The following is a 115,343-nucleotide window of genomic DNA, read 5'->3' on the forward strand; positions in this document are numbered from 1 at the left end:
TTCGGTGGCGACTTGCAAACGTATCAGAGGAGCATGGGACAAATCCATGTGCTGATGTGACAGTGCCATGCGCGCTTGCATGCTGGCAACCACGTCACTATCGTCATCGAATGTCAGGACATTGACCGGCAATGGTGCGTGTCGATGTACCACTTGAACAGGTTGGGATAACCCGAGCCAGTGGATAGATGTACGCAGGATATCATGCCGATCGATGACGGCTTGTAATGCCGCAATGAATGCGTCGAGTTTTGTCTGGTTTTCGACGCTCAACAACGACGATATAACGTATGGATCTCTGTTCGGCTGAAGCAGGTGATGGAACAGGATACCTTCCTGTAGCGGCGCGAGCGGATAGATATCCTGCACATGGGTCACTCCGCCGGGGATCGCGTCAGCGATGGCATCAATTTCAGCCTGAGACAGCGAGACCAGAGGCAGCATATCGGGCGTGAGGGCGGTGCAGTCTTCGGGGATGCGATTGGGCGGTACCACGAAGGTGTCGGCACCACTCTGGGACTTCAGGATAGCTTGCGCCATATCGGTGAGTACAGGCACGGAGAACACGCTGCGAACGTCGAGCTGCCAACCAAGGCCACGCAGCCGCTCAATCAGACTGACAATCATCAGCGAATGGCCACCCAGTTCAAAGAAATGGTCGTGACGGCCGATCCGTTCCAGTCCCAACAGATTTTGCCAGATTTGCGCCAGTGCGGTTTCCACCTCACCGACCGGGGCTTCATAGCCGCGCGTCACCACGGCGGACGCATCGGGCGCGGGGAGCGCCTGACGGTCGAGTTTGCCGTTGGGGGTGAGCGGGAAAGCATCGAGCGTCATAAAAGCGCTGGGCAGCATGTACTCGGCAAGATGTTGGGTAAGCTGTTGATGTAGTTCGGCGGGAACCAGTTCAACGCCGTCCTGAGGCCGCAGATAGGCGACCAGACGTTTCTGTCCCGGCTCGTCTTCGCGTGCCAGCACTACGGCTTCCCGTACGCCGGGGCACTGCACCAATTGGGTTTCGATCTCACCGGGTTCGATACGGAAGCCGCGCAGTTTGACCTGAAAGTCATTGCGGCCGAGATACTCGAGATGGCCGTCGGGGAGCCAGCGGCCGAGGTCGCCGGTCTTATACATACGGGCGTCCGGATCGGAGGAGAACGGATCGGCAAGGAAACGTTCCGCAGTCAGTTCAGGACGGTTCAGGTAGCCACGCGCGACACCGGCACCGGTAATATAGATTTCGCCGGTCACACCGAGAGGAACGGGTTGGCCGTGGGTGCCGAGGATATATGCCCGCAGATCAGGTAGCGGCTGGCCGATCAAACTGCCACGTCCCAGAGTGATGTCGGATTCCGTGAGTTCACGATAAGTGGCATGCACGGTGATCTCGGTGATGCCGTACATATTGACCAGACGGGTCTGTCGGGTGGGGTTACGGGCGACCCACGGGGCAAGCGTATGCAATTCCAGCGCTTCCCCCCCGAAGATAATACAGCGCAGGGAATGCGGCGTGGCATTCTGGGCAGAAATCAACGGGCGAAAAGCACTGGGCGTTTGATTCAGTACGGTGACTCGCTCACGGCATAGCAGTGCATAGAAAGCCTGCGGTGAACGGAGACAGTCAGTCGGTACAACGATCAGCCGGCCACCATGAGACAAGGCACCCCAGAGTTCCCACACCGAGAAATCGAAAGCAAAGGAATGAAACAGGGTCCACACATCATTGCCACCAAACCGGAAACGTTCTTGGGTGGCGGCTAACAGGCGGGTGACATGGGCATGTTCAACCATCACCCCCTTGGGTAATCCGGTGGAGCCGGAGGTGTAGATGACATACGCCAGATGGCGTGATGTCAGCCCCAGTGCCTGTGTATCCGGATTGTGATCCGGTTGCGCCATCAGGGACGCATCCTGAGCATCGAATACGATTGTGGGCAGGAGAGCAGGGAAGTAGCTGGTCAGCATGTCGACCTGTGTTGTCTGGGTCAGCAAAGCTACTGGTGTCGCATCATGCAGCATGTAAGCCAGCCGCTCGGCCGGATAAGCCGGATCGAGCGGTACATAGGCGCCGCCTGCCTTAAGAATAGCGAGCAAACCGACCACCAGCTCCGGACCGCGTTCGACGCAAATTGCCACCCGATCGTCCGGACGCACCCCCAGCGTAATCAAGCGATGAGCGAGACGATTGGCGCGGCGGTTCAGTTCACCATAGCTGAGTGTCTGGTTCTCAAACACCACGGCGGTGGCATCGGGAGAATGTGCCGCCTGAGTCTCGAACCGCTGATGGATCAAGGCGCTCTGCGGGAAGTCTACTTGGATGGCATTGAAGCCGGTCAGCAACTGTTGCCGCTCTGATGCCGGCAAGATGGGCACTTGCAGGATAGGCTGTTGCGGATCGCTGGCCAGCGCCTTGACCAAACCGCTGAGGGCGGTGGCCAGATAAGTGGTCACGCGAGCCGGATCGATACTCGTCACAGTCTGGGCAGTCAGGCGGAAACCGACCCCCTGATCATCCACCGAGAGGGTAACCGGATAGTTGGTTCGCCCTTCGGTTGCCACGATGCGCATGCCTGCCCAAATCGTATCAAGCGCGCCGGCTTCGTCAGCTTGACTATGACGGTAATTGAGCAAGGCACTGAACAGTGGCATCGGTTGAGCCACACCACTACAGCGCTGCGCCAGCGCCAACGGAGCCTGTTCGTGCTCTAGCAACATTGTGAGGCTGCGGTAGGTGGCCTGAACCGCTTCCTGTACGCTGCAATCGGCCAGAGAGATCCGCATCGGCAGCGTATTGATAAACATCCCCAGAACTCGGTCGGCACCCGCGCCTCCTTGCAGGCGACCCAGCAGCACGGAGCCAAAGATCACATCGTCGCGGCTGCTGGTTTGTGCCAGCACTTGCCCCCAGGCGAGATGGAACAGCACACTTGGACTGACTCCCAGACGGCGAGCCTGAGCGCGGATAGCCTCAGCTAAATTGGGGGGGAGCAAGAGACGGGCTTCGGTGACAGGCTCACCGTCGCCCTGCACTTTGAGCACACCGAATGGTGCTGTCGGTTCGTCGACATCAGCGAGTTGGGAGAGGAAGTAAGCCTCATGCACTGTGTCCGGCACGCTCAGGATCTGGGCGATAAAGTCTCGGTAGGGCAGCGCGGCGGGTAGTTTTTGGGCATGTCCCTGCAACAGCAGGGCAATTTCGGCAAAAATCAGCGCCAGCGTCATTTGGTCGCTGACCAGATGATGGAAACGCAGCGCCAGCAACCACTCATCCTGTGCCGGATCGTGGGCAATGTCGGCGGCAAACAGTGGCGCGCGGTTCAGGTCGAGACGGTGCTGGTGTGGATCAGTATGAGCCCGTAACTGAGCCGGGACGTCGTCTGCTGTGGTTGGGGTAAAGTGATTGACCCACAGCGGTGCCTGACGCCAGACCACCTGAACCGGCTCTGTCAGTCCTTGCCAACAGGCGGCGGTACGCAGGATATCGTGGCGGTCGATGACTTGTTGCAGCGCGGCCAGAAAAGCATCGAGATGCTGGCGGGTCTCGAAGGCAAGCAGGGTCTGTAACAGATAGGCATCGCCTTGTGTCTGTAGCAGGTGATGGAACAGAATACCTTCCTGCAACGGCGCCAACGGATAGATATCCTGCACATTGCTCGCTCCGCCGGGGATCATGCTGACGATAACATCAATCTCAGCCTGAGACAGCGAAACCAGAGCCAGCATATCGGGCGTGAGGGCAGTGCAGCCTGCGGGGATACGGTTAGGCGGCACCACGAAGGCGTCGGCAGCGTCCTGATGTATCAGGATGGTTTGCGCCAGTTCGGCAAGGACGGGGGCGGCAAATACGCTGCGGACGTCGAGCCGCCAGCCGAAGCCACGCAGCCGCCCGATCAAACTGACGATCATCAGCGAATGTCCACCGAGTTCAAAGAAATGATCGTGACGGCCGACCCGTTCCAGCCCCAGCAGGTTTTGCCAGATCTGGGCGAGAGCATTTTCTACCTCTCCTACTGGCGCTTCATAATTACGTGTCACCACGGCGGACGGGTCAGGTGCGGGAAGCGCCTGACGGTCAAGTTTGCCGTTCTGGGTGAGTGGGAAAGCCTTAAGCGTCATAAAGGCACTCGGCAGCATATATTCGGCGAGCTGCCGGGAGAGTTGCAGACGCAACTCGGCCGGAACCAACTCAACACCGGTCTGGGGCAGCAGATAAGCGACCAGACGCTTGTGACCCGGCTCGTCTTCGCGCGCCAGCACCACCGCTTCGCATACGCCGTGGCATTGTACTAATTTGGCTTCGATCTCGCCGAGTTCGATACGGAAACCCCGCAGTTTGACCTGAAAATCGTTGCGGCCGAGATATTCGATATGGCCGTCGGGAAGCCAACGGCCAAGGTCGCCGGTCTTGTACATACGAGCGTCCGGATCGGAGGAGAACGGATCGGCAAGGAAACGTTCGGCAGTCAGTTCAGGGCGGTTCAGGTAGCCGCGGGCAACGCCGGCACCGGCGATATGGATTTCGCCAGTGACGCCCAGAGGAACAGGTTGGCCGTGGGGATCGAGGATATAGCTTTGGGTATTGGCGATGGGTCTGCCGATGACTGAAACATCCGGCACGCCGACCGTAGCAGAATATTCATACCAGGTCGCATCACCATTGATTTCGGACGAACCGTAGAAATTCAGCAGATGAATACAAGGGTAATCCGTTACGACCTGCCGCGCGAGTTCAGGCGCAAGTCGTTCTCCGCTGCAAATCAACGTCCTAATCGATTTCAGAGAATCGCCACTCCCCTCTATCAGGAGTTTCAGCAGTGAAGGCACCACCACCATGTAGTTAACCTCGGCGCGGCGTAAACCTTCGCCGAAGCGCGTAAGATCTTTCACTTCATGGTTATCGAAAACCACCAGTTTGCCACCGGCCAGTAATACACCAAGTGTCTCGGTCACTGAATCGACGAAGCTGATGCTGGTTTTCAGCGCCGCCACCAGTGGCGGTGTCACAATGTCGCGCACGAACCACAACAGCCGGTTACACAGGGCGTGATGGCTGCTCATCACCCCCTTGGGCTGGCCGGTCGAGCCTGAGGTATAGATCACATACGCCAGATGGTGTGATGTCAGACCCAGCGTCTGCGCTTCTGGATTGTGGGTCGGCTGTGATTCCATAAACGGTTCTTGAGTATCGAGTACCACTGTAGGTATGGCGCTGTTCAGTGTGTCGACCCACGCCATCTGGGTAAGCAATACCACAGGTGCCGCGTCATCAAGCATATACGTCAGCCGTTCGGTCGGGTAGGCCGGATCGAGCGGCACATAGGCTCCGCCTGCCTTAAGGATAGCGAGCAAACCGACCACCATCTCCAGACTGCGTTCGACACAGATGGCTACCCGATCATCCGGGCGTACACCCAGATTGATCAGATGATGAGCCAACTGATTGGCGCGGCGATTCAATTCGTCATAGCTGAGCGCCTGATCCCCGTACACCACGGCGGTATCGGTGGGATGCAGTGCTGCCTGAGTTTCGAACAGTGGGTGGATCAGGGTGTCCTGCGGCAAGTCTGTCTGGGTGGCGTTGAAGTTCACCAGTAGCTGTTGCCGCTCCGCAGGCGGTAACATCGGCAGACTGGCAATGGTTTGTGTCGTGTCGGCTGCCATTGCCACCAGCACATGAGTCAAATAGCCGACCATGCGCTCAACGGTTGCGGGGTCGAACAGGTCGGCGGCATATTCCAGATCACCGACCAGACCTGCCTCAGTTTCGGTCAACGACAACATCAGGTCAAAGTGAGCACCATAGCGCACCTGTTCAACGGGAGTGAGCTGTAGGCCGGGTAACGACAAGTCTTGGCTCGGGGTATTATTTAAAGCCAGCATGACTTGGAAGACCGGGCTGTAGCTCAGGCTGCGGTCGGGCTGCAAGGCTTCTACCACTTGCTCGAAGGGCAGATCCTGATGAGCGTAGGCGGCGAGTGCTCGCTCACGAACCTGTGCGAGCAGATCGGACACACGAGGCGTATCACCCGGTGTGACACGCAGGGCCAGAGTATTGACAAAGAAGCCGATCAAACCCTCGAATTCTCTGTGCTGGCGGTTAGCGACCGGAGTGCCGACAACGATATCATCCTGACCACTGAGCCGGGCAAGAACGATGCCCCAGGCGGTCAATACGGTCATAAACAAGGTAGTGTTATGGCGCTGTCCGAGTCCCTTAAGCGATGCCAGCAACGTAGCATCAAGGTGGAGAGGCACCCGGCCACCGGCATAGCTCTGTACGGGTGGGCGTGGCCGATCGGTGGGAAGTGTCAGCAAAGCCGGGGCGCCTTGGAGCTGGCTGCTCCAGAAGTCGTGCTGTTCGGTGAGGATGGCTCCCTGCAACCCGTTACGCTGCCAGACGGCATAGTCGGCGTACTGAATGGGCAGTGGCGGTAGCGGATCGCTGTGGCCGTCAAGGGCGGCACGGTAGAGGGCGACAAGTTCATGCACCAGCACACCGATGGACCAGCCGTCAGCGATGATGTGATGCTGGGTGAGCAGCAATACATGCTCCTCGTCCGTCAATTGCAGCAATTGACCACGGATCAGCGGCCCCCGGATAAAGTCGAAGGGTGTCTGTGCTTCAAGGGCAGCGAGCTCGGTGACACGGTTGTTACGCACCGCTGAGTCTAACGGGCGCAGATCCTGACAGGATAGCGCAAAGCCGCTATCGGCGGGATCGATGTGCTGGCAGGGTTGGCCTTCGACCAGAATAAAGCGGGTGCGCAGACTCTCTTGCCGGGCAACCAGATGATCGAGTGCGGTGGTCAGCGCGTGACGGTTGAGTGAGCCAGTAAGACGCAGAGCTGCCGGAATATGGTAGGCCTGACTGGCAGCGGGATCGAGCTGCCCAAGGAACCATAGCCGTTGCTGGGCGAAGGATAGCGGAAGCAACTGGCTGCGATCGGCCACGGGGATGATGACCTGAGTTGTCACGGAAGCGCCGGTGAGTGCGTGGGCCAGATCCGTCAGGATGGGCTGGGCAAAGAGTTGTTGTAGCGGCAATTCCCGCGCCAGATCTTGCCGTACACGCGCGGCGAGTTGGACGGCAAGCAGAGAATGGCCGCCGAGTTCAAAGAAGTGGTCATGACGGCCGACCTGCTCCAGCCCCAGTAAGTCTTGCCAGATCTGGGCCAGAGCGGTTTCTATTCTTCCCTGTGGCGGCTCATAGCCGCGTATCACCACGGCAGACGAGTCGGGGACGGGGAGTGACTGACGGTCGAGTTTGCCGTTGGGGGTGAGCGGGAAGACGTCGAGCGTCATAAAAGCGCTGGGCAGCATATATTCGGCGAGGTGTTGAGAAAGTTGCTGACGCAGTTCGGCCGGAACCAGTTCAACACCGGTCTGGGGCAGCAGATAGGCGACCAGACGCTTGTAGCCAGGTTCGTCTTCACGTGCCAGAACCACCGCTTCGCGTACCCCGTGACATTGCACAAGACGAGCCTCTACCTCACCGGGCTCAATACGGAAGCCACGCAGTTTAACCTGATAATCATTGCGGCCGAGATAGTCGATGTTGCCATCGAAAAGCCAGCGGCCGAGGTCGCCGGTTTTATACATACGCTCATCTGGATCGGCGGAGAACGTATCAGGAACGAAGCGCTCGGCGGTCAGTTCGGGGCGGTTCAGGTAGCCACGGGCGACACCGGCACCGGCAATATAGATTTCGCCGGCCACACCGAGGGGGACGGGCTGGTTGTGGCAATCAAGGATATAGATCCGGGTATTGGCGATCGGACGGCCGATGGGAATAGAGTGAGCAACATCGACGGGGGATGCAATACGATAGGTGGTGGCAAACGTCGTGGTTTCTGTCGGACCATAGCCGTTGATGAGATGTGCTGGCTGAGACTCAGCCAATTGTGCACGTTGAATCTTTCTGGGATCGAGTACATCGCCACCGATGAGCAGGTAGCGTAGTCGCCCAAGCAGGGGGTTGAGATCGCTGAGATACTCATTGAACAAGCCGGCTGTTAGCCAAAGGGCAGTGACTTGCCCTTTGATCAGCGAATCGCAGAAACGTACCGGATCAAGCAGCACTGAGGGTGGAACCACATACAGACGCCCGCCATTCAGCAGAGCAGACCAGATTTCCCACGTTGATGCGTCAAAGGCAATATTGGCACAATGGGCAATACAGTCATCGGAGCCAATATCGGCAAAACCATTATTGATGATGAGACGAAGGACATTCCGGTGTTCAACCATGACGCCTTTGGACAACCCGGTGGAGCCTGAAGTATAGATCACATATGCCAGATGGCGTGACGTCAGCCCCAGTGTCTGCGGCTCCGGGTTGTGGGTCGGTTGTGCTGCCACAGCCGGTTCCTGAGCATCGAGTACTATTATAGGTACGGACGTAGTCACGGGGCTGACCAGCGTGTCAACCCATGCCGTCTGAGTGAGTAAGACTACGGGTGCCGCGTCATCAAGCATATAAGCCAACCGTTCGGCCGGATAGGCCGGATCGAGCGGGACATAAGCGCCGCCTGCCTTAAGAATCGCAAGTAAGCCGACTACCAGCTCCAAGCTGCGTTCCAGACAAATCGCCACCCGATCGTCCGGTCGTACACCCAGCGCGATCAGATGATGAGCCAGTTGGTTGGCGCGGCAGTTCAGTTCACCATAGCTGAGAGTCTGATCCTCAAACACCACTGCGGTGGCATCGGGTTTGTATGCCACCTGAGACTCGAACAGTTGGTGGATCAGGGCGTTTTGTGGGAAGTGCGTCTGGGTGGCGTTGAAGTTCACCAGCAGTTGTTGCCGCTCTGCCGGTGGCAGGATCGGCACATCTCGAATCAACTGTTGCGGATTGTGGGTCAAAGCATCGATCAGACCACTGATCGCCGTAGCCAGATAAGCGGTGACGCGGGTCGGATCGATACCCGTCACAGTCTGAGCAGTCAGATGGAAACCAGTTCCCAGATCATCGACTGACAGGGTGACCGGATAGTTGGTTCGCTCCTCTGTTGTTAAAATACGCATACCTGCCCAAGTCGTCTCAGCCGTATCTGCCTTGCCGGCCTGATTATGACGGTAATTGAGCAGGGTACTGAACAACGGTATCGACTGCGCCATGCCGCTACAGCGTTGAGCCAGCGCCAATGGTGCCTGCTCGTGCTCCAATAGCATGGTCAGACTGCGGTAGGTCGCCTGTACTACGGCCTGTACGCTGTGATCGGCCAGAGAGACCCGCACTGGCAGAGTATTGATGAACATTCCCAGTATTCGGTCAGCACCTGCGCCCCCTTGCAGACGACCCAGCAGCACGGAGCCAAAGACCACATCATCGCGGCCGCTGGTCTGCGCCAGTACCTGAGCCCAGGCGACATGGAACAGTACGCCCGGACTGACCCCCAGACGACGAGCCTGAACGCGGATAGCCTCTGCTAAAGCAGGTACAAGCGGAAGACGGGCTTCGGTAACGGGTTCGCCGTCAGCCTGCACCTTGAGTACACCGAACGGCACCGTTGGTTCGTCGACGTCGGCGAGTTGATCGCGGAAGTAAGCCTCATGAACTGCGGTCGGTATGCTCAGGGTCTGAGCAATAAAATTGCGGTAGGGCAGTGCCGTGGTCAGCTTTTCGGCATGCCCCTGTAACAGCAGGGCAATCTCAGCAAAAATAAGCTCCAGCGTCATATGGTCGCTGACCAGATGGTGGAAACGCAGAGCGAGCAGCCATTCATCCTGTGCCGGATCATGGGCGATATCGGCGGCGAACAGCGGCGCACGGCTCAGGTCGAGGCGGTGTAAGCGTGGGTCAGTGTGAGCCCGTAGCTGAGCCGGAACATCGTCCGCCGTGTCTGGGGTAAAGTGATTGACCCACAGCGGTGCCTGACGCCAGACCACCTGAACCGGCTGCACTAATCCCTGCCAACAGGCGGCGGTACGCAGGATATCGTGGCGGTCGATGACCTGTTGCAGGGCGGCAAGGAAAGTATCAAGACGCTCACAGCTGTCAAAGGCGAGCAGGCTCTGTAGCAGATAGTCATCACCTTGTGTCTGTAGCAGGTGATGGAACAGGATACCCTCCTGTAACGGCGCCAGCGGATAGATATCCTGCACATTGGTTGCCCCTCCGGGGATCACGTCGGTGATGGCATCAATCTCAGCCTGAGACAGTGTGACCAGAGGCAGCATGTCGGGCGTAAGGGCGGTACAGCCTTCGGGGATACGGTTAGTCGGCACCACGAAAGCGTCGGTGTCACTCCGGATGGTCTGTGCCATTTCGGCGAGGACGGGGGCGGCGAACACGCTGCGAACCTCAAGCCGCCAGCCGAGGCCGCGCAGTTCTTCGATCAGACTGACGATCATCAGCGAGTGGCCGCCGAGTTCAAAGAAATGGTCGTGGCGGCCGACCTGTTCCAGCCCCAATAAGTTTTGCCAGATTTGCGCCAGAGCAGTTTCCATCTCACCGAGCGGGGCTTCATAGCCGCGCACCACTACGGCGGACGCGTCGGGGACAGGAAGCGCCTGACGGTCGAGTTTGCCGTTGGGGGTAAGCGGGAAAGCGTCAAGCGTCACAAAGGCACTGGGCAACATATATTCGGCAAGGTGCTGGGCGAGTTGCTGACGCAGTTCAGCCGGCATCAGTTCGGCGTCGGTCTGGGGCAGCAGGTAAGCGACCAGACGCTTGTTGCCCGGTTCGTCTTCGCGCGCCAGCACCACCGCTTCACGCACACCGTGACATTGCACTAGCCGGGACTCAATCTCACCGAGCTCAATACGGAAGCCGCGCAGTTTGACCTGAAAGTCATTGCGGCCGAGATACTCGAGATGGCCGTCAGGGAGCCAGCGGCCGAGGTCGCCGGTCTTATACATACGGACGTCCGGATCGGAGGAGAACGGATCGGCAAGGAAGCGTTCCGCAGTCAGTTCAGGACGGTTCAGGTAACCACGGGCGACACCAGCACCGGTGATATGGATTTCGCCGGTCACACCGAGAGGAACGGGCTGACCATGAGGGTTGAGGATATATACCCGCAAATCGGGTAGCGGCTGGCCGATCAAACTGCCACGTCCCAGAGTGATGTCGGATTCCGTGAGTTCACGATAAGTGGCATGTACGGTGATCTCGGTAATGCCGTACATATTGACCAGACGGGTCTGTCGGGTGGGGTTACGGGTAACCCACGGGGCAAGCGTATGCAACTCCAGCGCCTCCCCCCCAAAGATAATGCAGCGCAGGGAATGCGGTGTGGCATTCTGGGCAGAAATCAACGGACGAAAAGCACTGGGTGTTTGATTCAGTACGGTGACTTGCTCACGGCACAGTAGCGCATAGAAAGCCTGCGGTGAACGGGTACAGTCAGTCGGTACGACGATCAGCCGGCCACCATGAGACAAGGCGCCCCAGAGTTCCCACACCGAGAAATCGAAAGCAAAGGAATGGAACAGGGTCCACACGTCATTGCTATCAAACCGGAAACGTTCTTGGGTTGCAGCTAACAGGCGGGTGACATGGGCATGTTCAACCATCACTCCCTTGGGTAATCCGGTGGAACCGGAAGTGTAGATGACATACGCCAGATGGCGTGATGTCAGCCCCAGCGCCTGTGTATCCGGATTGTGATCCGGTTGCGCCATCAGGGACGCATCCTGAGCATCGAATACGATTGTGGGCAGGAGAGCAGGGGAGTAGCTGGTCAGCATGTCGACCTGTGTTGTCTGGGTCAGCAAAGCTACTGGTGTCGCATCATGCAGCATATAAGCCAGCCGCTCGGCCGGATAAGCCGGATCGAGCGGCACATAGGCGCCACCTGCCTTAAGAATAGCGAGCAAACCGACCACCAGCTCCAGACCGCGTTCGACGCAAATTGCCACCCGATCGTCCGGACGCACCCCCAGCGTAATCAAGCGATGAGCGAGACGATTGGCGCGGCGGTTCAGTTCACCATAGCTGAGTGTCTGGTCCTCAAACACCACGGCGGTGGCATCGGGAGAATGTGCCGCCTGAATCTCGAACCGCTGATGGATCAAGGTGCTCTGCGGGAAGTCTACTTGGATGGCATTGAAGCCGGTCAGTAACTGTTGCCGCTCCGAGGCTGACAGCATCGGCAGATCCGCAATAGTTTGTGTCGCATCGACCACCATCTCCGTCAGCACATTCTTTAAATAGCCGACTATGCGCTCAACGGTCGCGGGGTCGAACAGGTCGGTGGCATATTCCAGCTCACCGACCAGACCCGCCTCCGTTTCGGTCAGCGATAACGTCAGGTCGAAGTGGGCGCTATGGCGCACCTGCTCAAGTGGCGTGAGCTGTAAGCCGGGCAATGACAGATCTTGAGGCGGGGTATTGTTTAAGGTCAGCATCACCTGAAAAACCGGGCTGTAGCTCAGGCTGCGATCGGGCTGTAAGGCTTCTACCACCTGCTCGAAGGGCAGATCCTGATGGGCATAGGCGGCGAGCGCCCGCTCACGAACCTGTGCGAGCAGATCGGCCACACGGAGGCCATCATCCGGTGTGACGCGCAGAGCCAGAGTATTGACAAAGAAGCCGATCAGGTTCTCAAGTTCACGGTGCGGACGGTTGGCGACCGGAGTGCCGATAACAATATCATCCTGACCACTGAGTCGGGCGAGGACGATGCTCCAGGCGGTCAGCACGGTCATAAACAAGGTAGTGTTATGACGCTGTCCTAGCCCCTTAAGCGATGTCAGTAAGGTCGCATCAAGCCGGAAAGGAACCCGATCGCCGGCATAGGTCTGTACCGACGGGCGTGGCCGATCGGTGGGGAGTTCCAAAAAGGTCGGAGCGTCCCGGAGCTGGGCGCACCAGAAGTCGCGCTGCTCAGCGAGAACGGTTCCTTGCAGCCAGTCGCGTTGCCAGACGGCATAATCGGCGTACTGAATGGGCAGCGGCGGCAACAGATCGCTGTGACCGTCGAGAACAGCTCGGTAGAGGGCACCCAGTTCGTGCACCAGCACACTGATAGACCAGCCGTCAGCCATGATGTGATGTTGAGTGAGCAGCAACACATGCTCCTCGTCCGCCAGTTGCAGCAATTGACCGCGGATCAGCGGGCCTTGGGTAAAGTCGAAAGGCGTCTGCGCTTCAAGGTTGGCGAGTTCGGCAACACGATGGGTTTGCGCCGCAGACTCCAGAGGACGCAGATCCTGACAGGACAGGGTAAAGCCGATATCGGCGGGATCAATGTGCAAACAGGGTTGCCCGTCGATCAGGATAAAGCGGGTGCGCAGGCTCTCTTGCCGGACAACCAGACGATTGAGTGCGGTGATCAGGGCATGGCGGTCAAGCTGGCCGGTGAGACGCAGCGCTAGCGGGATATGGTAGGCCAGACTGGCGGCGGGATCGAGCTGACCAAGGAACCACAACCGTTGCTGGGCGAAAGATAATGGTAGCGGTCGGCTGTGATCGGCGGCGGGGATAGCGACCTGAGTGGTTGCCGACGTACCGGTCAGCGTTTGGGCTAGCTCTGCCAGCAGGGGGTGAGCGAAAATCTGTTGTAGTGGCAATTCCCGTGCCAGATCCTGACGCACACGTGCCACAAGCTGAACGGCAAGCAACGAATGGCCGCCGAGCTCAAAGAAGTGGTCGTGACGGCCGACCTGTTCTAGTCTCAGCAGGTCTTGCCAGATCTGTGACAGTGTGATTTCTACTTTACCGACCGGAGTTTCATAGCCTCGTGTCACTATCGCAGACGGATCAGGGGCGGGGAGCGCCTGACGGTCGAGTTTGCCGTTGGGGCTGAGCGGGAAAGCATCAAGCGTCACAAAAGCACTGGGCAGCATGTACTCGGCAAGGTGTTGAGAAAGCTGCTGACGCAGTTCGGCCGGCACCAGCTTAACATCAGACTGGGGCAGCAGATAGGCGATCAGGCGCTTGTGGTCCGGCTCATCTTCGCGGGTCAGCACCACGGCTTCACGTACACCGGAGCATTGCACCAATTGAGCTTCAATTTCGCCGGGCTCGATACGGAAGCCGCGCAGTTTGACCTGAAAGTCATTGCGGCCGAGATAGTCGATGTTGCCGTCGGGTCGCCAGCGACCTAGGTCACCGGTCTTGTACATGCGGGCATCCGGATCGGCGGAGAACGGATCGGCAAGGAAGCGTTCGGCGGTCAGTTCGGGGCGGTTCAGGTAGCCACGGGCAATACCGGCACCCGCGATATGGATTTCGCCGGCCACACCGAGCGGAACGGGCTGACCGTAGGAGTCGAGAATATAGATCCGGGTATTAGCAATCGGCTGGCCGATAGGCGGAGCGCCTTCTTCTTGGTTATCGCACAGATAAATAGCCGCACAGACCGTACTTTCCGTCGGTCCATAGGCATTGACCATACGCCGACCTTCAGCCCAGCGTTTGACCAGTGCGGGTGAGCAGGCCTCACCGCCTACGATCAGAGTTTGCAGTGTTACGGGTACGGAATCCAGTGCCGCCAATGCTGTTGGCGACAGCAGCACATGGGTAATGGCATGAGTCTCCAGAGTATTCAACAGGGCAGCTCCGGGCAGGAGGTGAGTTCGCTGGGCAAGATGGAGGCTGGCACCCGCCAGAAGTGCCATGCCGCATTCCCAGATACCGGCATCGAAGCTGTTAGAGGCAAATTGCAGGATACGGCTGTCAGGTTTGATCGCCAGAGTGTCCTGCTGAGTGGCGATCAGATTGCTCAGGCCGCGATGCTCGACCATCACCCCCTTGGGTAATCCGGTGGAGCCGGAAGTGTAGATGATATACGCCAGATGGCGTGACGTCAGCCCCAGCGCCTGAGCGTCCGGATTGTGAGCTGATTGCGTCATCAGGAACGGTTCTTGGCCGTCGAGTATTATCGTGGGAACGGGACTGGTCAGCGTGTCGATCAGCGTCGTTTGAGTGAGTAAAACTACCGGTGCTGCGTCGTCGAGCATATACGTCAGCCGCTCGGCCGGATAGGCCGGATCGAGTGGTACATAGGCACCGCCTGCCTTGAGGATAGCGAACAGGCCGACCACCAGCTCCGGGCTGCGTTCGACACAAATCGCCACCCGATCGTCCGGACACACACCCAGCGCAATCAAATGATGGGCGAGGCGATTGGCACGGCGGTTCAGCTCGCCATAGCTGAGTATCTGGTCTTCATACACCACAGCGGTAGCGTCGGGGTTGCGTGCTGCCTGAGCCTCGAACAGTTGATGGATTAGCGCATCCTGTGGGAAGTCCGTCTGGGTGGCGTTGAACTCCACCAGCAGTTGTTGCCGCTCTGAAGGTGGCAGGATCGGTACATCCTGAATCAATCGTTGTGGCTCGCGAATCAGGGCATCGACCAGACCGCTGATGGCAGTAACCAGATAGGCGGTGACGCGAGCCGGATCGATTCCGGCCACGGCCTGAGCCGTCAGGTGGAAACCGATCCCCAGATCATCCACCGACAAAGTGAGCGGATAGTTGCTCTGTTCTTCAACTGCGACTACGTGCATACCTGCCCAGCTCGTGTTAACCGCGTCTGCCGTGCTGGTTTGGCTATGACGGTAATTAAGCAGGGTACTGAACAGCGGCATCGACTGCGTTACGCCACTACAGCGTTGTGCCAGCGCCAAAGGTGCCTGCTCGTGCTCCAGTAGTGTCATCAGATCGCGGTAGGTGGCCTGCACCACCTCCTGCACACTGCGGCCGGCCAGAGAGACTCGTACCGGCAGGGTATTGATAAACATCCCCAGTATGCGATCAGCGCCAGCGACCCCTAACAGGCGACCCAGCAATACAGAGCCGAAGACCACATCATCATGGCCGCTGGTTTGTGCCAGCACCTGAGCCCAGGCGACATGGAACAGCACACCCGGGCTGACCCCCAGACGGCGGGATTGGGTACGGATGGCCTCCGCCAGAGCGGGAGTGAGCGAAAGACGGTTTTCGGTGACAGGCTCGTTATCGCCCGGCATTGTGAGCACCCCGAACGGTGCTGTCGGTGTGTCGACGTCGGCAAGCTGGGCGCGGAAATAGGCCTCATGCACTGCGGCCGGTACACTCAGGGTCTGGGCGACAAAGTTGCGGTAGGGCAGCGCTGTGGGGAGTGTCCCGGCCTGTCCCTGTAACACCTGAGCAACCTCAGCGAAAATCAGCTCCAGCGTCATATGGTCGCTGACCAGATGGTGGAAGCGCAGCGCCAGCAGCCATTCATCCTGTGCCGGATTATGGGCGATATCACCAGCGAACAGCGGCGCACGGCTCAGGTCGAGACGGTGCCGGCGTGGATCGGTGTGAGACAATAACTGAGCCGGAACATCGTCCGCTGTAGTCGGGGTAAAGCGATTGACACACAGCGGTGCCTGACGCCAGACCACCTGAACCGGCTGCGCTAATCCCTGCCAGCAGACGGCAGTACGCAGGATATCGTGGCGGTCGATAATTTGTTGCAGCGCGGTCAGAAAAGTATCAAGACGCTCTCGGCTGTCAAAGGCGAGCAGGCTCTGTAACAGATAAGCATCACCTTGTGTCTGTAGCAGATAGTGGAACAGGATACCTTCCTGTAGCGGCGCCAGCGGATAGATATCCTGCACATTACTTGCCCCACCGGGGATGGCGTCGACGATAGCATCAATTTCAGCCTGAGACAGCGAGACCAGAGACAGCATGTCGGGGGTGAGGGCGGTACAGTCTTCGGGAATACGGTTAGGCGGCACCACGAAGGCGTTAGTGTCACCCTGAATAGCCTGTGCCATTTCAGTGAGAATGGGAGTGGCGAACACGCTGCGGACGTCGAGCCGCCAACCAAGGCCATGTAGCCGTTCGATCAGATTGACAATCATCAGCGAGTGGCCGCCGAGTTCAAAGAAGTGGTCGTGACGGCCGACCTGCTCCAGCTGCAACAGATCTTGCCAGATTTGCGCCAGAGCAGTTTCCATCTCACCGAGCGGGGCTTCATAGCCGCGAGCGACCACAGCAGACAGGTCGGGGACAGGGAGCGCCTGACGGTCGAGTTTGCCGTTGGGGGTGAGCGGGAAAGCATCGAGCGTCATAAAGGCACTGGGCAGCATATACTCGGCAAGGTGCCGGGCAAGCTGCTGACGCAGTTCAGCGGGCACCAGTTCAACGCTGTTCTGAGGCCGCAGATAGGCGACCAGACGCTTGTGACCCGGTTGATCTTCGCGCGCCAGCACCACGGCTTCGCGTACGCCGGAGCATTGCATCAGTTGCGCCTCAATTTCGCCGAGTTCAATGCGGAAGCCGCGCAGTTTGACCTGAAAGTCATTGCGGCCGAGATAGTCGATATTGCCGTCGGGTCGCCAGCGGCCGAGGTCACCGGTCTTGTACATACGGGCATCCGGATCGGCGGAGAACGGATCGGCAAGAAAGCGCTCAGCAGTCAGTTCGGGGCGGTTCAGGTAGCCACGGGCAACGCCGGCACCGGCGATATGGATTTCGCCGGTCACACCGAGCGGAACGGGCTGACTGTAGGCATCAAGAATATAGATCCGGGTATTGGCGATCGGGCGGCCGATATGACTGGCAAAGCCCTCCGTCCGGTTCATCCGTATCCAGGTTGAATAGGTCGTCGTCTCAGAGGGGCCATACAGATTGCACACATCCTGTACGGATGTATCGGCAAACAAATGCTCAATGACGTGGGGTTTTAATGCTTCACCGGCCAGATTGACCGTCCGGGCGGTCATGGGCACCGCCTTGGCTTCAATCAAGTGTGCGATGGCTGACGGTACGGTATTGATCAGGCTGACCGGCTGTGCGGTGGTTATCAGTGACAGCGCATCTGGGACGAGGTGAACCGTACCGCCAGCGATCAAAGGCACGAAGCATTCGTACACCGCTAAATCAAAATTAAGCGAGGTGGCAAAAAGGGTATGTGCCAATTCCTCCGGACTGAAAGTTCGTTGCGCCCAGGTGAGGAAATTCACCGTATTGCGGTGGGTGATCGCCACTCCTTTGGGCTGGCCGGTCGAGCCTGAGGTATAGATCACATACGCCAGATGGCGTGACGTCAGCCCCAGCACTTGTGGCTCCGGATTGTAGGCCGATCGTGTCGTCATAGACGATTCCGGGGCATCGAGCACCACGGTGGGAATAGCGCTGGACAGCATGTCGATCCATGTCGTCTGGGTGAGCAAAGCTACCGGTGCCGCGTCATTGAGCATATAGGCCAGCCGCTCGGCCGGATAAGTCGGATCGAGCGGCACATAGGCACCGCCTGCCTTAAGGATAGCGAGCAGGCTCACTATCATATCCGGGCTGCGTTCCAGACAAATCGCTACCCGATCGTCCGGACGTACCCCCAGCGCGATCAGATAGTGAGCAAGACGATTGGCGCGGTGGTTCAGTTCGTCATAGCTGAGTGTGTGTTCCCCGCATACCACGGCTGTTACATCGGGATTGTGTACCGCCTGAGCTTCGAACAGTTGATGGATCAGGGCGTTCTGCGGGAAGTCTGCCCGGGTGGCGTTGAAGTCCACCAGAAGTTGTTGTCGCTCGGAGAACGGCAGCATCGGCAGGTTCGCAAGGACTTGTGTTGCATCGGCGGCCATCGCCGCCAGCACATTTTCCAGATAGCTGACCATGCGCTCAACGGTCGCGGGATCGAACAGATCCGCGGCATATTCCAGATCACCGATCAGACCCATTTCAGTTTCGGTCAGTGATAACGTCAAGTCGAAGTGGGCACCATAGCGTACCTGTTCGACGGGCGTGAGCTGTAAACCCGGTAATGCCCAATTTTGAGCCGGGGTATTGTTTAAGGTCAGCATGACTTGAAAGACCGGACTGTAGCTCAGGCTACGGTCGGGCTGCAACGCTTCCACCACCTGCTCGAAGGGCAGATCCTGATGGGCATAGGCGGCAAGTGCACGTTCACGAACCTGCGCGAGCAGGTCGGTCACACGGGAGGTATCACCCGGGGTGACGCGCAGAGCCAGAGTATTAACGAAGAAGCCGATCTGGTTCTCAAGTTCATGGCGCGGACGGTTAGCGACCGGAGTGCCGATGACAATATCATCCTGACCACTCAGCCGGGTGAGAACGATACTCCAGGCGGTCAGTACGGTCATAAACAGGGTGGTGTTATGGCGTTGTCCGAGTTCCTTAAGCGACGCCAGCAAGGTCGCATCGAGCTGGAAGGGAATTTGGCCGCCGGCATAGCGTTGCACCGGCGGACGTGGCCGGTCGGAAGGGAGTGCCAGCAAGGCCGGAGCGCCCTGAAGCTGGCTACACCAGAAGTCACGCTGTTCAGTGAGGATATCCCCCTGTAGCCAGTTGCGCTGCCAGACGGCGTAGTCGGCGTACTGAATGGGCAGCGGCGGTAGCGGATCGTCGTGGCCGTCGAGGGCGGCGCGGTAGAGGGTGCCCAGTTCGTGCACCAGCACACCGATAGACCAGCCGTCAGCGATGATGTGATGCTGGGTGAGCAGCAGCACGTGCGTTTCCTCCGTCAGTTGCAGCAGTTGACCGCGGATCAGCGGGCCTTGGGTAAAATCGAAGGGGATCTGTGCCTCAAGGCTGGCAAGTTCGGCGATACGGTTGTTGTGCATTGCCGGCTCCAGCGGACGCAGGTCCTGACAGGACAGGGTAAAGCCGATATCAGCGGGATCGATGTGTTGGCAGGGCTGACCTTCGACTAATACGAAGCGGGTACGCAGGCTTTCGTGCCGGGCGATCAGGTGATCGAGTGCGGTAGTCAGGGAGGGGCGGTCAAGTTGGCCGGTGAGACGCAGCGCTACCGGAATATGGTAGGCCAGACTGGCGGCGGGATCGAGTTGAGCAAGGAACCACAGTCGCTGCTGGGCGAAAGACAATGGCAGAGGAAGATTCCGATCAACCTGCTTGATGGAGGGTCGCTGCTGTTGCTGAGTTTGCAATTGTTGTTTGATTTTCTTTTTTAGCACAGCACGTTTCAGATTATCGAGGTTCATGTCATTCCTTATCATTGATTACTGTCTCCGCCTAAAATTGCCATCAGTTCTTCTGTTGACATTAAATCCAGTGAGTTTTGTATTGATTCAATATCGTTTTCCCCTATTGCATCCATTTGCGCTGACAAAATGATGTTGGCCTGTTCCGCCAATTTGGGGGAAAGAAACAACGAGGCGATGGGGATATCGACCAGAAATTCGGTTTGTATGCGCGTTGTCAATTGCACGGCCATCAGCGAGTGACCGCCGAGTTCAAAGAAATGGTCGTGACGACCGACCCGTTCCAGCCCTAACAGGTCTTGCCAGATCTGAGCCAGAGTGATTTCCTCCTCGCCGAGCGGGGCTTCATAGCCGCGTACTACCACGGCGGATGCGTCCGGGGCGGGGAGCGCCTGACGGTTAAGTTTGCCGTTGGGAGTGAGCGGGAAAGCATCAAGCACCATAAAAGCGCTGGGCAGCATATACTCGGCAAGGTGTTGGGCGAGCTGCTGACGCAGTTCGGCCGGCACCAGTTCAACACCGTCCAGCGGCCGCAGATAAGCGACCAGACGCTTGTTATCCGGTTCGTCCTCGCGTACCAGAACCACGGCTTCGCGCACACCGTGACATTGCACCAGTCGGGCTTCGATCTCGCCGAGTTCAATGCGGAAGCCGCGCAGTTTGACCTGAAAGTCATTGCGGCCGAAGTATTCAATGTTGCCATCGGGAAGCCAGCGGCCGAGGTCGCCGGTTTTGTACATGCGGGTGCCCGGATCGGCGGCAAAGGGATCGGTGAGGAAACATTCGGCAGTCAGTTCGGGACGGTTCAGGTAGCCACGGGCAACCCCGGCACCGGCGATATGGATTTCGCCGGTGACACCAAGAGGAACGGGCTGGCCTTGGGTATCCAGAATATAAATCCGGGTATTGGCAATCGGGTGACCGATGGGGATTTTTCCATATTCGCCTTTCGTGAATGGGATTTCATAAGCTGTAGCGAAGGTGGTAGTTTCTGTTGGCCCGTACACATGCAGCAGATGTTGTGGAGGGTAATCGGCTCTAAGATTGATCACAGGACGGATATCAGCCTGTTCACCACCAAAAAGGACATAACGTAAACCCGACAATGACGGCGCGATCAAACTCGCGTATTGATTGAACAATGCAGTTGTCAGGAAGAGTGCACTGACGCTTTCCGATGCTAATTGCTGCCCAAAAGAGTCGGGTTGAAGGAGGGTCTTTTCCGGGATCAGCAGGATACGTGCGCCGTGCACTAAACCCGTCCACACTTCCCAGGTAGCCGCATCGAATGAAACATTGGCGCAATGGGCAATACAGTCATCGGGGCCAATATCGGCAAAACCATTATTGATAATCAGGCGCAGGACATTGCGGTGCTCGACCATCACCCCTTTGGGTAATCCGGTGGAGCCGGAGGTGTAGATCACATACGCCAGATGGCGTGACGTCAGCCCCAGAGCCTGAGCGTCCGGGTTGTAGTCTGGCTGCGCCGCCAGAGATGACTCTTGGGTGTCGAGTACTACCGCCGGCACGGGGCTGTCCAGCCGGTCAATCCATGCCGCCTGAGTGAGTAAAGCCACCGGCGCTGCGTCATTGAGCATATAAACTAACCGGTCGGCCGGATAGGTCGGATCGAGCGGCACATAGGCGCCGCCCGCCTTGAGGATAGCGAGCAGGCCGACCACCAGCTCCGGACAGCGTTCCAGACAAATTGCCACCCGATCATCCGGCCGTACGCCCAGAGCGATCAGATGATGAGCCAGTCGATTGGCGCGGCGGTTCAGTTCGTCATAGCTCATCGTCCGGTCTTCGTACACTACGGCTGTTGCGGCTGGCCGGATCGCTGCCTGAGCCTCGAATAGCTGGTGGATCAGGGCGTCCTGCGGGAAGTCCGTCTCGGTGGCGTTGAAGTCCACCAGCAGTTGTTGCCGCTCTGCCGGTGGCAGGAGCGGCACATCCAGAATCAATTGTTGTGGATCGTGAGCCAGAGCATCAACCAGTCCGCGGATAGCATTAACCAGATAGGCGATTACGCGAGCCGGATCGATCCCGGCCACGGCCTGAGCGGTCAGATAGAAATCGGCTCCCAGATCATCCACCGACAGGGTGAGCGGATAGTTGGTTCGTTCCTTTGTCGCGATGATGCGCATGCCTGCCCAAGTTGTGTCAACCGCCTCTGCTTCGCCAATTTGGCTGTGACGGTAATTAAGCAGGGCACTGAACAGCGGCATCGGCTGAGCCACGCCACTACAGCGCTGTGCCAGTGTTAACGGAGCCTGTTCATGTTCCAGCAGCGTCATTAAATTGTGATAGGTGGCCTGTACCACTGCCTGCACGTTGCGACTGGCCAGAGGGATTCGTACCGGCAGGGTATTGATAAACATGCCCAGTACTCGGTCGGCGCCCGCGCTTCCTTGCAGACGACCCAGCAGCACGGAGCCAAAGACCACATCATCGCGGCCGCTGGTTTGTGCCAGTACCTGAGCCCAAGCCACATGGAACAGCACACTCGGACTGACCCCCAGACGGCGGGCCCGGGTGCGGACGGCTTCCGCCAGGTCGGGGGGGAGCGGGAGACGGGCTTCGGCGATGGATTCGCTATCGTCCGTTATCGTGAGCATACCGAACGGCGCTGTGGGGGCGTCGACGTCGGCGAGTTGGGCGCTAAAATAGGCTTCGTGTACTGCGGCCGGTACATTCAGGGTCTGGGCGATAAAGTCGCGGTAAGGCAGCGCTGTGGGGAGTGTCTCAGTCTGTCCCTGCAATATTTGGGCAATTTCGGCAAAGATAAGCTCCAGCGTCATATGGTCGCTGACCAGATGGTGGAAACGGAGAACCAACAGCCATTCATTCTGTGCCGGATCGTGGGCGATATCAGCGGCGAACAGCGGTGCACGGTTCAGGTCGAGACGATGCCGGCGCGGATCGGTGTGAGCCAATAACTGAGCCGGAACGTCATCCGCCATAGTTGGGGTGAAGCGATTGATACACAGCGGTGCCTGACGCCAGACCACCTGAACCGGCTGCGATAATCCCTGCCAGCAGGCGGCGGTACGCAGGATATCGTGACGGTCGATGACCTGTTGCAGGGCGGTCAGGAAAGTATCGAGACGCTCGCGGGTGCCGAAGGCAATCAGGCTCTGCAACAGATAAGTATCACCTTGTGCCTGCATCAGGTGATGGAACAGGATGCCTTCCTGCAACGGTGCCAGTGGATAGATATCCTGCACATTACTGGCTCCACCGGGGATGGAGCTGATGAGGCTATCAATCTCGGCCTGAGACAGTGAGATGAGGGACAGCATATCGGGGGTGAGGGAAGTACAACCTTCGGGAATGTGGTTAGGTGGTACCACGAAAGTGTCGGTGTCGTCCTGATGTGCCAGTATGGTTTTTGCCATCTCGGCCAGCACGGGGGCGGCGAACACGCTGCGGACGTCAAGCCGCCAGCCGAGGCCGCGTAGCCGCTCGATCAGACTGACGATCATCAGCGAATGGCCGCCGAGTTCAAAGAAATGATCGTGACGGCCGACCTGCGTCAGTCCCAACAAATCTTGCCAGATCTGGGTTAAAGCGGCTTCTACCTCACCGACCGGAGCTTTATAGCCACGCGCCACTACGGCGGACGAATCGGGGGCAGGGAGCGCCTGACGGTCAAGTTTGCCATTGGGGGTGAGCGGGAAGGCATCGAGCGTCATAAAGGCGCTGGGCAGCATATACTCGGCAAGGTGCCGGGCGAGTTGCTGACGCAGTTCGGCCGGCACCAGTTCAACACCGCCCAGAGGCCGCAGATAAGCGACCAGACGCTTGTGGCTCAGTTCGTCTTCGCGGACGAGAACCACGGCTTCGCGTACGCCGTGACATTGCACCAATCGGGCTTCGATCTCGCCCAGCTCAATACGGAAGCCACGCAGTTTGACCTGAAAGTCATTGCGGCTGAGATACTCGATATTGCCGTCAGAAAGCCAGCGGCCGAGGTCGCCGGTCTTGTACATACGGGCATCCGGATCGGCGGAGAATGGATCGGTGAGGAAACATTCGGCAGTCAGTTCGGGGCGGTTCAGATAGCCACGGGCAACACCGGCACCGGCAATATAGATTTCGCCTGCGACACCGAGAGGAACGGGCTGCCCTTGGGTATCCAGAATATAGATCCGGGTGTTGGCAATCGGCTGACCGATGGGAATTTTTCCATATTCACTTTCAGTCAGTGGGATTTCATAGGCCGTGGCAAAGGTGGTGGTTTCCGTTGGCCCGTACACATGTAGCAGGTGCTGTGGCGGGTAATCGGTTCTAAGGCGGATCGCAGGACGGATATCAGCCTGTTCACCGCCGAAAAGGACATAACGTAAACCCGACAATGATGGCGCGATTAAACTCGCGTATTGATTGAACAACGCGGTTGTCAGGAAAAGCGCACTGACACCTTCCGATGATAAACACTGACCAAAATAATCAGGTTGTAATAAGGTTTTTTCCGGGATCAACAGGATACGTGCGCCATGCACTAAACCCGTCCACACCTCCCAGGTGGCTGCATCAAATGAGACGTTTGCGCAATGGGCAATACAATCATCGGGACCAATATCGGCAAAACCATTATTGATGATCAGACGCAGGACGTTGCGGTGCTCGACCATCACCCCCTTGGGTAATCCGGTGGAGCCGGAGGTGTAGATCACATATGCCAGATGGCGTGATGTCAGCCCCAGCGCCTGAGCGTCCGGATTGTGGCTCGGTTGTGCCGTCAGGGATAGTTTCTGGGCATCGAGCACCACGGTGGGGACGGGGCTGGCCAGTTTACCAACCTGTGCTGTCAGGCTCAGTAAGGCCACCGGTGCCGCGTCATCGAGCATATAGGCCAGCCGTTCGGCCGGATAGTCCGGATCGAGTGGCACATAGGCGCCGCCGGCCTTGAGAATAGCGAGTAACCCCACCACCAGCTCCGGGCTGCGTTCGATACAAATTGCCACCCGATCGTCCGGGCGTACACCTAAGGCGATCAGATGATGGGCCAGCCGATTGGCGCGGCGGTTCAGTTCGCCATAGCTGAGTGTCTGATCCTCAAACACCACGGCAGTGGCATCAGGGGAGTGTGCTGCTTGGGCTTCGAATAATTGGTGGATCAAGGCGTCTTGCGGGAAGTCCGCTTGGGTGGCATTGAAATCGTTCAGCAACTGTTGCCGCTCCGAAGCCGGCAGGATTGGCAGGCGTGCGATAGTTTGTGTCGCATCGGCGGCCATCGCCGTCAGCACCTGCTTAAAGTACTCTATCATACGTTCGGCAGTCGTTGGATCGAACAGATCCGAGGCATATTCAAGATCACCAGTCAGGCCGGTTTCGGTTTCGGTCAGTGATAACGTCAGATCGAAATGGGCGCTATAACGCGCCTGTTCAACCAGAGAGAGCTGTAGACCCGGTAGTGCCAGATCTTGAGCCGGGGTGTTGTTTAAGGTCAACATCACCTGAAATATCGGGCTGTAGCTCAGGCTGCGTTCGGGTTGTAGCGCTTCTACTACCTGTTCGAAGGGCAGATCCTGATGGGCATAGGCCGCAAGTGCCCGCTCACGGATCTGTGCGAGCAGATCGGACACACGAAACGCATCACCCGGCGTGACGCGCAGGGCCAGAGTATTGACGAAGAAACCGATCAGTCCCTCTAATTCTTGGTGTGGGCGGTTAGCGACCGGAGTGCCGATGACAATGTCATCCTGACCACTGAGCCGGGTGAGGACGATGCTCCACGCGGTCAGTACGGTCATAAACAAGGTGGTATGGTGGCGCTGTCCGAGTTCCTTAAGCGATGCCAGTAAGGTGGAATCGAGCTGGAAAGAGACCTGATCGCCGACATAAGTTTGCACCGACGGACGTGGCCGATCGGTGGGGAGTGTCAGCAAGGTCGGGGCACCCTGAAGTTGAGTACACCAGAAGCCACGTTGTTCAGTAAGGACGGTTTCCTGTAACCCGTTACGCTGCCAGACGGCGTAGTCGGCGTACTGAATGGGCAGCGGCGGTAAAGGATCGCTGTGGCCGTTGAGGGCGGCGCGGTAGAGAGCGCCCAGTTCATGTACCAGTACACCGACGGACCATGCGTCGGCGATGATGTGGTGCTGGGTAAGCAGCAACATATGTGATTCGTCTGTCAGTTGCAGCAGTTGACCGCGGATCAGTGGGCCGCGGACAAAGTCAAAGGGGGTCTGTGCTTCGAGGGCAGAGAGCTCGGCGATACGGCGGGTGTGCATTGCCGGGTTCAGCGGGCGCAGATCCTGACAGGACAAGGCAAAATTGACGTCGGTGGGATCGATGTGCTGGCAGGGCTGGCCTTCGACCAGCACGAAGCGGGTACGCAGGCTCTCATGCCGGACGACCAGATGATTGAGTGCGGTGGTCAGGGCATCGCGGTTAAGTTGACCCGTGAGACGCAGTACCACCGACATGTGATAGGCCAGACTGGCGGCAGGATCGAGCTGGCTGAGAAACCACAACCGCTGCTGGGCGAAGGACAACGGCAGAGGCTGATGTCGATTTACCTGTTCAATCAATGGCCGTTGCTGCTGACCTCCGCGGGCTTTCAATTGTTCTTCAATTTTCTTCTCTAGAACAGCCCGTTTCAGGTCATCGAGATTCATGTTAATCCTTGTCATTGGTTATTGTCTCCGCGGTTATTGTCCCCGTTTAACATTGCCAGTAATTCTTCTGTTGACATTAAATCCAGCGAGTTTTGTAGCGACTCAATATCGTTTTCCCCTACCGCACTCATTTGCGCTGAAAAGATGATGTTGGCCTGTTCCGCTAATTTTGGGGAAAGGAACAATGAAGTGAGGGGAATATCGACCAGGAATTTGGCTTTTATACGTGTTATCAATTGCACGACCATCAGTGAGTGGCCGCCGAGTTCAAAGAAGTGGTCGTGACGGCCGATGCGTACCAGCTCCAGCAGGTCTTGCCAGATCTGCGCCAGAGCGGTTTCTATTCTTCCCTGTGGGGATTCATAGCCGTGCGTCACCACGGCGGACGCGTCGGGGGCAGGGAGCGCCTGACGGTCGAGTTTGCCGTTGGGAGTCAGCGGGAAGGCGTCGAGCGTCATAAAAGCGCTGGGCAGCATATACTCGGCGAGATGCTGGGCGAGCCGTTGGCGTAGTTCAGCCGGAACCAGCTCAACACCATCCAGAGGCCGCAGATAGGCGACCAGACGCTTATGACCCGGTTCGTCTTCACGCGTCAGAACGATTGCTTCGCGCACGCCGTGACATTGCATCAATTGAGATTCTATTTCTCCCAGTTCAATGCGGAAGCCACGTAATTTAACCTGAAAGTCATTACGGCCGAGATAGTCGATGTTGCCGTCGGGGCGCCAGCGGCCGAGGTCGCCGGTCTTGTACATGCGGGCATCCGGATCGGCGGAGAACGGATCGGCGAGGAAACGTTCGGCAGTCAGTTCAGGCCGGTTAAGGTAGCCGCGGGCAACACCCGCACCGGCGATATGGATTTCACCGGCCACACCAAGAGGAACAGGCTGACTGTGGGAGTTGAGAATATAGATCCGGGTATTAGCGATCGGGCGGCCGATATGACTGATAAAGCCCTCCGTCCGGTTCATCCGTATCCAGGTTGAATAAGTCGTTGTCTCAGAGGGACCATACAGATTGCATACGTCCTGTACGGATGAGCGGGCAAACAAATGCTCAACGACCTGCGGTTTCAATGCTTCGCCGGCCAGATTGACCGTCCGGGCGGTGATGGGAACCGCGTTAACTTCGATCAAGTGTGTGATAGCTGACGGCACCGTATTGATCAGGCTGACCGGTTGTTCGGTGGTGATCAGTGACAGCACATCCGGAACGAGATGAACTGTGCCGCCGGAGAGCAGCGGTGCAAAGCATTCGAACACCGCTAAATCAAAATTAAGCGAGGTGGCAAAAAGGGTATGCGCCAATTCCTCCGGGCTGAAAGTCCGCTGCGTCCAGGTGAGGAAATTCACCGTATTGCGGTGAGTGATCGCCACCCCTTTGGGCAGTCCGGTAGAGCCGGAAGTGTAGATCACATACGCCAGATGGTGTGACGTCAGCCCCAGCTTCTGTGGCTCCGGATTGTGGGCTGGCTGTGCTGCTATAGCCGATTTCTGGCCGTCGAGCACCACTGTGAGTACGGGGCTGATCAGCCTGTCAACCCACACCGTCTGGGTCAGCAAGGCCACAGGGGCGGCGTCATCCATCATATACGCCAGTCGTTCGGTCGGATAAGCCGGGTCGAGTGGGACATAGGCACCGCCCGCCTTGAGGATAGCGAGCAGTCCGACCACTATTTCCGGGCTGCGTTCCAGACAAATTGCCACCCGATCGTCCGGCCGTAGTCCCAGAGCGATCAGGTGATGAGCCAGACGATTGGCGCGGCGGTTCAGTTCGTCATAACTGAGCGTCTGGTTCCCGCATACCACAGCGGTAGCCGCGGGGCTGTGCGCCGCCTGAATTTCGAACAGCTGGTGGATCAGCGCGTCCTGCGGGAAATCTGCCTGAGTGGCGTTAAAATCAACCACAATTTGTTGCCGCTCAGAGGCTGGCAGGATGGAAACTTGCAGGATTGGCTGTTGCGGGTCGCGAATCAGGGCATCGACCAGACCGTTGAGGGCGGTGGCCAGATAAGTAGTTACGCGAGCCGGATCGATTCCGGCCACGGTCTGGGCGGTCAGATGGAAACCTAGCCCCAGATCATCCACCGACAGAGTGAGCGGATAGTTGGTTCGCTCTTCGATTGCGACGATGCGCATGCCCGCCCAAGTCGTGTCAATTGCTTCGGATTCGTTGGTTTGGCTATGACGATAATTAAGCAGAGCACTGAACAGCGGCATCGGTTGGGCTACGCCACTGCTGCGTTGTGCCAGTGCTAATGGTGCCTGCTCATGCTCCAGCAGCGTCGTCAGACTGAGATAGGTGGCCTGAACCACTTCCTGCACGCTGCGGTCGGCCAGAGAAACCCGCATGGGCAGGGTATTGATAAACATCCCCAGTATTCGGTCAGCACCCGCGACCCCTTGTAGCCGGCCCAGCAGCACGGAGCCAAAGACCACGTCATCACGGCCGCTGGTCTGCGCTAGCACCTGAGCCCAGGCGACATGGAACAGTACGCTCGGACTGACCCCCAGACGCCGGGCCTGGACGCGGATGGCCTCCGCCAGATCGGGAGCGAGCGAGAGACGGGCTTCGGCAACGGGCTGGCTATCGCCCGGCATCGCGAGTACGCCGAACGGTGCTGTCGGCGCCTCAACGTCAGCGAGCTGGGTACGGAAATAAGCCTCATGTGCTGTCGTCGGCACGTTCAGAGTCTGGGCGATAAAATTGCGGTAGGGCAGTGCCGTAGGCAACGTCTCGGTGTGCCCCTGCTGAATTTGGGCAATCTCAGCAAAAATCAGTTCCAGCGTCATATGGTCGCTGACCAGATGGTGGAAGCGCAGAGCCAGCAGCCATTCATTCTGTGCCGGATCGTGGACGATATCGGCGGCGAACAGCGGCGCGCGGCTCAGATCAAGACGGTGCAGATGTGGATCAGTGTGGGCACGTAACTGAGCCGGAATGTCGTCCGCCGTAGCCGGGGTGAAACGATTGATACACAGCGGCGCCTGACGCCAGACCACCTGAACCGGTTGTGTGAGATCTTGCCAGCAGGCAGCGGTACGCAGGATATCGTGGCGGTCGATGACCTGTTGCAACGCGGCCAGGAAGATATCGAGGCGTTCGCGCGTGTCGAAAGCGATCAGACTCTGCAACAGATAGGTATCGCCTTGTGCCTGTAGCAGGTGATGAAACAGGATACCCTCCTGCAACGGCGCCAGCGGATAGATATCCTGCACGTTGCTTGCTCCACCGGGAATTGTCCCGACGATGGACTCAATTTCGGCCTGAGACAGGGAGATCAGGGGCAGCATGTCGGGGGTGAGGGCAGTGCAGCCCTCAGGAATACGGTTAGGCGGTACGACAAAGGCGTCAGCGTCGCTCTGAACAGCCTGTGCCATTTCGGCAAGGACGGGGGCAGCGAACACATTGCGGACATCGAGTCGCCAACCAAGGTCACGTAGTCGTTCGATCAGGCTGACGATCATCAGCGAATGGCCGCCGAGTTCAAAGAAATGATCGTGACGGCCGACCCGCGCCAATCCCAACAGGTCTTGCCAAATCTGCGTCAGAGCAGTTTCTATTTCACCGGTCGGAGCTGCATAACCGCGTGTGACCACGGCGGACGCGTCAGGGGCGGGGAGCGCCTGACGGTCAAGTTTGCCATTGAGGGTGAGCGGGAAAGCCTCAAGCACCATAAAAGTACTGGGCAGCATGTACTCGGCAAGGTGTTGGGCGAGTTGCTGACGCAGTTCGGCGGGAACCAGTTCAATACCGGTCTGTGGCAGCAGATAGGCGACCAGACGCTTGTGGCCTGTCTCGTCTTCGTGTGCCAACACCACCGCTTCGCGCACCCCGTGACATTGCGTGAGTCGGGACTCAATTTCGCCGAGTTCGATACGGAAGCCGCGCAGTTTAACCTGAAAATCATTGCGGCCGAGATAGTCGATGTTGCCGTCGGGGCGCCAGCGGCCGAGGTCGCCGGTTCTGTACATGCGGGCATCCGGATCGGAAGAGAACGGATCGGCAAGAAAGCGTTCGGCAGTCAGTTCAGGGCGGTTCAGGTAGCCGCGGGCAACGCCGGCACCGGCAATATGGATCTCGCCGGCTACGCCGAAGGGAACGGGTTGCCCCAGCGAATCGAGAATATAGATCCGGGTGTTAGCGATCGGACGGCCGATAGGAATGGAACGGGTCACATCGACGGGAGAAGCAATGGTGTAGGTTACCGCAAATGTGGTGGTTTCCGTTGGACCATAGCCGTTGATCAGGTGTGCCGGCTGAAACTCAGACAACTGTGTACGCCGGATCTTCTGCGGGTCAAGTACATCGCCGCCGATGAGCAGGTAGCGTAGTTGCCCGAACAGGGGCTGGATATCGCTGAGATACTCGTTGAACAAACCGACCGTCAACCAGAGGGCGGTAACTTGTCCCTTGATCAGCGAATCGCGGAATCGTACCGGATCGAACAGCACTGAGGGTGAAACCACATGCAAACGTCCCCCGTTCAGCAGGGCAGACCAGATTTCCCATGTTGATGCGTCAAACGCAATATTGGCGCAATGGGCAATACAGTCATCGGAGCCAATATCAGCAAAACCATTATTGATAATCAGGCGAAGGACATTCCGGTGCTCGACCATCACCCCTTTGGGTAATCCGGTGGAGCCGGAGGTGTAGATCACATAGGCCAGATGACGTGACGTCAGCCCCAGTGCCTGCGTGTCCGGATTATGAGTCGGTTGCGCCATCAGGGACGCATCTTGGCCATCGAGTACGACTGTAGGCACGGTGCTGGCTAGTGTGCCGACCTGTGCCGCCTGAGTGAGTAAGGCTACCGGCGCAGCATCATTGAGCATATACGCCAGTCGCTCGGTCGGGTAGGCCGGATCGAGCGGCACATAGGCGCCGCCTGCCTTGAGGATAGCGAGTAATCCCACCACCAATTCCAAACTGCGTTCCAGACAAATTGCCACCCGATCGTCCGGACGTACACCCAAGGTAATCAGGTGGTGCGCCAGACGATTGGCGCGGCGGTTCAGTTCGTCATAACTGAGCACCTGATCCTCAAACACCACGGCGGTGGCGTCGGGACGCTGCGCCGCCTGAGCCTCGAACAGTTGATGGATCAGTGCGTCCTGCGGGAAGTCCGTCTGGGTGGTATTGAAGTCCACCAGCAACTGTTGCCGTTCTGGGGTCGACAGCATCGGCAGACCGGCAATGGTCTGGGTCGCATCGCTTGCCATTGCCGTCAGTACATTCTCCAGATAGCCGACCATGCGCTCAACGGTCGCAGAGTCGAATAAATCGGCGGCATATTCCAGATCACCCGCCAGACCCGACTCGGTTTCAGTCAGCGATAACGTCAGGTCAAAGTGTGCGCTATGGTGTGTCTGTTCAATTGATGCAAGCTGGAGACCGGGCAATATCAGGTTTTGAGCCGGGGTGTTGTTTAAGGCCAGCATGACTTGGAAGACCGGGCTGTAGCTCAGGTTACGTTCGGGTTGTAACGCTTCCACCACCTGCTCAAAGGGCAGATCCTGATGAGCATAAGCGTCGAGCGCGCACTCACGAACCTGCGCAAGCAACCCGGCTACACGGGTAGTGTCACTGAATGTGACGCGTAAGGCTAAGGTATTGACGAAGAAACCGATCAGGTTCTCAAGCTCGCGGTGCGGGCGGTTAGCGACCGGAGTGCCGATAACAATATCATCCTGACCACTGAGCCGGGCGAGAACGATGCCCCAGGCGGTCAGCACGGTCATAAACAGGGTAGTGTTATGGCGTTGTCCTAACCCTTTGAGCGACGCCAGCAAGGCAGCATCGAACTGGAAAGATACCCGTCCGCCGGCATAGGTCTGTACTGACGGGCGTGGCCGGTCGGTGGGAAGTGTCAATAAGGCCGGGGCGTCCTGAAGCTGTGAGTACCAGAAGTCGCGTTGTTCAGTGAGAGCGGCTCCTTGCAGCCAGTCTCGCTGCCAGACCGCATAGTCGGCGTACTGGAGAGACAGCGGCGGCAGGGGATCATCGTGGCCGTCGAGAGCGGCGCGGTAGAGGGCGTTCAGTTCGTGTATCAGTACGCCGATGGACCAGCCGTCAGAGATAATATGATGCAGGGTAAGCAGCAACAAATGCGCTTCATCCGTCAATTGCAGCAGTTGGCCGCGGATAAGTGAGCCCTGAGCAAAATCAAAGAGTGTCTGTGCCTCAAGGCTGGCAAGTTCGGCGATACGGGGGGTGTGCATCGCCGGCTCCAGCGGGCGCAGATCCTGATAGAGCAGGGCAAAGCCGATGTCGGCGGGAGCGATATGCTGGCAGGGTTGACCCTCGATTAGGACAAAGCCGGTGCGCAGGCTTTCATGCCGGGCAATTAAGCGTTCGAGTGCAGTAGTCAGCGCGTGGCGGTCAAGCTGGCCGGTGAGGCGCAGCGCTACCGGGATATGGTAAGCCAGACTGGCGGCCGGATCGAGCTGACCCAGAAACCACAGTCGCTGCTGGGCGAAAGACAACGGCAGCGGCCGGTTGCGATCGGCGGCGGGAATAACGACCTGAGTGGTTGTCGCCGCTCCGCTGAGTGCCTGAGCCAAATCTGTCAGAATGGGCAGGTCAAACAGTTGCTGTAGCGGCAACTCCCGCGCCAGATCTTGGCGCACGCGTGCCACCAGCTGGACGGCAAGCAGCGAATGGCCACCGAGTTCAAAGAAATGGTCGTGACGCCCGACCTGCTCCAGCCCCAGCAGGTCTTGCCAGATCTGCGCCAGAGCGGTTTCCGTTTCGCCGATCGGGTTGGCATAGCCGCGCATCACGATGGCGGACTGATCAGGCACGGGGAATGCCGGACGGTCGATTTTGCCGTTGGGAGTGAGCGGGAAAGCGTCGAGCATCATAAAGGCACTGGGCAGCATGTATTCTGCGATGTGCCGGCTGAGTTGCTGACGCAGTTCAGCCGGCACCAGTTCAACGCCGGCCTGTGGTAGCAGATAGGCGACCAGACGCTTGTGACCCGGTTCGTCTTCACGCGCCAGCACCACCGCCTCGCGTACCCCGTGACATTGCACCAGCCGGGCTTCGATTTCACCCAGCTCGATACGGAAGCCACGCAGTTTAACCTGAAGATCATTGCGGCCGAGGTATTCGATGTTGCCGTCGGGTCGCCAGTAGCCGAGGTCGCCGGTCTTGTACATACGAGCGTCAAGATCTGAAGAGAACGGATCGGTAAGGAAGCGCTCGGCGGTAAGTTCGGGGCGGTTCAGGTAGCCGCGGGCAACACCTGCGCCGGCGATATGGATTTCGCCGGCGACACCGAGAGGAACAGGCTGCCCTTGTGTATCCAGAATATAGATCCGGGTGTTGGCAATCGGCTGGCCGATGGGAATTGTCTTCCATTCGCTTTCAGTGAATGGAATTTCATAGGCGGTGGCGAAGGTGGTGGTCTCTGTTGGTCCATACACATGCAGCAGATGCTGTGGCGGATAATCGGCTCTAAGGTGGATCGCAGGACGGATATCGATCTGTTCACCGCCGAAAAGGACATAACGTAAACCCGACAATGATGAGGCTATCAAACTCGCGTATTGATTGAACAACGCAGTTGTCAGGAAAAGCGCACTGACGCCTTCCGATGCTAAGCACTGACCAAAATAGTCGGGTTGTAGTAAGGTTTTTTCCGGGATCAACAGGATACGTGCACCATGCACTAAACCCGTCCACACCTCCCAGGTGGCTGCATCGAATGAAACATTGGCGCAATGGGCAATACAGTCATCGGGGCCAATATCGGCAAAACCATTATTGATAATCAGGCGCAGGACATTGCGGTGCTCGACCATCACTCCCTTGGGTAATCCGGTGGAGCCGGAAGTGTAGATGACATACGCCAGATGACGTGATGTCAGACCCAGTGCCTGCACGTCCGGATTGTGGGTCGGTTGTACTGCCATTGCCGGTTCCGAACCATCAAGCACCACTGTGGGCACGGAATGAACCAGCATATCGGCCTGTGTCGTTTGGGTCAGTAAGGCTACCGGTGCTGCGTCATCGAGCATATAGGCCAGCCGTTCGGCCGGATAGGTTGGATCGAGCGGCACGTAGGCACCACCTGACTTGAGAATACCGAGTAGGCCGACCACCAGTTCTAAGCTGCGTTCCAGACAAATCGCCACCCGATCATCCGGGCGTACACCGAGGGCGATCAGATGATGAGCCAGACGATTGGCGCGGCGGTTCAGTTCACCATAGCTCAGTCTCTGATCCTCAAACACCACGGCGATAGCATCAGGATAACGCGCCGCCTGAACTTCGAACAGTTGATGGATCAGGGCGTCCTGCGGGAAGTCTGTCTGAGTCGCGTTGAAATCCATCAACAGTTGTTGCCGCTCTGAAGGTGGCAGGATCGGTACATCCTGAATCCATCGTTGCGGGTCGAGAATCAGGGCATCGACCAGACCGCTGATGGCGGTAACCAGATAGGCGGTGACGCGGGTCGGATCGATTCCGGCCACGGCCTGAGCCGTCAGATGGAAACCGGCTCCCAGATCATCCACCGACAGGATGAGCGGATAGTTGGTTCGCTCCTCTGTGGCGACAATACGCATACCTGCCCGACTCGTCTCAACCGCATCGGACTCGCTGGTCTGGCTGTGACGATAATTGAGCAAAGTACTGAACAGCGGTATCGACTGCGCCATGCCACTACAGCGCTGTGCCAGCGCTAATGGTGCCTGCTCGTGCTCCAGCAAGGTTGTCAGACTGCGATAGGTGGACTGTACCACTGCCTGCACACTGCGGCCGGCCAGAGAAATTCGCACCGGCAGCGTATTGATAAACATCCCCAGTATTCGGTCGGCGCCCGCGCCTCCTTGAAGGCGACCCAGCAGCACAGAGCCAAAGACCACATCGTCACGACCACTGATCTGTGCCAGCACCTGCGCCCAGGCCACATGGAACAGCACGCCCGGACTGACCCCCAGACGACGGGCTGCGGCACGGATGGCCTCTGCCAGAGTGGAAGTGAGCGGAAGACGGGCTTCGGTGATGGATTCGCGATCGTTCCGTATCGTGAGTACGCCGAACGGCGCTGTCGGTGCATCGACGTCAGCAAGCTGGGCGCGGAAATAGGCCTCATGCGCTGCGACCGGCACACTCAGGGTCTGGGCGATAAAGTTGCGATAGGGCAGTGCGGCGGGCAGCGATTCAGCCTGCCCCTGCTGAATTTGGGCAATTTCAGCGAAAATGTGTTCCAGCGTCATATGGTCGCTGACCAGATGGTGGAAGCGCAGCGCCAGCAGCCATTCATCCTGAACCGGATCGTGGGCGATATCAGCGGCGAACAGCGGCGCACGGCTCAGGTCGAGACGGTGCCGGCGCGGATCGGTGTGGGCTGATAACTGAGCCGGGATATCATCCTCCGTGGCTGGCGTGAAGCGATTGACACAAAGTGGCGCCTGACGCCAGACCACCTGAACCGGCTGCGCCAGACCTTGCCAGCAGGCAGCGGTGCGCAGGATATCGTGGCGGTCGATGACCTGTTGCAGGGCGGCCAGAAAGGTATCGAGATGCTCATGGCTGTTAAAGGCAAGCAGGCTCTGCAACAGATAAGTATCCCCTTGAGTCTGCAACAGGTGATGAAACAGAATACCTTCCTGCAACGGTGCCAGTGGATAGATATCCTGCACATTGCCCGCTCCGCCGGGAGTTGCTTCGACGATGACCTTGATCTCAGCCTGAGACAGCGAGACCAGAGACAGCATGTCGGGAGTGAGGGTAGTGCAATTTTCGGGAATACGGTTGGGTGGTATCACAAAGGCGCTGGCGTCACCCTGAACAGCCTGCGCCATTTCGGCGAGGATGGGGGCGGCGAACACACTACGGACGCCAAGCCACCAGCCGAAGCCGCGTAGCCGTTCGATCAGACTGACGATCATCAGCGAATGGCCGCCGAGTTCAAAGAAATGGTCGTGACGGCCGATTTGCTCCAGCCCCAGTAAGTCTTGCCAGATTTGCGCAAGAATAGTTTCTGCCTCACCGATCGGGACTTCATAGCCGCGTGCCACCACAGCAGACAGGTCGGGAGCAGGGAGTGCCTGACGGTCGAGTTTGCCATTGGGGGTCAGCGGGAAGGCCTCAAGCATCACAAAGGCGCTGGGCAGCATGTACTCAGCGAGGTGTCGGGCGAGTTGCTGACGTAGTTCGGCGGGAAGCAGTTCAGCGCCATCCAGAGGCCGCAGATAGGCAATCAGGCGCTTCTGTCCCGGTTCGTCTTCGCGTGCCAGTACCACCGCCTCGCGCACGCCGTAACATTGCATCAGTTGCGCCTCGATTTCGCCCAGCTCAATGCGGAAGCCGCGCAGTTTGACCTGAAAGTCATTGCGGCCGAGGTAGTCGAGATTGCCATCAGAGCGCCAGCGGCCGAGGTCGCCGGTTTTGTACATACGGGCATCCGGATCGGCGGAGAACGGATCGGTAAGAAAATGTTCGGCAGTCAGTTCGGGGCGGTTCAGGTAGCCGCGGGCCACGCCGGCGCCGGCGATATAAATCTCGCCGGTCACACCGAGGGGAACGGGCTGACCGTAGCCATCGAGAATATAGATCTGAGTGTTGGCAATCGGGCGGCCGATATGACTGACAAAGCCCTCCGCCCGGCTCATCCGTACCCAGGTTGAATAGGTCGTCGTCTCAGAGGGACCATACAGATTGCAGACATTCTGTATGGATTTACGGGCAAACAAGTGCTCAATGATGTGCGGTTTCAAGGCCTCGCCGGCCAGATTAACCGTCCGGGTGGTCATGGGGATCGCGTCAGACTCAGTCAAGTATGCGATGGCCGACGGCACCGTGTTGATCAGGCTGACCGACTGTTCTGCCGTAAGCAGTGACAGTACATTGGGGGTAAGGTGAACTGTGCCGCCAGAGAGCAGCGGCGTAAAGCATTCGTACACCGCTAAATCAAAATTAAGTGAGGTGGCAAAAAGGGTATGTGCCAACTCCTCCGGACTGAAAGCCCGTTGCGCCCAAGTGAGGAAATTCACGGTATTGCGGTGAGTGATCGCTACCCCTTTGGGCAGTCCGGTGGAGCCTGAGGTATAGATCACATAGGCAAGGTGGCGTGACGTCAGCCCCAGTGCCTGTGTGTCCGGATTATGATCCGGTTGCGCCATTAGGGACGCATCCTGAGCGTCGAGTACGACCGTAGGCACGGGGCTGCCCAGTGTGGCGACCTGTGCCGCCTGAGTAAGTAAGACCACCGGTGCGGCGTCATCCAGCATATACGCCAGCCGCTCGGCCGGATAAGCCGGATCGAGCGGCACATAAGCGCCGCCTGCCTTGAGGATAGCGAGCAGTCCCACCACCATATCCGGGCTGCGTTCCAGACAAATTGCCACCCGATCGTCCGGGCGCACACCGTGGTCAAGCAGATGATGAGCCAGACGATTGGCGCGGCGGTTCAGTTCGTCATAGCTGAGCGTTTTCTCTCCACATATCACGGCCGTTGCGCCGGGATTGTGTGCCGCCCGAACCTCAAATAATTGGTGAATCAAAGCGTCCTGCGGGAAGTCCGTCTGGGTGGCGTTGAAGTCCACCAGCAACTGTTGTCGCTCAGATGCCGGCAGTATCGGCAGGCTCGTAATAGCTTGCGTTGCATCAGCCGCCATCGCCGCCAGCACATTCTCCAGATAGCCGACCATGCGCTCAACGGTCGCGGGGTCGAACAGCTCGGCGGCATAGACCAGATCACCCGCCAGACCCGCCTCAGTTTCAGTCAGCGACAACGTCAGATCGAAGTGGGCGCTATGGTGTGCCTGTTCAACCCAAGAGAGTTGCAGATCGGGCAACACGAGATTTTCAGCCGGCATGTTGTTTAAGGCCAGCATCACCTGAAAGACCGGGCTGTAGCTCAGGCTGCGTTCGGGTTGTAGCGCTTCCACCACCTGCTCAAAGGGCAAATCCTGATGGGCATAGGCGGCAAGCGCCCGTTCACGAACTTGTGCAAGCAGATCGGCCACACGGGGCGTATCACCCAGCGTAACACGCAAGGCCAGAGTATTGACAAAGAAACCGATCATATCCTCTAACTCGCGGTGAGGACGGTTAGCGACGGGGGTGCCGATGACAATGTCATCCTGACCACTCAACCGGGAGAGAACGATACTCCAGGCAGCCAGCACGGTCATAAACAGGGTGGTGTGATGACGTTGTCCTAGCCCCTTGAGTGATGCCAGCAAGGTGGTATCGAGCTGGAAGGATACCCGGCCGCCGGTATAGGTCTGCACCGGTGGACGTGGCCGGTCGGTGGGGAGTACCAGCAAGGCCGGGATATTCTGGAGTTGTGTACACCAGAAATTACGCTGCTCAGTGAGGGCCGTTGCTTGCAGCCAGTCGCGCTGCCAGACCGCATAGTCGGCGTACTGGAGAGACAGCGGCGGCAGGGGATCATCGTGGCCGTCGAGAACGGCGCGGTAGAGGGTGCCCAGTTCATGCACCAGCACCCCGATGGACCAACCGTCAGAGATGATATGATGCTGAGTAAGCAGCAACACATGCGCTTCGCCTGTCAATTGCAGCAGTTGACCGCGAATCAATGGTCCCTGAATAAAGTCAAAGGATGCCTGCGCTTCGCGGGCAATGAGATCGGCTATACGGTTGGTGTGTGCCGCAGGTTCCAGTCGGCGCAGATCCTGATAGGACAGGGTAAAGCCGATGTCAGCGGGATCGATATGCTGGCAGGGTTGACCCTCGATCAGGACAAAGCGGGTACGCAGGCTTTCATGTCGGGCGACCAGACGATCGAGTGCCGTGGTCAGCGCGTGGCGGTCAAGTTGGCCGGTGAGGCGCAGGGCTACCGGAATATGGTAGGCCAGACTGGCGGCCGGATCGAGCTGACCAAGGAACCAGAGCCGCTGCTGGGCGAAAGATAACGGTAGCGGCCGATTGCGATCGGCCGCGGGAATGACGACCTGAGCGGTTGTTAAAGTTCCGCTGAGTGCCTGAGCCAAATCCGCCAGAAGAGGCAGGTCAAACAGTTGCTGTAGCAGTAACTCCCGCGCCAGATCCTGACGCACGCGTGCCACCAGTTGGACGGCAAGCAGCGAATGGCCGCCGAGCTCAAAGAAATGGTCGTGACGACCGACCCGCTCCAGACCCAGTAAGTCTTGCCAGATCTGAACCAGCGCGATTTCTATTTTACCGATCGGGGCTTCATAGCCGCGTGCCACCACGGCGGACGTGTCAGGGGCAGGGAGCGCCTGACGGTTAAGTTTGCCGTTGGGGGTGAGCGGGAAAGCGTCGAGCACCATAAAGGCGCTGGGCAGCATATACTCGGCGAGGTGCTGAGCAAGCTGTTGACGCAGTTCCGCCGGCACCAGTTCAACGCCGGTTTGAGGTAACAGGTAAGCGATCAGGCGTGGGTGGCTCAGCTCATCTTCACGCGCCAGCACTACCGCTTCGCGCACGCCGTGGCATTGCACCAGCCGGGCTTCGATTTCACCCAGTTCAATACGGAAACCGCGCAGTTTGACCTGAAAATCATTGCGGCCAAGGTATTCGATGTTACCGTCAGGAAGCCAGCGGCCGAGGTCGCCGGTCTTGTACATACGGGCATCCGGATCGGGAGAGAAGGGATCGGCAAGAAAGCGTTCGGCGGTCAGTTCAGGGCGGTTCAGATAGCCACGGGCAATGCCGGCACCGGCGATATGGATTTCGCCGGCGACACCGAGGGGAACGGGCTGGCCGTCATCATCAAGGAGATAGATTTGGGTGTTGGCGATCGGACGGCCGATCGGCGGGGCTCCTTCTTCCCGGCTATCACACAGATAAATGGCTGCACAGACCGTACTTTCCGTCGGGCCGTAGGCATTGACCATACGCCGGCCGGTAGCCCAGCGTTTGACCAGTGAAGGTGAGCAGGCCTCCCCCCCCACGATCAGGGTTTGCAGTGTTACGGGTACGGAATCCAGTGCCGCCAATGCTGTTGGCGACAGCAGCACATGGGTAATGGCATGAGTCTCCAGAGTATTCAACAGGGCAGCTCCGGGCAGGAGGTGAGTTCGCTGGGTAAGATGGAGGCTGGCTCCTGCCAGAAGTGCCATGCCGCATTCCCAGATGCCGGCGTCGAAGCTGTTTGAGGCAAATTGCAGGATACGGCTGCCGGAATTGATCGCCAGAGTATCCTGTTGCGTAGTGATCAGGTTGCTCAGGCCGCGATGCTCGACCATCACCCCCTTGGGTAATCCGGTGGAGCCGGAGGTGTAGATGACATACGCCAGATGGCGTGACGTCAGACCCAGTGACTGAGCGTCCGGGTTGTGAGTCGGTTGCGTCATCAGGAGCGGTTCTGAGCCGTCGAGTAAGATTGTGGGTATGGCGCTAACCAGTGTGTCGGTCAATGCTGTTTGAGTCAGCAAGGCCACGGGTGCCGCGTCGTCAAGCATATACGCCAGTCGCTCGGCCGGATAAGCCGGATCGAGCGGCACGTAAGCACCACCCGCCTTGAGAATACCGAACAGACCCACGACCAGATCCAGACTGCGTTCGACACAAATCGCTACCCGATCATCCGGACGCACCCCCAGTGCAATCAGATAATGAGCCAGACGGTTAGCGCGGCGGTTCAGTTCGTGATAACTCAGCGATTGACCTTCAAATACCACGGCGATGGCGTCAGGATTGTGCGCCGCCTGAGCCTCGAATAATTGGTGGATTAGTGCATCCTGTGGGAAATCCGTCTGGGTGGCGTTGAACTCTACCAGCAGTTGTTGTCGCTCTGTCGGCGGTAAGATGGATACATCCCGGATCAATTGTTGCGGATCTCGGGTCAGGGCATCGACCAGACCGCTGATGGCGGTAACCAGATAAGCGGTTATGCGAGACGGCACGATTCCGGTTACGGCCTGAGCGGTCAGATGGAAACCGGTTCCCAGATCATCCACTGACAGGGTGAGCGGGTAGTTAGTTCGCTCTCCTGTAGCGACAATACGCATACCTGTCCGGAGTATATCAACTGCGTCTGCCCCGCGGCTTTGGCTGTGACGGTAATTAAGTAAGGTACTGAACAGTGGCAGTGATTGCGCTACGCCACTGCAACGCTGTGCCAGCGCCAGCGGTGCCTGCTCGTGCTCCAGCAAGGTTGTCAGATTGCGATAGGTGGTTTGTACCACTTCCTGCACACTACGGCCGGCCAGAGAAACCCGCACCGGCAGGGTATTGATAAACATTCCCAATATTTGGTCAGCGCCCGCGACCCCCTGTAGACGGCCCAGCAGCACAGAGCCAAAAACCACATTGTCATGGCCGCTGGTCTGTGCCAGCACCTGAGCCCAGGCCACATGGAACAGTACGCCCGGACTGACCCGTAGACGGCGCGCCTGAGCGCGGATGGCCTCTGCCAGAGCGGGGGGGAGCGGAAGACGGGCTTCGGCGATGGATTCATTATCGTCCGGCATCGTGAGTACACCAAACGGTGCAGTCGGTGCGTCAACGTCGGCAAGCTGGGTGCGGAAATAGGCCTCATGGGTTGCGGCCGGCACGCTCAGGGTCTGGGCGATAAAATTGCGGTAGGGCAGGGCGGCGGGCAGCGTTTCGGCCTGCCCCTGCTGGATTTGGGCAATTTCAGCGAAAATCAGCTCCAGCGTCATATGGTCGCTGACCAGATGGTGGAAGCGCAGCGCCAGCAGCCATTCATCCTGTGCCGGATCGTGGGCGATATCGGCAGCGAATAATGGCGCTCGGCTCAGGTCGAGACGGTGCCGGCGCGGATCGGTGTGCGCGGATAACTGAGCCGGGACGTCGTCTGCCGTAGCCGGGAGCAAGTGATTGACACACAGCGGCGCCTGACGCCAGACCACCTGAACCGGCTTCGTCAATCCCTGCCAGCAGGCAGCGGTGCGCAGAATATCGTGGCGGTCGATGACTTGTTGCAGGGCGGCCAGAAAGGTATCGAGATGCACGCGGCTGTCAAAGGCGAGCAGGCTCTGCAACAGATAGGTATCGCCCTGAGTCTGCAACAGGTGATGGTACAGGATGCCTTCCTGCAACGGCGCCAGCGGGTAGATATCCTGCACATTGCCCGCTCCGCCGGGAATTGCTTCGACGATAGCTTCAATCTCAGCCTGAGACAGCGAGACCAGAGACAGCATATCGGGGGTGAGGGCGGCGCAATTTTCGGGAATACGGTTGGGTGGTACCACAAAGGCGTCGGCATCATCCTGAATAGCCTGTGTCATCTCGGCAAGGACAGGGGTGGCGAACACACTGCGGACTTCAAGTCGCCGGCCGAAGCCGCGTAGCCGCTCGATCAGACTGACGATCATCAGCGAATGGCCGCCGAGTTCAAAGAAATGGTCGTGACGGCCGACCTGTTCCAGCCCCAGTAAGTCTTGCCAGATTTGTGCAAGGATAGTTTCCGCCTCACCGACCGGAGCTTCATAGCCGCGTGTGACCACGGAGGACGCATCGGGAGCGGGGAGCGCCTGACGGTCAAGTTTACCGTTGGGGGTGAGCGGGAAAGCGTCGAGCGTCATAAAGGCACTGGGCAGCATGTATTCGGCAAGGTGTCGGGCAAGTTGCTGACGCAGTTCGGCGGGAATCAGTTCAGCACCGGACTGAGGCTGCACATAAGCGACCAGACGCGGATGGTTCGGCTCGTCTTCGCGTGCCAGCACTACTGCCTCACGTACACCCTCACATTGCATCAGTTGTGCCTCGATCTCGCCCAGCTCAATGCGGAAGCCGCGCAGTTTGACCTGAAAATCATTGCGGCCAAGATATTCGAGATTGCCGTCGGGGCGCCAACGACCGAGGTCGCCGGTTTTGTACATGCGCGCATTCGGATCGGAAGAAAAAGGATCGGCCGGAAAACGTTCGGCCGTCAGTTCGGGTCGGTTCAGGTAGCCCCGGGCAGTGCCGGCACCGGCGATATGAATTTCGCCGGCCACACCAAGCGGGACGGGTTGACCGTAGGTATCGAGAATATAGATCCGGGTGTTGGCGATCGGCCGGCCGATAGGCGGAGCGCCTTCTTCTTGGTTATCGCACAGATAAATAGCCGCACAGACCGTACTTTCCGTCGGTCCATAGGCATTGACCATACGCCGGCTGGTAGCCCAGCGTTTGACCAGCGAAGGGGAGCAGGCCTCACCGCCCACGATCAGGGTCTGCAATGTCACAGGGACTGAATCCAGTGCCGCCAACGCGGTCGGCGACAGCAGTACATGGGTAATGGCATGAGTCTCCAGCGTCTCCAGTAGTGCAGCACCGGGCAGAAGATGAGTTCGCTGGGCAAGATGGAGGCTGGCACCCGCCAGAAGTGCCATACCGCATTCCCAGATACCGGCATCGAAGCTGTTTGAGGCAAATTGCAGGATACGGCTGCCGGAATTGATCGCCAGAGTGTCCTGTTGCGTAGCGATCAGGTTGCTCAGGCCGCGATGCTCGACCATGACGCCTTTGGGCTGCCCGGTGGAGCCTGAGGTGTAGATGACATACGCCAGATGGCGTGACGTTAGCCCCAGTATCTGAGTATCCGGATTATGAGTCGGTTGCACTGCCAGAGATGACGCGAGTGCGTCGAGCATGATTATAGGCACGGGGCTGATCAGCGTGTCGGCCTGTGCCTTCTGAGTCAGCAGAGCCACCGGTGCGGCATCATCAAGCATATAGGCCAGCCGTTCGGCCGGATAGGTTGGATCGAGCGGCACATAGGCGCCACCGGCCTTGAGGATAGCGAGCAGGCCAACCACCAGCTCCGGGCTGCGTTCGACACAAATCGCCACCCGATCATCCGGCCGCACGCCCAGCGTGATCAGATGATGAGCCAGCCGATTGGCACGGTGGTTCAGTTCGCTATAGCTGAGTGTCTGATCCTCAAACACCACGGCAGTGGCATCAGGGGCATGTGCCGCTTGGGCTTCGAATAATTGGTGGATCAGGGCGTCCTGCGGGAAATCGGCTTGGGTAGCATTGAAATCGGTCAGCAACAGTTGCCGCTCCGAGTCCGGCAGCATCGACAGACCTGCAACAGTTTGTGTCGCATCGGCAGCCATCGCCGCCAGAACATTTTCCAAGTAACCGACTATGCGTTCAATGGTCGTAGAGTCGAACAGGTCGGTAGAATATTCCAGATCACCAACCAGACCGGCCTCAGTTTCGGTCAGCGATAATGTCAGATCGAAATGAGCACTATGACGCACCTGTTCAACCGGAGCGAGTTGCAGACCCGATAATGCCAGATTTTGGGACGGAGTATTGTTCAAGGCCAGCATCACTTGGAAGACCGGACTGTAGCTCAGGCTGCGGTCGGGCTGCAACGCTTCCACCACCTGCTCGAAGGGCAGATCCTGATGGGCATAGGCGGCAAGCGCCCGTTCACGAACCTGTGCGAGCAGATCAGCCACCCGGGACGCATCACCCGGCGTAACACGCAGGGCCAGAGTATTGACAAAGAAACCGATCATATCCTCTAACTCGCGGTGAGGGCGGTTAGCGACGGGGGTGCCGATGACAATGTCATCCTGACCACTCAACCGGGAGAGAACGATACTCCAGGCGGTCAGCAGGGTCATAAACAGGGTAGTGTGATGGCGCTGTCCGAGCTCTTTGAGCGATGCCAGTAAGTCGGCATTAAGCTGGAGGGGGATCCGGTTACCGGCGTAGCGCTGCACTGACGGGCGTGGCCGGTCGGTGGGGAGTGTCAGCAGGGACGGGGCGTTCTGGAGTTGGCTGTACCAGAAATCACGCTGTTCAGTGAGAACAGCGCCTTGCAGCCAGTCACGCTGCCAGACGGCATAATCGGCGTACTGGATAGATAGCGGCGGCAGGGGATCGTCGTGGCCGTCGAGGGCGGCGCGGTAGAGGACGCCCAGTTCGTGCATCAGGACACCGATGGACCAGCCGTCAGCGGTGATGTGATGTTGGGTAAGCAACAACACATGCTCCGCGTCCGTCAGTTGCAGCAGTTGCCCACGAATGAGCGACCCCCGCACAAAGTCGAAGGGGATCTGGGTTTCGAGGGCGGTAAGCTCGGCGACACGATTCGCCCGCGCCGTCAGATCCAACGGGCGCAGATCTTGGCAAGACAGAGTAAAGCCGATATCGGCGGGATCGATGTGCTGGCAGGGTTGGCCTTCGATCAATACGAAGCGGGTACGCAGGCTTTCGTGCCGGATAACCAGATGATTGAGCGCGGTGGTCAGAGCGTTGTGGTTGAGCGAGCCGGTGAGGCGCAGTGCCATCGGAATATGGTAGGCCAGGCTGGCGGCGGGATCGAGCTGACCGAGGAACCACAACCGCTGCTGGGCGAAAGACAGCGCTAGCGGCTGGCTGCGATCGGCGACAGGAATAACGACTTGAGCGATTGCCGAAGCGTCGGTGAGCGTTTTAGCCAGATCCGTCAGGAGAGGCTGGGTAAAAAGTTGCTGTAATGACAACTTCCGTGCCAATTGTTGGCGTACACGGGCGGCGAGCTGGACGGCAAGCAGTGAGTGACCGCCGAGTTCAAAGAAGTGATCATGACGGCCGACTTGTTCCAGTTTCAGCAGGTCTTGCCAGATCTGAGCCAGTGCGATTTCTATTTCACCGATCGGGGCTTCATAGCCGCGTGTCACTATAGCGGACAGGTCGGGGGCAGGAAGCGCCTGCCGGTCGAGTTTGCCGTTGGGAGTCAGCGGGAAAGTGTCGAGCGTCATAAAGGCGCTGGGCTGCATGTATTCGGCAAGGTGTCGGGCAAGTTGTTGACGTAGTTCGGCCGGCACCAGTTCAACGCCGGTCTGAGGTAGCAGATAGGCGACCAGCCGCTTGTGACCCGGCTCGTCTTCACGAGCCACCACCACGGCTTCACGCACGCCGTGGCATTGCACCAGCCGGGCTTCGATTTCACCCAGCTCAATACGGAAGCCGCGCAGTTTAACCTGAAAATCATTGCGGCCAAGGTATTCGAGGTTGCCGTCGGGCAGCCAGCGCCCAAGGTCGCCGGTCTTGTACATACGGGCGTCCGGGTCTGACGAGAAGGGATCGGTCAGGAAGCGCTCGGCAGTCAGTTCAGGGCGGTTCAGGTAGCCGCGGGCAACGCCGGCACCGGCAATATGAATTTCACCGGCGACACCAAGGGGAACGGGCTGACCATACGGATCGAGGAGGTAGATTTGGGTATTGGCGATTGGACAGCCGATAGGGATGGGACGATTCACATCGACGGGTGAGCTTATGCGATAGGTTGCGGCAAACGTCGTGGTTTCCGTTGGGCCATAGCCGTTGATCAGGTGTGCCGGCTGACACTCAGCCAACTGTGTACGCCGGATCTTCCGTGGATCCAGTACATCGCCGCCGACGAGCAGGTAACGCAATTGTCCGAACAGGGGTTCAAGATCACCGAGGTATTCGTTAAACAAGCCGGCTGTTAACCAGAGGGCGGTGACTTGTCCTTTGACCAGTGAATCGCGGAAACGTACCGGATCGAGCAGCGCTGATGATGAAACCACATGCAGACGCCCGCCGTTCAGCAGGGCAGACCAGATTTCCCATGTTGATGCATCAAAAGCAATATTGGCACAATGGGCAACACAGTCGTCTGAACTGATGTCTGCATAAGGATTGTTGATGACCAACCGATTGATACTGCGGTGCTCAACCATAACGCCTTTGGGCAGCCCGGTGGAGCCGGAGGTGTAGATCACATACGCCAGATGGCGTGACGTCAGCCCCAGTGCCTGCGCGTCCGGGTTGTGGGTCGGTTGTGCTGCCATAGCCGATTCTTGGGCGTCGAGTACCACGGTGGGGACGGGGCTGTCCAGTGTATCGACCCATGCCGCCTGAGTGAGTAAGGCCACGGGTGCTGCGTCATCAAGCATATAGGCCAGCCGTTCGGCCGGATAGGTTGGATCGAGCGGCACATAGGCGCCACCCGCCTTGAGGATACCGAGTAAGCCGATCAACAGCTCCGGACTGCGTTCGACACAAATTGCCACCCGATCATCCGGGAGTACACCCAGCGCGATCAAATGATGAGCCAGACGATTGGCGCGATGGTTCAGTTCGTGATAACTCAGCGATTGGCCTTCAAATACCACGGCGGGGGCATCGGGATGGTGCGCCACCTGAGATTCGAATAATTGGTGGATCAGCGCGTCCTGCGGGAAATCCGACTGAGTGGCGTTGAACGCCACCAGCAATTGTTGCCGCTCTGTCGGCGGTAATATTGGCACATTCCGGATCAACTGCTGTGGATCACGAGCCAGAGCATCAACCAGACCGTTGATGGCCGTGGCGAGATAGGCGGTGATGCGGGTCGGATCGATTCCCGCCACCGTCTGGGCGGTCAGACGGAAACCGGTTCCCAGATCATCGACCGACAGGGTGAGCGGATAGTTGGTTCGTTCCTCTGTAGCGACGATGCGCATACCCGTCTCAACCGCGTTAGTTCCGCTGGTCTGGCTGTGACGGTAATTAAGCAGGGTACTGAACAGCGGCATCGGTTGGGTCACATTGCTACAGCGTTGCGCCAGTGCTAACGGTGCCTGTTCGTGTTCCAGCAGCGTCGTCAGACTGCGGTAGGTGGCCTGCACCACCTCTTGTACGTTGCGACCGGCCAGAGAAACCCGCACCGGCAGGGTATTGATAAACATTCCTAATATTCGGGCAGCGCCTGCGATCCCTTGTAAACGACCCAGCAGTACGGAGCCAAAGACCACGTCGTCGCGGCCGCTGGTCTGCGCCAGTACCTGAGCCCAGGCCACATGGAACAGCACACCCGGACTGACACCCAGACGACGAGCCTGAGCATGGATAGCGTCTGCCAGAGCGGGGTCGAGCGGAAGATGGGCTTCGGCGATGGATTCGTTATCGCCCGGCATCGTGAGTACGCCGAACGGCGCAGTCGGTGCGTCAACGTCGGCAAGCTGGGTGCGGAAATAGGCCTCATGGGTTGCGGCCGGTACACTCAGAGTCTGGGCGACAAAGTTGCGGTAGGGCAGGGCGGCGGGCAGCGACTCAGCATGCCCCTGCTGAATTTGGGCAATCTCTGCGAAAATCAGCTCCAGCGTCATATGGTCGCTGACCAGATGGTGGAAGCGCAGCGCCAGCAGCCATTCATCCTGTGCCGGATCGTGGGTGATGTCGGCGGTGAACAGCGGTGCACGGCTCAGGTCGAGACGGTGCCGGCGCGGATCGGTGTGCGCGGATAACTGAGCCGGAATATCGTCAGCCGTGGCCGGGATAAAGTGATTGACACACAGCGGTGCCTGACGCCAGACCACCTGAACCGGCTGCGCCAGATCTTGCCAGCAGGCAGCCGTGCGCAGGATATCGTGGCGGTCGATGACCTGCTGCAAGGCGGACAGGAAAGTATCAAGATGTTCTCGGTTGTTAAAGGCGATCAGGCTCTGCAATAAATAGGTATCGCCCTGAGTCTGCAACAGGTGATGGAACAGGATACCTTCCTGCAACGGTGCCAGCGGATAGATATCCTGCACATTGCTTGCACCGCCGGGAGTTACCTTGACGATGGCGTCAATCTCGGCCTGAGATAGCGAAACCAGAGACAGCATGTCGGGGGTAAGGGCGGTACAGCCTTCAGGGATACGGTTAGGCGGTACGACAAAGGCGTCAGCGTCACCCTGAACAGCCTGTGCCATCCCGCTGAGAATCGGGGTGGCAAACACACTGCGGACATCGAGTCGCCAACCAAGGTCGTATAGCTGTTCGATCAGACCGACGATCATCAGGGAATGGCCGCCGAGTTCAAAGAAGTGGTCGTGACGGCCGACTCGCTCCAGCCCCAACAGGTTTTGCCAGATCTGCGCCAGTGCAGTTTCTGTCTCACCGATCGGAGCTTCATAGCCGCGCGCCACCACAGCAGACAGGTCGGGAGCAGGGAGTGCCTGACGGTCGAGTTTGCCATTGGGGGTGAGCGGAAAGGACTCGAGTGTCATAAAGGCGCTGGGCAACATGTACTCGGCAAGATGCTGAGCAAGCTGCTGACGTAGTTCGGCGGGAACCAGTTCAACGCCGTCCAGAGGCCGCAGATAGGCAATCAGGCGTTTCTGTCCCGGCTCATCTTCGCGTGCCAGCACTACGGCTTCGCGTACGCCGCGACACTGCATCAGTTGCGCCTCGATCTCACCGAGTTCAATACGGAAGCCGCGCAGTTTGACCTGAAAATCATTGCGGCCGAGATACTCGATATTGCCGTCGGGACGCCAGCGGCCGAGGTCGCCGGTCTTGTACATACGGGCATCCGGATCGGTGGAGAACGGATCAGTAAAAAAGCGCTCGGCTGTGAGTTCAGGACGGTTCAGGTAGCCGCGAGCCACGCCGGCACCGGCGATATGAATTTCGCCGGCCACGCCAAGAGGAACGGGCTGACCGTAGGTATCGAGAATATAGATCCGGGTATTGGCGATCGGGCGGCCGATATGACTAACAAAACCCTCCGTCCGGTTCATTCGTATCCAGGTTGAATAGGTCGTCGTCTCAGAGGGGCCATACAGATTGCACACATTCTGTATGGATGTACGGGTAAACAAATGTTCAACGACGTGCGGTTTCAACGCCTCACCGGCCAGATTGACTGTCCGGGCGGTTGCAGGAACTGCGTTAGCCTCAATCAAATGCGCGATGGCTGACGGCACGGTATTGATCAGGCTGACGGGTTGTTCGGTGGTGACCAGTGACAGCGCATCAGGAACGAGATGAACCGTGCCGCCAGAGACGAGTGGCGTAAAGCATTCGTACACCGCCAAGTCAAAATTAAGTGAGGTGGCGAACAGGGTATGCGCCAACTCCTCCGGATTGAAAGTCCGTTGCGCCCAAGTGAGGAAATTCACGGTATTGCGGTGGGCGATCGCTACCCCTTTGGGCAGGCCGGTAGAGCCGGAGGTGTAGATCATATACGCCAGATGGTGTGACGTCAGCCCCAGCGCCTGTGCCTCCGGGTTGTGGATCGATTGTGCCGCCAGAAACGATGCCTGGGGGTCTAGCACCACCGTGGGGACGGGGCTGATCAGCGTATCAACCCACGCTGTCTGGGTGAGCAAGGCTACCGGTGCGGCGTCATCGAGCATATAGGCCAGCCGTTCGGCCGGATAGGCCGGATCGAGTGGCACATAGGCACCGCCCGCCTTGAGGATCGCGAGCAGTCCCACCACCATCTCCGGACTGCGTGTCATACAAATCGCTACCCGATCGTCCGGCCGTACCCCCAGTGCGATCAGATGATGGGCGAGACGATTGGCGCGGCGGTTTAGTTCGCCATAGCTGAGTATTTGCTCCCCGCATACCACGGCGGTGGCATCGGGACTGTGTGCTGCCTGAGTCTCGAACAGTTGGTGGATCAGGGCATCCTGCGGGAAGTCTACTTGGGTGGCGTTGAAGTCCACCAGCAACTGTTGCCGTTCCGAGTCTGGCAGCATTGGCAGACATGCGAGAGTTTGTGTCGCATCGGCTACCATTGCTGCCAGCACCTGTTGCAAATAGCCGACCATACGCTCAACGGTCGTGGTGTCGAACAGATCGGTGGCATATTCCAGTCCCCCGACCAGACCCGCTTCGGTTTCGGTCAGCAACAGCATCAGATCAAAGTGCGCGCTATGACTCTCCTGTTCGACCTGAGAGATTTGCAAACTGGGTAATGTCTGGTCTTGAGCCGGCGTGTTGTTTAGGGACAGCATCACCTGAAAGACCGGACTGTAGCTGAGACTGCGTTCGGGCTGTAGCGCTTCGACCACCTGCTCGAAGGGCAGATCCTGATGGGCATAGGCGGCGAGTGCGCGCTCACGAACCTGCGCGAGCAGATCAACCACACGGGGCGCATCACCCGGTGTCACGCGCAGGGCCAGGGTATTGACGAAGAAACCGATCATACCCTCTAACTCGCGGTGAGGGCGGTTAGCGACGGGGGTACCGATAACAATGTCATCCTGACCACTCAGCCGGGTGAGGACGATGCTCCAGGCGGTCAGTACGGTCATAAACAGGGTGGTGTTGTGGCGTTGTCCGAGCGCCTTAAGCGACGTTAATAAGGCGCTGTCGAGCCGGAAGGGAACTTGGCCGCCGGTGTAGCGCTGTATGGATGGGCGTGGTCGATCGGTAGGGAGTGCCAGCAAGGCCGGGGCATTCTGGAGCTGTGCACACCAGAAATCACGCTGTTCCGTAAGGACGGTTCCTTGCAGCCAGTCACGCTGCCAGAGCGCATAGTCGGCGTACTGGAGGGACAGCGGCGGCAGGGGATCGCTGTGGCCATCGAGGACGGCGTGGTAGAGAGTGCCCAGTTCGTGCACCAGCACCCCGATAGACCAGCCGTCAGAGATGATGTGATGCTGGGTGAGCAACAACACATGCATTTCGTCCGCGAGTTGCAATAGTTGACCGCGGATCAGCGGACCCTGAGTAAAATCGAATGGCGTCTGCGCCTCAAGATCAGCAAGCTCGGTAATGCGGTGAGTGTGCATTACCGGATTCAGCGCGCGCAGATCCTGACAGGACAGGGCAAAACCGACATCGGCGGGATCAATGTGCTGGCAGGGTTGACCCTCAACGAGTACGAAGCGGGTACGCAGGCTTTCGTGCCGGGCGATCAGGTGATCGAGCGCCGTGCTCAGGGCATGGAGGTTGAGTTGGCCGGTAAGGCGTAGTGTCACCGGAATATGATAGGCCAGACTAGCGGCCGGATCGAGTTGACTGAGAAACCACAATCGCTGCTGAGCGAAGGACAGTGCTAGCGGCTGGTTGCGATCGGCGGCGGGGATGATGACTTGAGCGATTGCCGAAGCGGCGCTGAGCGCCTGAGCCAAATCGGCCAGAAGAGGCAGGGCAAAAAGTTGCTGTAGCGGCAATTCCCGCGCCAGATCCTGACGTACGCGTGCGGCGAGCTGAACAGCAAGCAGCGAATGGCCGCCGAGTTCGAAGAAATGGTCGTGACGGCCGACCCGCTCCAGTCCCAATAAGTCTTGCCAGATCTGCGCCAAGGTGGTTTCTGTTTCACCGACCGGTGCAGCATAGCCCCGCGTGACTACGGCGGACGAGTCGGGCGCAGGGAGCGCCTGACGGTCAAGTTTGCCATTGGGGGTGAGCGGGAAAACGTCAAGTGTCATAAAGGCGCTGGGCAGCATATATTCGGCAAGGTGCCGGGCAAGTTGCTGGCGCAGCTCGGCGGGAACCAGTTCAACGCCGGCCTGAGGCCGCAGATAAGCGACCAGTCGCTTGTGCCCCGGCTCGTCTTCGCGCGCCAGAACGATGGCTTCGCACACACCGTGGCATTGCATCAGTTGCGCCTCGATCTCACCGAGTTCGATACGGAAGCCGCGCAGTTTGACCTGAAAGTCATTGCGGCCGAGGTATTCAATATTGCCGTCAGAAAGCCAGCGGCCGAGATCGCCGGTCTTGTACATACGGGCGTCCGGATCGAAAGAGAAGGGATCGGCAAGGAAACGTTCGGCAGTCAGTTCAGGGCGGTTCAGGTAGCCGCGGGCAACATCAGCGCCGGCGATATGGATTTCGCCGGTAACGCCGAGGGGGACGGGTTGACCCTGCGGGTCGAGGAGATAGATTTGGGTGTTGGCAATCGGGCGACCAATGGGAGGAAAAGTTGGCCACTGATCCATATTCTTATCCAGCGTATATGCCGTAACCACGTGGCTTTCAGTCGGGCCATAGTGATTGTGCAACTGGCATGATCCGGAACGTTGTAGAAAGCGGCGAATAGCAGGCGTGATACGTAATTGTTCACCGGCGGTAATGATGTGGGCTAAGCAAGAAAAATCTCCCTCAATGTGACTGGCCGCTTCGGCAAGATGTTGTAGTGCAATGTAGGGGAGGAAGATTCTATCAATCTGTTTTTGCTGAATCAGGCGGAGGAATTGTTGCGGATCCCGACGTGTTTCTTCATTAATCAAGACCAGACATCCGCCTTCGCACAGCGTCGTAAATATCTCCTGAAAAGCGACATCGAATCCAAGCGCGGCAAACTGTAGCGTTTTACCGGTTCCGGATAGATGTGAAGGATCTTGACGGTGCCATTGCAACAAGTTCGACAATGCTGCCAGAGGCATTCCCACTCCCTTGGGCAGCCCCGTGGAGCCGGAGGTGTAGATGACATACGCCAGATGGCGTGACGTCAGCCCCAGAGCCTGTGTATCCGGATTATGATCCGGTTGCGCCATCAGGGACGCATCCTGAGTATCGAGTACGATTTTGGGTACGGGAGTAGAGACGTGGCTGGTCAGCCCCGTCTGGGTGAGTAAGACCACGGGTGCCGCATCATTGAGCATATACGCCAGCCGCTCGGCCGGATAAGCCGGATCGAGCGGCACATAGGCGCCGCCGGCCTTAAGGATACCGAGTAAGCCCACCACCATCTCAAGGCTGCGTTCAACACAAATCGCCACCCGATCGTCCGGACGTACTCCCAGTGCGATGAGGTGATGAGCCAGACGATTGGCGCGGTGGTTAAGTTCGTCATAACTGAGTGTCTGGTCTTCGTACACTACGGCGGTGGCGTCGGGATTATGTGTAGCCTGAGCCTCAAACAGTGAATGGATAAACCCATCCTGCGGCAAGTCCGTCTGGGTAGCGTTGAAGTTCACCAGCAGTTGCTGTCGCTCTGCCGGCGGCAAAACAGGTAAGCTTCGGATCTGTGTCTCGGGAGAAGTGAGAGCGGCTTCCATCAACATGGCTAAACGCGATTGGAGAACCATCACTTCAGTGCAGTTTAGGTAGTGGGTTGAGTAATTGAATTCAATCGTAACGGGCTGATTGATATCCTCATTGTTAGCGAATGTGTATTGGTAGATCGCGATAAAAAAAGGAAACGGTGTTCCACGTTGTATTTTTGAGTATTTGATAGTGGCACCGGGCAGGTCAGCGTTCGCCTGAAACGACTCAAATGACAGCATGATGTCGAATAGTTGAGCGCGTCCTGTTTTCTGCTGGATTTGTATATGCCGATTAATCTCCGCGATTGGTAAGCGCTGACGTTTATAGCAATGACGCAACTCTGTTGCCGCTTTGTGCATAACATCAAGGAAGGTGTCATGAGGTGTAATGGTTATGCCGACGGGAATGACTGACGAGAACATGCCCAACGTGCGTTTTTGCCTGACGTTCTTACGGTTGCGCACAGGAATGCCGATGACGATTTCCTCCGCCTGGGTGGTACGGGCGAAATAGCAAGCCAGAACGGCATACATGAAGTGCAAGACAGACAACCCATGCTCGGTCACAGTATCTTCGATGCGCTGGAAAAGCCCCTTATCCAATTGCCAAAGCACCGGTTCGGTTTGTCCGTGATCTGCCGTTCTATCGGGATTAGGCGGTTGGAGCAATGCCGGAGGCAAGTTCACATAGCGTTCCAACCAGAATTGCCGGTCGTGTACATAGCGTTGTGAATCGAGATAGGCACGATCCTCGGCAATAAAATCGAGATAGGAAGGAGGGGTTTCTGGTAGTGCCTCTTCTCTGATTAAGTGACGATAAGTGTTGGCAAGATCTTCGGGAATTAACCCTAAACTCGTGGCATCGCCGATCAGATGATGACAACAAAAATGCCAGTACCAGCGTGTATCACTGACTTGCAGCAGTTCGCAGCGCCATAGCTCCCCATATAACTCGAACGGACGCATGAAAGTAGCGCGTATGTGTTGTGCGGCTTGGGCTTCTGCGTCGGCATGATGTGAGAAGTCGTGGGTTGTCACGGATACCGGAAGCGTGTCCATAAGTTCCTGAAGCGGCAGTTTCTGGGTATTGATGAGTCGTAAACGTAATGCGTCATGACGATAAACAATGGCTTCAAAGGCGCGCACTAACAGTGTTTCATCCAGCTTTCCATCAATGACGACAAGTGAAGCGAGATTGTAGCTGGGACTGTCAGGATGGAGAATTTGGTCAAGCCAGACAACTTGTTGGGTAGAGCTGAGCGAAAATTTGCAAGAGGAGGATTCAGAGGAACTTTCAAACGCAAGCTGATCTTTGTTGATACGATTGCATGACATAGGCATTACTTAACTCCTGCTCGCTAGGCTAATAGATGGAATGTGAGTTATGTGATGTTGCTGGACATTGAAAAATGAGTTATTTCATAAGCAGATACTTTATTTTTTTAATCCCACTTATAAAAGAGTTAGAATTCATTTATTTTTGATAAGTATCATTAAAATTACTGGTGGTTTGGTCGTGATGGATTGGATACTGAGGTATCATTGCTGTCAGTATGTGTGGTAATTATTTAATCACGTTAAGGTATTTATAAAATCAGCGTTATTACAGTAATAACAGAGAATGAAAAAAGGTATATTGTTATGATTATATTTAATAAAATTATAACTTTATTTAAAAGTTATTAACTGTATTTATTTATTCTATCAATATTTCACATGGCTAATTTTTATAATAAGATCATTATTTATTATTTATTATTTATTATTTATTATTTATTATTTATTATTTATTATTTATTATTTATTATTTATTATTTGTTATTTGTTATTTGTTATTTGTTATTTGTTATTTGTTATTTGTTATTTGTTATTTGTTATTTGTTATTTGTTATTTGTTATTTGTTATTTGTTATTTGTTATTTGCCCTTGGTTTAATATTTTATTCAACATTTTCAAAGGGAATTTCTTTGTGTTCATCTACAGTTATTAAAAATTAACTTTCGTTTTCTTTATGTGATTATTATTGTTTTATGCTACATTTGAAAATAATATAAAATGAAACTAAAATACTATGATTGCAATTACTTTATTATAACTGAAAATTATATATTAATATAAAGATGCGTGAGTTAAATCACAAACTAAAATGTTATTATTAATAATAATCATTGTCCTCTTATTAATAATTTAAATGGAAGGTTGTAATGTCTGATATTATTGTAACCCAAAGTAATAAAGAAAAAATGTGGTGGGAAGAAGATGCTGGTTTCTTTGGGGAACTATATAAAGAAGCGGATGATTCAACGCGGACTTTTTTTGGAGGAGAAAATAATTTAGTACAAAGAACAAATAAAGAGGTTGACGGAGTTATTAATTTATGTGGTCTTAAATCAGGGCAGTATCTTATCGATTGTCCCTGTGGATATGGAAGGCACAGTGTTGCTCTTAGAGAAAAGGGTATAAATGTTATCGGAATAGATGTCAATGACGAGCACTTATCTATTGCACGTAGGCATGCCGAAGTACATAATTCAGATGTGATTTTCAGAAAAGATGATATGCGTACATTCAAATTGGAAAGACAAGTGGATGTGCTAATAAATATGTTTTATTCTTTTGGTTTTTTTTCCGATGAAGAAAATGTTAATGCCGCAAGGAATTTTTATGATGCATTGAAAGAGGGCGGTAAATTCCTTATGCACACAATGATAACAGTTCCTGCATTCGGAGATGGTAGAATTCCGTTGGAAGAAAAAAGAAAATTGCAATCAGGGAGGACTTTAGTTTCAAAACGAAGATTCAATCATATAACAAAAAGAGAAGAGGGGATATGGTCTTTATTAAACGAAAATAATGAAGAAATTTCTTTGAGGCCATATGATGTGAGGATTTATACTGATATTGAATTCAAAGCGCTTTGTCTTGAAGCTGGATTTTCTAAAGTCGAATTATATGGGGATTGGGATGGTTCTCCATACAATGACAATTCGACTTATTTAATTGTGGTTGCTGAAAAATAAAATGTTAAATGTCTTTTTTTAATACATGTATTTTATAAATAATAATATATATAAAATCAGTTACCCTCGTTGACAAGTTTAAGGTTTTTTACTGCATTGATGATGTTTTTTATCATATTTTATCTGAAAAATATTCAGTAGAAATATGAAAATGAAATTCAAAAAATATTTTCTAATGCAGGTTCTATGGGGGTAACTTTTTTCTTTTGTTTGAGTTACTTTATTCTTGCCTGAACGCAAGTTAGTTGTTGTGATATCCTCCCGAGGAAGATCACCTGACTGGAAAGACGTTTACTCAGCGTACTCGAGTAAAAAGACTGAATAGAAAAACTATCAGTTATTCAAAATCCGAAGAACTAATGGGATGGGATTCAACATCTGCTGGAGCGCGTTCACTGGAATGTCGACGTCGCCCGCGATATTTTGCGGGGCTATGTGACAGAGCATTTGGGCGATGAACAGAGGATGCTCATTGTGGATGAAACCGGCTTTATCAAAAAAGGCACACATTCTGTCGGTGTGCAACGTCAATACAGTGGCAACACGCCCGGCACAACCGTATGGCGTTTGGTGTGCCAGATTGAACATGACGACATGAAAGATCTGAAAGAATGGGCAGACACCCAGATCCTTAATCAGCCAAATGAATAATTGGCTTTATTTTTTAATTTAAATCGCGTTTTTCTGTTGCTGCATATGATGTAGTCAAACTACGATTTCCCCGCCGCTTAAGGGCAATTCTGGGAGGTGAGGTGAGCTTTTTCGACAATGGTATAGGTTGTCGTCGATGCACAATTAGGTGGTTCTGTCGCAAAATGTCAGAGACTATCATGCCACAATGGAATGTACGGCTGTAGTACTTAGATGATGGTGAAGTAGGGTATGAAAATTTCGGATAAATCCCTATTTTGCTCATCATAAAAAGTGGTTATATTTCCCGCCTAATCATTTATTTTCCTAATTAAATATAATGTTTTTTCTTTTTATATCAGTCCGTTGCTTTCTTTAAGAAAAAAAGCAATGGGCTGATTTTTGTCATTACGTGTTGTCAATGTACATCAGGACATGGCACTATTTTTTGCTTGAAAAATATACTGCATTAAACATGAGCAGCCCATTTTATGCGCATTGGCGTTGGGGCGGGTTTGATTTTTTGGGTCGCAGGGTGAAATAACGAAAATGGGAAAACGAAAAACGCATTCTATCGGTCTGGCCTGCTTGGTTTCATTTGGGGCACAGGCTGAACCATCCACTGAACCGCGTGCTGATGAGCAGCCTTTCATTCATCAGTCATAGCAGCAACAGGCACAACAACAAAAACTGGATGCCCATCCGCCGGATGTGCGTTTGTCGTCACCATTATCTTCACCGTTCTCTTTGGCGTTTCCTAAAGAAACCCCCTGTTTCCTGATACAGAAGGTGACCGTCTCCGGCCGTGAAGGGCTTCCCCATTGGGTGCCTGTACAGCGCTTGGCCGATCTTGCCAAAGATCACTGCTTGGGCGTACGGGGCATTAATCAAGTAATGTCAAACCTGCAAAACCGACTGATTGCCCACGGTTGGGTAACCACGCGAGTCTTAGCACCTGAACAGGATTTAAGTCAAGGCGAACTGAAATTGCGGGTTTTACCGGGAACGGTGCGGCATATCCGTTATACCGATGATTCTGATAAATACGCAACGCTCTATACTGCCATGCCAGCCCGTGAAGGAAAGTTACTGGATTTGCGTGATATTGAACAGGGGATGGAGAACCTGCAACGTTTACCCAACGTCCAGGCCAGCATGGAAATAGTGCCGGGGGAACAGCCGGGAGAAAGTGACATCGTGATTAAGCGCCAGCAGCCCCGTTTCTGGCATATGGGTGCCTGGGTCGATAACAGCGGAACTAAGGCCACCGGACGGACGCAGGGCGGGCTGATGTTGGCGCTGGATAATCCGACGTCACTCAGTGACTTGTTTTATCTCTCCATGACGCGTGATTTGGCTTTCTCCAATCGCAAAAACTCGACCAATTACAGTGCACATTATTCAGTGCCCTTGGGCTATTCGCAGTTTGCGATAACAGGCAGTAGTTACACCTACGCACAAACCGTGCCCCAGCTCAATGAAGAGGCAAAATATCGCGGCCGTAGCCAGAGCCTGAATGCGCAGCTAAGCCGGGTATTGCATCGCAATGCCCGTTCCAAAACAACCCTGACCTATGGAATTAATCTCCGTCAGACGCGTAATTTCACCAAGGATACGGAAATTGAAGGCCAAAAGCGTCGCACCAGTAGCTGGAATTTAGGGCTCGGCCATCGCCATTATATCGGTGCGGCGGTGCTGGATACCGGTATTCGTTACCAGAAAGGGACCCGCTGGTTTGGGGCGCTACCGGCTTATGAAGAGCGGAATGACCGTGACAGCGCTGACTATGCGACGGCGCAATCGGAAATTATCCAGCTTTCTGCTTCGCTCAACACGCCCTTTACGCTGGGCGACCAACAATTTCAGCACCGTGTGGAGTATCAGCGCCAGTGGAGTAATACCCCACTGACGCCACAAGATCAGTTCAGTATCGGCAACCGCTGGAGTGTGCGCGGCTTTGATGGCGAACGGACGCTGAGTGCAGATAAAGGCTGGACGTTGCGTAATACCTTGTCATGGCAGACGCCGTTGCCTGATCAGCAGTTGTATCTGGGGGCGGATTATGGCCGGGTCGGGGGACGGGGGGCGGATATCATCATCGGCCGTACGTTGGCGGGGGGCGTTCTCGGCTTCAGGGGTAATATTCGTCCCGCTAATCTTTCATACGATGTTTCGGTGGGTACGCCGTTCTCCAAACCGGATGGCTTTAAAACTGACAACGCTCACATAGGTTTTAGCCTGAACTGGCAGTACTGAAGGAGTCAAATCATGTTGATAGGTCAATACGACGTGCGTGCCCCCCTGATTTTAGGCAGTGAAGAGAATGAAACCGAGATGCTGGGTGCAGCTACTTGGTTGTGGATGCATTCCCCCCTGCACCGGAATGCACCGCTGATTGCGTTATCTACGCTTTTGCTGCCGATGATTAAGGCGGGTCAGTATGTCCTGGTGAGTCATCACGGCCAGCCGATTTTCTACCTGAGCTGGGCGCTGTTTACCGAAGAAACCGAATTACGTTATCTCACGAAACGACATGAGCACAACAGAGATCCGCAGCTACACGGCGGTGATCGGCTCTGGATACTGGACTGGATTGCCCCGTTTGGCCATAGCCGGGAAATGAGCAGTCTGGTCAGGCAAGAACTATTTTTACATCACTGTTATCGTGCCCTGTATCACAAAGGGACTCAGCGGGGCGCGCAGGTTATCCGTTTTAGAGGGAAAGGCGTCAGCCGCGAGCAGGCCGCGCACTGGTGGAACACCCATCCCCTCACACAGTCCTTACCCGAAAGAGGTTTTTCGCGATGAACAAACATTGTTACCGAGTGATTTTCAATAAAACCCGCCAGATGCTGATGGTGGTTTCCGACCTGGCCCGCAGTCACACGCCGGGGCAGGCGCGTCGTGGAATGCATTCATGTTCATCGCAGACTGCCAACGTTTCATTGATACCGCTGGTCTGGGGGATCTCACTGGCATTGGGACTGGTCAGCCAAACGGCGCAGGCAGGCATTGTGGCGGATAATAACGCCCCCGGTACGCAACAGCCGACCGTGATTTCTGCGGCCAATGGTGTTCCTCAAGTCAATATTCAGACACCGAACAGTGATGGTGTTTCCCGCAACCAGTACAGTCAGTTTGATGTGGAGCAGCGGGGCGCGATCCTTAATAACAGTGGCGTGAATACCCGGACTGATCTGGGTGGTCTGATTACGGCTAACCCCTGGCTGGCTCAGGGGGAAGCCAACATTATTTTAAATGAAGTCAACAGCCGTGATCCCAGCCAACTGAACGGCTTTATTGAAGTGGCGGGAAAACGGGCGGATGTGATTATTGCCAACCCGGCGGGAATTACCTGTAACGGGTGTGGTTTTATCAATGCCAGTCAAACGACACTGGCCGCCGGTCAGACAATATTGGAAAACGGCCGTCTGAAAGGATTTGAAGTGGGTGACGGTACCCTGACCGTTGACGGTAAGGGCCTGAATGATACCACGAGTGATTATACCCGCCTGATTGCCCGTGCCGTCAATATCAATGCCAAATTGCACGCGCAGGATTTGACTGTAACAACCGGCCGTAACCGCGTCGATGCACAAGGTAACGTGGAAAAAGTTCACGCCAAGGATACTGAAAAACGGGAATTCAGCCTTGATGTGGCGGCGGTTGGCGGAATGTATGCCAATAAAATTAAGCTGGTCGGCACCGAGCAGGGAGTGGGTGTCCGTAATGCCGGGCAGCTGGGTGCACAGGCCGGTAACCTGACGCTCGATACACAGGGCAATCTGACTAATAGCGGTATGATGACGACTTCCGCAGAGGTGGCTATCCAGAATCAGGGGACGCTAACTAATCAGGGGGATATTAAAGCGGGTCAGAGTATAAAAATTCAAACCCGTGATGCCCTTGAAAATCAAGGGCGGATGCTGGCAGGACGGCACCTCGATATCCAAAGTGCCTCATTAGAGAACAAGGAAAAGGGCGTATTAGCCGCAGGCGTTGACAAAGACGGTAAACTGACTCAACAGGGTAACTTGACGATCCACAGTCGTGGCGCACTGGCTAATCAAGGGATGATGGCGGCTTCGGATAATATGATTATCCAGAATAAGAGCGGTTTGGCCAATCAGGGACAAATACTGGCAGGGAGCAATAAACATGGCAATCTGACGCTCCACAGTGAGGGTAAACTCGACAACAGCGGTACGATAAATGCTTCAGTGGATGTCTTTCTTCAGAATCAGGGGGAGTTAGATAACGTTGGGGAGATTACTTCAGGTCGTGACGTCACGATAAAGGCACGTGATCATCTCACTAATCAAGGGAAAATATCAGCAGGACGGAATCTTGACATCACAAGTGCCTCGTTAAACAACCAGAAAAATGGGGTGCTGGCAGCAGGCATTGGCCGTCATGATAAATTGACTCCGCCGGGCAATGTGGTGCTCCGTAGTGATGGTCACCTGATTAATCGGGGGGTTATCACCGCGACAGGCAATATCACACTCCCGACTCATGATAATTTAGTTCAGGGCAATTTAGTCAACCAGGGAGATATTACGGCGGGGCAGGATATTTCAATAGAAAACCGTAATCATCTCGACAATCAGGGACAGATGCTGGCCGGACGTCAACTTGATATCCACAGTGCCTCATTGGAAAACCAACAAAAGGGAATACTGGCAAGGCAATCGCATCTAAATTTGATGCGCTTTGCCCAGTACTGTAAGTAGATATTCACCATCCCAACCAGCCCGTTTACGGCGTGCTTTAATTCCCGCTTTGGTGGGAGCTAAGCGCAGTAAATTCAACGCGATTTTATTGAGTAATGCCATATTGGCGGCTGCATTGCCTTCCCGCATCCGCTGCTGATCTTCATTAAAAGCAATATCCAGACACCAATGGAGTTGCGTTTCTATTTGCCAGTGACTGCGGATCGCTGTCGCTGCCCGTTGAGCCTCTGTCGGACGTAAGGTGCTGATAAAATAACAGCTCTCCCGGCTCACTTCATTTCCTACATAGCGTTCGCGGATCACCCGTATTATGCTGTGTAAACCACACCAGCACGCCTTTTCCGGCAACCAATCAACATGGGTCATTTGTACTGTGCGTCGCTCAATGCGGCCATGTCCGGCATCCACGTCTTCATATTCGCTCAGGCGCTCCGGTTGGGATGAGACATAATCGAAATAATGGCTGACATCATTATACAGGCCGGGATGATTTTCTTTCAGGCTCAGTACGTAATCCGCGCCCGCTTCATGTAATTGATGAGCAATCGCTTTCTGGCATCCCATGGCATCGATAGTCACCAGACTTCCAGACAAAACCAATCGTCGAAGTAACTCAGGAATAGCGGTGATTTCATTGGATTTACTCTCCACTTTCACTTGTCCCAGAACTAAGCGATTGGTACAGGCAAAGGCGCTGACCAGATGGATTGCCGCCTTGCCGTTGGCTTTATCGAGTGACCGGCGCATGGTTTTGCCATCAATAGCGATGATATCCTGATCAACTCCTTGTGCCAGCGTAGATATCCAGGAGGTGAAACAGTCGGCAAAAGCCTGCGCATCAAGTGCAGCAAAGACACGACCAAAGGTATCGTGAGAGGGGATGCCATTAGTGAGATCAAGCAGTTGGGTAAAGAAATCCTGTTTAGATTCGCCAAACTCTTCAATTTCGACCCAACCTTCAGCGCCACAAATCACAGCGCAGATGGCGATAGTCAGGATATTTTCCAAACTATGCAACTGAGTTCGTTGAACTCGGGGATCTTCAAGTGAGGCAAAATGCGGTAACAAAGGGCTGACAGAGGACATAAGGATGGATTTAAAAGCTGCATAACGACATGAAATTAAACCATTGTCAATGAATTTTAGATGCGATTGCCCTGGGAATACTGGCGGCAGGGGTTGACAGTCAAGGCAAACTGATTCAATCGGGTAGTCTGGCTATCCGCAGTAACGGTAAGCTCACCAACCGGGGGGTGATCACCGCTTCGGATGATGTAATCCTCCAAAATCAGGGGGATTTAACCAACCAAGGGGATATCACCGTAGGTCAGGACGTCACGATCAAAACCCGTGATCACTTTGACAACCAAGGCCGGATATTGGCCGGGCGTCATCTTGACAGCCAAAGTGCCTCGTTGCACAGCGGGACAGACAGTGTCCTGTCCGCAGGCGTTGATAAATACGGCAAACTGACCCAAAACGGCAATCTGACACTGAAAGCCCGTGAAGCAGCACAACTGTATGGTCAGAATCTGGCCCATGACAATTTATCTGTCGACGCAAAAAATATCGCCCTTCAGGGCAGCCAAACGGCCGCCGGTAACCTGCAACTGACGTCCGGTACGCAATTAAACTTACAGGACGCGAAAGTCCGTGCCCGCCAAAATCTGACGTTATCTGCACCCGAACTGATTGATAACCAACGCGGTGAATTGGAGGCGGAAACGCTGTCCCTCACCAGCCGAAAGCTGAAGAATAATCAGGGTAAGATCACCCAAACCGGACAGTTATCGTTGGTACTTGATCATCACGCCGGCATTGACAACACCGAAGGGGTGATTGCGTCCAGCGGGCAGGATTTGATGCTCAGGGCCAGTACTCTCACGAGTGAAAAAGGCGTATTGACCCATGCCGGAACGGGGGTGATGTCCATTGATACGCAACAGTTTCAGGGTAAGAAAAGTCGCCTGATCTCTGACGGTGAACTTAAGCTGACGGGAGGGAATTATCATTTGGTTAAGAGCCGGACATCCGCACAGCAGATCACGGCGCATATCCAGTCACTTGACCATCGCTTGGGTGACATGACCCAGCACGGAAAACGTTCACTGACGCTCGATGTCCAGCAAGAGCTGGATAACGGCAGTGGCACCATTGCTGCCAACGGCACGGTGGAAATCACGGCTGACAGACTGAATAACAATACGCTGACGGAAAACCAGCTTAATAACGATAAAGATCAACAGAACAAAGGGGTTTTGGATAAAGCCGAACTGAATAACCAGCCGGGTAAAATCATTGCCGCTGAAGACGGTCATCTTCAGGTGACCGTGAAAAATCCGCTGAACAATCAGGCCGGGCAATTACTGGCCTCGAAAAGTCTGGTCGTTTCGGCCTCAGCGATAGATAACCGGCAGGGGAAGATAACGTCTTCTGGCGGGGATATTACCCTGACAACCGGGCAACTGGACAATCTCTCGGGCAAAATCGCCGGACAGCACCATCTGCAACTGAACACACAAAGTATCAACAACGAAAAAGGTCACATGAGTGCGGATACGGTGGATATCAACACGCATCAACAAGGGCTGAATAATACCGCAGGGCTGATTGTGGCTGAGCGCAATATGATCCTGCGTACCGGCGAATTACTGAACCGGCAGGGGTCGGTACGCAGCGGACAGGATCTGACCCTCAATACCCACGGCAATCAGCTGGATAACCGGGACAGTGGCCTGCAAGGGGGCTTGTTCAGTCAGGGCGCGATGCACCTGAATACTGGCTATCTGAATAACCAGTCCGGTCATATTGAAAGCCGCGAAAGCCTCTCTGTCACCGGGAAAAATGTTGCCAACCAACAAGGCCAGATACTGGGCGGAAAGGGAACGCGCCTCACCGTGGCCGATCTGAACAACGATCAGGGTTTGCTGCAAAGTGGCGGCAAGCTGACACTCAAAACGACAGCCTTGAGTAACCGCCAGAATCGCGACAAGCAAGGTATAACCAGTAAGCAGGCACTGGAACTGGAGACGGGCACCCTGAATAACGAAAACGGGGTGATTATCTCGGCGGACAGTCTGCATATTCAGGTTAATGCCGCCGGCGTGAATAACCAACAGGGGTTACTGGCGGCACACACCATGCTCACGCTGGTCGGTCTGGGACTCAGTAACCAATCCGGCCGTATTCAATCCCATCAGGCTTTATGGGTTGATACGCAAGGGCAGACACTCAATAACACCGGTGGCGTGATTGACAGTCAGGATGCGCTGGACGTTCGCAGCGGCGATCTGCTCAACCAGAACGGCACACTGCATGGCAAGTCCGCCGTGACATTAACGGCCAAACATCTGGATAACCGGCATCAGGGCAAGATCCTGAGTGAAAACGGACTGGTTATTGAGGCGGATGACCTCTCGAATGAACAGGGCCGGATGCTGGCGCTGGGTGATTTTCAGGCGAAGGTCAAAAATCATATTGATAACAAGGCGGGATTGATACGCAGTGGGGGTGATCTCCGTTTAAACGCGCAGCACCTCAGCAACCAGGCGACCCGACAACAGGATAAAGGCATTGACGGCAGAAATATCGTGGTTACGGCGGAGACACTGCACAACAGGCAGGGGCAACTGACCGCCACTGAAAATGCGGATTTGACGCTGTCTTCAAGACTCGACAACACGCAGGGGCTGTTACAGGCCAACCAGAAATTGACAGCACAGGGTCAAACACTGGCGGTCACGAATACCGGGGGGGATATCAAAACCGGGCAAGCGCTGGGGATGGAAGCGGACTCACTGACGGGGGACGGTAAGCTGCGTTCGCTGGGCGATATGACGCTGACCCTGCTTAAGGACTTTACCCATACCGGTGAAACGATTGCCAATGGCCGTCTGGTGCTGGATAGCCGGGGTGACATCATCAATAACAGCCTGATCAGTGCAGGCACTCTGGAAGGCCGTGCAGCCAATCTGACCAACGAGGTGACCGGGAAGATTCTGGCTAATCATCATCAATGGACCATTAAGGACAACCTCAACAACACCGGGTTGTTAGATGGTGCACAAACCTACCTGAAAGCCGCCCATTTGACCAATCAGGGAACCGGCCGCATTTACGGTGATCATATCGCGATTGAGGCGGTCAGTCTGGATAATCTGGCTGAAAATAATAAATCTGCTGTGATTGCTGCCCGTAATCGTCTTGATATCGGCACAGATGAACTCAATAACAAAACCCACAGCCTGATCTACAGTGACGGTGATTTATCTATTGGTGGGCAGCTCGACAGCCAGCGACACGCCAGCGGCCAAGGGAAAACCCTCAACAACCACAGTGCCAGTATTGAAGCCACGGGCGATATGAGGCTGGCGATGGCGAACATCAATAACCTCAACGACCATTTTGAGACTGAACTCCGGCCAATCTCGCAGGAATCCGTTGAGGAATATCAGGTTTGGGGGCAACGTTATAATGTCAAAAATCACAAGATCACTATCGACAATGATGAGGTTGATCACGCCTGTATTGATAATATAGGGTGTGAGGATGAATTTCAGATTTATAAATACACGAGAACGACAGAGGAATCCCGTGTAAAAACGACTGATCCGGCAAAAATTCTGGCAGGGAAAAACCTAACCGTTGATACCACGGTGCTGACGAACGATAAAAGTCAGGTGGTAGCGGGAGGATTACTGACGGTGACGGGCGGGCAAATCAATAATACGGATGTACAGGGTGAACGGCAGACTACCGATAAGGGGCATATCGAGTATTTCTGGCGTATCAATAAAAAAGGCAGTGATGATCAGGGTTGGGATTCAGACAAATATGAACCCCCTACGGAAATTCAGGCGATTACCCTGAAACCCAGTACCGTACAGGCACAGCAGAACCGTGTCGTGCTGAAGGGTCAGCGCCCTGGTGCCTATCAGGGCGCTGACATACAAATTACGCCGGTGAACAACGGTCAAATTGATGCCGGTTTTGCCAGTAGTGAAGCCAGCATCCCCGAAATTGCCCAGAGGCCGGGGCAGCGCCTAGAGGTCGTGAGCCAGCAGCCTGCGGCAATCGGTGAAAAACCGTCGGTGATCCGCACGGAAGTGCCGAATTACCGTTTGCCGGACAACAGTCTGTTTAAATTGAACCTGCCTGCGGAAATAAAGCCACACCCAGCAAACAGTCAGTTAAAACCGTATCCGGTACAGGGTAATGATCTACTCAAGTCGCCCCCGGATAATCACCCTCCGGCCCCCGACAATAGCGTGTTGATTGAAACCGACCCGCAGTTTACCCAGCTTAAAAAATGGCTGGGTACGGATTATATGCAGCAGTCGATGCTGAGTGATCATAATAACATGCATAAACGTTTGGGTGGCGGTTTCTATGAACAACGCCTGATACGTGAGCAGATTATCAACCTGACGGGCAAACGCTATCTGCCGGGACACCAGAATGATGAAGAGCAGTTTAAGTCACTGATGAATGCAGGCCTGCGTGCCCGGAAAGCCTTTGATTTGGCTCCGGGGATCGCACTCAGTGCGGAACAGATGTCGACGCTCACTGAAGACATGGTGTGGTTGGTCAATATTCCGGTCACGTTACCGGATGGCCGTCAACAAACCGTACTGGTCCCCCAGGTCTATGTGCGCACTCAGGCCGGATCGCTGGATGGCAGTGGTGCGTTGTTAAGTGGCAGCCAGGTTAATCTGCAATTGACGGGGGATTTACTCAATCAAGGCCGGGTTGTCGGACAGGATATTCATGTGCTGGCTGACAATATCCGTAATCAGGGCAGCCATTTGCAAGGGGATACATTGTCCTTACAGGCGCGAACCGATATGGTCCAGCGCGGCGGCACGGTCAGGGCGAAAGATTTCCTGGCTATTCAGGCGGGCAACAACATTGATATCGCCAGTACCACGCGTTCTGGCGAAAATCAGGCAGGCAATGGCCGTTTCAGCTCCACCTATGTAGATAACGTGGCGGGTATTTATGTGCAAGGTGCTGATGGCAAACTACACCTTCAGGCAGGTAACGACATCAGCCTGTCAGCGGCGCAACTCGCTACGCAGGGGAAAAACAGCGACATCCGGTTGGCGGCGGGGCGGAATATTCAGCTCGGTTCGGTCAAAACAGCCCGTTATGAACATACGGCAATCGGCGATGACCACCGTATTACCCGCAGCCAGTCGGGGGGCGTGGGTTCGGGGGTCAATAGTGCCGGACAAATTCAGGTAGCCGCAGGGCGTGATGTCAACGCGAAAGCGGCTGAGGTGACGGCGGGCAGTGCACTGCAAGTCAGTGCCGGGCGTGATGTCAATATTCTGGCCGATGAGCAACAGCAGAGCCATGATGAATATCACCGGGTGGAGGGCAGCAACAGTCTGGTATCATCAAAAACCACGATAACTCAGTATCAGTTTGACCATAAGCAGGCACTGAGCAGTACCCTGAGTGGCGATACCGTCAATGTTCAGGCCGGAAAAGACATCACCGTAGCGGGCAGCAACGTCGTGGGGACGCACGATATCACGATGAGTGCCGGTGACAACCTGACCGCCACCACGGCCAGGGAAACCCATCACGAGACTCACCGTAAAGAAGAAAAACAATCGGGGCTGATGGGCACGGGGGGGATAGGTTTTACCGTGGGGGCGGCGGAGTTTAAACAGTCCAATGACAGCGATGAGGTGCGGTATAAAGGCAGCACGGTGGGCAGCAGTGGGGGAAACGTCACCCTGACGGCCAAAAATCAGGCTATCTTGCACGGCAGTGATGTGATGGCCGGAAAAGATATCGACATTGAGGCAAAAGACGTTGCCATTACGGCGGCGAAAAACAGCCATACCTACCTGAGTAAAACTGAACAGAAACAGTCGGGCTTTACGCTGGGGCTGTCCGGCGCGGTGGGCAGTGCGATTGACACGGCGGTGAAGACCGCGAATGAAGCCAAAGAAACGACCGGCGACAGCCGGTTGCAGGCGCTGAAAGGCACGCAGGCGGTGCTGTCCGGGGCGCAGGGTTATCAGGCGTACCAGCTCAGCGAGGCGAATTCCGCCAAAGCTGACGCCATCAATCAGGCCGGGGGCGATGCGAAAAAACCGAATGACACCATCGGTATTCAGCTTTCCTATGGCAGTCAGTCCGCGAAATCCGAAACCCGCCATGACGCCAGCGAATCGCAGGGCAGCAGCCTGAACGCCGGACGGGATATTCGTATCACAGCGACCGGAGATAATGTGACGGACAGCCGCGGGGATATCCGGATTGAGGGCAGTGGCCTGAAAGCCGGGCGCGATGTTGAACTGGACGCGAAACGGGATGTTGTGCTGACGTCAGCGGAAAATACCCAGACGACGCGGGGTGAAAACAGCAGCAAGGGCGGCAGCGTGGGTGTGGGGCTGACGGTGGGTCAGGGCGGCTACGGGATTAAATTCTCGGCCAGTGTCAATGCGGGCAAAGGCCATGAAAAAGGCGATGGTGTCACCCACAGCGAAACCCTGATTGATGCCGGTAATCAGGTGAACATCAAATCGGGGCAGGACACCCTGCTTAAAGGCGCGCAGGTCAGTGGCGAAAGCGTCACGGCAAACATCGGCCGCAATCTGCATCTGCAAAGTGAGCAGGACAAGGATAGCTACGACAGTAAACAGGAAAACATCAGCGCGGGGGCCAGCTTCACCTATGGTTCCATGAGTGGTTCAGCCAGCGTCAATGCCGGCCGTGACAAAATGCACAGTCAGTTTGACTCGGTCAACGAGCAGACGGGCATTTTTGCCGGTAAAGGCGGGTTTGATGTCAAGGTGGGCGAACATACCCAACTGGATGGCGCGGTGATTGCCAGTACCGCCGACAAAGACAAGAACCGTCTGGAAACAGGCACACTCGGCTTCAGTGATATTGAGAACAAGGCAGAATACCAGACTGAACACCAGAGTGTGGGCATCAGTACCGGCGGATCAATGGGGAGCCAGATGGGCACCAATATGGCCTCCAATATGCTGGCCGGCACCCACAAGAGTGACAGTCAATCGTCAACGACTCATGCGGCTGTGGGTGACGGTACGATTATTGTGCGTGATGCGGATAAGCAAAAACAGGCTGTTTCAGACCTGAGCCGTGATACCGATAACGCCGCCAATGGTTTGAATCCGATTTTCGATAAGGAAAAAGAGCAGCAACGGCTGGCGCAGGCGATTGCCAATATCGGCACCCAGGTGTTGGATATCTACAATACGCAGGAGGCTATCACTGCGACGAAGAAAGCCACCGAAAAACTGAAAGACCGGCAAGAGCAGCAGGCGCTGAAACAGCAGGCCGAAGCTCAGTTGAAAGCGGAAGCTGAACGTAAAAATGATAGCCGTCCGGTTACCGAAGCGGACATTGCCGACCGGGCGTATAAAATCGCCTATGACACGGCGCTGACTAAACAGGGGGCGGCGATTGGCGGCAGCCAACGTCAGGCGGTTACCGCAGTAGTCACAGCGCTTCAGGGGCTCGCTGGCGGTGACATCAAAGCGGCTATTGCCAGCGGTGCCGCGCCTTATCTGGCCAATGCAGTGAAAGTGCTGACCTACGGCAATAAAAAGTATGGGCAACTGACAGCAGAAGAAAAAGCGACCAATCTGGTGGCCCATGCGATTTTGGGTGGCGTGATTGCTGAGATGAAAGGGGGCTCTGCTATGGCGGCTTCGGCGATAGCCAGTGCGCTTTACCCAGCCAAAAATCTGAGTGAATTGTCACCGGATGAGAAGGAAAAAGTCAGTAACCTGTCTACACTGGCAGGAGGGATAGCGGCAGGGCTGGCGACGGATTCAATGGCAGGTGGTGTTGCCGGTGCGCAGACCGCGAAGAACGCGGTGGAGAATAACTTCTTGGGGGATATCTCACGCGACGCACTGGAGAAAAACCGGGAAGCGCTGGGTGAGAATAAATACACTGAGAAACAGTTGCGTGAATTGCTGGCACTTGAGGCCCGTGACCAAGTTAACGATGACCTGCTGAACCAGTACCGGAAAAATCCCGCGTCCCTGACGCCAGAGCAGCAACAGCTATTCCAGCGGGAATTGCAGCAGTATGCCTATGAAACAACCCAACTGTACGGCGCTGAAATGGCGGTGCAGTTGGTTACGTTGTTGTTGAAAGAAGGGGACTCGCCGCTTATTCCGAACAAAGGCTTCCCGTATGCGGGTGGCTCGGAGGCGAAGAATGCCTGGGCGGATCGGGAAAGGCAGCAGTAGTCACACCATACTAGGCTGACAACTGCCGGCCATTAGTAAATTGGGATGCGTTGACGTCACTCACGAAAGCCGCCGCAATCAGGGGACCAACACCGGGAATAGTCAGCAAGTGCCCATACCCTGCTTGCTGGCGGGAAAGTGCCGTAATTTCGTTATCCATTTCATGAATGCTGACGTTCAAATTCTGCAGATCTTCCCACAGCGTATGCAATAAACGACGCAGCACACAAGACAGAGCATTATCACCTTCTTCCAGAATATCAGGGAGGTGCTGTTGGAGTTTTTGAATCCCCACAGGCACAATGATTCCCTGCTCAGCGAGAAAGGCCCTGATTTGATTAGCAATAGCAGTACGCTGTTCCACCATGAGCTGACGGGCACGGCGCAGTGCTTTGATATCTTGCTGTTCTACGGTTTTGATGGGAACAAAATGGAGACCGGGCCGGCAGGCCGTTTCACCGATAGCCAACGCATTATTGGCATCGTTTTTTTGATGATGGCTGAAAGCTTTTACATGCTGGGTGGGAACAATTCGGACATGATAGCCCATAGACTGCAACGTCCGTCCCCAAAAATGAGAAGTGGCACAGGCTTCCATAGCGATGAGGGTTTCAGGTGGGAAAGTCCGTAGGGTATCAAGAAATTTTTCGGTTCGAAGCAACAGAACCGTCTTCCATCCAGACACAAACTTGAAAGACATTTTTAGCGAGGTCAATACCCACCACTTTGATCGTACTCATAAGATGTTCTCCCGAAATTCAGTGCATCGGATAAAAGATGGCACTATTTTCCACTGAAAAAGGGGGCGTCCATCACATCAACCCATCGTAAACCCATCGTACTTTTCCCCCGTTTCGCTACCCCGTCAAAAACTTTATGGCATGGAATACGAATATTATGGCAAACACGGAGATGAGTAGAATCGATAAAAGCGAGTCCTGTGGGTTTTCCTTTTAGATGGGTCAAATAGCTACAAAGAGGAACTAAAACAGAGGCAGCCATCCCGATAAAACGGGTGTAACTGAGTAAAACCGGAAAATCGTTGCGGTGGTATTGCCAAATGAGTCCCAAATAAAATGTTTTAAAACTACGGTGATTTGACATATGAAAAAAAATCAGAATGGTCATGATCTCACTGACACTCATGCGCCCATGACGGCGGCGTTGTCTGTGTCCGTTCTCGATACACTGTTGTTCCCACTGAGGAATGAAAATACGACAAAAATCGTCGACATCGCAAAAAAGTTCAACTAATTTATCCATGCCCGTTCCTTATTAGATCGTTTTTTTCTTGGTCGAAAATTCTGATCTTGGAACAGGCACTTAGTTCAATTTTTTATCCAGAATTCAGGTGAATTATGTACTCAATTTGTACACAATGGCAAGTGAACGAGTCAGCTACAACCAAAAACGAACAGGGACAAAACGAAACAAATAAAGGCAAAAAACTTGATTAAAACAGGCAGAAAGAGATAAGATACAAACAGTTCGAAACAAACTGAAACAGAATAGTAAAAAGTCCCCTTAGTTAAATGGATATAACGAGCCCCTCCTAAGGGCTAGTTGTAGGTTCGATTCCTGCAGGGGACGCCATACATGACTAAACCTACCTAAACAACCACACTTAAAACCCCAGAATATCAAGCAATCATACTAAACCCACCTAAATCGAACTAAACTGGAATAAACCCCATTGCGGGGGTATTATCGGGGGTAGGGTCATGTATTAAATGGTTAGTTGCTGTGATATGCTTCCGGCTTTTTAAGGATGAAGTATGGCCAAAGTTGATGTCTATTGCCGTTATTGCCACAAATCAGAACAGGTCAAAGGACATGGGAAAGGAAATGGCGGACATCCTCGTTATCGCTGTTATAGCTGCTGTAAGGTCTTTCAGTTGGCGTATACCTATCAGGCCTGCAAACCCGGCGTTAAAGAACAGATTGTCGATATCGCGATGAATAACGGGGGAATTCGTGACACCGCTCGGATCCTGAAAGTCGCCACCGCCACCGTCATGAAAACATTAAAAACCTCAGACCCCGAAACGTAACGACACTTCCCCTTGCGGAATGTGGCATCCAGATTGTCTGTGAAATCGACGAGCAATGGTCGTTTGTCGGCAATAAGAAAAACCAACGCTGGCTTTGGTATGCTTGGGAACCCCGCCTGAAGCGAATAGTGGCTCATGTTTTTGGCGATCGCAGTCGAAAAACGTTAGACAAGCTGCTTACCCTCTTATCTTCCTTTACTATTCGGTTTTACTGCACGGATGACTATGTTGTTTATGACCCACTTCCCGAGGAAGAGCACTTGACTGGAAAGGCGTTTACTCAGCGTATAGAGAGAACGAATTTAACGCATCGTACCCGAATCAAAAGGCTGAATAGAAAAACCATTGGGTATTCAAAATCGGAAGAAATGCACGATAAAGTGATAGGAACCTTTATTGAACGTGAACATTATTTTTAATACCTAATCTAATCATTTAATACATGACCCTACTTTGGTCATGTATTAAATGGTTAGTTGCTGTGATATGCTTCCGGCTTTTTAAGGATGAAGTATGGCCAAAGTTGATGTCTATTGCCGTTATTGCCACAAATCAGAACAGGTCAAAGGACATGGGAAAGGAAATGGCGGACATCCTCGTTATCGCTGTTATAGCTGCTGTAAGGTCTTTCAGTTGGCGTATACCTATCAGGCCTGCAAACCCGGCGTTAAAGAACAGATTGTCGATATCGCGATGAATAAACGGGGGAATTCGTGACACCGCTCGGATCCTGAAAGTCGCCACCGCCACCGTCATGAAAACATTAAAAACCTCAGACTCCGAAACGTAACGACACTTCCCCTTGCGGAATGTGGCATCCAGATTGTCTGTGAAATCGACGAGCAATGGTCGTTTGTCGGCAATAAGAAAAACCAACGCTGGCTTTGGTATGCTTGGGAACCCCGCCTGAAGCGAATAGTGGCTCATGTTTTTGGCGATCGCAGTCGAAAAACGTTAGACAAGCTGCTTACCCTCTTATCTTCCTTTACTATTCGGTTTTACTGCACGGATGACTATGTTGTTTACGACCCACTTCCCGAGGAAGAGCACTTGACTGGAAAGGCGTTTACTCAGCGTATAGAGAGAACGAATTTAACGCATCGTACCCGAATCAAAAGGCTGAATAGAAAAACCATTGGGTATTCAAAATCGGAAGAAATGCACGATAAAGTGATAGGAACCTTTATTGAACGTGAACATTATTTTTAATACCTAATCTAATCATTTAATACATGACCTGAATTATCGTATTTAGGTATAAGGTATATATTAGAATTCCAGTCGCTACGTCTCACTGGTTTATTCAAATACACTTGAATCACTGCCCACGGAAAAGAACCTACAGGTGCTACATCATCCACCTCAATCTTCTTCTTATATTGGTCAGGATTAAATGAGCATTTTTTACCAATATTATCCAGCTTATTAATTTTAGACATAAATCCCTCACTTTATTATTCGTTAAAGGTCATTTCATCTTACTGCTAAATTGCCAGTCAATATTACTTAGGATGGTTTTTTATATCAATTGAATACCGTATAGCAAAATTAATACGCATTTAAATAGGGTTGCGCATTATAAAATCTGTCTATTAGTCGAGTACGTGATTCAGGGAGCTGTCAATTTGAAGTTTGCTGCTGATTACAAATACCCTTTATTGAATACAGGGCAATAAAAAACCCACCTATTAAGTGGGTTAATTTATTACTTACAATTCTGGCAAGATATCAGAATTAATTAAAATACGGCTGATTTCGGACACTTTTGCAAGTTTTATAGATCATGGTCTGATTTTTGTTTAATTCTTAATCTGATGATATCTTGGAGTGCTTCTCTATCCATGTTTTCGCATAACTCCACCAAGGCTATCCAATGTGCCGCATAATTATTTTTCCAATTGTATAAACTCACCCCAGTCAAGCTGGCCAATTCTGATCTGGTATAAGATAAGAAATTCTCTGAACGACACCCCTTGGCACGTTGCTGAACGGCCAACCATACCAATCCTTTTAATCTCGTGCTGACTTTGATTGATAACCGACGGTTTGTTTGCCCTGCCAGAAAGCCTCCCCAGAGATATTCGCATATTTCAACCTGATAGCGATAATCCAGGGAATGTGCATAACAGTACAGCACCCATGCCAGTTTGGGTTTATCCATGGCCAGTACTGCCCGCCGCCACGAACTCCCCCTGTATGTTATCGGGTTAATAGGCGGTTTGGGCTGTTTTCTCATGCGGGTTTCAAGACAAAAAACCGGATCGGTATCCTGTACGACCCAGTGATTTCCTACCCTAATACGGGCTTTATTGCGCTTATAGTGATCTGTACATGTCAGTGGAGAGTCTTCAAATGCCGCCAATTGCCCCTTGGTTTCACCGGCAATATCAAACAATGCGGGGATAATCTGCGAGCGTACGTATTGCAAGTCATGCGAATACCATTTTGTCATTATTTGATTGCCCCTATTCCCAGCGATCTGTCCAGAAAACGAAATAATAAATCCACCTGGCTACCGTGTTTTTCTTCCCATGCCAGCCTGTCCCGATGCAGGTCGTCATGACATTCCCGGCAAAGTGGCAGACAAAACAAATCATGCGCCTTAGTACCCATCCCGCCCTGCCCATGACCGATAATGTGGTGGGGATCATCGGCAGGACGCTGACAGGCCGCACAGGGCTGGGATTTCACCCATTGCAGCCATTGGGTATTGCGCCACCGTTGTAATTTTGGCAAACGCATAAAGCTGGCGGGCGGTTCAGCGTCAACCTCTGACCAACCTGGGAAAACCGACTTTAAGATAGTGTTTGACATGCTGAATATAAAACGTTTTAAAATCACGATAATGGCTCATGTGGAATAAAATGAGGAGCGTCATCACTTCACTGAGAGAATCCGCTGACCTTAGATAGTGATTTTGGCGGTTGGATAAACAGTTATTCCGATCAACCGATCCCGCTTGAACAGATGGAAGAGTGACGAACGGGTACTATGCAACGAATTGATGCCCTGTATCCCCGTCATTTACTGGAAATAGGCTGTGGTACAGGTTTACTGTTATAGAAGAATCATATTAATATGGCATAATATTTCAATTCAAATGACAGGGGATAAAGCGAGATGAGATACAGTTTGGATTTTCGAAAGTGAGTACTGGCATACAAATAAGAGTCATGGGAGGTGCTTGATTATCGATAAAAGGAATGACTATTTCGGTCGTTTGGCTATATAACTGTCCCCATTCTGAAAATGTTATCGGTAACAATGAAAAACCCATTCAGGGGATGAATAATATCGCAAAGACGATGACTTTATTGATATTATTCCACTGCATAATTTTCTCTTTAAGTAAAGATAAAGTATGATGATTTTATCTTCTATCAATGAGGTAAAAAAGCTGTTATGAATATTGTTTGGTTAATTTTTTGTTAAATAATTTTGTATGGGTTTTCTTGATTGTTTGCAAATTATGAATAAAATAAAATGCCTAATTAGATTAACCAAAAAAGCGATGGTGACTAAATGACACCACCTGAAGTGAAAACAAATAAATGACACCACCAATTAGTGTTATTTTTAATAAAAGCACATGGCGTCGTTGTTGTATTTATTTTGGCTCTGTAGTCGTTAACTCCATTTCATAGTCACTGACAGGGAACTGCCCATAAGTATCATGTAATAGTTGCTTGCAGCTTTCTTGTTTAATCAGGTCGCTAAGTTCACTTAATCGTTTTTGCAACAATCGCTTCGTTTCTTTTTCATTATCCAAGACAGTTTGTAAAATTTGGGTTAATTTTTGCTGTAATGAAAGTGGGGCGTCTGAATTTTCTGATAATAGGGTAACCACTTCAACCGCCTTCAGATAAGTGATTTCCATATCAACAAGTTCATCCCACTGTTCATTTTTAGCTAAATCAAGCATTTGCTCACTTAAACTAAGGATCCGCTGGTAAGCTGACAAAAGATCCAGATCATTTTTCATTAAACAATATCCTGACTGGCGTTGTAATGAGGACCTATTTGCCGCCAAGAATCTGAAATCTCGGTAAGTAAATCAATCACTTCGGTAATGGCCTTCTCATCATTGCGAAAATTAGCATGGAGTAAACGACGATTCATATAATCATATAAAGCAAACAGATTCTGAGCAATCTCTCCGCCTTTTTCGAAATCTAATCCCTCTTTGAGACCATTATCAATGATATTGATTGCCTTGGAAATAGCTAAACCTTTCTCTGGGATATTGCCCTGTTGCATCAGAATAATTGCACGACGTAGGGCGCTAAGCGCCCCATTGAACAATATCTGAATCAACTGATAGGGAGAGGCATTCATAATTTCGCTCTCAAGATCTACCTGAGCGTATAACTGGCTTGCCGAACGTTGATACATAATGTCCTTTTATTATCTTAAAAGCTGGAATAGGGATGAACTTGTGCTCTTCAATGAATTAACAAGTTTATCCAGTTCTGTAAATTGACGTTTATAGCGTTCTATTGTTGCATCAATATTTTTATTGGTCTGTTCCACTTGTCTTTCAAGTGTTTTCAGACGCTTGTTGATGCCTTCGGTCGCTGTGGCGATAGTCCCTTCGTGACTATCCAGCGTTTGCTTTAATATATTATAAGTTTGGGTTGCGAAACCGGTTTTTTCACCATCACCCATGAAGAAAGCCTTAACGTTGGCAGGTTTCTCTTTCAGGTTTTTTTCCAGTTTTTCGTTGCTGATTTCGAGAGTGCCGTCTAATTTTTGTTTGATACCCAATTTATTCAGGGTAGCAATATCAGCAACATCCTGTGGTGAGAAAATCTGGTGCCTCAATTGGCTTTGAATACTTTTTAAGGTGCCGTCACCGAGCAGGGCGCCATTGTCTTTGGAAGCGGATTCACCTTTGGCTACAGGCTTGAATTTGGTCAGTGATTCGAAAGTCGTCTGTACCCCATTATAGGCTTCAACCCACTTTTTAATCGCTTCTTTCGTTGGCTCAATATCACGGGAAACCACCAGTGTTTCTGGTTTTGGTTTTCCAGACTCATCTTTTTCTGTGAGCTTTTTCAGATTCAGAGTAATGCCTTCCGGCGCATCTTTTATCTCATTGGTCTGACGTTCAATCTCAATGCCATTGACCTTTAATTTTGCATCTGCGGCTTCCACTGTTTGCGTCATTGCACCGGAGCCACTTTTAGGGACACTTTCGCTACCAGACGTGTAATTCAGCCACTTACTCAGTTTGTCATCACCTTCAACTTTGATTGTCATGACGGACTGTATTCCTGCTTTTTTCGACGTCAGGATCAGGTAGTTTTTATTCTCGCCTTTATTGTCTTTATTGTCTTTATTGTCGGTTGCTTTGATGATGCTGGCATTAACGTTGCCTTCCTGTTTATTGATCGCATCACGGATTTCAATCAGAGACGTTTCATCATCTTTCAGGGAAATACGCAGCGGCTTTTCTTCACCCGGCTGGGTGATGACAATGGTGCGGGTTTTCCCTTCGCCCAGTTTCTCTCCTTGCGGGAATTTCACATCGGAAACCGCAGGGGATTGGAGGGACTGTGCCTTAGCAAGCTGATTGATTTCAATAATATAGTTACCCGGACTAGCCTTGGAATCCGTAGTTGGGGTAAATGTTTTATGGTCTTCGCTGACTTTGGTGGTATTGAGCTTATCGAATTTTTTCAGTTCTTCGGATGCGCTTTTAAGTTTCTCTAAACTGCCTTTTAATGTGCCAAAACCGGTTAATTTGGCTTTATAGCTGGTTTGCTGCTGTGCTAATGGTTCTAAACGTTTTCTTTCTGCTGCCTGAAGTTTATCCAGTATAGAACCTAAATCCATCCCGGATCCGGCTCCTAATGAAGAAATGCTAGCCATGTTGACTCCTTTATTAGTAAAGCATCACTGGGTATGTTATCGGATTAATTTGCGAAAAGTTTACTGACAAAATGATTTTTTTGATGGACGGAATAATTGACGAGAACAGGCGCTGTTTGGGTTATCGGCAAGAAAAGTGCGAAAAAAGAAAAAAGTTTTTCAATAAAAATTAAAGGTTCTTTTTAAGGAGCCGATAAAACTGTTGGCGGTGATGAACACCGTGAGCGAAAAAGCTCAAACTAATTATATCGACTTGATTTTAAAAAGGAACTCTACTATGGCATCAGTTATTAATACCAACTATTCATCTCTGCTGGCTCAGAACAACTTAAGCAAATCCCAAGGTGTTTTAGGTACTGCTATTGAGCGTCTGTCCTCTGGTTTACGTATTAACAGCGCGAAGGATGACGCTGCTGGTCAAGCGATCGCTAACCGTTTTACTGCGAACGTTAAAGGTCTGACTCAGGCTGCCCGTAACGCTAACGACGGTATCTCTATTGCCCAAACGACCGAAGGTTCTCTGAACGAAATCAACAACAATCTGCAACGTATTCGTGAACTGGCTGTTCAGGCCCAAAACGGCACTAACTCTGAAAGTGACCGGAAATCCATTCAGGAAGAAGTCACTAAGCGTCTGGATGAAATCAATCGTATTTCTGAACAAACTCAGTTTAATGGAGTAAAAGTATTAAGCAAAGATACTACTCTGAACATTCAGGTTGGTGCTAACGATGGTGAAAAAATCGCTATCGACCTGAAGAAAATTGATAAGGAAACATTAAAACTGGGTGATTTTAGCGTTGAATTACAAAGAACTAGTGAGGAAAAAACGAAAATTACAGAGGCTGAAGGTAAAGTAAAAAAGGCTGAAGAGGACGCGAAAAAAGCAACAGGTGCTGCAAAAACTGCGGCAGAAGCAACGCTTAAAACAGAGCAAGCAGCTCTTGAAAAAGCAAAAGAAGCAGGGGCATTACCAGCAGATACATTGGCTAAATTAGATGGCGCTTTGTCTACAGTTGACAGCCTGCGCAGCTCCCTAGGTGCAGTTCAAAACCGTCTGGAATCCACTGTTAACAACCTGAACAACACGGTTAACAACCTGAGTGCAGCGAAGAGTCGTATCGAAGACGCTGACTACGCAACTGAAGTTTCCAACATGAGCCGTGGCCAGATCCTGCAACAGGCGGGTACTTCTGTTCTGGCTCAGGCTAATCAGGTTCCACAATCTGTTCTGTCTCTGCTGCGTTAATTTTTATTTCCCAGTTGAGAGTTTATGCAGGACACCCTGCATAAATAATCTCTAAAAAATAAGGATCGGCTTGCCGATCCTTATTTTTTAACCTTTGTCAGGGACAGACTGAAACTTACGATGCATTTGGGCGGACGACAAAAAAATTTCGCATAGGTGAAAAAGAAGCGCTTTTACTTCATTGTTCAAACGATTGTACCGATTAGGTGATTGGATAATGGTAGCCAGTCTCTTATCCAAAGGTGTCTGTTGTTGTGAGCGATTTGTATACCGCCGAAGGCGTGATGGACAAAAATAGCCTCTGGAAGCGCTATGTACCACTAGTTCGCCATGAAGCATTGAGGCTACAGGTGAGGCTGCCTGCCAGCGTGGAGCTTGATGATCTGCTTCAGGCTGGTGGTATAGGCTTACTGAATGCGGTGGAGCGTTTTGATTCCTTGCAGGGAACCGCGTTTACCACCTATGCGGTACAGCGCATCAGAGGTGCAATGTTGGATGAGTTGAGGAGCCGTGATTGGGCTCCGCGTAGTGTGCGGCGTAATGCACGTGAAGTCACGCAGACCATCCGTAAACTTGAGCAAGAGTTAGGCCGTCCAGCTAGTGAGCAGGAAGTTGCTAAAGAATTAAAGATTAATCTGATAGAATATCGGCAAATACTGTTAGACACAAATAACAGTCAACTGTTTTCTTATGACGAGTGGCACGAAATTCATGGCGAAAGCTGTGAGCCGGTAATTGAGGACGAGCATGAGACAAATCCTCTCCAACAATTGCTGGAAGGTGATCTTCGTCAGCGGGTTATCGATGTCATTGAGTCGCTGCCTGAACGGGAAAAAATGGTTCTGACGCTGTACTATCAGGAAGAACTGAATCTTAAAGAGATTGGCGCAGTACTTAATGTGGGAGAATCCCGCGTGAGTCAGCTTCACAGCCAGGCAATAAAACGGCTGAGGGCGCGTTTGAATCCAGAAAAGTAACTTTTTGCTTATTTGTTTTTTGTTAAGTTAAGACTACACACAGGGCTTTATTTCTTATGTCTGTTACAACACAAAAGAAACGGCCTCTCAGCCGTTATATCAAGGACTATAAACATAGTCAGACTCATTGTTTGCACTGTCATAAAACCCTTGACCGTATTTCTCTCGTTTTTAACGGTCAGGTAATCAACAAGGAAGCTATCTCTGAGATGACTGAATTAGTTGATGACAAAACATGGGATGAGTTACAGGGTAAATTTGTGGCGCTGTGCCGCTTCTGTAGCGAAATTTATTGCAATAGCCAAACTGATTATTTCGACATTATGTCATTTAAACAGTATCTGTTTGAGCAAACAGAGATGAGCCATAGCACTGTGCGCGAATATGTGGTTCGTTTGCGGCGATTGGATGAATTACTAACATCAAGCAATTACCCAGCACAAGAGTTTACGCCGGAAAAAATTCAGGAAAAACTCAGTGAGAAATTGTCTCAGTCTGCTTTTAGTAATTACAATATCGCGCTGCGTAAATATGAGCAATATCTGAGCTGGCAACAGAACGGGTATTGATTAATTACGTAGAGATATAACGTTATCAGACTGCACGATTCTAGAGGGGAATGCGATAATAACGCATTCCCCCTATATTTTAATTATATATTTATTAGTTATATATTTATAACCAAATTATCTTACCCAATTGTCATTAGACTGGCATTACCCCCTGCGGCGGCAGTATTAATACTTAATGAGCGTTCATGTAATAGACGTTCCAGTAGCAGGTTTGTTTCACCACGGGCAAAACCCTGTACTGAAACAATCGGCCCTTTGCGTTGAGCGATGATACCGCAGACATGACGTAGCTGGTCGCAATCACCGTGATAAATAACGGCTTCCATTTCCGTCTCTTCATTTTGCCAATCGTTGATCAGACGAATTGAGTGGCGAACCTCATCCGGCAATTGACGCAGTAATTGCTGATGCAAATCGTCTTTCTCCCAGATGGCCTGACAGCCGACAGACAACACGGCAGACAATTGTACCAACGTATCTTGCTCATTATCGGCCAGACACAAAACTTCACCGCGTGGCAAGAGCGTATAAGTATTGCGTTCCCCTGTAGGTCCCGGTAGTAATCGAATGGTTCCGCCCTGAGCTAACAGGCTGTATTTCTGAATTAATTTGCTCAAAGCATCGTTATGTTGTGCTGTTACCCATTCAGCCAATTTGTTGAAAGGGGAGCGCAGGGCGACACGCGCTCTGGCATCAAGCTGATATTCCTCATCCTGACGTTCCAGTGTCTGGCTGGCAGCATTGACGGGACGCTGTGATAACAGACGATACAGATAAAGCGGCCCACCCGCTTTTGGCCCGGTGCCTGACAGACCTTCGCCACCAAATGGCTGTACACCGACGACAGCCCCGACCATATTGCGGTTGACATACAAGTTACCGACTTTAGCGTTGGCCGTGACTTGTGCGATGGTTTCATCAATGCGCGTATGAACACCTAGCGTTAATCCGTAACCAGAAGCGTTGATTTGTTCCAGCAGTTTATCCAGCTCATTACGGTTAAAACGCACTACATGCAGTACGGGGCCGAAAACTTCTTTCTTTAATTCATCAAAATTTTCCAGCTCAATCAGCGTGGGTTTGACAAACGTGCCTTGTGAAGATTCCTGACTATCGGCTTCATTTTTATGTACTGCTTGATAAACCGGCCTGCCTTTGGTGCGCATGGTCTGGATATGGCGCTCAATGCCAGCCTTCGCTTCGGCATCAATCACCGGGCCGATATCCGTTGATAAGTGTTCAGGATTTGCTATCCGACACTCAGCCATGGCTCCTTTCAGCATAGTAAGGGTTCTTTCTGCCACATCGTCTTGTACGCACAGAATACGCAGAGCGGAACAACGCTGACCCGCACTGTCAAAGGCCGACGCGACCACATCGGTGACAACTTGTTCCGTCAGTGCTGAGGAATCGACAATCATGGCATTCAGTCCGCCCGTCTCGGCGATCAATGGCGTTGGGCGCCCCTGTGCATCAAGACGGCCGGCAATATTGCGCTGCAACAGGCTGGCAACTTCGGTGGAGCCTGTAAACATCACGCCCCGCACACGCTCATCACCAACCAGCAAAGCCCCGACAGTTTCCCCTTGACCAGGCAGCAATTGCAGCACATCACGCGGGATACCTGCCTGATGCAGCATTTTGACTGCAACAGCGGCAATTAATGGCGTCTGTTCCGCTGGTTTTGCCAAGACACTATTACCTGCCGCCAATGCTGCGGCGATTTGGCCAGTGAAAATCGCCATCGGGAAGTTCCACGGACTGATACAAACTACTGGCCCTAGTGGGCGATGGGTGTCATTGGCGAAATCCTGCCGAACTTGATTTGCGTAATAATAGAGAAAGTCAACGGCTTCACGCACTTCAGCGATGGCATTGTTGAAGGTTTTACCGGATTCACGAACCAAAATGCCGAGCAGGGATTGCAGGTTATTTTCCATCAATTCCGCTGCACGCACCAAAATCGCGGCGCGTTCTGAGGGGGGAGTTGCAAACCAAATAGTACCTGCATCGATGGCAACGTCCAGAGCGTGGCTGACTTCTTGCTCAGTCGCTTCACGGACATAGCCCACGATATCGGAAGGCCGCGCAGGATTATTGACGGATTTAGCTGTCGGCAATTCGCCGGTATGTGCATAATCACCACCCAGCAGCGGCTCGCTGTTCCATGTTTCCATCGAAGAGCTCAGTAATGCGCTGGAGAGTGAAGCCAAACGGTGCTCATTCGACAGATCCAGCCCCGAGGAATTGACGCGGTTCTTGCCGTATAAATCATGTGGTAGTGGAATTTTCGGATGTGGCAGACCAATTTGTCCTTCAGATTGTGCGAGTTCCTGAACTACTTTCACCGGATCAGCAACAAGTTCATCAAGGGGCAGGGAGGTATCTGCAATGCGATTAACGAACGAAGTATTGGCGCCATTTTCCAACAGGCGGCGAACCAGATAAGCCAATAGTGTTTCATGTGTCCCGACAGGCGCATAAATGCGACATGGGCGGTTGAGCCTGCCATCGGCAATCTTGCCGACAACCTGCTCATACAGCGGTTCACCCATGCCGTGCAGACACTGGAACTCATATTGTCCCGGATAATAATTCTGTCCAGCCAGATGGTAAACCGCAGATAGAGTATGCGCGTTGTGGGTCGCAAACTGTGGATAGATCAGATTGGGGACGGAAAGCAGTTTACGGGCGCAGGCGATGTAAGAAACGTCGGTATACACTTTGCGGGTATACACCGGGTAGCCTTCCAGACCATCAATTTGGGCACGTTTGATTTCACTATCCCAATAAGCTCCTTTCACCAGACGGATCATCAAGCGATGGCGGCTGCGTTGCGCCAGGTCGATAATGCTGTCAATCACAAAAGGACAGCGCTTTTGGTAAGCCTGAATAACAAAACCGATACCGTTCCAGCCTTCCAGTTTTGGTTCAAAACACAATTTTTCCAGCAAATCGAGAGAGATTTCCAGACGATCTGCTTCTTCTGCATCGATATTGATACCGATGTCATATTGACAAGCCTGTAAAGTCAGAGAAAGCAGGCGTGGATAAAGCTCATCTATGACGCGTTCATATTGAGCACGGCTATAACGTGGATGCAGGGCTGACAGCTTAATGGAGATGCCCGGTCCTTCATAAATGCCGCGGCCGTTCGATGCCTTACCAATGGCGTGGATTGCCTGTTGATAAGAAACCATGTATGCCTGTGCATCTTCTTCTGTCAGCGCAGCTTCACCCAGCATGTCATATGAATAGCGGAAGCCTTTTTCTTCCAGCTTGCGAGCGTTGGCGAGGGCTTGGGCGATGGTTTCACCTGTGACAAATTGTTCTCCCATCAGGCGCATCGCCATATCAACACCTTTGCGCACCAATGGTTCACCGCTCTTGCTGATAATGCGGTTCAAGGACTTGGATAATTTGGCTTCATTATGGGTAGATACCAGCTTGCCCGTGAACAACAGACCCCAAGTTGCGGCATTGACGAACATAGATGGGCTTTGGCCAAGATGAGAATGCCAATTACCGTTGCTGATTTTGTCACGGATCAGCGCATCACGGGTCGCTTTGTCGGGAATACGCAGCAGGGCTTCGGCAAGACACATCAGCGCAACGCCTTCCTGTGAAGAAAGGGAGAACTCTTGCAGTAACCCTTGAACTAAACCGGCGCGGCCAGTGCCATGTTTTTGCTGGCGTAGTTTTTCAGCGATGGAGTAAGCGAGTTTGTGGGTCGCTTTGGCTTGTTCTCCTGATAATTGAGCACGTTGCAGCAACATGGGAACTGCCTGCGTTTCGGGCAGACGATACGCTGAAGTAATTGCAGAACGTTTCACCGATTGGGGCAAAATATGCTCGGCAAAATCCAAAAATGGTTGAGAAGTCGCCTCAATCTGTGATTCTTCTTCGGAAATCTTTTCTTCTTTGTTATCCTGAAACACTGATATTTCTGGGATCTTTTCCTCATTTTCCAGGCGTTCAAGATAATTAAAAATGGCTTGCTTAATCAGCCAGTGTGGTGTGCGTTCAATTCGTTGTGCAGCAGATTTTATACGATTACGCGTTGCTTCATCGAGCTTCACGCCCATAGTGGTACTACCCATTCTCACTCCTTAATAGGTAAGACTTAACCAAGTTACATAACAATATCTGTCATGTTGCAACTTTGTGCAACCATGTTAAAAGCGGCCGTTCTAAATTTGTGAAACTAATCTTGTTTTGATTATTTTGTTGGTAAATATTATAACTTGTTAGTATTTATTTAATTGATATTTAATGGTTTTTATTGTTGTAATTATGGAGGTGTAACTGATTCTTTAATGAAAGGTACAACTTCTGAAGTGATAAATGTGACTTAGCGAGCGTTTCTAAGAAAAAACATCGTTAATTAGTTGTTAAAAATGTTTTAGCTAATCTAGGATAGAAAGTGATTTTAAAATAATTACAAACATAAATTATACATACCAAAATTAATGCCGCTTTAGGTGAAATGATCTTCAGGTGCAACCTGGTAGGCAAGTGCCTTGTACTGCAAATATATTGCACTGAAAACATATCATGTTGAACAAGAGTGGCTTTAAGTACAGATAACATTATTTACGCAAATAACACGATTTGCAGAAACACTATGGAGAAGAACCTGCATGACAGTAAATTCACCAATGCTAATAACTTTCATTGTCTACATTTCCGCGATGCTGGTGATAGGCTACATGGCTTATCGTTCCACCAAAAATTTTGATGACTATATATTGGGTGGGCGGCGATTGGGCAGTGTGGTAACAGCATTATCTGCTGGCGCTTCTGATATGAGTGGCTGGTTATTGATGGGGTTGCCGGGCTTGATTTTTTTATCTGGAATTTCAGGTGGTTGGATAGCAATCGGCTGTTTGATGGGCGCTTATTTGAACTGGCTCTGGGTTGCCGGTCGATTGCGCGTGCATACTGAGGTGAATAACAACGCGTTAACCTTACCGGATTATTTCACCCATCGTTTTGAAGACAGCAGTAAAATCCTGCGCATCATTTCAGCGTTGGTTATTCTTGTTTTCTTTACCATTTATTGTGCATCTGGTGTCGTTGCGGGTGGTCTGTTATTCGAGAGCACTTTTGGTATCAGCTATGAAAAAGCAATATGGCTTGGGGCACTGGCGACTATTGGCTATACCTTCCTCGGGGGTTTTTTGGCAGTAAGCTGGACGGATACCGTTCAGGCAACTCTGATGATTTTTGCCCTGATTTTGGTACCCGTACTAATTTTGTTCAATGTTGGTGGGTTTGAGAATGCTATCGCGGTTATTGAAGCAAAACATACCTTCTATCTGGATATGTTCAAGGGATTAAATGCTATCGCCATTATCTCGCTATTGGGATGGGGATTTGGTTATTTCGGCCAGCCTCACATCCTTGCGCGTTTTATGGCTGCGGACTCTCACAAAACCATTCACAAAGCCCGTCGTATCAGTATGACGTGGATGTTTCTGTGCCTTGCTGGAACCGTAGCTGTTGGTTTCTTTGGCATTGCCTATTTTGAGCTGTACCCAGAGCAGGCGGCTCCCGTATTACAAAAGAACGAACGTATCTTTATCGAGTTAGGTACGCTGTTGTTCAATCCGTGGATTACCGGTATCTTGCTGTCGGCAGTATTGGCGGCAGTGATGAGTACTTTGAGCTGCCAGTTATTGGTTTGTTCTAGTGCGTTGACGGAAGATCTCTATAAAGCCTTTGTGCGCACTAAAGCCAGTCAGAATGAGTTGGTATGGGTTGGCCGTTTGATGGTGTTGCTGGTGGCTGCGATTGCGATTGTTATTGCAACCAATCCGAACAATAAAGTGCTGGCTCTGGCAAGTAATGCATGGGCTGGGTTTGGTGCGGCATTTGGCCCTGTAGTACTGATTTCGGTACTTTGGAAACGGATGACGCGCAATGGTGCATTGATCGGTATGCTGGTGGGAGCGATTACGGTATTGGTATGGATGCAGTACAAATGGTTCGGGCTGTATGAAATTATTCCAGGTTTTATCTTTGCTTCTATTGCCATTATTGGTGTTAGCCTGTTAGGGAAAGCGCCAAGTCAGGCAACTCAACAGCGTTTTGATGAGGCGGAAGCCCATTATAAAACTAAATAAAAAAATAGACTGTGATAAAAAGCCTCTGAACAATCAGAGGCTTTTTAATTAGTTGTTTATTATAAATTGGTTCTTTCATAAGTACTGGCTCTGTAATTGTATCTTATAGAAAGAGGGATTATTGGTATTGGTTCAGAATTAAAGGTAGCTTGAATATAAGATGGAGGTTCTGAGCCATCTGAATTACTATCCATTTGATTTAAACGTGCTGGACAATATTGTCTGGTATAAAAAATCCATAAAAATAAGACGGATCAAATAATCCACCCTTTTGTTCGATCATACCAATACGGCTAGTCCATAATAACTTATTATTCTGTGTAATGATTTTATTTAATCACCTTTAGTCATTAATAAGTATTAATAGTCATAAATTTAATTTAATGCATTGAATTTAAATATAAATTCAATCAAAGTTTGTCAGGTTTAATCACGGATAGTCAAAGGATATCATCTTGCGTCATGACAAGTATGTACATATCAGTGTACATAAACTACATTAAAAGCTGTATTGTTTTTTGAGGAAGGTGATATGGCAATTACTGATTCATGGCTGCGCTCTACCAGTGGCAAGCCCCAAGAAAAAATGGTTACCAAATCAGACAGAGACGGATTATCTATTCGTGTTACTCCGAAAGGTAAAGTGATTTTTCAGTTCCGGTATCGCTGGGATGGAAAAGGAGATCGAATTGACATAGGTACATATCCAGCGACTAGCCTAAAAGATGCGCGTGATGCTGTGATTTTTTACCGTGGAGAATTAGAGCAACACCATAACCCTAAAATGGTTAAGCGCGTTCTTCGCGAGTCCGTCTTAAAGGCTGTGACAGTGGAAAGGCTTATCCGAGATTGGTGGGAAACAGCGATGAAAGGAGTGCTAGTGAAAGCGAATGAAATTTTACGTTCGTTCGAATTATATGTTTTTCCCAAAATCGGTAAATTACCCCATGATGAAGTCACTCTCCATATTTGGTTAGCCTTAATTGAAGATGTTACTAAACAGCACCCATCAATTGGGGTTCGGATATTGAATAACACCAAAAATGCACATCGGTGGGCTGTGCGGAGAGGAATGACTAAAATCACCCCTCTATCCGATGTATTGATCAGTGATTTAGGAAGAAAAAAAACCAACAAAGATGACAGTACGTTGAGCGAAGAGAGATTAATAGTTCTATTTAAAATTATTGATTCCCCTAGTTATAATCCACGTAATGCGTTAATAATAAAACTATGCCTTTTATTTGGATGTCGTATTGGTGAATTGCTGAAAGCTAAAGTTACCGATTTTGACTATGAAAAAAATATCTGGATTATCCCTCCCGAAAATCACAAAACTGGGGCTAAATCCCAAAAACCTATTATCAGGCCAATTGTTCTAGAAGCCAGGGAATTAATTAAACAAGCGAAGACGCTAAATCGCGGAAGCGAACATCTATTTATAGTATCCAGTGGTAAACCATTTGCGGAAGGATCGCATCTTCAAATAATTAATTCACTGAATAAAAAAATGTCTAGTTATTTCGAACATTATACCCCTTGGTCAATCCACGACTTGCGCAAAACAATGCGCACAGGGATTTCTGATCTGACTTCACCTCATGTGGCCGAGATTATGCTGGGGCACAAATTACCGGGAGTATGGCAGGTGTACGATAAGCACACCTACCTGAATGAGCAGAGAGAAGCATATGAACGCTGGTGGGATAAGTTGACTAAAATTGTTTCCCGCCCTCCCAGTCAAGAATATCCTGCCGTAGAAAATTAAGCTGGTCGGATAAAAATTTAGGTTTTGGGAAGCCTTTTCTTCTTTGCTTCCCATTACCACACCACAACCTGATAGTATGTGGTTTTACACTGTATCGAGCTGCCAGTTCCTGAGTTTTGATATAGGGTGACTCCGCCATCATGCACCTCCTTTCTGATAACCGTTCTCCAAAACCATTTTCGCTACTCCCGCAGGTGTCGCCTTTCCTTCCCATGTCGCATCAAAAATAATGTTGTTCAGCTCCGTTGTTAGAATATCGTTCAGATTCTTCGGTCTTTCGGAGTAGGAAACCTCGTCCGGTACCCCGTTCATGACATCAATAATCAGTTCGGCGATTTCCTTTTCTCCCCGTTCTGGCTTACGGTATCCTGCCTGCCAGATTGCATCGGTGATATCAGAAGGATCGCCCCAGACCGAGGCGATGATTTGAGTCAGGTGGAATGAGTTATTGATCATGACTCTTCTCCGCTGTTTTCATCATCAAAGATAGCCATTTGTCCCGCCTCTTTCAGTGCACTAATCATCTTATGGCGCTTACCTTTGGTCTTTTTGCGAGCGTTCATGATTTGGCTGCACACAGAAAGCAACTCAGCTTCGTTCTTCTCATCTTTTGCTAGCTGGTGGCGTAATTCATCAAATCGTCCAACCATGTGATCGAGAGACGGCAGGGCATTAATGCCGATACCTGAATTTCCCGATTTGAAATCGATAAATGCCTGGTTCACATCAAGCTGGAAATCCGGTCGAATCCATCCCGCGTAAGAAACCGCTATCAACTCATGGGCGTAAGTGCCCGGCGATGTGCCGCCGTGAGCAGAATCGACTGCTTTTTGAGCAAGCGCCAAATCTGGCGTTTGAATACTTTTCAGTAACTTAGCCTCCAATTCTGCAATAAGCTCTTTTGCGTACTTGGTTCTCAGCCATCTGTTTGGTGCTTTTTCTTCACCCTCTCCACTGGCCTTATGTAATGTGTTCAGGTTGTAGCGCCCGAATTCATCAAGGGGAATTTCAACACCAACAACCACAGGAAGTAATTTGCCTTTCATTATTCTTTACCTCGCTTATTACCCGCTTTCTTCACCGGTGTTAATTTCACTTCTGCCACTTTTGGCGCGGGTGGCAGAGGAGGGCAATCGCCCTCATGAATGTAAAAGTTCTGTCTGAGGCGGTGGATAATCTGATCCGTATGATCCCTGCCGTCGTCGATGTGGAACGTGGCCTTAACAAGCACATTGTCAATGTCTGCCATCTGGCGCTGCTTATCTGTCACTGTCCGCCTCCTTGCAAAGGATTTTGTAAGCGCGCATCATGTGATTGGCTTTGCCTGTGATAACTGTTCTTCTGAAAAATACACCGGAAGAAGAAGCCCGAACAGGTGTAGCTAACAGGGCAGCATCAACACAACGGTTGTGTTTTCGGCGTTCTGTAATGAAACTGACAATGACTATTTGCGCTGTGCTGCCCTTGTCCTGATATTCGATTTTCATTGAAACGCCCCCTTAGCTGCCAGCATGTCCCCATGTCATTGATCATGCTTTGCCATATTTTACGCCCGTGGCCTGTCAGACAGTCATTGATTACGCATTTTTCCATCAGGTTTATGGCTATCACTTCCCATGCCGGGTAATTCTGCTGTAGTGCTTCCAATGCGTAACTATCGACTAACTCACGAATACCTTTTATGCCATCGACAATCGCGACACTGATTTCTGTTTTGCCGACTCGCATCGCGAAGTGATCGCCACCGTTACGGGCTGTTACATCGTGATAGATGGCGGCTGCGTAAGCGTTTGCCAGTGCGTTAAGGCGAAAGTTTTTCGTTATCATCTGAACCTCCTATATCCGGCAGGGCATGACAACAAGCTGAGGGTTGCCATAACGTTGATTAATGTTGTCGCTGAACTTCATTACACATCCCTCAGTCATGCCGGATGGATGCATGGAAACAGCGATGAACCTCGAATCATCCCCGAACATTTTTTGAGGATAGGTCAGGAACTCAGCCTGAAATTGAGGAATAACATTTTCCACTTTCTTTGGGATAACCCGGTCTAAATCAGGAAAGCGACCATCCAGCATGGATAAGGCTGTAAATCCCACCCTTACCCCGGCAATATCCCTGTGTACAGCATAAGGTTCTTTGGTGAAATGCAGTTCTGTAGTGTCAGCCTTTTTGGGGATCTTTCCGTGGAACTGGATAATGGCTTTACGGCGTGTGTTGATGCCGTGCTCTAACCGGAAAGCCACAAAACCATTTGATGACTCCAGATACTTAGGGGTTATATGCACTCCACACAGATAATAACGAGGGTCGTTTTTAGCGACACAAACCAAAGCCGCACGTAACAGGCATGAATTAATAATCATTGCTTGTCCTCCCATCCGATAACCTGAAAGATCCCCATTTTGGGATGTGACCAGCGAGTGCCGCGTTTTTCTGCTTCGCCCATCATCAGACGGAACGCGCTCATGAAGTCTTCTTTGAATACAACTTTCATAGGGCGAGGCTGTCCATCTGGTGTCATGATGGTGACGGTGTCGATAGGTACGTTATACTGTTCAGCCAAGGTGCGGCATTTGGGATTGGTTAGCCCGGATTCGGTCGCAGCCAGGGAGAACCCAATCCAACCTGCTGGAATGGTTCCGCGTTTGATTTGCTCAATAGCTTCATGGGCTTGCTCAACTTGTTCGCCAATGTGGTTAATCTGACGTTGTTGTTGGGCTGTATGGCTGGCGATCCTGGCAATCATTTCAAGTTCGCTCAGTACTGTTTGTGGCTTGCGAAAATAACTGCTAACCAGTTCACGCTGAACCTGCCATGCAACATCATCATTGAACGGCTTGGTTAACATCAGATAACCAGACTCAAAAAGCACAATCCCGCTGGGGGCGAACTTAGAAAATAAGCCGTCAGGGAGGTCGGTACGTATATCGTCCTGACTTAAAACTTGATAATCCACGCCTTGTACAAAACGGTGATTGTTTCTATTAAAGGCAGCTTTTGCAGTTCCTTCTGGCCGTGCATGAACCTGATCAATCATGGAGAACGTCACAACCCGTTGTCCTTGATATTCCACGACAGGCATTTGAGTTTTATTAATAGTGATTAATTCAGTCTTATTGATCATTGTTCCACCTCGGTAATTTCAATATTTAATTTTTTGGCTAACCGTCTCTGTTTTCGGTTTAATGGCATCAGGATTTGATCGCCGATTCTTTTAAAGTTAGAGAGGTGCTTACATACATTGGTATAATCAGCAACCTCGTTGCGTTCCAAGCTGAGTCCTTGAGGAATGGTCATTCCCGCATAACCTTGTTGGGTTTTATTTCTTCGCTTTGTCATTACAACCCCTCCCTAATAGTTATTTTTGCTTCTCGAACACAGCGCAAATTATTCTTGATGCATTCCTGTTCTTGCTTTTTATTACGGGATAATGAAAGTGCCTCACCCCATTTATCAGCAGCACGGCGGAATAAGCCTTTTAGTTCTAAACTCTGCGCTAATTCTGTTGCCTGTTCATATTCAATCATTATTCGCCGCCTGTTGAAGCTTTTGTTTCCACTTATTTGTTTCAGCGTGATTTTCGAGATGACTTTCCAATACCTCCGCCGTTCGTTTGTTTATTGCCGCTATTTTTCTACTTTCTTTTTGATCTCTTATTGCTTCGCTATAGCTGTTATGCAATGAATACCTTTTTTCGTTATGCTCCTGACGATATTCAGACCATGCTTGAGTATTAAAGCTGGTGGCTACACTTCTGGCTTTTCCCCAATATAAAGCTGCAAGGTCGTACTTTTCTTCTTTCTCTTTCTGGATGGCTGTTTCAGCAAAATCTAAATAAGTTTCATTTTTCATTGTTATCTCCATTTATGGGTTCCGTTTTCTTTGCAATCAGTTTTAGAATTTCATTCATAAACTCATTGCCTTCTGCGGTTAAATTTCCGAACTTGGTATAAAAGCTGTTGTATGTCGATATAAGAAGTTGTTCAGCCTTTTGTTTATTTTTTGATGCCAATGCGTCGAGTTCAAAGAAACGAATTAACGCTATGGTTAATATCTCCTCGTCTAAATCCAGTCGGTAATTAATTTCTGCCACTTTGACTATTACAGAGTGAGAACTGTGCTTCTTTTGCAATGTGTCCAATTTGGCATGTATAAATGCCTTTCGCTTTCTTTCAAGCAACGTTAATTTTGTCATTTTCTATTTCCTGAATTTAGCGTAAACGAATCCCCAGCAATGGCGCTGTAATTAAAACTTGTTTATTTTTTATTATTTTGAATTTTTGTATTTATTTTCTGCGTTTTCTAAATCATCCAAGACTGTTAGGAGTTTCTCTTTTGCTTTCTTGCATTCCTTTTTAAGTCGAGCAATTTCTCTTACCTGTCTAACATCAGCTTTCAGTTCTTCCAGTACTTGAGCATGTCGTTCCATAAACTCAGGGCGCATCTTTCCCTTGCGTAATGCAGAAGTGCCGTCTTCCTGAATGACCTCTTGGGCAGGGAAGTTACTTGGCCTGTCTTCCTTATTGAATTGCTTCTGCGCCCGAACATAAGCCAGTTTATTCAGTGCACCTTTCTCGCTCAGATAAGTCTTGCTAGCACCACGAACGACATAGACTTCACGCAGTTCAATTTTGATATCTTGGATGGTTGCAGTTTCAATGGATTTAAGTATTTTCATGGTAATTCCTTATTAATTGAATTAATTGCTTTTCTTTTTTAATTGCTTGCCTTTCTCTTAACTCAATTCCTGCACTAATATTGTTTTCGTGTTCCGCTTCTATAATAAGAGGTACTACAGTTAACAGATGCGCTATTCTTTCTAGATCAGTCATGGCATCATCTTGGGAATATTCTTCACTATGAACTGCGGCACTTGCTAAGTTGCCAATGGATAATAATCCATTTGTCATTGCGAATATGACATCTTCACTTGATGAGATTAGATAATTTAAATCATCTTCTTTCATTTCAGATAAACGGTCTTCATTAACGCAAATGTGTTTTCGGATGTCATTCATGAGTATTCCACTCCTCTGACTCGTGCTATTTCTTTACCGGCATCAAAGGCTAAATCTATCGCAATAAGAAGTAAATTTGCGTCGTCATCATCTCCACGGACATCAATCATTGTGCTCAATAGTGATCTTAATTTTTCGATTGCATTTTTAGCTGGCTCTAGTTCAATATCTAAATTAGAACATGTATCAATTACACCTTCCATAATATATTCCTTATTAATATCCCTTAACCGTTGGGCTAAATCACACGTTTGACGATGTACACCACGACACATTAAATAAGTATCCGGTTCGGCTTCATTTTGAATTGCAGTCACTACGGGAAATATTGAGGCTTCAATTTCTTCTGCAATCTCGACGGCTGCTTGTAGTTTATTGTTCATGTTTAATTTCCGTGATTAATAATTTGACCAGCCCACGCTGTGATATATTCACCAGATAGCATCGCTTTTGCTTGGTGATAACTTTCAGCAACACATTTAATTTTAATAGGGAGCTGTTGATCGGTATTAGCTCGCTCTATTGCGGCAAAGATAAAAGTTTTCATGATTACCTTTTATTTAATGCGGATTAATTTTTTCAATTCAAGATTATTTTAATAAAGAAAATATCACACTCTAGCAGTAACCTCGCCTGATTCCAGACGACGGCGGGTTTTAGTTTTGGTTGAGTAGAGAGCTGCATTAGATAAGCAGCAGTTATTGAAATTATCGTAATTTGGAGTGGTTTGGACTGAAACTGCTTTATTAACACGATCCATTGCTTTTCTATACCCGTCGTCATTGAAGATGCTTGATTTTTCATTTGTATCAGATCATGATTGCGCCCATGAAAATTAATCTAACAGATGCCCAAAAAGACGCCCTCGAATTGATGCATGATACGACTCGCGATGGACGAGTACGTGACCGCATCAAGGCCGTGCTTTTGGCCTCAGAAGGCTGGACTGCCCAGATGATTGCTCAGGCTTTGCGGATCCATGAAAGTACGGTGAGCCGCCATCTGAAAGATTACTTCTCTGAGGAAAAACTCGCCCCTGAAAATGGGGGCTCTGAAAGCCGTTTGTCTGCCGAACAAACAACAGAATTAGTTGAGTATCTGATGGCAAATTTGATGCACACTACCGCACAAATTGTGGCCTATGTTCGGGCACGATGGCAGGTGACTTTCACTGTCGCAGGAATGACGAAATGGCTTCACCGTCAAGGTTTCAGCTACAAGAAGCCAATGGGTGCTCCGCATAAATTTGATGCGGATAAACAGCAACAGTTTATTGAAACCTACAACGCGCTGAAAGAAGAATGTGGCCAGAATGCGCCTATTTTATTTATTGATGCGGTTCACCCGACCCTGTCCACAAAATTAAGTTATGGCTGGATGAAGAGCGGGCGGAAGCACGTCAAAGTGGTTGAAACCACAGGCAGTCGTACTCGACTCAACATCATGGGTGCCCTTAATTTACAACGGATTGAAGAGACTATTGTTCGTGAATATCCGACGATTAACGCGAAAAATGTCGTCCTTTTTTTCGGCTCAATCCGGGAAACCTATCCACTTTCGCAAAAAATCCACATTATTCTGGATGGTGCGGGTTATCACCGTTCCGGAGTCGTCCAATTTTTTGCCGAGGTTTTGAATATTGAGTTGCACTACCTGCCGCCTTACAGCCCTAATCTCAACCCGATTGAGCGATTATGGAAGTATGTGAATGAGCAGGTACGAAACAATGTCTATTTTCCGGATACCAAAACATTCCGTGAAACGCTGCGCCACTTTTTTCATGTCACATTGCCAGAAAAAGCGAAAGAACTCACCACTCGGTTGACTGATAACTTCCAGATTTTAAAACCCGCATCTTCAAGTTAATTGCGTATATTTAGTGATAATATTGGTCGTGTTGGTATTGTAATTTCTTCAGGATGGAGAGCAGTCTTTAATGCCATATTTATGGCTTCATCCTTGTTATACGCTTCTTGTTGCTCTTTTCTGCGCTCATGCCTTCTTTTTCTTGCATTGTTGTAGCCATGAAAGTTGTGCATATCATCTCCCTTTAGTTGATTTGTGATTGAGTAGTTTTCACGTCTCAGTCAGTAATCAACTGGTTAGAATGGTGCACTTTTTCAGCGCTGTCTGTTAAAGAGCGTACTGATATAACTTGGTATTGTTAATTATCGAATCATCCAGATCTTCTTACGCCACTGGCGGCTACTTCGTGGGCGTCCTGCCTGTTCGATGATTAGAATATACAATTAAAATTGTTTAATGACAACAACCAAAGCTGTATTTATTGTTATTTTTTTGTACCTTTTTGTATTTGTAAGAATTTTTAATAAAAAAACCCGCGCGGGGCGGGTTGAAAAAAGAGGAGGGCTAATAAAAATTATCGTTTTCTACGGTAAATTCGATGTTCAACCATTGTTCCTATAATGGTGATTTTTATCCGCTGATTATCTAAAATAGGATAATCATTATTTAATGGGATGAGTTCAAAGTGCTGTGTTCCATCAATATTTATAGTTATTGGCCTGTATTTTTTAAATGTTGCCTCCCGTTCATAGCTTGCTGCTACTACGAACTCTCCGGGATTGGGAGTAACTTCTGGATCGATAACAACAATATCACCAGCCTTAAAATCGGGTTCCATTGAGTCCCCGTCTATACGCAATGCAAATGCGCGTTCTGACCAATTCATATCGGTTATAATGTGTTTTAAGTCATCGTAGCCGCGCATAGGAAAGCCTCTCGCTATCTTCCCTGCCTGTACGTAACTTATTAACGGCACTTTTCGAATGTTTACATCACAAAGGGGCTGGAAATCACCACCTGTCATTAGCCATTCAGCATCGCATTTCAGGGCCTTGGCTATGCTTATTATATTCCGTGGCCTCAGAGTTTTCCCATCTTCAATGACGGCCCAAGATTGCTGACTAATGCCAGCAATCATAGCCGCCTCCGCTTGAGTTAACTTTAACTCAAACCTTCTGTTCTTGACTCTATCTGCAAGACTCATAACCTCTCCTTTAATTAAAGTAGGATTCTTACAACAAAAACTGTATTTGACAAACAGTATAATGTGTTATTAAATACAATCAAATTTGTATAAAGGAGATTTGCAAGGATGGAAACTATATCCAAGCGATTAAAAACCAAACGACATGAGCTGAATATGACTCAAGCTCAATTAGCTGAACTATCTGGAACAAGGCAACAATCAATTCAGCGAATTGAAGCTGGGATCACTAAACGCCCTAGATTTATTTTAGAAATTTCTAAAGCCTTAGATTGCGATCCATTATGGCTTCAATACGGCTCAAAATAATCGTTATTGCTCTTTAACATCTCTGTGCTGAAAAAGCACGTCTACAAAATCACCTATCTTAGGATAGATGACAATTCTGTATTTTTGTCAAACAAAATTTAACTTCGTAATTTTTGCGTATCGAACACGTCCGTTCGGCACGTAGAAAGGCCAATTCCAATCGTGAATATACATCCAATCCACAACGTAATAATGCCCGACGTTTACCAGTCGGGTGATGCCGAATTTATTCAAAAGATTCTATCCGCGATGAAACCAACCATGCGGGAGTATGCGAGAGATAAATACGCCTACGTCTACAAACTGCGGCGGGATGAAGATCCAGTGTCATTTCGCCGGGATAACACCGGGGCTAAGGCCGCTAACACATGGCTCAGGCTGTATTTCAAAAAGCATTACAGATCGATGCAAGGTTATACAGAAGCGCCGTTGTTAGCCCCGAAAGCACAGCCAGAGGACAAGCCCAATTCAGGAGTTGTTTCAGGGCAAGGAGCCAGCCAGTAGCACCGAAAATGGCTGTGTCTTCTGGCTGTGGAACGGAGCTTAGGGGATCACTAGGGCTGAGTATGAAAAAACAGCCAAGTGAGAATGATTATCAAAGTGGGGAAAAGCCAAAAAACTGGCAGTCACGAAAAGTACTAAATATGTACCCCCCTATTTTTTTTGGATAAATAAGAATGAATCTCATTAAAAAAGCAGAAAAAATTATTGCAAGACGCAAGCAATTGATCGCTTGGAAACCAGCAAAAGCCGTTGCCGCACTGGTGAAAATCGGAATGAGCGAGAGCGAAGCAAAGGAGTTTGTGAATAAAAACTCACCGGAAAGGAAGCCACACAAGCCACACAAACCACACAACAGCCACGCAAAACCCGTGAATCTGGAAGCATTGAGCACTCACTACATCGTGGTTGGTGATTACGATTTGCTAGGCCTGAAACATCAGGATGCACTGATTGCCGCTATCCGAAACGGCAAAGGGAAGAGTTCATGGCGTGATGAATCAATGGCGGTAACCCTGTTCGGATTAGTCAAAGCGTATCCGATCATCACCACAGCCGAAGTAAACAAATTCCTCAACCGTGGCGCATTCATCGACAGCATTCCACTGTTCATTGACGGGGAGATGATAGGAGGTGAAGCGATGCCGTCAGCAGATAACGACAGCGTGAAAGACGTTTTTCGTGCGGTTAAGCAACTGAAAAAAATCACTGAACACTTAGCGGATACTGGCGCATTAACTCTCAATAAATACCTTGATCGCGTACCGACTGACGAAGACGTCAAGCGCGCCGTTGGCATTGTCGCACCGGCAATAACAAACCCGCACTTCCATAAAATCGATTATGCGCGCCAGTACAGCAATATGCCTGCACACGAGCACGCCGAAGACAGCAAGCGGATTATCAATGAGTGGAAAAACGAACTGAAAATCAAAGGAGGCAAGAAACCGAACAGCAAAACTTTGGCGAGTACGACTGATTCGGATCTTGCGGAGGAGGCGAAATAATGAACACTTCATCTCAAAAAGATTATGGCACTAATACCGACTTATTCGCAACTTTATGTGGATCTCAGCAACTTGTTGATGTTGCCATCACCCTGATTCGGGAAGGCCGGAATCTTGAAGCAGAGAGCATATTGCGCAGAGCGAATGTTGTTTCTGTATCCGCCATCGAGAATCATAAAGCCGCTTTATTGGGCAAATAAGGGGCGACTGAATGCTAACCATTACCCCCAACTTTGCACAGGAACGCGCTTTAAACATGCTGCGTCAGGACTGGAAGCGCTTCAATTCTTTTATGGTGTATGCCCCGACAGGCGCAGGTAAAACCGGATTATCTGCCTTCATCACAGACGGTTTTATATCCAAGGGGATGAAGGTCATGATGATCTGCCCGTTCACCGTCCTGATCAACCAGACTGCCCAGCGCTTTATTGAGTATGGCTTGCCGGAGGATGAAATCGCCTATATCTGGCGTGACCACCCCAATCAAGACCCGTCAAAGCTGATTCAGATTGCGTCGGCTGACACGCTGATCCGCCGTGACTTTCCCGAAGACATTAACTTGCTGGTGATTGATGAAGCGCACCTGAAACGCAAAAAGATACTGACAGAGATTACGCGGTTGACCTCTGAAACAGATTGCAAGGTTATCGGATTATCCGGCACACCTTTCTCGCCGTTCCTCGGTCACTATTATCAGAAGCTGATAAAGCCCACCACGATAAAAGAGTTAATCCAGCGTGGCGACCTGAGTCCTTACGAGTTTTACGCTCCCACCAAGCCCGATTTAAGCAAGGTGAAGTCTGCCCGCAATGACGACTACGGCAGCGATTACAAGGAAGACGAGATAGCCGAAATCATGTGCGGGGCTGATCTGGTCGGGGATGTGGTCAGTAGCTGGCTCAAGCTGGGCGAAAATCAGCCTACTATCTGCTTCTGTGTCAATGTCAGCCACGCCAACTTTATCACGGTCGAATTCAATCGCGCCGGGGTGAATGCTGAAATCATGACGGCCAACACGCCCCACGATGAACGGGATTTGATCATCCATCGGTTTGAGCAGGGTGCAACAAAAATCATCGTCAATATTGGCGTTCTCGTGGCAGGTTTTGACAGTGATGTCCGCTGCATTATCTACGCCCGTCCCACCAAGTCGGAAATCCGTTGGTTGCAGTCAATCGGCAGATCGCTGCGTCCAGTCGATAACTTTTCAAAACTGTATACCGAATACCTTTCCAAAAGAAGCAGCTTACTTGCAGGCAGGGAAATCAAGGAGGCTAATCATGGAATTTAAAAAAGCCTTCTCGTGGCGTTCTGATGACATGCCCGAAACCACTGAGGCCGTTGTGTATGTATCCAGATGCGGCTCGGTGGTTAAAGCGGGTAGTTATCGTCTTTGGAACAAAAAGAATCAGTCCTATTCAGTTCGGAAGGAGCGGATATACCGACAATCAACCAACAGAGGCAAGGATGCGAAATCAAAAAACACCCGTTACGGTAAATATCAGCATGTTTGCATTAGGGATCGCTCGTATCAGGTACATCGCTTAGTTGCATTGGCTTGGATACCGAACCCCGACAATAAACCTCAGGTTAATCATACCAATGGAATGAAGTCGGACAATCGTGTCGAAAATCTTGAGTGGGTCACTAATTTAGAAAACAGGCGTCACTCAGGAGAGAAGTTATTCAGAAATATACCTCATGGTGAGCAGGTAGGAACAGCCAAGTTAACTGCTAAAGACGTCATTGAAATAAGAGAAAGGTTAAAAACTCCCTATAAGGGGCTTTGCCGTGACTTAGCCGCTGAGTTTGGTGTTGTCGCATCAACTATTACATGGATTAAACAAGGTGAGGTCTGGAAACATGTTTAGAGTCTTGTTCAAAACGGCCTGTAAAGATGATATCGAGCATGTACGCGACATCATCATGAACCTTCACCAAGATAATGGTGACACTATTATTGTTTCTGACAATGACTTACCAGCAGACATTGTTATCAATGTACCCAAAGTTCAGAAGAAAGCGGCCATCATTCTGGATCACTCCGGCTCTGTGCACCGTCTCGGCTACCCCGATGATATCGAATACGACGAACTGCCCAGCAAGAATGACGGCATGAAATCCAGTTCCAGCTACCGTGAGCAGGAGAAGCGGGAGAAGTTACCGAAAGAATGCTCCTCCTGTCATTACATGAAGCCAGCAGGGGTCTATGTCTGCCCCAAGTGTGGCTTTAAGCCATTGGTGGGTGAAAACATTGATGTCGATACCAGCCGCACCATCCAGAAACTCAGTAAGAAAGAGCGTATCTACACCCAAGCCGAAAAGCAAAGTTTCTACTCGCAGTTGAAGTATTACCAGAACCAGCGCGCCTCACAGGGTAAGACCATCAGTGACGGTTGGGTATCCAACACCTTTAAAGACAAGTTCGACGTTTGGCCTCGCGGTCTCCATGACACCCCACAAGAGATGACCCCCGAAGTCAGTAATTTCATCAAGCACAAACAAATTGCCTTCGCGAAATCCCGCAAGAAAGCGGAACAGGTGCAACCGCCCAGCAACGAGCAGCAGGAAATGCGTCTTGAGGTTGCTCACCAAAAAGTGCGCGATATCCGTGAAAAATTAGGCAGATCATCACATCAGGGAGACAGGCTGTGAACAGAATAAATACGACCGATGCCGTTATTGGCCACTGGCCTAAAGTTTTCGAATACTACGGTTTACCGCCCGTGACAGGCAAGAAGCACTTTAAAGGAAAGTGTCCGATATGTAAGCAGATAGGCAAGTTTCGCATTGATGATCGTGACGGACGCGGAACATTCATCTGTACCTGCAATGCCGGGGACGGCTGGGCACTGCTCAGGTTGACGCAGAAAAAAGAATTTAAGGTGCTGGCGGATGAGATTGATCAGCTATTGGGTATTCAGCGCGATAAGGTCACACCCAAACCTAAAGCAAGCACGGTTGCAGATAACCGCCAAAAGATAATCACCCTTTACTCACGCATGCCGGAACTGAAAGGCACCTCAGCGGAAAAATACCTTCAAAGCCGGGAGATTTACAGCCATCACCCCATTGAGCAAATCCGCTTCTGTGAAAAGCAGCCGACCTATAAAGGGGATTATCAGGCGATGTGGGCATTAGCGACAGACTCACGCGGTCAATTGTGTTACCTGCACCGAACCTATCTGGACGGGGATCGGAAAGCGCCTTTAGATGTGACCAAGAAGATGATGTCGCTACAGGAAGCCAGTTATCTGGCGCACGCCGAATCGGTGGCTATCAGGATGTCGCCTGTGGATTCAACGCTGGGCATCGCTGAGGGCATCGAGACGGCACTGTCCTGCAAGCAACTTTATGGTGTGAATACGTGGGCAGTGCTGAATACGGCATTAATGAAGCGCTTTAAGGCTCCCCGTGGCGTTAAGCATTTAATCATTTTTACAGATATGGACTGGAACGCCGCAGGCCATGCTGCCGCGATGGAGTGCGCACATAAAAATTTATTGAGTCATAACGAGGTAGAAAAGGTCAGTGTTCGCTGGCCTGACCGTGACGATTTTAACGACATGCTCCAGAACGCGGACGAAGTCCGGCAGTTGGTATTTATGAAAAAACAGCGGGAGACAGCATAATGCGTGATATTCAGATGGTATTAGAGCGCTGGGGGGCGTGGGCGGCTGATAACAGAGAGGATGTTAACTGGCCGTCTATTGCGGCGGGGTTTAAAGGGCTGATCCCCAGTAAAATCAAATCTCGGGTGCAGTGTTGCGATGATGACGCAATCATTATTTCCAACTGCATGGCAAAGTTGAACCAAAAAAATAGCGATGCGCATGATTTACTGTTCGACTATTACGTATTCGGTAAAACGTTCATGCAATTAGCACGTGATCATAATTGTTCTGATGGGCACATCGGGAAGAAGTTACAAAAATCTGAGGGGATGATTGAGGGAATGCTGATGATGTTAGATATTCCATTGGAGATGGATAAATGCGTCCAAAAAGAACCAATAAATATTAACCAGCATCAGTTGTGTAGTATTTTCTGAAAATAACTTTACGTACGTAAAAATAGTGTTATTGTGATAAGAGTGAAAGCAATGTCACACAGCTTATAGAATCAACAAGCCTCGCCCAGTGCGGGGCTTTTTGCTATCTACTCGTAGTCAATTTTCATTTTTATTCATCAGTAATTTCAGCGCGTCATTGAATGTTTCGCATCGTTCATCATAGACGCCGCGATATTCGGCGTTAAAAATATCCGACATCGCCTCGCCGATAGTCGTTTTATAAATCGGTGTGTTGTCATCCAATAACTGACAGATAGCGCGTCCAATCAGGGTGTATGCGTTCGTGTTCATGATAAACCTCGGTGATTAAAAATTAACCTCACTAATTTGATCCTCGATGATTAATTTATCAATACCGGATAATTGATCGGGGTCGGACAGCACCTTATATCACTGTAAAATCAATTGGTTAAATATTATTTCGGGTGATATGAGCAGCACCTTGATCCCCATGGATAACTCAACCTGTCGGTGAGACTGACTAGTTCAAATTCAGGGCTGCGCTCCGGTGTGGCCTTTTTTGTATCTGGAACTTTGGCGTAGAGGGTTCGCGCGGATGCCTGAAGAGCATCAGGACTCGGTTCGATTCCGAGAGGTTCCACCAAATTATCGAAGGTCACTTAGGTGGCCTTTTTTGTTACCTACGCAATGAGGAAATTAACCATGTACGCATTAAAGCTAATCACAGAAAGAAACGGTCGTTCAGTAGAAGAGTCATGGATCTTGGGAGACATGTATCGTCTGGAGTTTTTCCCGAAAGATGTCGCTGATAATGTTATTGCCCGTGTCGAGCATAGCCAGAACGGCAATCTGATTAATCACGACATCAAAAAAACAGACCAAGCCTACATTACCACTCTGACGGGTGACACTGTTCGCACGGTCTGTCGAGGCCGAAGTGGACTTGTAGCTGGTTCCATACAGTAACCAATACAGAGCGTCTATATTTGGGCGCTCGATATTGCTTATTATCTAATTTGCCGCCGCAATCACTCCCAGTACCTCCGTACCTCCGTATCTCCTATTGCGGTCGGCATCCTATTAACTCACTCGTGAGGTGAATGATGGAAAATCGTATTGAAGAACTGGAAAGAAAGGTTGTTGGGTTGGAAAAACAGCTCGTTGAAAAAAATAAATCTGCGAGCTGTATAATTGAAAATGATATGGCTATTCTGCGTAAATGTGATGGAAGGATTATTTTTCGCTTAGGGAAAATTTAGTTATTTGTCCAACTAAGGCTATTGACTCTCGACTTGTTCCATCTTCATTGTTTTCTAAAACCTTATCGAACAATTTATAGAGCTGATCCAATTTTTCAGGCTCTTTGTTTGTGACCATCCCGGCCAAAATAGTGAACAGTACTGGAACTGCATAAGTCATATCTTCTAGATTAATTTCGTCAACTTTGATTTTTTCAAATTCGTAGCTCATTTTTTATCCTTCACAGAGGTAATCAGCCATCCCTCTATTGATTAGTTAATGTTTGGCTGATCTAACAACATACCTTAAGTATCAACTTATTACTTTTAACTAACTCACAGGGGCGACCATAGCTCACCCCACGGACGCCCATTGTTCAAATGGGGTGGAATATGAAGATGAAAGAAAATCCTGATGTATGGGCTGAGCTGCTCAATGGCCTGCAAAATTCGTGGCCGCAGATATCCGGCTCTGTTTTGGCAATAGCTATCTGTTATGGCCGCCTGATTTATGACGGCGTGGAACGCAAGAACCGTTGGGTCGAAGCGCTGCTCTGTGGTGCCTTGTCATGGAGCGTGTCCAGTGGCTTAGAGATGTTTGGCGTTCCCAGTAGTTTCGCGCCGGCAATCGGGGGTGTCATTGGTTTTATTGGCGTTGAAAAAATACGTGAGTTTGCTATCCGTGCCATCAATAAACGGTTGGGAGATAAATAATGACCAGAGGCATTCGTAATAACAATCCCGGCAACATTGACCACAACTCAGCGAATAAGTGGCAGGGTCAATTGCCTCACGACCCGAAGATTGAATCTCGGTTTTGTCGGTTTGAATCACCAGAGTATGGTATTCGGGCACTGATGAAGCTGTTGTGCAATTACCACAAAAAAGGCTATCAGACCGTCGCGAAGATGATAGACCGCTGGGCACCCACTAACGAAAATAACACTTCGGCTTATATCAATGGTGTGGCCAAGGCGTTAGGTGTCGATCCTCATCAGGTGATGACTGTCGATAAAGTGACGTTGATTGGATTGGCCAAGTCCATCATCCGGCACGAGAACGGCAAGCAACCGTATTCAGAGGCAACGTTTGAGAAAGCGTTTGAGCTTTTATGAAGTGGAAAGTTAAAGCTGTTTCAGTGGTAGTCGGTATCGTTCTGATTGGTTCGGCTGCATATTCCATCTATTCAGTGTATGTGGAAAATGGACGGCTCACAGATGAGAAAAAGTCACTGACTACTCAGCTATCAGAGAAAAACGCCATCATCACCAACCAGCAAGCACGAATCCAAAACCTTGCAGAGCTGGAGACCAAACACATTCAGGAACTCGACAATGCCAAATCTGAAATTGATACTCTTCGGGCTGATGTTGCCGCTGGCCGTCGCAAGTTGCGCATCAAAGCCATCTGTCCCTCCGTGCCTAACACCGTTGCCTCCAGCAGCATGGGCGATGCAACCACCGTCGAACTCTCTGGAGAAACTGGATCAACTGTTCTCGATATCCGAGAAAGCATCATCAACGACCTCGCAAAATTAAGATATTTGCAGGATTACATAAAAACGGAGTGTTCCCGATGAGTATGACATTAGGACAAAAATTGGTAGGTATTAGCTTTAACCCAGGCGGTAATATTCTGGTTGATGCGGTAAAACAGAATGCCGCTGACACAATTGATTTAATTCAAGACAGCATGCAGAAAGCGACATCAGAAGAAGCGCTGATGATTCACAACGAAGCGGTGCGTCGCATTATGGACGCCCAGATGTGGGCAGTAAAAGCGATCACGTGGAAAGACTGACATAAATAAACAGCCACCCCAGAGCAAATGAGACTGGGGTGATGTGGTATGATTTTGTCCAGAAGGCGAAGGGGCAGATTCAGATAAGTATTAAAGAAAATCATCATCATCTATATCTAACCGGGGTAATGCCTCAGACGAAGAATTTCTTCTCAGGAATTCTGCGGTAGGGCTAACCGATCGCGATCGAACTGGATGCCCTATTGGTGAAGTTGTGCGCACTGAAGGTGGTGACAGTGGAGTTTGTGGCCTCGGAGCACCCGGTGGTTGTATAGATAGTGGCGCTCGTTCATAAGGATAAGGAGATACACTTCTTTGTCGTACATTCAAACCAGATGGTTCGGGCGGGGAAGGGCTATTTTCTAATAGAGAGCGTAATGTTGAAAATCTTTCTTGAGTAGCCGGTTGCTGATATGGGGTAGGATGTTGTGATGTCGAAGGAGTTAGCTCCCTAACAGGACCACCAGATTGTGCAGCAGGTATGAGGTGCGGGGCTCTTTGTCGTCTATCTGGTTCTTGCATACTTTGACGCATACGAGCAAAAGTTGCGCTGTTATCGACATTAGATGGTGATGCACCTCTTTGTTTTAGCGAAGATGTGAATGTGTTAGGGGGCTGCGTATTCAAACCAGAAGTGCTGGGTTGATAGTTTTGGACAGGAATCGGAGTATTATACTCGCGGTTCATATTATGCATGCGGCTCAGATGACTTTTTAAGTTGTCCTTCCGAGTACTCGTGTATTCGCAAATATCACACTGAAAAGGCTTCTCTCCTATATGGGCTCGCATATGCCTTTTTAAGTTGTCCTCCCGAGGACTCGTGTATTCGCAAATATCACACTGAAAAGGCTTCTCTCCTGTATGGGCTCGCATATGCCTCTCTAACTTAGCTGGCTTCCAAAACTTTTGAAGGCAAATGGGGCAGGTATACATAAGAACCTCCAATAAATAATATATTTGCAATAATCCATACCCCCATCTTTCCTCAATAACAAACGAATAATAATTAACAGTTAGTTACTCTCTGAAACTAAAGCCAATATTCCTTTACCCATTCCCTTGAGTGGTTAAAGGAATACCCCATGCCATCAGTTAACGCTGGTGGTTTTTCTTTTTGGAGAACAGAACATGACACAGAGTACCCTAACACATACCTTCATCATTGATTTCAAGTGTGACACTGACACACTGAACCAACTTAAATCACAGTTGAAAAATATTGCTGAACAAGTGGGTCGCATTAACGGTCGTCGCTATGACGCAGGTATAACACTGGCAGTAGATACAGGTGCTAAGGCTCGAATTGCTGCCGATAGCTTCAAGGTCTTCGATGTAACCGGAAAGGTTTACATGAAAGAGGCGGTCATACCCCAAGCGGTAATAAAGGATAACGACGATCACCTCCGTCAGATAATCCGTGAAGAGATACGCCAGTTCGTCACCCGTGAGAGACGAGGCGGCGGTCTGTTCTACAAGAGGTAATGCCATGTCCCAAATCTACAACAGCAAATGGAGTAAGGCACGGCTGGCGTTCTTGCAACAACATCCCTTATGTGTGATGTGCCGTCAGCAGGGCAAGTTAGCCCCGGCTACTGTGGTCGATCATATCGTCCCGCATAAACTTAAGGATGCGATTAATGCCAATGATAGCGAGGCCATTAAAATCGCACGGCGTTTGTTCTGGGGTAAGGCGAACTGGCAGTCACTGTGCGCCTCACATCACAACTCGACTAAGCAACGTATTGAGAAGTGCAATCGAGAGATTGGCTGCGATATCAACGGCATCCCGATAGATGATCATTCACACTGGAATAAATGACGGAATAAAATTTATATCAACCGGAATGAAAACAAATGCAATGACTTTATGCGTAATGATAACTAGGGTGATTATAAAGTTCCATCCAGAAAGTATTAGACCGCCGCTATCCCTCAACGATATCGCTAACGCAGTTTTTTAACAAAAAAGGTCAAAAAAGGCCACAAACAGCTTGACATTAACAGGAGGCTGTAAATGACAAAACGCACGCGTTCAGACAGCCTCAAAGGCAAGATGCAGGCGATTGTCAACGCATTTCAGGACACCCTCGAACCGCCGGCGCACGCAGGCTTAATGCCGGAAGCCATCGACTTTTACAATGACAACATTCGCACAAAAGCGCTCAATCTCTGGACACCTTCCGACCTGATTGAAGTGGTCAGTCTGGCGAATAACCAATATGCCCTGATGGAAGTCAGTCACTACCTGCGCAAGCTGGAGTCGGATTACTCCGAGACCCGTGACGAAAAGGCGATCAAGGAAAACCGCAAGTACAAACTCGAATTAACCCGCGTGATTATTGCCCAGCGCTCCGGTCTGCAAATCCATTCACGCGCCACCAATGGCGAAAGCCGTGACCAGCGCAACAAGAATCAAAACGATGCCGACGCCCGCGCCTTGCTGGGCGAAGTTGAGGACGATGGCTTGCTGGCGTCGCCCTGGCACTAAGGAGAAAGGATGGTCAGTCAATTATCGCGCGGTGAGAAGGTCATCGCGTTTATCGAGCGTTATTGCATTGTGCCAGAAGGGGTGCTGCTGGGGCAGCCCATGCGGTTAGAGGCGTTCCAGAAACAATTTATCCGGGATATCTACGACAATCCCCACGGCACGCGCACCGCGTACTTATCGATTGCCCGCAAGAATGGCAAAACGGGATTGATTGCCGGCATTCTGTTGGCCCATCTGGTCGGCACTGAGGCGGTGCAGAATTCCCAAATCGTAAGCGGTGCCATGAGCCGGGAACAGGCGGCCATTGTGTTTAATCTGGCGGTGAAGATGATTAACCTGAACCCCCGGTTGCAGCAGCTTATTCACATTATCCCCAGCAGCAAGCGGCTGATCGGCAAACCCTGCAATGTTGAATACAAGGCACTGTCCGCCGATGGTAAAACGACACACGGGCTGTCACCGGTGCTGGCGATACTGGATGAAGTCGGGCAGGTGAAAGGGGCGCAAAACGATTTTATCGACGCTATCACGACCTCGCAGGGGGCGCATGAAAACCCGCTGTTGGTCGCTATCAGTACGCAGGCACCCACGGATGCCGATTTACTCAGTATCTGGCTGGATGATGCGGCAAACTCCAACGACCCCAAAATCGTTTCACACGTTTACACGGCACCGATGGATTTAGCCATTACCGATCCGGCGGCATGGCGGGCGGCTAACCCGGCGCTGGATACCTTCCGATCACTGAAAGATATTGAGGAACACGCCAAACGTGCCGCGCGGATGCCGTCACAAGAAAACAGCTTCCGTAACCTGATGCTGAATCAGCGGGTATCACTGGTGTCGCCGTTCATTTCCCGCAATACATGGATGGAATGCGCCGGGGAACTGGAGCCTATCGTCGGCAAATGTTACGCCGGGCTGGATTTGTCGGCAGCCAAAGATCTCACGGCACTGGTGATTATCGGCAAATCGGCGTCGGGTAAATGGAATGTTCACCCGTTCTTCTGGACACCGGACAAGACGCTGCTGGATCGGGCGAAAACTGACCGCGTGCCTTACGACGTATGGAAAAAACAAGGCTTTTTGCGCACCACGCCGGGGGCGACCGTGGACTATGAGTATATTGCAAAAGAACTCGCTGACATTGTGGAAAACTTCGACATTGAAATACTCCACTTTGATCGTTGGCGGATAGAGATATTTAAGAAGGAAGTCAGGCGGGCTGGCTTGTCCCTGAAAATGGCCGAATTTGGACAGGGCTATAAGGACATGTCCCCCGCCATGGATAAAACAGAACAGCTATTACTGGAAGGGCAGGTAAACCACGCTAATCATCCCGTGTTAACCATGTGTGCCGCGAATGCGGTGGTTGAGCGGGATGCGGCCGGCAACCGGAAACTCGCGAAAGACAAATCCACGGGGCGCATGGATGGCATGGTGGCGCTGGTGATGGCAGCAGGTGCATTAAACAATGCGAAAGGTTCATCGGGGCTGGATGCGTTCCTCCAGAACCCAATCATGGTGGGGGTATAAGTGGCGAAAAAGATAGGCAGAATTAAAGGTACCCTCCTGAGCTGGATGGGGGTTCCCATTGGTTTACTGGATGGGAGTTTCTGGCAGGAATGGACAGGGATGAGCAGCAGCGGCAAAACGGTCAGTGCGGACAGCGCCCTGCAATTATCCACGGTGTGGGCCTGCGTCCGGTTGCTGAGTGAAACCGTATCAACGCTGCCGCTCAAGCTGTACAAATCCCATGATGACGGCTCCCGTGAACTGGCGAAAAACCATCCGGTTTACCCCATTCTGTGCAACCGCCCTAATCTGGAGATGACCCAATCCCGGTTTATGTTAACGGTGGTCGCCAGTCTCTGTTTGCGCGGCAACGCCTTTATCGAAAAGAAGTTCATCGGTCATAAACTGGTGGCGCTGATCCCACTGCTGCCGCAAAACATGAACATTAAACGCTTGCCGGGCGGTGATATTGAATACACCTACGCCGACAATAGCGGGGAACATCAGGGCAGGCGTCGGGTTATCCCCGTCAAAAACATGATGCACATTCGTGGGTTCGGTATCGACGGGTTGAGCGGATTGATCCCGGTGAAAACCGGGCGTGATGTGATTGGCGCGGCGTTATCCACAGATGAGGCGGCGGCCAAAGTTTTCGAAAACGGACTGCAAAGCTCTGGCTTTATTTCTGCGTCTGCAAATACCGATTTAACCGAAGAGCAAATTAACGGCATTCGGCAACACATTCAGGCGTTCGTGGGGTCAAAAAACGCCGGGAAAATGATGGTGCTGCCGGGGGATTTGACGTACCAGAACATCACGATGAACCCGGAGGCGGCACAGTTGTTACAAAGTCGCGCCTACAATGTGGAAGAAATTTGCCGCTGGTTTCGGGTGCCACCGGTGATGGTGGGACACGCCACAAAACAATCCAGCTGGGCATCGTCACTGGAGGGGATGAACATGCAGTTCCTGACCCACACGCTCAGGCCGTTGCTGGTCAATATCGAGCAGGAAATCGCGCGGTGTCTGCTGGATTCTGACAGCGATTATTACGCTGAATTCAACGTGGAGGGGCTGCTGCGTGCAGACAGCAGAGGGCGGGCTTCGTACTACGCCACGGCATTACAAAATGCATGGATGAGCCGCAACGAGGTCAGGCGCAAAGAGAATTTACCGCCAATTGAGGGCGGGGACGTTTTCACCGTACAGCTGAACCTGACACCGATAGATCTGTTAGGGGAGGAGGTGGAGAAAAAATTACCGCCAGAGGATAACAACCATGAAGATTAAACACATGCCTGTCGCACCGGAGGGCAGGCCATTTAACGCGACCGTTAACGATATCCGACCGCTGGCGCTCGACAAATGGAATGGGGGGATCAGAGCGACGAGTACGGATAACACCCTCTCTATTCTCGATGTGATTGGTGAGAGTTTTTGGGACGAGGGCGTCACGGCCAAACGGATAGCGGGCGCATTACGGGCAATGGGTGATCAGGACGTCATTGTCAATATTAACAGTCCGGGTGGGGATGTGTTTGAGGGTATCGCCATTTACAACCTGTTGCGCAACCATAGCGGGCAGGTCACGGTTAACGTGCTGGGGCTGGCCGCATCCGCCGCCTCAGTGATTGCGATGGCCGGGGATGAAATTAACATGGGACGCGGGGCGTTCCTGATGATCCATAACGCCTGGACCTGTTGTTGCGGCAATAAAAATGAACTGGTTGCGGTCGCTGAGGCACTCAGGCCGTTTGATGATTCATTGATTGATATCTATGCCGCACGCACCGGTATCGACAAGGCCAGTATTGCCCAAATGATGGACGATGAAACGTTTATCAACCACACCGAGGCCATCGCGCAGGGATTTGCTGACGGGTTGTTAACCGCCGACGTGATTGACGACGGCAACGACAGCCCGCAAGCCGCCTTGCGCAAACTGGATGCCCTGCTGGCTAAATCCCATGTCCCCCGCGCAGAGCGCAGAAAACTGTTCAATGCGTTAAACGGGCGCACGCCGGGCGCTGCGTCTCACAATCACGGTATGCCGGGCGCTACCGATATCAATATTGACACTTTAGCCGAACTGGAAAAGACGATAAACGCCTTTGCACCGGCACACCCATAATCTGGAGAATGTATGTCTGATACCAATGAATTACTGAAAAACCTGTCTGCCAAAATCGAAGCGGCTAACAGCCAGTTCAATGCCAAAGCCGAAGAAGCCCTGAATGAAGCGAAGAAAGTCGGCGGACTGTCCACGGAAACCAAGGCGGCGGTGGACAAGATGGCGGCGGAACTGAATACGCTGCGTGAAGCGGAGAAATCCATCAAGGCGGAATTAGGCGAGCTGCAACAGCATGTTGCACAAATGCCCCTGCACAATGCAGTGCAGGTTGTGCAGACGCTGGGCCAGCAGGTGATTTCTGCTGAACTGATGAAAGAGGTGAGCGGCAATATTTCTGCCAACCGCCGCATTTCCGTGCCGGTACAAGCGGCCTTGACAACCCCGCAAGTGCCTGACCGGGTGATCGAGCCGCACCGTCTGCCGGAAATTGACGTGAAACCCAAACATCGCCTGTTTATCCGCGATTTGATTGCCGGCGGGACAACCACGTCTAACGCGATTTTCTGGGTGCAGCAAACTGGGTTTACCAATAAAGCCGCTGCCGTACCGGAAGGTACCGCGAAGCCCTACAGTGATATTCAGTTTGCGACGCAAATCACTCCGGTAGCCACGCTGGCGCACATGTTCAAGGCCTCCAAGCAGGTACTGGACGATTTCGGACAGTTGAAATCCCTGATTGACAGCGAAATGCGCTACGGCTTGAAATTTGTTGAAGAACAACAAATCCTGTTCGGTGACGGGGCGAACGGCAATATCAAGGGCATTGTGCCGCAGGCCAGCAAGTACAAAGCGGAAATCAAGGTCGACAAGGCGACCGCGATTGACGATATCCGTCTGGCGATGTTGCAGGCGCAGTTAGCCCTGCTGCCGCCGTCGGCCATCGTGACCCACTTTGTGGACTGGGCGACGGTGGAATTAATCAAGGACAGTCTCGGCCGTTACCTGCTATCCAACCCCCAAGGCTATACCTCGCCGACGTTGTGGGGACTGCCGGTTATTGCCACGGATGTGGCGGCGTTCCGCGGTAAGTTTCTGGTGGGCGCGTTCGATTCTGCTGCCCAGATTTTTGACCGTGAACAGGTGAACGTCGTGATTTCCAGCGAAAACGAGGACGATTTCGGCAAAAACATGATCTCCATTCGTTGTGAAGAGCGTCTGGCGCTGGCAGTCAAACGCCCGGAAGCTTTCATTTACGGTGACTTCACCGCAACGGCCAAAGGTTAATCATATTCAGCGGCTGTCACAGGCCGCTTTTTTGATAACAGGTGACGCATGATACCTCTCCCAACAATCAAAGATCATTGCCGGATAGACTCACCCCATGATGATGACCTGCTCCGGCAATATGAAAACGCCGCCCTGCAATATGCCCTGAATTATACCGACAGAAAAACCCTGCATGTGCCGGAAGCCGGGGTGATCCCGCCGGAGTCTCAGGCGCTGATATTGGATGAGGCGGTTATTCAGGCCATTTTACTGCTGATCGGTCACTGGTATGAGAACCGCACGGCCGTGGTTGTGGGGCAGTCAGTGGCCACCCTGCCATTTGCCGTGAAAGCCCTGCTGCAACCCTATAAACGCTACTGTCTGTGAGGTGAACTATGAATATTGGCCGATTGCGTCACCGCATCGACATTCAGGGTATCCGCACCCGCCGAAGTCCATCTGGTGGCGTTGTCAACGAACGCTACACCGTGGCGACGGTCTGGGCGGAAGCGAAATTTATCAGCGGCCGCGAGTTGGTGGCGGCCAAGACGGTGCTGTCTGAAAGCCTCGTCCGGTTCTGGATACGTTACCGTGCTGATATCGATACCACCATGGCTGTTGTCTTTCAGGGCAAAACCTACGCGATTCAGGCGGCGATGCCGGACAACAAATTAACCTTGTTGGAATTACTCTGTCAGGAGGGTGT

The 115,343-nt window shown here is 52.0% G+C and carries 61 protein-coding genes, 2 tRNA genes and 10 pseudogenes (2 of these 73 cut by a window edge); 42 read left to right on the forward strand and 31 right to left on the reverse strand.

The window, feature by feature from the left end; translation table 11 throughout:
* The 3 genes and pseudogenes from XBJ1_RS19040 to XBJ1_RS08370 all read right to left on the reverse strand — a co-directional run.
* Nucleotides 1-19,893: the 5' portion of a non-ribosomal peptide synthetase gene (locus XBJ1_RS19040; protein ID WP_049778810.1), read on the reverse strand. 4,404 nt of this gene lie to the left of the window's left edge; only the first 19,893 of its 24,297 coding nucleotides appear in the window; the start codon lies at nt 19,891-19,893; the stop codon falls past the left edge of the window.
* A 137-nt stretch (nt 19,894-20,030) separates the two neighbouring features.
* Nucleotides 20,031-26,537, reverse strand: a pseudogene (locus XBJ1_RS08360) (amino acid adenylation domain-containing protein); the annotation flags it as partial.
* Nucleotides 26,534-55,477 (reverse strand): non-ribosomal peptide synthase/polyketide synthase, encoded by a 28,944-nt coding sequence (locus XBJ1_RS08370; protein WP_012988445.1) that lies wholly within the window; start codon nt 55,475-55,477, stop codon nt 26,534-26,536. The pseudogene XBJ1_RS08360 and the gene XBJ1_RS08370, both read right to left, overlap by 4 nt.
* A gap of 863 nt (nt 55,478-56,340) precedes the next feature.
* On the opposite strand from XBJ1_RS08370, the gene XBJ1_RS08380 reads away from it, so the two are divergent.
* The 6 genes and pseudogenes from XBJ1_RS08380 to XBJ1_RS08400 all read left to right on the forward strand — a co-directional run bounded on the left by XBJ1_RS08380 (nt 56,341) and on the right by XBJ1_RS08400 (nt 62,519).
* Nucleotides 56,341-57,156: an SAM-dependent methyltransferase gene (locus XBJ1_RS08380; protein WP_012988447.1), complete on the forward strand. Its 816-nt coding sequence runs from the start codon at nt 56,341-56,343 to the stop codon at nt 57,154-57,156.
* A 260-nt stretch (nt 57,157-57,416) separates the two neighbouring features.
* Nucleotides 57,417-57,515: pseudogene (locus XBJ1_RS22455) on the forward strand (IS1 family transposase); the annotation flags it as partial.
* 10 nt (nt 57,516-57,525) lie between these two features.
* Nucleotides 57,526-57,696 (forward strand): annotated as a pseudogene (locus XBJ1_RS21380) (transposase); the annotation flags it as partial.
* 807 nt (nt 57,697-58,503) lie between these two features.
* Complete coding sequence (locus XBJ1_RS08390; protein ID WP_230578746.1) at nt 58,504-60,042, forward strand: ShlB/FhaC/HecB family hemolysin secretion/activation protein; 1,539 nt, start codon at nt 58,504-58,506, stop codon at nt 60,040-60,042.
* A 12-nt stretch (nt 60,043-60,054) separates the two neighbouring features.
* Nucleotides 60,055-60,594 (forward strand): toxin-activating lysine-acyltransferase, encoded by a 540-nt coding sequence (locus XBJ1_RS08395; protein WP_012988453.1) that lies wholly within the window; start codon nt 60,055-60,057, stop codon nt 60,592-60,594.
* Nucleotides 60,591-62,519 (forward strand): filamentous hemagglutinin N-terminal domain-containing protein, encoded by a 1,929-nt coding sequence (locus XBJ1_RS08400; RefSeq protein WP_049778813.1) that lies wholly within the window; start codon nt 60,591-60,593, stop codon nt 62,517-62,519. The genes XBJ1_RS08395 and XBJ1_RS08400 overlap by 4 nt, the downstream gene beginning before the upstream one ends.
* On the opposite strand, the gene XBJ1_RS08405 is transcribed toward XBJ1_RS08400, so the two are convergent.
* On the reverse strand, nt 62,484-63,605 hold the full coding sequence (locus tag XBJ1_RS08405) for an ISAs1 family transposase (RefSeq protein WP_012988454.1): 1,122 nt from the start codon (nt 63,603-63,605) through the stop codon (nt 62,484-62,486). The genes XBJ1_RS08400 and XBJ1_RS08405 overlap by 36 nt on opposite strands.
* Nucleotides 63,606-63,772: 167 nt before the next feature.
* Between XBJ1_RS08405 and XBJ1_RS08410 the strand changes: the two genes are divergently transcribed.
* Nucleotides 63,773-71,764, forward strand: a complete 7,992-nt coding sequence (locus tag XBJ1_RS08410; RefSeq protein WP_049778814.1) for a hemagglutinin repeat-containing protein — start codon at nt 63,773-63,775, stop codon at nt 71,762-71,764.
* Nucleotides 71,765-71,774: 10 nt separating this feature from the next.
* On the opposite strand, the gene XBJ1_RS08415 is transcribed toward XBJ1_RS08410, so the two are convergent.
* Complete coding sequence (locus XBJ1_RS08415) at nt 71,775-72,425, reverse strand: IS110 family transposase (protein WP_198408073.1); 651 nt, start codon at nt 72,423-72,425, stop codon at nt 71,775-71,777.
* Nucleotides 72,426-72,595: 170 nt separating this feature from the next.
* Nucleotides 72,596-73,027 (reverse strand): annotated as a pseudogene (locus tag XBJ1_RS08420) (transposase); the annotation flags it as partial.
* Between the two features lie 255 nt (nt 73,028-73,282).
* On the opposite strand from XBJ1_RS08420, the gene XBJ1_RS08425 reads away from it, so the two are divergent.
* The 3 genes and pseudogenes from XBJ1_RS08425 to XBJ1_RS20735 all read left to right on the forward strand — a co-directional run bounded on the left by XBJ1_RS08425 (nt 73,283) and on the right by XBJ1_RS20735 (nt 75,024).
* Nucleotides 73,283-73,357, forward strand: a tRNA-Arg gene (locus XBJ1_RS08425).
* A 182-nt stretch (nt 73,358-73,539) separates the two neighbouring features.
* Nucleotides 73,540-74,234, forward strand: a protein-coding gene (locus XBJ1_RS20730; RefSeq protein ID WP_143827612.1) for an IS1 family transposase whose coding sequence is annotated in 2 segments (ribosomal slippage) — nt 73,540-73,795 and nt 73,795-74,234 — 696 coding nt in all. Because the reading frame shifts where the segments join, the coding sequence is not laid out codon by codon here.
* 94 nt (nt 74,235-74,328) lie between these two features.
* Nucleotides 74,329-75,024: pseudogene (locus tag XBJ1_RS20735) on the forward strand (IS1 family transposase).
* 8 nt (nt 75,025-75,032) lie between these two features.
* On the opposite strand, the gene XBJ1_RS08440 reads toward XBJ1_RS20735, so the two are convergent.
* The 7 genes and pseudogenes from XBJ1_RS08440 to fliD all read right to left on the reverse strand — a co-directional run bounded on the left by XBJ1_RS08440 (nt 75,033) and on the right by fliD (nt 79,686).
* A complete protein-coding gene (locus XBJ1_RS08440) occupies nt 75,033-75,254 on the reverse strand; it encodes a hypothetical protein (protein ID WP_012988457.1) in 222 nt (73 codons plus the stop codon).
* A gap of 335 nt (nt 75,255-75,589) precedes the next feature.
* Nucleotides 75,590-76,267, reverse strand: coding sequence for a bacteriophage antitermination protein Q (locus XBJ1_RS08445; RefSeq protein ID WP_012988458.1), 678 nt, complete (start codon nt 76,265-76,267; stop codon nt 75,590-75,592).
* A pseudogene (locus tag XBJ1_RS08450) lies at nt 76,267-76,584 on the reverse strand (DUF968 domain-containing protein); the annotation flags it as partial. The gene XBJ1_RS08445 and the pseudogene XBJ1_RS08450, both read right to left, overlap by 1 nt.
* 4 nt (nt 76,585-76,588) lie before the next feature.
* Nucleotides 76,589-76,702 (reverse strand): annotated as a pseudogene (locus XBJ1_RS22985) (IS982 family transposase); the annotation flags it as partial.
* 720 nt (nt 76,703-77,422) lie between these two features.
* On the reverse strand, nt 77,423-77,797 hold the full coding sequence (gene fliT / locus XBJ1_RS08455; protein ID WP_012988463.1) for a flagella biosynthesis regulatory protein FliT: 375 nt from the start codon (nt 77,795-77,797) through the stop codon (nt 77,423-77,425).
* Nucleotides 77,797-78,207 (reverse strand): flagellar export chaperone FliS, encoded by a 411-nt coding sequence (gene fliS, locus XBJ1_RS08460; RefSeq protein ID WP_012988464.1) that lies wholly within the window; start codon nt 78,205-78,207, stop codon nt 77,797-77,799. Before fliS ends, fliT begins: the two co-directional genes overlap by 1 nt.
* Before the next feature lie 12 nt (nt 78,208-78,219).
* Nucleotides 78,220-79,686, reverse strand: a complete 1,467-nt coding sequence (gene fliD / locus XBJ1_RS08465; RefSeq protein WP_012988465.1) for a flagellar filament capping protein FliD — start codon at nt 79,684-79,686, stop codon at nt 78,220-78,222.
* Between the two features lie 277 nt (nt 79,687-79,963).
* On the opposite strand from fliD, the gene XBJ1_RS08470 reads away from it, so the two are divergent.
* The 3 genes from XBJ1_RS08470 (at nt 79,964) to fliZ (ending at nt 82,481) form a co-directional block, all read left to right on the forward strand.
* The gene (locus tag XBJ1_RS08470) at nt 79,964-80,935 is read left to right on the forward strand and encodes a flagellin FliC (RefSeq protein WP_012988466.1); all 972 of its coding nucleotides are present in this window, start codon (nt 79,964-79,966) and stop codon (nt 80,933-80,935) included.
* Between the two features lie 254 nt (nt 80,936-81,189).
* Nucleotides 81,190-81,912, forward strand: a complete 723-nt coding sequence (locus tag XBJ1_RS08475) for an RNA polymerase sigma factor FliA (protein WP_012988467.1) — start codon at nt 81,190-81,192, stop codon at nt 81,910-81,912.
* Nucleotides 81,913-81,968: 56 nt separating this feature from the next.
* Nucleotides 81,969-82,481, forward strand: coding sequence for a flagella biosynthesis regulatory protein FliZ (gene fliZ / locus XBJ1_RS08480; protein WP_012988468.1), 513 nt, complete (start codon nt 81,969-81,971; stop codon nt 82,479-82,481).
* Between the two features lie 122 nt (nt 82,482-82,603).
* Here fliZ and putA read toward each other — a convergent pair whose 3' ends face one another.
* Nucleotides 82,604-86,584, reverse strand: a complete 3,981-nt coding sequence (putA, locus tag XBJ1_RS08485; RefSeq protein WP_012988469.1) for a trifunctional transcriptional regulator/proline dehydrogenase/L-glutamate gamma-semialdehyde dehydrogenase — start codon at nt 86,582-86,584, stop codon at nt 82,604-82,606.
* 540 nt (nt 86,585-87,124) lie between these two features.
* On the opposite strand from putA, the gene putP reads away from it, so the two are divergent.
* On the forward strand, nt 87,125-88,609 hold the full coding sequence (gene putP, locus XBJ1_RS08490) for a sodium/proline symporter PutP (protein ID WP_012988470.1): 1,485 nt from the start codon (nt 87,125-87,127) through the stop codon (nt 88,607-88,609).
* A gap of 532 nt (nt 88,610-89,141) precedes the next feature.
* A complete protein-coding gene (locus XBJ1_RS08495; protein ID WP_012988471.1) occupies nt 89,142-90,377 on the forward strand; it encodes a tyrosine-type recombinase/integrase in 1,236 nt (411 codons plus the stop codon).
* 138 nt (nt 90,378-90,515) lie between these two features.
* Here the strand turns inward: XBJ1_RS08495 and XBJ1_RS08500 are convergent, their stop codons facing one another.
* A complete protein-coding gene (locus XBJ1_RS08500; RefSeq protein WP_012988473.1) occupies nt 90,516-90,833 on the reverse strand; it encodes a hypothetical protein in 318 nt (105 codons plus the stop codon).
* A gap of 241 nt (nt 90,834-91,074) precedes the next feature.
* A pseudogene (locus XBJ1_RS22990) lies at nt 91,075-91,423 on the reverse strand (KilA-N domain-containing protein); the annotation flags it as partial.
* Between the two features lie 95 nt (nt 91,424-91,518).
* Here XBJ1_RS22990 and XBJ1_RS20740 point away from each other — a divergent pair.
* Entirely contained in the window at nt 91,519-91,707 is a 189-nt protein-coding gene (locus tag XBJ1_RS20740; protein WP_012988475.1) for a hypothetical protein, read from the forward strand.
* A 185-nt stretch (nt 91,708-91,892) separates the two neighbouring features.
* On the opposite strand, the pseudogene XBJ1_RS08515 reads toward XBJ1_RS20740, so the two are convergent.
* From XBJ1_RS08515 to XBJ1_RS21385, 11 genes and pseudogenes are all read right to left on the reverse strand, one after another.
* A pseudogene (locus XBJ1_RS08515) lies at nt 91,893-92,204 on the reverse strand (hypothetical protein); the annotation flags it as partial.
* 9 nt (nt 92,205-92,213) lie between these two features.
* A complete protein-coding gene (locus XBJ1_RS08520) occupies nt 92,214-92,744 on the reverse strand; it encodes a hypothetical protein (RefSeq protein WP_012988478.1) in 531 nt (176 codons plus the stop codon).
* Nucleotides 92,741-93,505, reverse strand: a complete 765-nt coding sequence (locus XBJ1_RS08525) for an ORF6N domain-containing protein (RefSeq protein WP_012988479.1) — start codon at nt 93,503-93,505, stop codon at nt 92,741-92,743. The genes XBJ1_RS08520 and XBJ1_RS08525 overlap by 4 nt, the downstream gene beginning before the upstream one ends.
* On the reverse strand, nt 93,502-93,720 hold the full coding sequence (locus XBJ1_RS08530; protein ID WP_012988480.1) for a hypothetical protein: 219 nt from the start codon (nt 93,718-93,720) through the stop codon (nt 93,502-93,504). The genes XBJ1_RS08525 and XBJ1_RS08530 overlap by 4 nt, the downstream gene beginning before the upstream one ends.
* Nucleotides 93,720-93,908, reverse strand: a complete 189-nt coding sequence (locus XBJ1_RS08535) for a PerC family transcriptional regulator (protein WP_012988481.1) — start codon at nt 93,906-93,908, stop codon at nt 93,720-93,722. Before XBJ1_RS08535 ends, XBJ1_RS08530 begins: the two co-directional genes overlap by 1 nt.
* A complete protein-coding gene (locus XBJ1_RS08540) occupies nt 93,901-94,233 on the reverse strand; it encodes an ANR family transcriptional regulator (protein WP_012988482.1) in 333 nt (110 codons plus the stop codon). The genes XBJ1_RS08535 and XBJ1_RS08540 overlap by 8 nt, the downstream gene beginning before the upstream one ends.
* Nucleotides 94,223-94,576 carry a hypothetical protein gene (locus XBJ1_RS08545; RefSeq protein ID WP_012988483.1) on the reverse strand — a complete coding sequence of 118 codons (354 nt, stop codon included), beginning with the start codon at nt 94,574-94,576 and terminating at the stop codon, nt 94,223-94,225. The genes XBJ1_RS08540 and XBJ1_RS08545 overlap by 11 nt, the downstream gene beginning before the upstream one ends.
* Nucleotides 94,577-94,648: 72 nt before the next feature.
* Nucleotides 94,649-95,059: a hypothetical protein gene (locus tag XBJ1_RS08550; RefSeq protein ID WP_012988484.1), complete on the reverse strand. Its 411-nt coding sequence runs from the start codon at nt 95,057-95,059 to the stop codon at nt 94,649-94,651.
* Nucleotides 95,046-95,399, reverse strand: a complete 354-nt coding sequence (locus XBJ1_RS08555) for a hypothetical protein (RefSeq protein WP_012988485.1) — start codon at nt 95,397-95,399, stop codon at nt 95,046-95,048. The genes XBJ1_RS08550 and XBJ1_RS08555 overlap by 14 nt, the downstream gene beginning before the upstream one ends.
* Complete coding sequence (locus XBJ1_RS08560) at nt 95,396-95,782, reverse strand: hypothetical protein (RefSeq protein WP_012988486.1); 387 nt, start codon at nt 95,780-95,782, stop codon at nt 95,396-95,398. The genes XBJ1_RS08555 and XBJ1_RS08560 overlap by 4 nt, the downstream gene beginning before the upstream one ends.
* A 2-nt stretch (nt 95,783-95,784) precedes the next feature.
* Nucleotides 95,785-95,946, reverse strand: a complete 162-nt coding sequence (locus XBJ1_RS21385) for a host cell division inhibitor Icd-like protein (RefSeq protein ID WP_012988487.1) — start codon at nt 95,944-95,946, stop codon at nt 95,785-95,787.
* A gap of 281 nt (nt 95,947-96,227) precedes the next feature.
* Here XBJ1_RS21385 and XBJ1_RS08570 point away from each other — a divergent pair, with 281 nt between their 5' ends.
* Entirely contained in the window at nt 96,228-97,265 is a 1,038-nt protein-coding gene (locus tag XBJ1_RS08570) for an IS630 family transposase (protein WP_041573280.1), read from the forward strand.
* Here the strand turns inward: XBJ1_RS08570 and XBJ1_RS21785 are convergent.
* Together XBJ1_RS21785 and XBJ1_RS08575 are read right to left on the reverse strand one after the other, a co-directional pair.
* Nucleotides 97,262-97,438, reverse strand: coding sequence for a hypothetical protein (locus tag XBJ1_RS21785; protein ID WP_012988488.1), 177 nt, complete (start codon nt 97,436-97,438; stop codon nt 97,262-97,264). The two genes, XBJ1_RS08570 and XBJ1_RS21785, sit on opposite strands and share 4 nt — an antisense overlap.
* Nucleotides 97,439-97,779: 341 nt before the next feature.
* Nucleotides 97,780-98,409, reverse strand: coding sequence for a helix-turn-helix domain-containing protein (locus XBJ1_RS08575; protein ID WP_038198757.1), 630 nt, complete (start codon nt 98,407-98,409; stop codon nt 97,780-97,782).
* Nucleotides 98,410-98,517: 108 nt separating this feature from the next.
* Here XBJ1_RS08575 and XBJ1_RS08580 point away from each other — a divergent pair, with 108 nt between their 5' ends.
* From XBJ1_RS08580 to XBJ1_RS08620, 9 genes and pseudogenes are all read left to right on the forward strand, one after another.
* Complete coding sequence (locus XBJ1_RS08580) at nt 98,518-98,718, forward strand: helix-turn-helix domain-containing protein (protein ID WP_012988490.1); 201 nt, start codon at nt 98,518-98,520, stop codon at nt 98,716-98,718.
* Between the two features lie 162 nt (nt 98,719-98,880).
* The gene (locus tag XBJ1_RS08585) at nt 98,881-99,222 is read left to right on the forward strand and encodes a hypothetical protein (RefSeq protein WP_051874007.1); all 342 of its coding nucleotides are present in this window, start codon (nt 98,881-98,883) and stop codon (nt 99,220-99,222) included.
* 173 nt (nt 99,223-99,395) lie between these two features.
* On the forward strand, nt 99,396-100,226 hold the full coding sequence (locus tag XBJ1_RS08590) for a hypothetical protein (protein ID WP_012988493.1): 831 nt from the start codon (nt 99,396-99,398) through the stop codon (nt 100,224-100,226).
* The gene (locus tag XBJ1_RS08595) at nt 100,226-100,426 is read left to right on the forward strand and encodes a hypothetical protein (protein ID WP_012988494.1); all 201 of its coding nucleotides are present in this window, start codon (nt 100,226-100,228) and stop codon (nt 100,424-100,426) included. Before XBJ1_RS08590 ends, XBJ1_RS08595 begins: the two co-directional genes overlap by 1 nt.
* A gap of 11 nt (nt 100,427-100,437) precedes the next feature.
* Nucleotides 100,438-101,418 (forward strand): annotated as a pseudogene (locus tag XBJ1_RS08600) (DEAD/DEAH box helicase); the annotation flags it as partial.
* 88 nt (nt 101,419-101,506) lie between these two features.
* Nucleotides 101,507-102,097, forward strand: coding sequence for an HNH endonuclease (locus XBJ1_RS08605; RefSeq protein ID WP_012988496.1), 591 nt, complete (start codon nt 101,507-101,509; stop codon nt 102,095-102,097).
* Nucleotides 102,090-102,881: a hypothetical protein gene (locus XBJ1_RS08610; RefSeq protein WP_012988497.1), complete on the forward strand. Its 792-nt coding sequence runs from the start codon at nt 102,090-102,092 to the stop codon at nt 102,879-102,881. Before XBJ1_RS08605 ends, XBJ1_RS08610 begins: the two co-directional genes overlap by 8 nt.
* Nucleotides 102,878-103,858: a DUF7146 domain-containing protein gene (locus XBJ1_RS08615; protein ID WP_012988498.1), complete on the forward strand. Its 981-nt coding sequence runs from the start codon at nt 102,878-102,880 to the stop codon at nt 103,856-103,858. The genes XBJ1_RS08610 and XBJ1_RS08615 overlap by 4 nt, the downstream gene beginning before the upstream one ends.
* Nucleotides 103,858-104,277, forward strand: coding sequence for an antiterminator Q family protein (locus XBJ1_RS08620; protein ID WP_012988499.1), 420 nt, complete (start codon nt 103,858-103,860; stop codon nt 104,275-104,277). The genes XBJ1_RS08615 and XBJ1_RS08620 overlap by 1 nt, the downstream gene beginning before the upstream one ends.
* A 117-nt stretch (nt 104,278-104,394) precedes the next feature.
* On the opposite strand, the gene XBJ1_RS08625 is transcribed toward XBJ1_RS08620, so the two are convergent.
* Complete coding sequence (locus XBJ1_RS08625; RefSeq protein WP_012988500.1) at nt 104,395-104,589, reverse strand: hypothetical protein; 195 nt, start codon at nt 104,587-104,589, stop codon at nt 104,395-104,397.
* 237 nt (nt 104,590-104,826) lie between these two features.
* On the opposite strand from XBJ1_RS08625, the gene XBJ1_RS08630 reads away from it, so the two are divergent.
* From XBJ1_RS08630 to XBJ1_RS21790, 3 genes are all read left to right on the forward strand, one after another.
* Nucleotides 104,827-104,902: transfer RNA gene (locus XBJ1_RS08630), tRNA-Phe, on the forward strand.
* Nucleotides 104,903-104,961: 59 nt separating this feature from the next.
* Complete coding sequence (locus tag XBJ1_RS08635; RefSeq protein ID WP_012987282.1) at nt 104,962-105,225, forward strand: hypothetical protein; 264 nt, start codon at nt 104,962-104,964, stop codon at nt 105,223-105,225.
* Nucleotides 105,226-105,359: 134 nt separating this feature from the next.
* Nucleotides 105,360-105,518 carry a hypothetical protein gene (locus tag XBJ1_RS21790; protein ID WP_158304279.1) on the forward strand — a complete coding sequence of 53 codons (159 nt, stop codon included), beginning with the start codon at nt 105,360-105,362 and terminating at the stop codon, nt 105,516-105,518.
* Here the strand turns inward: XBJ1_RS21790 and XBJ1_RS08640 are convergent.
* Complete coding sequence (locus XBJ1_RS08640) at nt 105,493-105,729, reverse strand: hypothetical protein (protein ID WP_012987279.1); 237 nt, start codon at nt 105,727-105,729, stop codon at nt 105,493-105,495. The genes XBJ1_RS21790 and XBJ1_RS08640 overlap by 26 nt on opposite strands.
* A 161-nt stretch (nt 105,730-105,890) precedes the next feature.
* Between XBJ1_RS08640 and XBJ1_RS08645 the strand changes: the two genes are divergently transcribed.
* The 13 genes from XBJ1_RS08645 to XBJ1_RS08705 all read left to right on the forward strand — a co-directional run.
* On the forward strand, nt 105,891-106,211 hold the full coding sequence (locus XBJ1_RS08645; protein WP_173346393.1) for a phage holin, lambda family: 321 nt from the start codon (nt 105,891-105,893) through the stop codon (nt 106,209-106,211).
* Nucleotides 106,211-106,612, forward strand: a complete 402-nt coding sequence (locus XBJ1_RS08650; RefSeq protein WP_012988501.1) for a structural protein — start codon at nt 106,211-106,213, stop codon at nt 106,610-106,612. The genes XBJ1_RS08645 and XBJ1_RS08650 overlap by 1 nt, the downstream gene beginning before the upstream one ends.
* Nucleotides 106,609-107,076: a lysis protein gene (locus tag XBJ1_RS20745; RefSeq protein ID WP_012988502.1), complete on the forward strand. Its 468-nt coding sequence runs from the start codon at nt 106,609-106,611 to the stop codon at nt 107,074-107,076. The genes XBJ1_RS08650 and XBJ1_RS20745 overlap by 4 nt, the downstream gene beginning before the upstream one ends.
* Nucleotides 107,073-107,297 (forward strand): hypothetical protein, encoded by a 225-nt coding sequence (locus XBJ1_RS08660; protein ID WP_012988503.1) that lies wholly within the window; start codon nt 107,073-107,075, stop codon nt 107,295-107,297. The genes XBJ1_RS20745 and XBJ1_RS08660 overlap by 4 nt, the downstream gene beginning before the upstream one ends.
* Before the next feature lie 1,128 nt (nt 107,298-108,425).
* Nucleotides 108,426-108,779 carry a hypothetical protein gene (locus XBJ1_RS21795; RefSeq protein WP_012988505.1) on the forward strand — a complete coding sequence of 118 codons (354 nt, stop codon included), beginning with the start codon at nt 108,426-108,428 and terminating at the stop codon, nt 108,777-108,779.
* A gap of 4 nt (nt 108,780-108,783) precedes the next feature.
* On the forward strand, nt 108,784-109,116 hold the full coding sequence (locus XBJ1_RS08670) for an HNH endonuclease signature motif containing protein (RefSeq protein ID WP_012988506.1): 333 nt from the start codon (nt 108,784-108,786) through the stop codon (nt 109,114-109,116).
* Nucleotides 109,117-109,311: 195 nt separating this feature from the next.
* Nucleotides 109,312-109,785, forward strand: coding sequence for a hypothetical protein (locus tag XBJ1_RS08675; protein WP_012988508.1), 474 nt, complete (start codon nt 109,312-109,314; stop codon nt 109,783-109,785).
* A gap of 9 nt (nt 109,786-109,794) precedes the next feature.
* Complete coding sequence (locus XBJ1_RS08680) at nt 109,795-111,321, forward strand: terminase large subunit (RefSeq protein ID WP_012988509.1); 1,527 nt, start codon at nt 109,795-109,797, stop codon at nt 111,319-111,321.
* A gap of 45 nt (nt 111,322-111,366) precedes the next feature.
* Nucleotides 111,367-112,590 (forward strand): phage portal protein, encoded by a 1,224-nt coding sequence (locus XBJ1_RS08685; protein WP_012988510.1) that lies wholly within the window; start codon nt 111,367-111,369, stop codon nt 112,588-112,590.
* The gene (locus XBJ1_RS08690) at nt 112,580-113,431 is read left to right on the forward strand and encodes a head maturation protease, ClpP-related (RefSeq protein ID WP_012988511.1); all 852 of its coding nucleotides are present in this window, start codon (nt 112,580-112,582) and stop codon (nt 113,429-113,431) included. Before XBJ1_RS08685 ends, XBJ1_RS08690 begins: the two co-directional genes overlap by 11 nt.
* A gap of 12 nt (nt 113,432-113,443) precedes the next feature.
* Nucleotides 113,444-114,655, forward strand: coding sequence for a phage major capsid protein (locus XBJ1_RS08695; RefSeq protein ID WP_012988512.1), 1,212 nt, complete (start codon nt 113,444-113,446; stop codon nt 114,653-114,655).
* Between the two features lie 48 nt (nt 114,656-114,703).
* Nucleotides 114,704-115,024 (forward strand): head-tail connector protein, encoded by a 321-nt coding sequence (locus XBJ1_RS08700; protein WP_012988513.1) that lies wholly within the window; start codon nt 114,704-114,706, stop codon nt 115,022-115,024.
* Nucleotides 115,025-115,032: 8 nt separating this feature from the next.
* Nucleotides 115,033-115,343: the 5' portion of a phage head closure protein gene (locus XBJ1_RS08705; RefSeq protein WP_012988514.1), read on the forward strand. Its footprint extends 10 nt past the window's final position; only the first 311 of its 321 coding nucleotides appear in the window; the start codon lies at nt 115,033-115,035; its stop codon lies beyond the right edge, outside the window.

This window comes from Xenorhabdus bovienii SS-2004, from assembly GCF_000027225.1.
GTDB classification, from domain to species: Bacteria; Pseudomonadota; Gammaproteobacteria; order Enterobacterales; family Enterobacteriaceae; genus Xenorhabdus; species Xenorhabdus bovienii_C.

Excerpts from the sequence above, each read along its gene's own strand:
- XBJ1_RS08370 (WP_012988445.1), bottom strand. The coding sequence starts at position 55,477 with ATGCCTATGTCATGCAATCGTATCAACAAAGATCAGCTTGCGTTTGAA.
- XBJ1_RS08380 (WP_012988447.1), top strand. The coding sequence starts at position 56,341 with ATGTCTGATATTATTGTAACCCAAAGTAATAAAGAAAAAATGTGGTGG.
- XBJ1_RS08395 (WP_012988453.1), top strand. The coding sequence starts at position 60,055 with ATGTTGATAGGTCAATACGACGTGCGTGCCCCCCTGATTTTAGGCAGT.
- XBJ1_RS08400 (WP_049778813.1), top strand. The coding sequence starts at position 60,591 with ATGAACAAACATTGTTACCGAGTGATTTTCAATAAAACCCGCCAGATG.
- XBJ1_RS08405 (WP_012988454.1), bottom strand. The coding sequence starts at position 63,605 with ATGTCCTCTGTCAGCCCTTTGTTACCGCATTTTGCCTCACTTGAAGAT.
- XBJ1_RS08440 (WP_012988457.1), bottom strand. The coding sequence starts at position 75,254 with ATGTCTAAAATTAATAAGCTGGATAATATTGGTAAAAAATGCTCATTT.
- XBJ1_RS08445 (WP_012988458.1), bottom strand. The coding sequence starts at position 76,267 with ATGACAAAATGGTATTCGCATGACTTGCAATACGTACGCTCGCAGATT.
- fliT (WP_012988463.1), bottom strand. The coding sequence starts at position 77,797 with ATGAAAAATGATCTGGATCTTTTGTCAGCTTACCAGCGGATCCTTAGT.
- fliS (WP_012988464.1), bottom strand. The coding sequence starts at position 78,207 with ATGTATCAACGTTCGGCAAGCCAGTTATACGCTCAGGTAGATCTTGAG.
- fliD (WP_012988465.1), bottom strand. The coding sequence starts at position 79,686 with ATGGCTAGCATTTCTTCATTAGGAGCCGGATCCGGGATGGATTTAGGT.
- XBJ1_RS08470 (WP_012988466.1), top strand. The coding sequence starts at position 79,964 with ATGGCATCAGTTATTAATACCAACTATTCATCTCTGCTGGCTCAGAAC.
- fliZ (WP_012988468.1), top strand. The coding sequence starts at position 81,969 with ATGTCTGTTACAACACAAAAGAAACGGCCTCTCAGCCGTTATATCAAG.
- putA (WP_012988469.1), bottom strand. The coding sequence starts at position 86,584 with ATGGGTAGTACCACTATGGGCGTGAAGCTCGATGAAGCAACGCGTAAT.
- putP (WP_012988470.1), top strand. The coding sequence starts at position 87,125 with ATGACAGTAAATTCACCAATGCTAATAACTTTCATTGTCTACATTTCC.
- XBJ1_RS08495 (WP_012988471.1), top strand. The coding sequence starts at position 89,142 with ATGGCAATTACTGATTCATGGCTGCGCTCTACCAGTGGCAAGCCCCAA.
- XBJ1_RS08500 (WP_012988473.1), bottom strand. The coding sequence starts at position 90,833 with ATGATCAATAACTCATTCCACCTGACTCAAATCATCGCCTCGGTCTGG.
- XBJ1_RS20740 (WP_012988475.1), top strand. The coding sequence starts at position 91,519 with ATGAATGTAAAAGTTCTGTCTGAGGCGGTGGATAATCTGATCCGTATG.
- XBJ1_RS08520 (WP_012988478.1), bottom strand. The coding sequence starts at position 92,744 with ATGATTATTAATTCATGCCTGTTACGTGCGGCTTTGGTTTGTGTCGCT.
- XBJ1_RS08525 (WP_012988479.1), bottom strand. The coding sequence starts at position 93,505 with ATGATCAATAAGACTGAATTAATCACTATTAATAAAACTCAAATGCCT.
- XBJ1_RS08530 (WP_012988480.1), bottom strand. The coding sequence starts at position 93,720 with ATGACAAAGCGAAGAAATAAAACCCAACAAGGTTATGCGGGAATGACC.
- XBJ1_RS08535 (WP_012988481.1), bottom strand. The coding sequence starts at position 93,908 with ATGATTGAATATGAACAGGCAACAGAATTAGCGCAGAGTTTAGAACTA.
- XBJ1_RS08540 (WP_012988482.1), bottom strand. The coding sequence starts at position 94,233 with ATGAAAAATGAAACTTATTTAGATTTTGCTGAAACAGCCATCCAGAAA.
- XBJ1_RS08545 (WP_012988483.1), bottom strand. The coding sequence starts at position 94,576 with ATGACAAAATTAACGTTGCTTGAAAGAAAGCGAAAGGCATTTATACAT.
- XBJ1_RS08550 (WP_012988484.1), bottom strand. The coding sequence starts at position 95,059 with ATGAAAATACTTAAATCCATTGAAACTGCAACCATCCAAGATATCAAA.
- XBJ1_RS08555 (WP_012988485.1), bottom strand. The coding sequence starts at position 95,399 with ATGAATGACATCCGAAAACACATTTGCGTTAATGAAGACCGTTTATCT.
- XBJ1_RS08560 (WP_012988486.1), bottom strand. The coding sequence starts at position 95,782 with ATGAACAATAAACTACAAGCAGCCGTCGAGATTGCAGAAGAAATTGAA.
- XBJ1_RS21385 (WP_012988487.1), bottom strand. The coding sequence starts at position 95,946 with ATGAAAACTTTTATCTTTGCCGCAATAGAGCGAGCTAATACCGATCAA.
- XBJ1_RS08570 (WP_041573280.1), top strand. The coding sequence starts at position 96,228 with ATGAAAATTAATCTAACAGATGCCCAAAAAGACGCCCTCGAATTGATG.
- XBJ1_RS21785 (WP_012988488.1), bottom strand. The coding sequence starts at position 97,438 with ATGCACAACTTTCATGGCTACAACAATGCAAGAAAAAGAAGGCATGAG.
- XBJ1_RS08575 (WP_038198757.1), bottom strand. The coding sequence starts at position 98,409 with ATGAGTCTTGCAGATAGAGTCAAGAACAGAAGGTTTGAGTTAAAGTTA.
- XBJ1_RS08580 (WP_012988490.1), top strand. The coding sequence starts at position 98,518 with ATGGAAACTATATCCAAGCGATTAAAAACCAAACGACATGAGCTGAAT.
- XBJ1_RS08590 (WP_012988493.1), top strand. The coding sequence starts at position 99,396 with ATGAATCTCATTAAAAAAGCAGAAAAAATTATTGCAAGACGCAAGCAA.
- XBJ1_RS08595 (WP_012988494.1), top strand. The coding sequence starts at position 100,226 with ATGAACACTTCATCTCAAAAAGATTATGGCACTAATACCGACTTATTC.
- XBJ1_RS08605 (WP_012988496.1), top strand. The coding sequence starts at position 101,507 with ATGGAATTTAAAAAAGCCTTCTCGTGGCGTTCTGATGACATGCCCGAA.
- XBJ1_RS08610 (WP_012988497.1), top strand. The coding sequence starts at position 102,090 with ATGTTTAGAGTCTTGTTCAAAACGGCCTGTAAAGATGATATCGAGCAT.
- XBJ1_RS08620 (WP_012988499.1), top strand. The coding sequence starts at position 103,858 with ATGCGTGATATTCAGATGGTATTAGAGCGCTGGGGGGCGTGGGCGGCT.
- XBJ1_RS08625 (WP_012988500.1), bottom strand. The coding sequence starts at position 104,589 with ATGAACACGAACGCATACACCCTGATTGGACGCGCTATCTGTCAGTTA.
- XBJ1_RS08635 (WP_012987282.1), top strand. The coding sequence starts at position 104,962 with ATGTACGCATTAAAGCTAATCACAGAAAGAAACGGTCGTTCAGTAGAA.
- XBJ1_RS21790 (WP_158304279.1), top strand. The coding sequence starts at position 105,360 with ATGATGGAAAATCGTATTGAAGAACTGGAAAGAAAGGTTGTTGGGTTG.
- XBJ1_RS08640 (WP_012987279.1), bottom strand. The coding sequence starts at position 105,729 with ATGAGCTACGAATTTGAAAAAATCAAAGTTGACGAAATTAATCTAGAA.
- XBJ1_RS08645 (WP_173346393.1), top strand. The coding sequence starts at position 105,891 with ATGAAGATGAAAGAAAATCCTGATGTATGGGCTGAGCTGCTCAATGGC.
- XBJ1_RS08650 (WP_012988501.1), top strand. The coding sequence starts at position 106,211 with ATGACCAGAGGCATTCGTAATAACAATCCCGGCAACATTGACCACAAC.
- XBJ1_RS20745 (WP_012988502.1), top strand. The coding sequence starts at position 106,609 with ATGAAGTGGAAAGTTAAAGCTGTTTCAGTGGTAGTCGGTATCGTTCTG.
- XBJ1_RS08660 (WP_012988503.1), top strand. The coding sequence starts at position 107,073 with ATGAGTATGACATTAGGACAAAAATTGGTAGGTATTAGCTTTAACCCA.
- XBJ1_RS21795 (WP_012988505.1), top strand. The coding sequence starts at position 108,426 with ATGACACAGAGTACCCTAACACATACCTTCATCATTGATTTCAAGTGT.
- XBJ1_RS08670 (WP_012988506.1), top strand. The coding sequence starts at position 108,784 with ATGTCCCAAATCTACAACAGCAAATGGAGTAAGGCACGGCTGGCGTTC.
- XBJ1_RS08675 (WP_012988508.1), top strand. The coding sequence starts at position 109,312 with ATGACAAAACGCACGCGTTCAGACAGCCTCAAAGGCAAGATGCAGGCG.
- XBJ1_RS08680 (WP_012988509.1), top strand. The coding sequence starts at position 109,795 with ATGGTCAGTCAATTATCGCGCGGTGAGAAGGTCATCGCGTTTATCGAG.
- XBJ1_RS08685 (WP_012988510.1), top strand. The coding sequence starts at position 111,367 with ATGGGGGTTCCCATTGGTTTACTGGATGGGAGTTTCTGGCAGGAATGG.
- XBJ1_RS08690 (WP_012988511.1), top strand. The coding sequence starts at position 112,580 with ATGAAGATTAAACACATGCCTGTCGCACCGGAGGGCAGGCCATTTAAC.
- XBJ1_RS08695 (WP_012988512.1), top strand. The coding sequence starts at position 113,444 with ATGTCTGATACCAATGAATTACTGAAAAACCTGTCTGCCAAAATCGAA.
- XBJ1_RS08700 (WP_012988513.1), top strand. The coding sequence starts at position 114,704 with ATGATACCTCTCCCAACAATCAAAGATCATTGCCGGATAGACTCACCC.